Genomic DNA, 107778 nt, shown 5'->3' with positions numbered 1-107778 from the left:
GGCGCTCAGCCTGGCCGACCATCGGCTCACCGACCGTCCGGCGCACGACTGAGGTGCCGGTTCGGCGCACACGTGTACGGCTGTGGGCCAGGACCCCTCGGTCGTGGCCCACAGCCGTGTCACCGTGCGCGGGCCGGTGTTCGGCCCGGAGCGCGGGAGGTCAGGCGGCGACCGGCTTGGCCTCCGAGAGCTGCTCGATGACCTTGGTCAGGCCCTCGACGACCTCGGCGTCGTCCGCGGGGTGGGTCTCGGCGAAGCGGGTCACGGAGCCGGGGATGGACAGCTTGGCGTCCTCGACGACGTGGGCACCGGCGATGCCCACGGCCTTGCGGGTCTCGTCCTGCGCCCACACGCCGCCGTACTGGCCGAAGGCGGTGCCCACGACGGCGACCGGCTTGCCGGTCAGGGCGCCGGCACCGTACGGACGGGACAGCCAGTCGATCGCGTTCTTCAGGACGGCGGGGATGGTGCCGTTGTACTCGGGCGAGAACAGCAGCAGCGCGTCCGCCTGGGCGGCGGCGTTGCGCAGCGCGGTCGCAGCCTCGGGGACGGTGCCCTCGACGTCGATGTCCTCGTTGTAGAAGGGCACCTGGCCCAGACCCTCGTGCAGCGCCACCTCGACGCCCTCGGGAGCGTGCTTCACGGCGGCTTCGGCGAGCTGACGGTTGTGGGAACCGGCACGAAGGCTGCCGACGAGGGCGAGGATGCGTACGGACATGGCATAACTCCCGGAATGTGTGTTCAGTACAGGCGGACCGAGGAAGTCCGTTGAACGTTGTACCACTTTAACCGGACCGCGGTCCAGTTCCTCCGACACCATAAACGGACCTCGGTCCGATTGTCTTCCCCGAGCGTTACGCTTGGCCCATGACCGAGCCGCTCGCGCCCCTTCCTCCGCCTCCGGGTGGCATTGCCAGCCCGACCGACCTCGCCCTCATGCCCACCGGTGAGACCGCCCGGCTGCGTGCCGACGCCGCGCGCAACCGCACCCGCCTGCTGGAGGTCGCCGCCCGCCTGGCCGCCGAGCGCGGCATCGCGAACGTCACGATGGAAGACATCGCCTCCGGCGCGGGTGTCGGCAAGGGCACCGTCTTCCGGCGGTTCGGCGATCGGATCGGCCTGATGGTGGAGCTGCTCAGTCACCACGAGGAGGGGCTCCAGGCCGCCTTCCTCTCCGGGCCGCCGCCGCTCGGCCCCGGCGCGCCCGCCCGGGAGCGGCTGCACGCGTTCGGTTCGGCCGTCATCCGCCATGAGCACGTCCACCGGGACCTGTATCTGGCCGCCCACACGGACGCGAGCCGCCGGCGTGCCAACCCGGCGTACCAGCTCCGGCTGGCTCACGTCTGCATGCTGCTGCGCGAGGCGCGGGCGGAGGGCGACACGGAACTCGTGGCGCACACGTTGCTCGGCTATCTGGAGACGGCGCTCGTCGACCACCTGCTGACCCGTCGCGGGATGTCCCCGGAGCGGGTCGAGGCCGGCTGGTGCGACCTCGTGGACCGGTACACGGGCCGATGTACCGGCGGCTGCACCGACTGACCGGCCATAACGTTTGCGCAGGTCAGCCGCTTGTTATCGGAGATGACAACGGTCACCGGTGCAGCCTTTGCCCTGGGGCGTGGCGATGGGTTTCACTGCGGTCGAGGCACCTGATGCGAGGGGGAAGGCGGACCACATGAGCGGCCACGGTCATGAGCATGGCCCAGGGAGCCATTCCGGGCACTCCCACGGTGTGTCGGCGGATGCCGACCGCCGCTGGCTGGCCCTCGCGCTCGGCCTGATCGCGGTGTTCATGGCGGCCGAGGTGGCCGTCGGCATCGTCGCCGGCTCCCTCGCGCTGATCTCCGACGCGGCCCACATGCTCACCGACGCCGCGTCCATCGTGCTCGCCCTCATCGCGATGCGGCTGGCCGCCCGCCCGGCCCGCGGCGGCTTCACCTACGGCCTCAAGCGCGCGGAGATCCTCTCCGCCCAGGCGAACGGCCTGACCCTACTGCTGCTGGGCGCCTGGCTGGCGTACGAGGCCGTGCGGCGCCTGATCGTGCCGCCCCAGGTGGAAGGCGGCCTGATGCTGGCCACCGCGCTCACCGGGATCGTCGTGAACGTGGCCGCGACCTACTGCATCTCCAAGGCCAACCGCACCTCGTTGAACGTCGAGGGTGCCTATCAGCACGTGCTGAACGACCTGTTCGCCTTCATCGGCACCGCGATCGCCGCGCTCGTCGTCGTCCTGACGGGCTTCCGGCGCGCCGACCCGATCGCCACGCTGGTGGTCGTCGCGCTGATGGTCAAGGCCGCCTACGGGCTGCTGCGCGACTCCGGCCGCATCTTCCTGGAGGCCGCGCCCGCCGACGTCGATCCGGACGCGTTGGGCGACCGGCTCGTCACCCGGCCGGACGTCGTCGAGGTGCACGACCTCCACGTCTGGCAGATCACCTCCGGTCAGGCCGCCCTGTCCGCCCACGTCCTGGTCGAACCCGGGGGCGACTGTCACGCCGTGCGCCGCGACCTCGAGGAGGTGCTGCGCCACGACTACCGCATCACCCACACCACCCTCCAGGTCGACCACGCCCCCGAACAGGTCCTGCAGGTGGCCCTGCCCGGCGACCGAAGCGCCACGGACGACCCCGCGCACTGCGACGCCCCGCACGGCCCCGTGCACCGGGAAGAGCCTCACCACCACTGACGGCGGCGCGCAGGAGTCGTATGGCGCCCTTTTTTGACCCCTTCTTTCCCCAAATACCTCTGAAGCAGAGCTAATCTCATAGGCGTGGAACCGGAGAGGCTCGCCGACGACCTGGCCGCCGCGCTGATCGGAGTGCAGCGGCTGATCCGCCGGCGCGTGCGCGGCAAAATGGCCGCGCCGCCGCTGCGCGGAGCGGAGGTCGAACTGCTGCGCCTGGTCGTGGACCGGCCGGGCGTGGGGGTGTCGGACGCGGCCAAGGAGCTCTACCTGGCGGGCAACTCGGTCTCCACACTCGTCAAGCACCTGGTCCGCGACGGCTATGTGATCCGTGAAACGGATCCGGCCGATCGGCGGGCCGTGCGCCTGCTGCCCACCGAGGCGGCCAAGACGCGGCTGCACGACTGGCGCGAGCGGCGCGGGGCACTCGTACGCGGCCAGGTGGCCCGCCTCGACGAGGCGGACCGCAAGGCGCTCGAGGCGGCCCTCCCGGCCCTGCGCCGACTGGCGGAGAACCTGCGTGAGGAGGCCGAGGAGACATGACGCGGAACGCGACGGACGGCGAGGCTCCGGCAGCCGACGCCGTCACCTGTGCCGGACTGCGCTACTCCTTCGGGGAGACCACCGCGGTCGACGGGCTCGACCTCTCCGTCCGCGACGGCGAGGTCTTCGGACTGCTCGGCCCCAACGGCGCCGGCAAGACCACCGCCATCCGTTGCATGACCACGCTCCTTCCGGTCCCGGCCGGCATGGTGCGCGTCTTCGGCCACGACGCGACGCGCGAACGCATGGCCGTACGGCGCCTGCTGGGCTACGTACCGCAGCAGCTCTCCGCCGACGCCGGACTCACCGGCCGGGAGAACGTGGCCCTGTTCGCCCGCGTCTTCGACGTCTCCCGCCGCGAGCGCGCCCGCCGCGTGGACCAGGCCCTCGCCGCCGTCGACCTCACCGCCGCGGCCGACCGGCTCGCCAAGACGTACTCCGGCGGCATGGTCCGCCGGCTGGAGCTCGCCCAGGCACTGGTGAGCGCGCCCCGGCTACTGATCCTCGACGAGCCCACCATCGGCCTGGACCCCATTGCCCGGACCAACGTGTGGGAGCACATCAACGCCGTACGCGCCGCCACCGGCATGACCGTCCTCGTCACCACCCACTACATGGACGAGGCCGACCAGTACTGCGACCGCGTCGCCCTGATGCACCGCGGGCGGGTCCGCGCCCTCGGCACCCCCGAGGAGCTGCGGAACGGCCTCGCGCAGCGGCTCGGCACCGAAGGCCCGCTGCCGACGCTGGAGGACGTCTTCCGGGACGTCGCCGGCAGCGGACTCGACGACCAGTCAGGAGACTTCCGCGATGTCCGAAGCACCCGCCGCACCGCGTCCCGCGTCGGCTGACCGCGCCCACCCGGCGGACCTCGACCTGCTGGTGGCCCCACCACGGGCTCGCACCGGGTGGCGGGTGCTGCCCGCCCGGGTCGTCGCGATGTGCGCGGTCGAGCTGCAGAAGCTGCGCCACGACCGCACCGAGCTGTACACCCGGGCGGTCCAGCCGGCGCTGTGGCTGCTGATCTTCGGCGAGACGTTCACCCGGATCAGGGCGATCCCCACCGGCGGCATCCCCTACCTGGACTACCTCGCGCCCGGGATCATCGCCCAGTCCGCGATGTTCATCGCGATCTTCTACGGCATCATGATCATCTGGGAGCGGGACTCCGGGATCCTCACCAAGCTGCTGGTCACCCCGACCCCACGGGCCGCGCTGATCGCCGGCAAGGCCTTCGCCGCCGGGGTGAAGGCGCTGGTGCAGGCGATCGTGGTGGTCCTGATCGCGGCCCTGCTCGGTGTGGCGCTGACCTGGAACCCGCTGCGGCTGCTGGGTGTAGCGGTGGCCGTCGTCCTCGGTTCGGCCTTCTTCTCCTGCCTGTCCATGACGATCGCGGGCATCGTCCTGACCCGGGACCGCCTCATGGGCATCGGCCAGGCCATCACGATGCCGCTGTTCTTCGGCTCCAACGCCCTCTACCCGGTGCACGTCATGCCCGGCTGGCTCCAGGCCATCAGCAAGGTCAACCCGCTGAGCTACCAGGTCGACGCCCTGCGCGGCCTCCTCCTCGGCACACCCTCCCACCTGCTCACCGACTTCCTGGTGCTGCTGGTGGCGGCGGCCGTGGGCATCACGTCGGCGTCGTCGCTGCTGGGACGGCTGGCCCGCTGAGGCGGGGCAGGGCCGGCGGGTCGGCTCACCTCTTCTTCCAGAACGCCATCAGGTCCGCGAGCGCCCTGATGATCTCGGGCCGCTGCGACGCCTCCGCCTGCCGCAGACTGATGGCGAGCGACAGCAGGATCATGGCGACGAAGAGGCCGACGGCGTAGACGAAGAGGTGAGGGGCGGCCACGGCCACCTGCTCCAGTACGGACCACATAGCGCCTCCCGGACATTCCCAGCCGCTGCGTCCGAGAGACTCCGGCAGGGCGCGAAGCCCCTCGACGAAGGCAGGTCGATCGATCTCCGTGGTGCGTAGAGCTCCGAACAAAAGCTCTGGGTGGGGTCGGCGGCGCCGGGTCGCTGTCGCCCGTGCGTCGGTCCCGGTCGAAGGTGTGGGGCCCGTACGTCGAGCGGCTCGGCGCCCTGAGCGGTTCGGTCTCGTCGACGTCGGCGGAGGCGGGGCGGATACTCCTCGCCGCCGCCCGACCAGTTACTTCGTCGTCTCAAGATATCCGAGAGGGCAGCACGAACCCGGGTGACCCGCGCGCCGGTTCACTCTCACGGCCCCGTCGGCTCCTCGTCCGGTTGTCGCAACCTCAGCGCAGGGAGGGGATCTCGATCGCGGGGCAGCGGTCCATCACCATCTCCAGGCCGGCGGCGCGGGTGCGCTCGTACGCCTGCTCGTCGATGACGCCCAGCTGGAACCAGACGGCCTTGGCGCCGATCGCGACCGCCTCGTCGGCGACCGGACCCGCCAGGTCGCTGTTGACGAAGACGTCGACGACGTCGACCGGGAACGGAATCGCGTCCAGCGACGGGTAGCCCTGCTCGCCGTGGACCGTCTCGGCCTTGGGATGGACCGGCACGATGCGCTTGCCGAAGCGCTGCAGGACGGCGGCGACCCCGTAGGCCGGCCGGCGCTGGTTGGTGGACAGCCCCACGACCGCCCAGGTGTCGCCCAGCTCGGTGAGGATCTTGCGGATCGTTGCTGAGTCGCCGTACACGCCCGGTTCCCTTCGACGTCCCACGGCCCGGCAGTCCCGCGCCGCCTGCTGTGGGCGCCAACAGCTGGTGGGAGGCGCTGATTCCCGGTCCGCGGCCGGGCCGCCAGGGCCGTCCGGAACGGGATGCGATCGGCTGCGCCGGGGGCCTCGCCCGCCTACGCTCGCCTCGTGCTCCGAATCATCGACGCCCGCAGCGGCGAGCCCACCGACGTCCGCCCGGGCCTGGTCCGGGTCCACGCGCACCCCGCCGGGGACGACATTTCCGCGCTGCGGGTGCTGCTGGTGGCCGATGTGCTGGCCAGGGCCCTGGAGCTGGGCGGAACACCCGTCGTCACAGTGGGGGCGCCGCTCGCCCCCCTCCGGGCACGCGCCGACGCCCTCGGCATCCGCCCCGCGGAGCCGGACGCACCGGGCTTCGGGCAGGTGCTGCACGTGGTCGGAGCGCAGGGCGCCGCACCCGACGGGGTGTGCGTCGAGGTCGCCCCGGCAACCGGCCCCGCCGACACCACGGCCCCGCCGTCTGCCGTGCGCCTCGCCCTGCTCGCCCAGCCCCGCCGACAGCCCGCCGGCCTCGACACGGCCACCCTCACCGAGGCGCGCGACACCCTCGTCCGCTGGCGCAAGGCCGTCGCCGGCTGGGCGACCCGCCCCTCCAGGCCGATCCCCGAACAGGTTCGGCAGGCACTGCGCACCGCCTGGGAGGACGATCTCGACGTCCTCGCCGTCCTGGACGTCCTCAGGTGCGTGGAGAGCGCCGACGACGTGCCGGACGGGGCGCGCTTCGAGACGTACGCCTACGCCGACCGGCTGCTCGGGCTCGACCTCACCCGCGAGATCGGTACCTGGAAATGAGCACCCCGGCCGGGAAGGGCCCGCTGCGCAGGCTCGTCGTGCTGCGGCACGCCAAGTCCGCCTGGCCCGAGGGCGTATCCGACCACGAACGTCCACTCGCCGGGCGCGGCCTCCGGGACGCCCCGGCCGCCGGGCGTGCGCTCGCCGAGGCCGACTGGCTGCCCGACCTCGCCCTGTGTTCGACCGCCGTCCGCGCCCGCCAGACCTGGGAGCTGGCCTCGGCCCAGTGGGGCACGCCGCCGCCCGTACGGCTCCAGCGACGGCTCTACGCCGCCGACGTACCCGATCTGCTGGACGCCGTACACGAAGTGCCCGCCGCCGTGCGGACGCTGCTGCTGATCGGGCACAACCCAGGGCTCGCCGAGCTGGTGCTGGAACTCGCCGGGGACGGCCTGGACGACACGCTCGACCGGGTCCGCACCAAGTTCCCCACCGCGGCCGTCGCCGTCCTCGCCTGGCACGGCACCGCCTGGGAGGCACTGGCCCCCGGCGCGGCGCTCCTCACGGACGTGGTCGTGGCGCGCGGGAGGAAGCCGAAGTAGGGCACGCTCAGCCGACGTGGATCCGGGGGCGCCGCTCCGGGTCCGGCTCGGCACGGCGCAGCACCTCACGCGTGACCGGGGCGACCTCGCCGTCCCCGAACACCAGGAAGCGCAGCAGGTGGCTGAACGGGGCGCCCTCGGTCCAGTTGAAGTAGGCGTGCGGCACCCGGCCGGTGCGGTCGCGCAGCTCCATCAGGACCGCCGCGATGGTGTTGGGCACGGTCGCGCCCGCGACGCGCAGCCTGCGGATGCCGTGCTTCTCGTCGCCGTGGACGGTCAGATCGGCGGTGAAGTCCGAGGAGTCGGTGACGAAGACCTCCAGGAAGAGCACCGGCCGCCCGTCCGGGATGTGCGTCTGCTCCCGCTGGCTGGACTCCTTCGCGCGGTACTCCCCGCTGGTGTGCTCCTGCGGCTCGTTGGCGATCAGCAGCAGCGGCCCGCTCGCTGCGGCCTCGTCGATCAACCGGGCGGCCGCCTCGTCGAAGGTGACCGTCGCCGCCCGGAGTTCGAACGCGCGGTGGACGCGCGAGGCGAACGAGGTGACAAGGATCGCCACGATGAAGATCAACGCGATCTTGATGCCGTCGGGCCGCTCGATCACATTGGTGACCAGCGTGTACGCGAGGACGGCGGTGATCGTGCCGAAGCCGAGCGCGGCGGCCCGGTGACCGCGCCGGTGCACGGCGACCGTCGAGGCGAACGCAGCGGAGAGCATCAGCACCAGCACCCCGGTCGCATACGCGCCGCTCTGGTCGTCGACGTTCGCGTGGAACCACAGCGTGATCAGGACCGCGGCCGCCATGAAGACCAGCACGAGGGGCCGGACGGCGCGGGTCCACTCGGGGGCCATGCCGTAGCGCGGCAGATAGCGCGGCACCAGGTTGAGCAGCCCGGCCATCGCGGAGGCGCCCGCGAACCACAGGATCGCGATCGTCGAGATGTCGTACACCGTGCCGAAGGCCCCGCCCAGGTGCTCGTGCGCGAGATAGGCGAGCGCGCGCCCGTTGGCCGGGCCGCCGCTCTTGAAGGCGTCCTGCGGGATCAGGATCGTCGTCGCCAGGCTGGAGAGCAGCAGCAGACAGCTCATGATCACGGCGGCCGTGGTGAGCAGTTTGCGGGTGTCGCGCACCCTGCCGGCCGGATCCGCGTAGGTGTCCGTCGGGTCGCCCTTGACCTGCGGCATCACCGCCACGCCCGTCTCGAAGCCGGACATACCGAGTGCCAGTTTCGGGAAGACGAGCAGCGCCACCCCGATCATCGCGAGCGGCGAGGAGCGCTCGGTGGTCATCGCGTGCGTCCAGTCGCCGATCCGCACCGGGTGGCTGAGCACCTCCCAGGCCGAGACCGCGATCACGACGACGTTGAGCGCGAGGTACGTGGCCACCAGCGCGACCGCGATGCCGATGGCCTCCTTGAAGCCCTTCAGGAACACGGCGCCGAGCGCGGCGACCAGGAGCAGCGTGATCCAGGTGTTGCCGCCCTCCGTCCAGTGCGGGGCGAAGGGGTTCTCCACGACGTGGGCCGCGGCGTCCGCCGCCGACAGCGTCATCGTGATCAGGAAGTCGGTGGCCGCGAAGCCGAGGAGCACGAGGACCAGGACCTTCCCCGCCCACCACGGCAGCAGCCGCTCCAGCATGGCGATCGAGCCCTCGCCGTGCGGGCTCTCGTGGGCCACGCGGCGGTACACCGGGAGTGCGCCGAACAGGGTCAGCGCGATCAGCACGAGCGTGGCGAGCGGCGACAGGAGTCCGGCCGCGAGCGCGGCGATCCCGGGCTGATAGCCGAGGGTGGAGAAGTAGTCCACGCCGGTCAGGCACATCACCCGCCACCAGGCGTGGCCCTCGTGCCCGTCGTCCCGGGTGGCGTGTGGGCCCGGGTGGCGGGCCGCGCGCTCGCTCAGGCCCTCCAGGAGCCAGGCCCGGCAGCGGGCCGCGGCGGTGGAGGGCCGCGAATGGGCGGGCTCTGCGGCGTCCGGGCTCTCCACCTGGGTGCCGGTCATGCGGTGCTCTCCTTGCGATCGTCGGACGGTCGGACAACGACGAGCGAGTATCCACTACGGGGTGATGTGCCCGGATGTCGGGGGCGAACGCCTGGACACGCCCATGCAGGTGACCGGGAGGCGGCCACACGCGCGTGGCGTTCGAGCGTTCGTGACGAGCGCCACGCGCGCGTGGCAATGGGCATTGCGGCACCGGCCCACCTGCGGAGCCCGGGCGGATGCCGCATACGCTGGCGTGATGCAGGACGAGTACCGCACAGTCGCCCGCGCGGGCGTGCACGAGACCGAGGTCAACCGCTCCCGTTTCCTGTGCGCGCTCGCCCCGGCCGCCACCGAGGAAGAGGCGCAGGACTTCATCGCGGGCGTCCGCAAGGAGCACGCCGCCGCCACCCACAACTGCTACGCGTACGTCATCGGCGCCGACGCCACGATCCAGAAGGCGAGCGACGACGGCGAACCGGGCGGCACCGCGGGCGTCCCCATGCTCCAGATGCTGCTGCGCCGCGACATGCGGTACGTCGTCGCCGTCGTCACCCGCTACTACGGCGGGGTGAAGCTGGGGGCGGGCGGGCTCATCAGGGCGTACGGGGGCGCCGTCGGCGAGGCCCTGGACGCGCTCGGCACCCTCACCCGCCGCCGTTTCCGGCTCGCCACGGTCACGGTCGACCACCAGCGCGCGGGCAAGGTGCAGAACGACCTGCGGGCCACCGGGCGCGAGGTGCGGGACGTGCGCTACGGCGAGCACGTCACCATCGAGGTGGGGCTGCCGGACGCCGACGTCGAGGCGTTCCGGGCGTGGCTCGCCGATGTGACGGCGGGTACGGCCCGGTTGGAGCTCGGTGGAGAGGCGTACGGGGACGCGGACTCAGGACGGTGACGGTTCCGCTGTGAGCTTCCTCTCCGGAATGGACCGTCAAATTACTGGTGCATGCGGAACAGGTGCGTGGCAGGGTGAAGGGCGTGAGGCCGCCCACGTCGGCACACGCCCTTCACTCGGAGAGCAGCATGTCCCTTGCCGAGCCAGTTGTCCAAGCGGCCGCGCAGGGATGCGCGGAGGCGACCGCACAACGTCCGTTTCGCCACGACCTCGGTCCGGTCGAGGGGCGTGGGGCCGTCGACAGCGTGCGGGACGCCGACGTCCCGGTTGCGGACGCCCGGGACGGCCCAGCAGGGCGGCGAATCCCTCCGCGCTGTGCTGCATTCCTGAGCCGTGTGATGTGTTCCTCCGATTCTTCCCGGGCCGTCGCGAGCCGGGACCGCCAGTCGATCACGACTCAAGGGGGCCAGGTGTCCGTCACCCTTTCCACCACGTCGCTGTCCTCAGCCGACCGAACGGAACTCTGGCACGAAGCAGTGTCACAGGCCTTCATTCCGCTCGATGTTCATCTCCTGGAGAAAGATCCGTCGCCAGGAAGAATCGTCAGTCACCAATTGGGTGCAGTGCAGGTGTCGCACGTCCAGGCCGGGCCGCAAACGGTGACGCGCAGCAGGCGTCTGATAGCCCGGGACGACAAAGAATTCCTCATCCTCACGTTTCAACGCACAGGTACGGCGATCAAGGAGCAGGATGGGAGGCAGGCCCTGATAGGGCCGGGCGAATTCTCCATCTCCGACTCGTCCCGATCGTTCCGAAAGAACGTGCAAAGTGAATTCCGTTTCACCTCGTTCCAGTTCCCTCGCAAGGATCTTCGCGTACGGGACGAGGACGTGCAGGCGCTGACTGCGACAGCATTCTCGGGGCGAGCGGGCAGTGCCGCACTGGTGGCGACCTATTTCGGGCGCATAGCACGTGAAGCAGCGAGCTTCGACGACTTCTTCGGTCGTCAGCTCGTCACCGTCGGGCTCGACCTGCTCGCGCTGTTCATCAACGAGCGGCGCGGTCACTTCACTGCCAAGGCCCAGGAAACCACCGCAGTCACGATCGTGCGAGTGAAGGACCACATCCTGCGCAACCTCTCCGACCCCGACCTGTCACCAACCACGATCGCCGCTGCGCATTACATGTCGGTTCGGTACCTGCACAAGTTGTTCCAGTCGGAGGGAACCACCGTCGGGGAGTGGATCCGGATGCAGCGGCTGGAGCGGTGCCGTCGGGATCTTCTGCGGTCCCCGGCCCGCGGGGGCGGGGTGGCGGGCACCGCCCGACGTTGGGGTTTCGTGAGCCCCAGCCATTTCAGTCGTGCTTTCCGCGCGGCTTACGGTGTGACGCCTCGCGAATGGCAGGTTCTCGGCCTGTCAGGTGAACGACGCACGGCTGCCGGAGTGTGAGGCGTCCTTTTGGCGGGGCAGGGTGAGGCGGCTCCACCCGACAGGCCGACGAATCGCCACAAGTTGTTGGGGTGGTTCCCGACGCGCGCCACGGCCCTCGAAGCAAGGGACACTCGGCGCCGGTGGCACATGGTCTTCAGGTGCTGGCCTTCACCGCATCGGGGCCACCTTGTTCCCGCACTTCACCGGGGAGGTGTTCCTCAGCTTCCTGGAACTGTCCTGCACCTTCCTCGCCGAGGTGCACTCCGGGGACACCCTGTACCCCGCTCTCACCATCACCGGACTGGAGCCCCAGGGCGACAACGGCATCCTGGTCACGGCAGCCACCATCCACAACCAGCGAGGCGAACTCGTGCTGTCGGGACAGCACAAGCATCTGCTCCGGCGCCAGTAGGCAAGATGCGGGTGCACACCGAGGTCCGTGATGGATCAGGTGCCGACAGGCGTTAGCGTGGTCGGTGCTGACAAGGCGGACCGTGGTGGTCCGGTGCTGGTTCCGGGGGGCGGAGTGAGGGAAGACATGCGGGTCGGAGTGGCGTCTTGAGGATTCTGCACACTTCCGACTGGCATCTGGGCCGGGCGTTCCACCGCGTGAGCATGCTCGACGCCCAGGCCGCGTTCATCGCCCACCTCGTCGCCACGGTGCGCGAGCGCGGTGTGGACGCGGTCGTGGTGTCGGGAGACGTGTACGACCGGGCGGTGCCGCCGCTCGCCGCGGTGGAGCTGTTCGACGACGCCCTGCACCGCCTCGCCGACCTCGGCGTGCCCACGGTGATGATCTCCGGGAACCACGACTCGGCGCGCCGCCTGGGCGTCGGCGCCGGCCTCATCGGCCGCGCGGGCATCCATCTGCGGACGGAGCCCGCGGCCTGCGGAACCCCGGTCGTGCTGGGAGACGCGCACGGGGACGTGGCCTTCTACGGCCTGCCGTATCTCGAACCGGCCCTGGTCAAGGACGAGTTCGCGGTCGAGAAGGCGGGCCATGAGGCGGTGCTCGCGGCAGCCATGGACCGGGTCCGCGCCGACCTCGCCACGCGCGCCCCCGGCACCCGCTCCGTCGTCCTCGCCCACGCCTTCGTCACCGGAGGCGAACCCAGCGACAGCGAGCGGGACATCACGGTCGGCGGGGTCGCCGCGGTACCGGCCGGTGTCTTCGACGGCGTGGACTACGTGGCGCTGGGCCATCTGCACGGCAGCCAGACCATCACCGAACGGGTGCGCTACTCGGGCTCCCCGCTGCCGTACTCCTTCTCGGAGGCCGCCCACCGCAAGAGCATGTGGCTCGTCGACATCGGCGCCGACGGCTCGGTCGCGGCGGAGCGCGTCGACTGCCCGGTGCCGCGCCCCCTCGCCCGACTCCGCGGGCACCTGGAGGACCTGCTCGCGGACCCGGAGCTGGCGCGGCACGAGGAGGCGTGGGTGGAGGCCACGCTCACCGACCCGGTGCGGCCCGCCGAGCCCATGGCCCGGCTGACCGAGCGCTTCCCGCACACCCTCAGCCTCGTCTTCGACCCCGAGCGCGCCCCCGAGGAGTCCGGCGTGTCGTACGCGCACAGGCTGGCGGGCCGCTCCGACCAGCAGATCGCGGAGGACTTCGTCGCCCATGTCCGCGGGGCGGGGCCCGACGCACGCGAACGGGCCGTGCTGCGGGAGGCGTTCGACGCGGTGCGCGCCGACCAGGCGGTCCAGGAGGGCGCCCGGTGACCTCGCACACGCGTGGAACGGAGGGGGCCCGGTGAGGCTGCACCGACTCGACATCACCGCCTTCGGCCCGTTCGGCGGCACCCAGAAGGTCGACTTCGACGCCCTGTCGGCGGCCGGGCTCTTCCTGCTGCACGGGCCGACCGGCGCAGGCAAGACATCCGTCCTGGACGCCGTGTGCTACGCCCTGTACGGAGCCGTGCCCGGCGCCCGGCAGAGCGGTCAGGGCACGACCCTGCGCAGCGACCACGCCGCGCCGGGGACGCGTACCGAGGTCCGCCTCGAACTCACGGTCGCCCGACGGCGGCTGGAGATCACCCGACAGCCGCCCTGGGAGCGTGCGAAGAAGCGCGGCAGCGGTACCACCACCGACAAGGCCCAGACCTGGCTGCGCGAGTACGACAGTGCCGCCCGCGCCTGGAAGGACCTCAGCCGCTCCCACCAGGAGATCGGCGAGGAGATCACCCAGCTGCTCGGCATGAGCCGCGAGCAGTTCTGCCAGGTCGTGCTGTTGCCCCAGGGCGACTTCGCCCGCTTCCTGCGCGCCGACGCCGAGGCTCGCGGCAAACTGCTCGGTCGCCTCTTCGACACGCACCGCTTCGCCGAGGCCGAAAAGCGCCTCGCGGAGCGGCGCCGGACCACGGAGGCCGAAGTACGGAACGGGGACGCGGAGTTGCTTGCCGATGCCCACCGTATGCAGCAGGCGGCCGGTGACTCCCTGCCCCTGCCGGACCTCGCCCCGGGCGACCCCGGGCTCGCCGAAGCCGTCCTGGGCTGGGCCGCCGTGGCCCGTAGCACGGCCCGTGAGCGGCTGGCCGTCGCTCGGTGCGCGCGCACCGCGGCCGAGTCGGCGCGGGCCGCCGCCGTGCGCGCCCTGGAGGACGTACGCGAACTGGCGCGGCTGCAGCGCAGGTTCGCCGAGGCCCGGGAGCGCGCGGCCCTCCTGGAGCAGCGGGCCGACGCCCATCGGGAGGCACAGGCGCGCATGGAACGCGCCCGCAAGGCCGAGGCCGTGGCGCCCGCCCTGGACCTGCGCGAGTCCGCCGAGGCCGAGCACCGGCGCGCCGCCGACGCCGAGGCACGCGTGCGTGCCCGCCTCCCGGAGACCTACGCGGACGCCGGGGCGGCGGGGCTCGCCTCAGCGGCCCGTCGGGCGGCCGAGGAGCTGGGCGGTCTTCAATCCGCCCGCCGCGCCGAGCGGCGACTGGGCGAACTCCTCGCCGAGCGGGCCGAGATGGACCGGCAGGAGCGCGACGACGAAGAGGTCCTGCAGGACGCCGAGGGCTGGCTCGCCGAGTGGGAGGAGACGCGGGCGGCCCTGCAGGAACGGATCGACTCCGCCCAGGAGGCCGCCACCCGCGCCGAGCAACTCGCGGTACAGCGCGAACCGGCCCGGAAGCGGCTGAAGGCGGCCCGTGAGCGCGACCGGCTCGCCCAGGACACCGAAGCGGCCCAGGCCCGCGCCCTCGCCTCCCGCGAGCGTGCGCTGAAGGCCCACGAACGCTGGCTCGACCTCAAGGAACAGCGGCTGAAGGGCATCGCCGCGGAACTGGCCGCAGGGCTCGTCGACGGCGAACCCTGCGCCGTCTGCGGAGCCACCGACCACCCCGCGCCCGCCCGGAAGGCCGCCGGACATGTCGACCGGGAGGCGGAGGAGCGGGCGCTCGCCGCTCACCGGCGCGCCGAGGAGGAGCGAGCCGAGGACGAACGGCGACTCGCCTCCGTACGCGAGGCGCTGGCCGCAGCGATCGCCGAGGCGGGCGACGCACCGACCGGGGAACTCGCCGCGCAGGCGGACGAGCTGGAACGGCTCCACAGTGCCGCACGCGCGGGCGCCTCGCGACTGCACCCAGCGCAGGAGGAGCTGCGGCGGGCCGAGCAGGAGCGGGAGCGGCGCAGCGCGGCCCGGCAGGAAGCCGCCCTGCGTGTGGCGGCACGTGTCTCCCGCCGGGAGGGGCTGGAGCGTGAACGGGCGGCGCTTGAGGAGGAGTTGGGCCGGGCGCGCGGCGACGCCGTGAGCGTGGCCGCGCGCGCCGCGCAACTGGAGCGCCGGGCCGCCCTCCTGACCGAGGCCGCCGACGCCGCCCGCGCCGCCGAGGACAGCGCGCAGCGCCTCAAGGAGGCCGACGCACGCCTGGCCGACGCGGCCTTCCGTGCCGGCTTCGACACCCCGGGGGCCGCTGCCTCCGCCCTCCTCGACGACACCGCCCACCGCGAGCTGCAGCGACGCCTGGACGCCTGGCAGCAGGAGGAGGCCGCCGTCCGCGCGATGCTCGCCGAGGCAGGCACCGCCGCGGCGGCCCAGCAGCCGCCGGCCGACCTCCCCGGCGCGGAACAGGCCGCCGAGGCCGCGGCCCGCCGGCTGCAGGCGGCGGTCTCCGCCGAGGACGAGGCGGCCCGCCGCTGCGCCGAACTCGACCGGCTGTCCGCGCGCGCCACCGCGTCCGTACGGCGCCTCGCCCCGCTGCGCGACGAGTACGACCGGGTGGCCCGGCTGGCGTCCCTCGCCGCCGGCACCTCCGCCGAGAACGAACGCAGGATGCGCCTGGAGTCGTACGTGCTCGCCGCCCGCCTCGAACAGGTGGCGGCCGCCGCGACCGTCCGTCTGCAGCGCATGTCCTCGGGCCGCTACACCCTCGTCCACTCCGACGACCGGTCCGGACGCGGCCGCAGCGGGCTCGGGCTGCACGTCGTCGACGCGTGGACCGGACGGGAGCGCGACACCGCGACCCTGTCCGGCGGGGAGACGTTCTTCGCCTCCCTCGCCCTCGCCCTCGGCCTCGCGGACGTCGTCACCGACGAGGCGGGCGGGGTGCGCCTGGACACGCTGTTCATCGACGAGGGGTTCGGCAGCCTGGACGACCAGACCCTCGACGAGGTCCTCGACGTGCTCGACTCGCTGCGGGAGCGGGACCGCAGCGTGGGCATCGTCAGCCATGTCGCGGACCTGCGACGGCGTATCCACGCGCAGCTGGAGGTCGTCAAGGGCCGGACCGGGTCGCTCGTACGGCAGCGGGGAGTCGGCTGAGCGCGGTCAGTGGCCGAGGGGACGGCGGGGGAGCGGCGAGGAGTACACGACGCTCGTCGTCACCGAGCCCAGCGCGCCGATCCTGCCCGACACCTCCTCCAGGTGGCGCATCGAGCGCGCCGCGACCTTGATGACGAAGCAGTCGTCGCCGGTGACGTGGTGCGCCTCCAGGATCTCGGGTGTCGCGGCCACGAGGTCGCGGAAGGGCTTGTAGTTGCCGTTCGGATAGCGCAGCCGGACGAACGCCAGGATCGGCAGGCCCAGCCGCTCCTGGTCGACGACCGCCGCGTACCCCTGGATGACACCGGCCTCCTCCAGCCGCCGCACCCGTTCGGTGACCGCGCTCGCGGACATGGAGACGGCACGGGCCAGCTCGGCGTAGGTGGCGCGGCCGTCGCGCTGGAGGACATCGAGGATGCGCCAGTCGGTGGCGTCCGGGGAATACGCGGTCATTCCTGAAGGAAAGCAGGGGAATCCCCGGCCGATCAAGACGTACGCCGTTGATCGACCGTTCAGAGAAGTGATCGGCGGCCATAGGTTTCTGGTCAGTGAACTCCACCAGGGAAAGGTCACCCCCGTGAGCATCAGCACGACCGCCGAGAACCCCGTCCTGCGCGTGCCCCCGGCCGCCCCGGCCATCGCCGCCGCCCACTTCCGGGCGAGCCTGGCCTTCCACGCCGACGTGTCCGACGTCGCCGCCGCGCTCGCCGCCGGGGACCCCGGGTTCGTCCTCCTCGACTCGCGCTCCACCGCTGCCTGGGACCAGGGCCACATCCCCGGCGCGGTCCACCTGCCCACCGCGCTCATCCCCGAACAGGCCGGGCAACTCCTCGACAGGTCCGTTCCGGTGGTCACCTACTGCTGGGGCCCGGGCTGCAACGGCGCGACCCGCGCCGCCCTCGCCCTGGCCGAACTGGGCTTCCAGGTCAAGGAGATGCTGGGCGGCTTCGAGTACTGGGTGCGCGAGGGCTTCGCCTACGAGACCTGGCAGGGCCCCGAGCAGCGCACCGCCGACCCGCTGACGGCTCCCGCCCAGGACGCGGACTGCGGCTGCTGAGCGGGGCGAGCCACGGCTGGCGCGCGGGAAATCCGAGTGCGGGCGCCGTCCGCCGTTCCGCATCATGGCCACCGTGCCCCGACTCCCGCATCCCACGCCCGAAGAGCTCCGCCGCGACCCGCTGCCCCTGCGCGGCCGCACCGCCCTCGTCACCGGCGCCGGCCGGCGCGCCGGCATCGGGTACGCGGTGGCCCGGAGGCTGGCGGCGTACGGCGCCGGCGTCTATCTGCATCACCATGTGCCGCACGACGCGGAGATGCCCTGGGGCGCCGACCATGTCGAGGACGTCGTCGCCGGGGTGCGCGCGGTACTCGGCGACCCGGACGCGGCGGTGGCGGACGGCCCCATGGACCTGTCCGATCCGGCGGCCCCCGCCGAACTGATCGCGCGGGCCGCCGAAGCGCTGGGCGGACGGATCGACATCCTCGTCGCCAACCACGCGCTCAGCGGCAGCGACGGCACACTCGACACGATCGACGCCGCCATGCTGGACGCCCACTGGGCCGTGGACACCCGCTCGGTGCTCCTCCTGGTGCAGGCGTACGCCCGGCTGCGCAGCGGGCTGCCGCCGGGCACCGAGGGCGGGCGGGTGGTGATGATGACCTCGGGGCAGGACCTCGGGAACGGCATGCCCGGCGAGATCGCGTACGCGCTGCAGAAGGGAGCCCTCGCCTCGATCACGCGCTCGCTGTCCACGGCCCTCGCCGAGCACGCCGTCACCGTCAACACGGTCAACCCCGGTCCCGTGGACACGGACTACCTGACCGGTGACGCGTACGAGGCCGTCGCCGCGGCGTTCCCGTCCGGACGCTGGGGCATGCCCGATGATCCGGCCCGGCTCATCGCCTGGCTCGCCACGGACGAGGCGGCCTGGATCACCGGCCAGGTGATCGCCTCGGAGGGCGGCTTCCGCCGCTGACGGCCGGACTCCGGTGGAGGTCCGGCCGTCCACGGGCGATCAGAGGCGGGACAGTTCGTCCACCAGGTCGTCCAGGCCCAGTGAGCCCTGCGAGAGCGCCGCCATGTGCCAGGCCTTCGCGTCGAACGCGTCGCCATGGCGCTCCCGGGCCTTCTCGCGGCCCAGCAGCCAGGCCCGCTCGCCCAGCTTGTAGCCGATCGCCTGACCCGGCATCGACAGGTAGCGGGTCAGCTCGCTCTCCACGAAGTCCGCAGGCCGGCTGCTGTGGGAGCCGAAGAACTCCTGCGCCAGCTCCGGCGTCCAGCGCTCGCCCGGGTGGAACGGCGAGTCCGACGGGATCCGAAGCTCCAGGTGCATGCCGATGTCGATGATCACCCGCACGGCCCGCATCATCTGGGCGTCCAGGTAGCCGAGGCGCCGCTCCGGGTCCGTGAGGAAGCCCAGCTCGTCCATGAGACGTTCCGCGTACAGGGCCCAGCCCTCGGCGTTGGCGCTGACGCCGCCCACCGTGGCCTGGTAGCGCGAGAGGTTCTCCGCCACGTGCACCCACTGGGCGAGCTGGAGGTGGTGCCCGGGGACGCCCTCGTGGTACCAGGTCGAGACCAGGTCGTAGACCGGGAAGCGGGTCTGCCCCATGGTCGGCAGCCAGGTCCGGCCCGGGCGGGAGAAGTCGGCGGACGGGGCCGTGTAGTAAGGGGCCGCCGCGCTGCCGGGCGGCGCGATGCACGACTCCACCTTCCGCACCGGCTCCGCGAGTTCGAAGTGCGTGCCGTCCAGCGCCTCGATCGCCTCGTCCATCAGGCCCTGCAGCCATGCGCGGACCTCGTCGACGCCCTCGATGTGGGTGCCGTGCTCGTCGAGGTGCGCGAGCGCCACCCACGGGGTGGCGGCCCCGGGCAGGACCTTCTCGGCCTCCTTCTTCATCTCGCCGAGGATGCGGTGGTACTCCGACCAGCCGTACGCGTATGCCTCGTCGAGGTCCAGGTCCGCACCGTTGTAGTAGCGCACGAAGCGGGCGTAGCGCTCACGGCCGACCGTGTCCGGCGCGCCCTGGACCGTCGGCGCGTACACGTCGCGCATCCAGTCCCGCAGCTCGACGACGGCCGCGGTCGCCGTCCGGGCGGCCGCGTCCAGTTCCGTACGCAACGCCTCGGGACCCTGCGCGGCGAAGTCCTCGAACCAGCCGCGGCCCCGGCCGTCCGTGTCCGACCACGCGGTGAGCTGCTGGACGAACGTCGCGGTCGGACGGGGCCCGCCGTACAGCTTGCGGTCCAGACCGAGGGCGAGGGACTCACGGTAGCCGCGCAGGGCGGCCGGCACGGCGCGCAGCCGCTCGGCAATCGCCGCCCAGTCCTCCTCCGTCTCGGTGGGCGTGATCGTGAAGGCCTCGCGCACCAAGTGCACCGGGCTGTGGATGTTGCTCACCGCCCTGAGCCCTTCGTCGGCCTCGTGCACGGCGAGTTCGGCGGTGAGCCGCTCGCGCAGCAGGCGCCCGCACCGACGCTCGATGTCACTGTCCGCGCCTGGTCGGCGCTCGGCCTCGTCGAGCCGGGCGAGGGTCTCCCGCGCCAGCGTGGCGAGCGCCTCCTGGCCCGCCGGCGAGGTGTCGGGCAGTCTGCTCGAACTCTCCTTCACACCGAGGTACGTACCGGTGAGCGGGTCGAGGGCGACGAGGTCGTCGACGTAGGCGTCGGCGACCTCCCGGGGCAGAGGGCTTCTGGTCGTGTCAGACATGCGGACAATCCTCATACGGCCGCGTGGCGCGCGTCACGCGGATTCCGCCCTCGGCTTATCCCCGCCCAGCGAGTTTCGGCACGATTCACGCAGAGCCCTGCCCGGGAGGCAGCAGCGGGCCGCAGTCCCACTGCTGGAAGATCAGCCGGGTCTCCACCCGTGCCACTTCCCGCCGTGCCGTGAACTCGTCGAGCACCAGCCGCTGCAGATCCGCCATGTCAGCCACCGCGACATGCACGAGGTAGTCGTCCGGGCCGGTCAGGTGGAAGACCGTCCGGGACTCCGGCAGCGCCCGGATGCGCTCCACGAACGGCCCCACCAACTCCCGCCGGTGCGGTCTGACCTGCACCGACAGCAGCGCTTCGAGGCCGCGCCCCAACTTGGCCGGGTCCAGACGCAGCTGATGGCCGAGGATCACGCCCGAGCGGCGCAGCCGGGTCACCCGGTCCAGACACGTCGAGGGCGCGACCCCGACCTGCGCGGCGAGGTCCCGGTAGGTGGTCCGGGCGTCGTTCTGCAAAAGCCGCAGCAGATGCAGGTCCACCGGGTCCAGTACGACGGATTCGGCCATGCGCCGAACGTAACACGGGTTTCGCCATCGGGACCCCGGCTGGTGTTCAGTCTGCCATCCATGGATTCCCGTACTCACGACACGCGGAGCGGATTCCCCGCCGGTGGTCCGTCCGGCGGCCGGGCGCTCGCCACCGAGGCCGTGCACGCCGGGCGCGAGGACCTCGTCGCCCTGGGGCTGCACGCGCCGCCCCTCGACCTGTCCACCACCTACCCCTCCCCGGACAGCAGGGGCGAGGCCGAGCGCCTCGACGCCTTCGCGGCCGACGGCGCCGAACTGGTGGGCCCACCCGTCTACGGGCGGCTCGGCAACCCGACCGTCGCCCGCTTCGAGACGGCACTCGCCCGGCTGGAGGGCACCGAGAGCGCGGTCGCGTTCGCCAGTGGCATGGCCGCGCTGAGCGCCGTGCTGCTCGCCCGGGGCGCGCTGGGCCTGCGGCATGTCGTCGCCGTACGGCCGCTGTACGGCTGCAGCGACCACCTGCTGACCGCCGGGCTGCTGGGCTCCGAGGTGACCTGGACCGACCCCGCGGGCATCGAGGAGGCGCTGCGTCCCGACACCGGCCTGGTCATGGTCGAGTCCCCGGCCAACCCGACGCTCGCGGAGGTCGATCTGCGGGCGGTCGCGCACGCCTGCGGCTCGGTTCCGCTGCTGGTGGACAACACCTTCGCCACGCCCGTGCTGCAGCGGCCCGCCGAGCAGGGCGCGCGCCTGGTGCTGCACAGCGCCACCAAGTACCTCGGCGGGCACGGCGACGTGATGGGTGGGGTGGTGGCCTGCGACGAGGAACTGGCACGCCGGCTGCGCCAGGTGCGCTTCGCCACCGGCGGCGTGCTGCACCCGCTCGCCGGATACCTGCTGCTGCGCGGTCTGGCGACGCTGCCGGTACGGGTGCGGGCGGCCTCCGCGACCGCCGCCGAACTGGCCCGCCGTCTCGCCGCCGACCCGCGGGTCGCCCGCGTCCACTATCCGCGCATCGGGGGCGCGATGGTCGCCTTCGAGGTGCACGGGGATCCACACGCGGTGATCGCCGGGGTGCGGCTGATCACGCCCGCGGTGAGCCTCGGCAGCGTCGACACCCTCATCCAGCACCCGGCGTCCATCAGCCACCGCATCGTCGACGCCGAGGACCGCCGCGGCGCCGGGGTGAGCGACCGGTTGCTGCGGCTGTCGGTGGGTCTGGAGGACGTCGAGGACCTGTGGGCCGACCTGGAGCAAGCCCTTGGCTCGGAACAGGGCGAGGGCGAGCGGCGCCGGGAGGAGACGGCGAGCCGGTAGCGGGCCGGTGGGGGCTCGGCCCCGGCATGCGGAACGGCCCGGCGGGGTGCGCCGGGCCGTTCCCAGGTCGTACGGGTCCCACGGGTCCCACGGGTCCTACGGGTCCTACGGGTCCTACGTCGTCAGTCGCGCGTGCCACGCGAGCCGGGCCGCTCGTACGCCTCGCCGTACGGCAGTCGGGACGCCACCGGGGTCGCGTCCAGGCGGGCCGTGATGACGAGGGTGCCCTCCTCGATCTGGTAGTCGAGGGGCAGTCCGAGGCCGCGCATCGCGGCGACCATGCCCGTGTTGGACGCCTGCGTCACCGCGTAGACGTTCTCGCAGCCCGCCTCGACCGCCATCGACACCAGCCGGCCGAGGAGTTCGCCGCCGATGCCGCGCCGCTGCCACTCGTCCTCGACGAGCAGCGCGACCTCCGTCTCGTCGCCGTCCCACAGCAGATGGCCGAGGCCGACGATGCGGCCCGAATCCGTCTGCACCGCCAGGGTGCGGCCGAAGCGCGGGCTGAGCAGGTGGCCCAGGTAGCGGTCGGCGTCGCGGACCGGCCCGTGGTAGCGCATGCCGAGGGTGCGCGCCGAGCACCGGGCGTGCATCTCCTTCGCCGCCTGAAGGTCGGAGGCGTCGGCGCGCCGCACCGTGATCGCGTCGCCCTCCGGCAGCGTCAGCACGTCCTGACCGCGGGGAAAGCGCGGACCGAGCCGCGTGTCCAGCTCCACCAGCGCGCGTGCCCGCGCGAACTCCGTCGGCGTGAACGGCAGATACGGCCGCTCCACCGTGATCATCCCGCCTTCCGGCGCCCGCAGCCGCATCACCGTGTCCTCCAGGGCGCCCTCCACGGGAGCCTCCTCCTCGGCCCGGCCGGAGCCGGGGGAGACGGCGGGCAGGGAGCGGATGGTGCACCGGCCGAGCAACTGCCTGAGCGCGAGCGGAAGTTCGGCCGAGTCCAGGGCAGTGCGCGCCGCGAGTCCCAGTACCCGGGTCGGGACGTCCACCAGGTCGTGCGCGTCGGCCCGCTCGATCCAGGTCCCGTCGCCGCCGGCCTGCGACACGGCCCGGGTGACCTCACCCGCCTCCACGTCGGCGGGCGCCCGCAGCAGGAACTCGTCGACGGTGCCCTGCGCCAGCGGGTGTGTCTGCAGGCTGAGGATGTCGATGCGCAGCCGCGCCAGTGCGGTGCACAGCGCGGCCAGCGAGCCCGGCTGGTCCTTCACCGTCGTCCGCATCCGCCACAGCGCGCTCCCCCCGTCGGCCGCGTCGGTCCCGGACGGCCCGGCCTGCTCCGCCTCGGGGAGCGGCCGGGCGCCGGTATCGGCCGAGGGCGGCGCATGGCCGTGGCGACGTGACCACCATGCGTGGAACGCTGCCGTCGCGACCAGCGCCACCGCCGAGATCACGAGGAGGGCGGGGCCGTCGGGCCCGTGCCCGACCAGGTTGGCCGTCACGTCCGCCACCGCGACCGCCGTGAACAGGGCGGCGAGCTCGACCAGGTCGCGTCGCCAGTGGTGCACCGGGCGGCCGTTCCTGGCGCGCCTCACATCAGACATGTCTGGAGTCATGCAAGTACTGTGCAGGAAGGGTGTTGCGTGATCACGAACGCTTTGTGACTGATCGGTTAAGTATAGATCTGTCCCTTTTGTTTCCTGATGTACGAGATGCCCAGGCGGCGTGCGACCGCTATGCCGCGCACCGGGGGATGACGCCGGTGCGCGGCGCGGTGATCGAGGGTAGCCGAAGCGGCGGCTCGTTACTGGCCCACGCGACCCGGCTGCAGCACCTGGGTGAACAGCACAGTACCGTCCTGCTCGCGCAGACGGACCGTCAACTCACCGCTGTCACCGTCGATGTCGACCTCACCGAAGAACTGGTACCCCCCGGCGGGGGAGACGTTCGAGGCGGTCGGCGCCTTCACGAAGACCCGCTCCGGACCGAACGTGCCGTCGAGCGCGTTCGCCGGGAACGCACCGGCGTTGAGCGGGCCCGAGACGAACTCCCAGAACGGCTCGAAGTCGGTGAAGGCCGCCCGTGAGGGGTGGTAATGCTGCGCCGAGGTGTGGTGCACATCGGCCGTCAGCCACAGCGTGCCCGTGATCCTCCGGTGCTTGATGAACCGCAGCAGCTCCGCGATCTGCAGCTCCCGCCCCAGCGGCACGCCCGGATCGCCCTGCGCCACGGCCTCGAAGTTCGGCTTGTTCTCCATGGGGTCCGGCACGACCAGGCCGAGCGGCATGTCAGCGGCGATCACCTTCCATACCGCGCGGGATGCGGCCAACTCCCGCTTGAGCCATTCCAGTTGCTCGGCACCGAGGATGCCCTGCGGGTCGACCGTCTGGTTGTCGGGAGAGTTGGGGTCGCGGTAGGTGCGCATGTCGAGCACGAACACGTCCAGCAGGGGGCCGTGCCGCATGACCCGGTAGACCCGGCCGTGCCTGTCACCCGGCTGCAGCGTCGAGATCGGGAAGTACTCGCTGAACGCACGCCGCGCCCGGGCGGCGAGCACGTCGATGCTCTTCTCGGTGTAACGGGTGTCGGAGGAGGCGATGACCTCGCCCGGGTACCAGTTGTTGCGGACCTCGTGGTCGTCCCACTGGATGATCGACGGCACCTGGGCGTTGAACCGCCTGAGGTTCTCGTCGAGCAGGTTGTAGCGGAAGTTGCCGCGGTACTCGGCGAGGGTCTCGGCGACCTTGGACTTCTCCTCGGTGGTGATGTTCCGCCAGGTGCCGCCGTCGGGCAGGGCCTGGGTGGCCGAGATGGGACCGTCGGCGTAGATGTTGTCACCGCTGCACAGGAAGAAGTCCGGGTCCAGCTTCGCCATCGCGTCGTAGATCCGGTAGCCGCCGAGGTCGGGGTTGATGCCCCAGCCCTGCCCGGCCAGGTCGCCCGACCAGAGGAACCGCACACCGCGCCGCCGCTGCAGAGGCGTCGTACGGAAGGTGCCGGTCACCGGCTCGCCGGTGCGGCGCGGGTCGTCCGGGTCGGCCAGCAGCACCCGGTAGTGGATCTGCTCGCCCGCCGGCAGCCCGTGCAGCCGCGTGGTGCCGGTGAAGTCGGTGTCCGGGCCCACCAGCGGCCCCTGCCATCTGCGCGGATTGCTGAACGACTCCGTCGCGGCGGTCTCGACGATCACCCGCGCCGGGCGGTCGGATCGCACCCAGACCAGACCGGAGTGCGCGGTCACGTCGCCGGCCTGGACGCCCCATCCCGCCTTCGGGCGTCCCGACAGGGAGAACGCCGGAGCCGCGCCGAGCGCGGTGGGCAGAGTGAGGGCCGCCGACGCGGCCAGGGAGCCGCGCAGGACGCTGCGGCGGCCGGGGAAGGGACGGTGGGACATGGGACGCGCCTCCAGGGACGGGTTCCGGCCAATGGACACCGCAACACCTACTGGTGCGCCGCAGCGTGCACGGAAACCGCAAGTGAACAACGAACCCCGGCCGCACGGTGGCGGACACGTGTCACGCGCGCGTGGCGTCCGCCAACGCCCGTACGCCCTCCCGGACGCGCACGGGTGACAGGTGCGCGTATCCCAGCACCAGCCGTACGACGTCGCCGCGCGCCGTCCCGTACGCGGACAACGGGCGCACCGCCACGCCGGCCGCCGCCGCCCGCTCCAGGAAGAGGTCCTGCGGCCCCCACCGGTCCGGCAGCCGGGCGATGACGTGCAGACCCGCCGCGATCCCGGACACCTCGACCCCGGGGAAGTGCTCCCGCAGGGCGGACACCAGCGCGTCACGGCGCTCCTGGTACGCGCGCCGGCAGCGGCGCAGATGACGGTCGTGGTCGCCGCGCTCCATGAACCGGGCGAGCAGCGCCTGGTCGACGACCGGGTGCCCGAGGTCCATGGTCCGCTTGCGCTCGACGACCTCCTCGGCGAACGCCCGGGGAACGAGCAGCCAGCCGAGCCGCAGCCCGGGAGCCAGCGCCTTGCTGACCGACCCCGTGTACGCCACACGCTCGGGGTCGAGCCCCTGCAACGCTCCGACGGGAGCACGGTCGTAGCGGAAGTCCCCGTCGTAGTCGTCCTCGACGACGAGGCCGTCCACCGAGCGCGCCCAGTGGAGGAGTTCGGCGCGGCGCCGCGCCGAGTAGGCGATCCCGGAGGGGAACTGGTGGGCCGGTGTGGTCACGACCGCCCGTACACCAGCCCCGTACAACGCCTCCAGGGCCAGTCCCTCCTCGTCCAGCGGCAGCGGTACGGCTTCCAGTCCGGCGGCGGCGTACAGGGTGCCGTGCTCGGGGCTTCCCGGGTCCTCGACGCCGACGGTGCGCATCCCGCGCGCGTGGAGGACGGAACCGAGCAGGGTGATCGCCTGGGCCACGCCGGAGACGACCACGATCCGCTCCGGGTCGGCGACCACACCCCTGCGCCGCGCCAGCAGTTCGGCGAGAACGGTCCGCAGGCGGGGCAGCCCGCGCGGGTCGGGGTAGCCCAGCGTGTGGTGGGGGAGTTCGGCCAGGGCCGCCCGGTGCGCGGCCGCCCAGGCGGCGCGCGGGAAGAGCGACAGATCCGGGGTGCCGGGCAGGAAGTCGGCGCGGGCACCGGGAGAGCGCGGGGCGAGGTCCCGCGCCGGTGCGTGCGCCGCCCGCACGGCGTCGCTCACCCATGTTCCCGCGCCCCGGCCGCTGCGGAGGTACCCCTCGGAGGTCAGCTGCTCGTACGCCTCCGTCACCAGCCCCCGGGACACGCCGAGGTCGGCGGCGAGTTCACGACTCGACGGCAGTCGGGTGCCCGCAGCGAGCCGTCCGGAGCGCACCGCCTCCCGCAGCGCCGCCCGCAGAGTCCGCCCCCGCGCGCGTGCCGGCGCGGCCGCGGTGGGAAGCAGCACCTCCCAGGCGGCGGTCCAGGGCGCCGGTCCCTCCGAGGCGGTCGGCCCCGAATTGGTCCCCGATGCAGTCATGGAAATGGACCTTAAACCGGACCGCCGCGGTCCCTAGCGTCGCCCGCATGAACCCCGCCACGGCCCGCGGTGCCCTGCTCGCCGCCCTCGCCTGCGTCCTCGTCGGAGCCTCCTTCACCGCCAACAGCGTCCTTGGCCACTACCCGTACGCGGGCGGCCAGTTCCTGCGCTACGGAGGGGCCTGTCTGCTGCTCCTGCCCCTGGCCGGCCGGGGCGCCACCGCCGCGCTGCGCCGCCTCGGCCCGCGCGCGTGGGTGCGTCTCGCCCTGCTCGCCGCCGTCGGGATGGTGGGGTTCAACCTCGCGGTGATCGCCGCCGAACGCTCCGCGGAGCCGGCGGTCCCGGGCGTGTTCGTCGGGTGCGCCCCCGTCGTGGTCGCGGTGGTCGTGCCCCTGCTGGACGGGCGACGGCCCGAGCGGCGCGTCCTGTACGGGGCGTCACTGGTCGCGGTCGGCGCCTGCACGGTCCAGGGGTGGGGCCGTACGGACGCCGCCGGGATCCTCTTCTCGCTGTGCGCGCTCGCCGGTGAGGTCGGCTTCGCGGTACTCGCGGTGCCCGTGCTGCGCCCCCTCGGGCCGAAACTGCTGTCGACCACCGTGTGCGGGATCGCCGCGGCCGGGTCGGCGGTGGCCGGGCCGCTGCTGGACGGTGCGGCCTGGCTGCCCGCGCCGGACCGCACGGAGGCCGCCGCGCTGCTGTGGCAGGCGGCGGTCGTCACCGTCGTCGGCTTCGTGTGCTGGTACACGGGCATGCAACGCATCGGCGCGGAGCGCGCCACGCTCTTCTCCGGGCTCATCCCGGTCGCCGCCGCCTGCACCGCGCCGCTCGTCGGCACCGGCTCCTACGGGGTCGCGCAGGGCGCCGGAAGCGCGCTGGTCGGTGCCGGAGTGGTCCTGGGTTCCGGGGCGTTGCGGCTCGGCCGTATCACCGCCGGCCGCCCGGCACGGTCAACGGCTGCCGTCCAGGATGACCCGGGCGACCAGCGCCGGGTCGTCGTTCATCGGGACGTGCCCACAGCCGGGCAGCCGCACCAGCCGGGCCTCGGGGATGATCCGCTTGGCACGCACGCCCTGACGGTGCAGCAGCAACCGGTCCCTGGTGCCCCACGCCACGGTGACCGGCAGCCCGGGCACGTCCTCGGTGAACTGGACGGACGTGCCCGCCCGGAGCGTCTCGGCGAACCCCTCGGCGCGGGCCAGCGCCAGGGTCTCGGCGACGACGGCCTCGGGTGAACGGCGGCCGGGGCGGGCGTAGATGGTGCTCGTCAGGACCGTCCGCCCGGCCGCCGTGCGCGACAGCCGCTCCACCACCGGCAGCGGCGTGTTCCGTGCGGCCTGCCGCATCGCGGTGAGGACCGTGAACGCGTACCGGCGCTCGACGGGGGTCCAGAACCCGGCGGGGGCGAGGGCGGTGACGGACCGTACGAGCTTCTCCCGGCCCAGCTCCAGGGCCAGCAGACCGCCCAGGGAGTTGCCCGCCACATGCGGACGCTCGATCCCCAGCGCCTCGCACAGGGAGCCCAGCGCGGGCACCACGGTGGCCAGGTCGTAGGCGAGTCCCTTCGGCAGGGCCGGGGACGCGCCGAAGCCCGGGAGATCGACCGCGATCACGTCCCGCTCGGTCGCCAGGATGTCCACGACCGGGTCCCAGGCCTGCCGGTGGTGGCCGATGCCGTGCAGCAGCAGGAGCGGTTCGCCCGCGCCCACACGCGCGTAGGAGACGGTCACGGTCCGCGGGCCGTGCGGGGAGGGGACGTCGAAGGAGACCGTGGCCGGCATGGTGCTGCTCCTCGTCTGGGGGGCACGGACGACAGTGGTAGACAGCTTGTCAGCAATTGCTACCCATGGGTAGCCCTCGGGTCGATGCCGTCGGCCACAGGCGGTCCGCCGGCCATTGTCCGCGTACAACCCCGTTGTCTCCTGGACACGGTGGGAGCGGGTCGGATGGGATGGGACGGTGACGACCGACACCACGACCGAGGTCTTCGAAGAGCACCGCCCTGTCCTGATGGGAGTGGCCTACCGCATGCTCGGCCGGGTCGCCGACGCCGAGGACGTCGTCCAGGAGGCCTGGCTGCGCTGGTCCGGCGCCGACCGCGACGCGGTGCGCGAACCGCGTGCCTACCTCGTCCGTGTCACCACCCGGCTGGCCGTCGACCGGCTGCGCCAGGCGCAGGCCCGCAAGGAGGCCTACGTCGGGCCCTGGCTGCCCGAGCCCTACGTCACCGACTTCGGCGACACGGCGCCGGACGCGGCGGACCGGGCGGTGCTCGCCGACTCCGTCTCGCTCGCCGTGCTCGTCGTCCTGGAGTCCCTGTCGCCACTGGAACGCGCGGTGTTCGTGCTCAGGGAAGCCTTCGGGTTCCCCTTCGGGGAGATCGCCGCCACCCTCGACCGCAGCGAGGCCGCGGTGCGCCAGCTCGCCGCACGCGCCCGCAAGCACGTCGACGAACGGCGGCCCCGCTACGACGTCGACCCGGCCGAACGCCGTGACCTGACCGAGCGTTTCCTCGCCGCCGCCGTCGAGGGCGACCTCAAGGGGCTGATGGAGCTGCTCGCCCCGGACGTCCGGCTGGTCGGCGACAGCGGCGGCCGCGCCAAGGCGCCGCTGCGCGTCCTGCAGACCGCGGACAAGGTCGGCCGGTTCCTCGCCGCCGTGGCCGGGCAGCGCCCGGCGGACATGTCGCTGCGCCTCCTGGATCTCAACGGCGGTCCCGCCCTGCTCATCCTGGCCGACGGCAAGCCCGACACCGTGTTCCAGGTGGACGTGAAGGACGGACGGGTGCAGTGCGTCTACGTCATCCGCAACCCGGAGAAGCTGGCCTTCCTGCCCGTCGACCAGCAGCCGGAACCCTGAGATCCCTACGGCGACGACCGTGAACGGAGGCTTTGCCGACATGTCGTCCGTGTCGCCCACCGCGAACAGTCCGTGAACGCCCCGTGACGGACCGCCAGGGCGCCGCGTCACCCGAGGAGGATTGGTCTTGACCAAGGGTGAGGGCCGCCCTATGGTCGCAGAGAAGTGCAACAACCTTTAAAAAACAAGGGCGCTTAAACGCCGCCGGGCCACGGCGATCGCGGAGGACAGGGTGGGGACCACGCAGCTGGAATCGGTGCCGGAGCCCAAGTACTGGCACCTCAGGACCGTGCTCAGCGAAGCACTCGACTCCGAGTTCTCCGTGGGCGAGATCCTGCCCAACGAACGGGACCTCGCCGCCCGGTTCGGCGTCGCCCGCGCCACGCTCCGCCAGGCGCTGGATCAGCTCGAGCTGGAAGGCCGCCTGCAGCGCCGCCGCGGGGTGGGCACCACCGTCGCCCCGCCGCGCGTCGGGGTGGCCGTGGCCGCCGAGGGGCACACCTGGCCGGGGGCGGCCGGCGACGACTGGCAGCCCACCGACTGCACGGACACCGTGCCGCCCGCCGCGGTGGCCGGCCTCCTGGAGACCGACCAGGGCGAGCAGGTGCACACCGTACGCCGCTCCCGCGTGTCGCACGGCCGGCCCGTGGCCGCCGAACTTCTCTACATCCCGCACTCCTCGGTGCCCGACCTCTCGGCGATCGACGCCCCCTCCGGTGCGGCACGCGCGCGTGCCGTGCTGCGCGAGCTGCAGCACCTGGAGCTGGAGGGCCGGGACCAGGCGGTCGAGCTGGGCTCGGTCAGCGCCGAGGACGCCAAGGAACTCGACCGGCTGCCGGGTGCGCCCGTTCTCGTCGTCACCACCCGCTTCCACGCCGGCGGACGTACCGCGGCCGTCTCCGTCGCAACCTACCGAGCCGACACCTGCCGCCTGACCTTCGGTGGCGACATAGAGATCCACCACGGCCCGGAGCGCCGCGCCTCCTGACCGCACGGCCGCTCCCGGCAGCCGCCATCCCAAGCGCACCCGTCGCACCCCGGCCACCCGGGGCGCGAGGCCTTTCGGACAGGACACGAACGGGGTCCGGGCGCGGATTCAGCGCCGCGCCGTGACCGTCCCCTCCACGGCGAACAACTGCTCCTCCACATGGTCCAGCGCCAGCCGCAGCGCACCCGTCGCCACCGCCGCCTCGCCCAGTTGCGACAACGCCACCCTCGGCGGACGCAGGCAGTAGCGGGCCAGCTCGTGGCGCAGGGGGTCCAGTACGCCGTCGAGGCCGGCCGCCCAGCCCCCGATCACGACCAGTTCGGGGTCGAGTGCCAGGACGAGGGCCGCCACGTCGTGCACCAGCCGCTGCAGAAAGCGGTCCACGGCGGCGCGGGCCCGCTGGTCGCCCTCGCGGGCCAGCGCGAAGACATCGGCCACCTGCTGCTCGTCCAGCGGCTGCAGCGGCTCGTCCGTGGTCGACAACAACGTCTCGGGTGGCGCCTCCCGGCCCAGCAGATGCAGTGCGCCGATCTCCCCGGCCGCCCCGCCGTAGCCGCGGTGCAGCCGTCCGCCGATCAGCGAACCGGCGCCCGGGCTCAGCCCGGCCAGCACGAACACCACGTCGTCGGACTCGGTGGCGGCGCCCTTCCAATGCTCGGCGACGGTCGCCGCGTTGGCGTCGTTCTCGACGAGGACCGGGCACCTGAAGGAGCGGCTGAGCCGTTCGCCCAGCTTCAGACCGGTCCACTCGGGCAGGGCCGTGCCCAGGCGCACCGTGCCGTCCGCCTCCACGATCCCGGGGCTGGCCACTCCCACCGCGCGCAGCGAAGCACGGGACACGCCCGACCGGCGCAGCAACTCGGCGACCGTGCTCCGCAGCCGCTCCAGCCGCTCGTCGGCCGGCGCCGTCTCGGCGACCTCCTTGGACAGGCTGCCCAGCTCACGGCCGTCAAGGTCGGCGAGCAGCGCGGTCACCCGGTGCGCGCCGACGTCCAGCCCCAGCAGATGGCCCGCCTCCGCCCGAAACCGGAACCTGCGCGCGGGCCTGCCCTGCCGCCGGGCCACGCCCTCCTCGGCCGCCGCCTCCACCACCAGCCCGGCCTCGATCAGCCCCTCGACGACTCCCTCGACGGTCGGCCGGGACAGGCCGGTCACCCGGGTGATCTCGGTGAGCGTCGCGCAGTCCGTCGCGCGCAGCGCGTGCAGCACCACCGCGGAGTTGATCCGCCGCAGCAGCGAGGGATCCCCGCCGGTCAGCCCCACCGTCGTCCTCCCAGGTCGTGCGCGTGTTGGCCGGATCGTACTCGGCACCGGGCGCACCCGCGAGGGCCGGGCACCGCCGGCGCCCGCGCCCGCGCGCGGCGCCTGACGGACGCACTCGTCGCTCGCGAAAGCCGTCACGACGACACGACGTCCCCGACGTCACGATCCCGCGCTGCCACCCAGCTCTTGACACCACGCCAATTGTCAGTGGGGGCCGCTTTACTGGATCGCATGGACATCGCGACGTACCTCGCCGTCATCGACCTGCTGTGCGCCCGGGAGTTTCCGGCGGCGCGCGGCAGGACGGAGCACGGTGAGAGCGGTCCCGGGTATCACATGGCCGAATTAGCGACGAGCGGCGAGTTCTGGGAGGGCGACGGCACGGAGCGGGAGGAGACGGAGGCGCAGTACGAGGCCGACCGCGAGGGCCTTGGCGAGCGGCTCGTGGAGCGGTGGGGGCCGCCGCAGGAGTTCAGCCTGTACAGCGTTCTCGAGCGGAGAGTGAACGGCGAGGACATCGAGGAGCCATGGGCCGGCCTCAGCGGACACGTCCCGGATGTCCACCTGTGGAAGTCGGCGGAGACGGGGCGGTGGGTCGCCCTCTGCGTGTCGCAGTGGGACAAAGAACTGCCGTTCCAACTGCTCGCGGTCGTCACGGACATAGATCCGCCCTGACCTGACCTGACCTGACCTGACCTGACCTGACCTGACCCGACCTGACCCGACCTGAGCCGAGCTGACTTGACCTCAGCTCCGCGCAGCCCCCCCGCAGCCGTGCGAACTCGGCCGCCATCGTCGCCGCCGTCCAGTGCGCGTTGAGCCCACTGGGGTTGGGTGGCACCCAGACGCGGCTCGAGCCGATCGTCCGCTCCTGCGGGCCCACACCGGCCGAACGGTCCTCGAAGGCCGCCCGGTACGCGGTCACACCGACCACCGCGAGCCATTTCGGCCGCAGCCGCTCCACCTTCGCGCGGAGAATCCGTCCGCCTTCGCGGTACTCGTCGGCGGTCAGCTCGTCGGCCCGCGCGGTCGCCCGCGCCACCACGTTCGTGATCCCGAGCCCGTACGCGAGCAACTCGGTCTGCTCGGACGGCTGGAGCAGTCGCGGGGTGAAGCCCGACAGATGCAGCACGGGCCAGAAGCGGTTGCCGGGGCGCGCGAAGTGGTGGCCCGTTGCCGCCGTCATCAACCCCGGGTTGATACCACGCAACCCCCTCCAGGGGCATAGACTCGAAAAACGTCGCTGGGGGAGGGGAAGTCGCCTCTCGATGAACGCGCAGTCCGGATCAAGGAAGCACAAGCAAGCATGATCCGCACTGCTGTCGAGCGCGCGCTACGGGAGGCAGGCATGGAAGGTGACGCACTGGAACGTGGCAGGCAGGCCGTAGGCAGGCACTTGCGCGTGATCACCAGTGGAGCGCGGGGCGCGGCATAGAGACACACTGGCGCGCCCCCGGTCGGTCTGCCCTACCCACCTACAGACAGCCCCGCACAGCCTCCCCCCGGCACCCTTCCACGAACCGCACGCCCCCGTGCCTGGCAGGCGTACCGACGTGCACGCATGCGGGGCGCGGTGCAGCCGCTCATGATCGATGGGCCCGCCATCCGCACCCCACAACGTCACACCCCTGCACACCCCCACACCCCAAGCCCAGCACTGCATGCCCAGCACTGCACACCCCATCCGACCAGGGTATATGGCACTGTGCACGCCCCTTTGCCCACTGCCCGCGCGCACTGCGCCCCGCACACCTTCTGAGCTGGGCCGATGGCGTATCGCCGCAGCTCACAGCCCCGTACCCTGGACTGCGGGCGCGCACCTACGCACTAGCGGGGGCACAACCGGATACAGCGGATGTCGATCATGGGTCCCATCCGGGCCGGCTACGCACCGGGCACTGTGCGAATTTCCGGGCGCCCTCTCTCCAAATTTTCGCGCGGTTACGCTTCGCCATAGGGGTTGACCTGGGTATCCCTTGATCCATCCCTCCCTCGCCCCAGGGCCGGTATCCGGGTCTGACGCGGATTCGGCCCGGATTGGTCACTGTGTGTCGACGTGGGGCTGGATCTCCACCGTGAAGGCGGCGTCGTCCGGGCCGGTGCCTTCTTCCTCCGCCCACACGATCACGCGCACGTGCTGCTCGCAGATGCCGTTCACCTTCCACTCGGTCAACAGGTCGGTGACGACGAGCGCAGCGACGTACTTGGCGCCCTGCCTGAGGGTGCTGGTGGTGATCTTTCCCCGCCGGCGATGGGGGTGGCCGGCGAGGGGGCGCCAGCCGGCGGAGCCGTGCGGTTCCTCCACCCGGTACGCCCACGTCCTCTCGGTGCCCATGGAACCGATCCTGTCACCGTGAGGAGCCTGCGGCGCCGGGGGATCACGTCACGTCGAAATCCGACCGGGGCCGTACCTCCACGATGAAGTCAGGTGCCTCGGTGCTGTCCTCCTCGTCGTGCCAGAGGAAGACCCGCACGTGCATCGCGTGGTGGAGGCCGCTCTGCTCCCACTCGGTCATCAGGTCGCCGACGATCCGGCCGATGGCGTACCGCGCGCCTTCGTCCGAGTCGGCGGCGGTGATCGCACCGTGCCATCGCTCGGGGCCGCCGTAGGGGCGCCATCCCTCGGAGCCGTGCGGCTCGAACACCCGGTACACCCAGTCGGTCTCGGTGTCCATAGCACCGATCCTGTCACCAAGGAGTCCCATGCGTCGCATCGGCTCGACCCCCGCTCAGCGCGGGTGCGGAGCGAACAACAGCTGTCCCGACGTGATCGACCTGGACGACGGATCCTACTTCGTCATCGGGAAAGGACCGCTCGCCGACGGCTCGTCCGAGGCGTAGCGGCGGCGCGACTCGATGAGCCGTGCCGGGGGCCGCGAGTGATTGCAGAGGAAGAGCATCCAGACGGCACCCTGGTCGTCGACACCCAGAGCAACAAGCTGGGATACGTCATGGGCCACGAGGGCCCCTACCTCCAGCTCCGGCCGGTGGCCGGCGGACGGGAGCGGGACGCCGACCCTGCTCGCGTCCGCCCCGCCACGGACACCGAGCGGTTGACGGCGATGCGCGAGCGGAACCGTGCGCTGAACTCGGTCAGCAGCGGGGGGATCTTCCGATGAGCCCGACCGTCGACACCTCGACCATGTCCGCCGAGTGCGCCCTGGCTCAGCGGCCGGGCTACGCGGACCTGCACCGGGACTGCCGTCAGACCGAGGACGTTCCGCTGCCTCACGGCGACGGGATCCTGCTCGTCCGGCGCTGCTCCTGCTTCCACCACGCTTGCAACCGCAAGCCCGCAGACGCCCGTTCCGGTCAGTAGCCCCGAGCGCTCTGACCGAGCGGGTCCACCCGGCCCCGTCCGTCTGCTCTCCCCCCGTGGCAGATGGGCGGGGCCTTTGACGTGCTGGCATCACTCAGCGGAGTGTTGCTACTGGGGATTCAGCCCGCAGAAGAGGATGTCGAGGCCGTCCGCGACCACGTCCGGAACCAGACGGTCGCGGGCGGCCTCCAGCTCCGCCGGGGTGAACCGGGTCAGAGGATCGCCCCCGGGGTGTAGCCGGCGGCCTCCGGGTGCTGCTTCACGATCTCCTCGATGCGGCCGACGACCGAGGCGACCTGGGCGGAGGCGGCGCCCGTGAAGGACAGCTTGTCCGCCATCAGCGCGTCCAGTTCCGTGCGGTCCAGCGGGATGCGCTTGTCGGCGGCCAGCCGGTCCAGCAGCTCGTTGCGCTCGGCACCCTGCTCGCGCATCGCGAGGGCGCAGGCGACGGCGTTCTCCTTGATCGCCTCGTGGGCGACCTCGCGGCCCACGCCCGCGCGCACGGACGCCATCAGCACCTTGGTGGTGGCGAGGAACGGCAGGTAGCGGTCCAGCTCGCGGGCGACGACCGCCGGGAAGGCGCCGAACTCGTCGAGGACGGTCAGGAACGTCTCCAGCAGCCCGTCCAGCGCGAAGAACGCGTCCGGCAGCGCGACCCGGCGCACCACCGAGCAGGACACGTCGCCCTCGTTCCACTGGTCGCCCGCCAGCTCGCCGGTCATCGAGGCGTAGCCGCGCAGGATCACCATCAGGCCGTTGACGCGCTCGCAGGAGCGGGTGTTCATCTTGTGCGGCATCGCGGAGGAGCCGACCTGCCCCGGCTTGAAGCCCTCGGTCACCAGCTCGTGCCCGGCCATCAGCCGGATCGTCTTCGCCAGCGAGGACGGCGCGGCGGCCAGCTGCACCAGCGCGGTGACGACCTCGTAGTCGAGGGAGCGCGGGTAGACCTGGCCGACGGAGGTGAAGGCCTGCGAGAAGCCCAGGTGCTCGGCGATCCGGCGCTCCAGCTCGGCGAGCTTGCCCGCGTCGCCGCCGAGCAGGTCGAGCATGTCCTGTGCCGTGCCGACGGGGCCCTTGATGCCGCGCAGCGGGTAGCGGCCGAGCAGCTCCTCCACGCGGACGTAGGCGACGAGCAGCTCGTCGGCGGCCGTGGCGAAACGCTTGCCGAGGGTGGTGGCCTGCGCGGCCACGTTGTGGGAGCGGCCGGCCATGACCAGCTCGCCGTACTCGCCCGCCAGCTTGGCGAGGCGCGCCAGGACCGCCACCGTGCGGTCGCGCATCAGCTCCAGGGAGAGCCGGATCTGCAGCTGCTCGACGTTCTCCGTCAGGTCGCGGGACGTCATGCCCTTGTGCACCTGTTCGTGCCCGGCGAGCGCGTTGAACTCCTCGATCCGCGCCTTCACGTCGTGCCGGGTGACCTTCTCGCGCTCCGCGATCGAGGCGAGGTCGACCTGGTCGAGGACGCGCTCGTAGTCGGCGATCGCCTGGTCCGGTACCTCGATCCCCAGGTCCTTCTGGGCCCGCAGTACGGCGAGCCAGAGCTGCCGCTCCAGCCTCACCTTCTGTTCGGGGGACCAGAGCGTGGCGAGCTCGGCTGAGGCGTAGCGTCCGGCGAGGACGTTCGGGATTCGGGGCTTTGCGGGCGCAGCAGTCACGTGTACGGAGTTTACCCGGCGTCCACGGGGCTCAGGCGTGCCCATACAGTCCTTGGCGCCCAGGTCAGAGGCGCGCAGGACACGGCATCCGCATGCGAACCGCCCCACTGCCGGTGAGTCGACCTGGAGTCGGGCGGTTCACAGTGAGCAGGCGGGGCCTACGGCACGAACACGCTTTGCCCGTACTGGTCGAGGCTGGTCTGGCTGGGCGCCACGACCTGAATCACGAACTGCGTGCAGTTGGGGCCGCTGTAGATGTACGCGTACTGGTTGGTGTGATTCTGCACCCAGACCGGGAGACTCCCGACCGGGTAGCAGCCGCTGGGGTTGTTGTAGGTCGTGCTACCGATGATCAACTGTCCTTGCGCTGCGGACGCGGACTGTGTGATGCCGAGCGCAAGCACGGCACCGGCACCGACCGCCCCGAGGACGCGGGCAATGGATCGCATGTCGTTCTCCCCTACTCGAGCGGGAGCCGCCACTCGACTCCCAGCCCCTATAACTCTACGTATGCAGATGACTCCGCAAAGTCACACGCGCGGGTGGAATTGAGTGCCCCTCTTTTGGCGAGGCTTTCGAGTTGGGGTTCGGCTGGGGGCCTACGAGCGCCCGTCACACGAGGTCAGCTGCGGCCGGCCCCTCGTACGGCAGCAGTTCCGGACGCTTGGCCGGGCGGCCGTCGCCCGAGGAGCGGCCGGTCAGCCGCCGCCCTATCCACGGCAGCAGATGCTGCCGGGTGAAGCGGACGTCCGCGGTCCGGCGGGCGAGCCAGCTCGGTGGCGCGGTCGGGGGCGGCGGTGTGCGCCACTCCGTATCCTCCGCCTCGTACCCGAGCGCCTGCCACACGGCTTCCGCCACCCGGCGGTGTCCCTCGGCCGTCAGGTGCAGCCGGTCCACGTCCCACAGGCGTGGGTCGGCGAGCGACGGCGCGCCGTACAGGTCGACGACGAGCGCGCCGTGCCGCGCGGCGAGGTCGTCGACGCAGGCGAACAGCTCCTCCATACGGGGCCGGAAGCGCTCGAGGACCGGGCCTTGCCGGCCGGGGCTGCGCATCAGGACGAGCTGTTTGCACGTCGGGGCGAGCCGCTCCACGGCTTCCGTCAGCAGCCCCCGTACGCGCCCCATGTCGCACTTGGGGCGCAGCGTGTCGTTGAGCCCGCCGACCAGCGTGACCACGTCGGCCCCCATCGCCGCGGCGAGGTCGACCTGCTCGTCGACGATCTGAGCGATCAGCTTGCCGCGTACGGCGAGGTTGGCGTACCGGAATCCGGGGGTCAGTGCGGCCATCCGCCCCGCGAGGACGTCGGCCCAGCCGCGGTAGGAGCCGTCGGGCAACAGGTCCGACATGCCCTCGGTGAAGGAGTCGCCGAGGGCGACCAGGCTGGAGTAGGTGGGGTTCGTCTGCATGGCGCCGTAGATGCTATCCCGACCGTCCCAGCTCCATACCCACCGGTCGGTCAGCGTGCTTCGGGCCGTCACCATCGGCTCCCCGACCGCTCAGGGCGGACGCCCGGCGTCAGGCCGGCCGGCCGAACAGCTGGCGCAGCACGTCCTCCATGGTCATCAGGCCCGCCAGGCGGCCGTCCGTGCCCAGGACCGCGGCCAGGTGGGTGCGGCTGCGGCGCATGGCCGTGAGGACGTCGTCCAGCGGGGTGGTCTCGCGCACCCGGGCGATGGGCCGCATGTCCCGCAGCCGGAACGGCAGGTCCCGTGGTGAGGCGTCCAGGGCGTCCTTGACGTGGAGGTAGCCGATGATCCGCCGGCCCTCGTCCACCACCGGGAAGCGCGAGAAGCCGGACTGGGCCGACAACTGCTCCAGCTGTTCCGGAGTGACGCCCATGCGCGCGTAGACGACGCGCTCCAGCGGCACCACCACATCCCGTACCGGCCGCCGGCCGAGGACCAGCGCGTCGTGCAGCCGCTCCTGCGCACGGTCGTCGATGAGCCCGGCCGCGCTGGAGTCCTTGACGAGCCGCACCAGTTCGTCGTCCGAGAAGGTGGCCGCGACCTCGTCCCGCGTCTGCACCCGCAGCAGCCGGAGCAGTGCGTTGGCGAACGTGTTCACCGCGAAGATGACCGGGCGCAGTGCCCGGGACATGGCCACCAGCGGCGGGCCGAGCAGCAGTGCCAGCCGCACCGGCTCCGCGAGCGCGATGTTCTTCGGCACCATCTCGCCGAGCAGCATGTGCAGATACGTCGCCAGCGTCAGCGCGATCACGAAGGACACCACACGCCCCGCGCTCTGCGGCACACCGGCCGCGTGGAACACCGGCTCCAGCAGGTGCTCGATCGCCGGCTCGGCGACCACACCGAGAACCAGGGTGCACAGGGTGATGCCGAGCTGGGCCGCGGCGAGCAGCGCCGACACGTGCTCCAACCCCCACAGCACGCTGCGCGCCCGCCGCTCGCCCGCCTCGGCGCGCGGCTCGACCTGGCTGCGCCGCACCGAGATCAGCGAGAACTCGGCGCCGACGAAGAAGGCGTTCGCGACCAGTGTCAACAGACCGATCAGCAACTGGACGACGGTCACCGCTCCCCCTCCTCCAGGGTGCGCGGCGCGTGCATGAGCACCCGCGCGGCCCTGCGTCCCGACGCGTCCACCACGTCCAGCCGCCAGCCGGCCACCTCGACACGGTCACCCTTGACCGGTATGCGGCCCAGTTCGGTGGCGACGAGTCCGGCCAGCGTCTCGTACGGCCCCTCCGGCACACGGAGTCCCACGCGTGCGAGCTGGTCGACGCGGGCCGAACCGTCGGCCGAGTACAGGGCCCGGCCGACGGCGTCGACTCCGGCCGAGGCCAGGTCGGGCGTCTCGTGCGGATCGTGCTCGTCGCGCACCTCGCCGACGACCTCCTCGACGATGTCCTCCAGCGTGGCGACCCCGGCGGTGCCGCCGTACTCGTCGATGACGACGGCGATGGTGTTCTTGCCGGAGAGCCGGTCCAGCAGCCGATCGACGGTGAGGGATTCGGGGACGAACAGCGGCTCGCGTATCAGCTGTGCGACGGACCGCAGCGGCCGCTCCTCGGCGGGCACCGTCAGGATGTCCTTGATATGGGCGGTGCCGATGACCGAGTCCAGGCTGCCGCGGTAGACGGGGAACCGTGACAGGCCCGTCGCGCGGGTCGCGTTCGCCACGTCCTCGCAGGTCGCCTGGGCGTCCAGGGCGACGACCTGGACGCGCGGGGTCATCACGTTCTCCGCGGTCAGGTCGGCGAGGTTCAGGGTGCGGACGAACAGCTCGGCGGTGTCCGCCTCCAGAGCGCCCTCCTTGGCCGAGTGCTGGGCGAGCGCCACCAGTTCCTGGGGTCCGCGCGCGGAGGCCAGCTCCTCGGCCGGTTCGAGGCCGAAGCGGCGCACGACGTGGTTGGCCGTGTTGTTCAGATGCGTGATGAAGGGGCGGAACGCACGGCTGAACCAGCGCAGCGGCCCGCCCACCCGCTTGGCCACGGCCAGCGGCGAGGAGATCGCCCAGTTCTTGGGCACCAGCTCGCCGACCACCATCAGGAACACCGTCGACAGGGCCGTGCCGATGACCAGGGCCACGGACGGCGCCGCGGAGCGGGGCACACCCAGCGCCTCCAGCGGGCCCGCGATCAGCTTGGCGATCGACGGCTCGGAGAGCATGCCGACCACCAGGTTGGTGACCGTGATCCCGAGCTGTGCGCCGGAGAGCTGGAACGTCAGGCTCCGAACGGCCTTGAGGGCGCCCGTCGCGCCGCGCTCACCGCGCTGCGCGGCATGCTCCAGCTCGCTGCGCTCGACCGTGGTGAGGGAGAACTCCGCCGCGACGAAGACACCGCAGGCCAGCGAGAGCAGAACCGCCACCAGCAGGAGGAGCACTTCGATCATCGGGTCACCTCCGTCCCAGGATCGGCCAGGGGCGCGGGGACCGCGCGATCACGGGTACTGGGAGGCTCGCCCATGGACGGACGCTCACACCTTTCATGGTGGGACGGGTTGACCCCGAGGGGCCGCCAGCTCGACCCCTTCATGGTAAAGGATCGGTAAAGTAGCTCCCGTCGCTCAGCCGGCGAGCGGCTTGACCCACCTCCGCCAGTGCTCCTCGGGCGCGTACCCGGCGGCCCGCCACGCGTGGTGCGCGGTCTCGTTGCGCTGCAGGACCATCGCGTCCCCGCGGCGCCCCCCGAGCCGTAGGAACCGCTCCTCCGCCGCGGAGAGCAGGGCCGAACCGATGCCCTGCCGACGCCGCTCCGGATGCACCGCGAGCCGGTACAGATGGCAGCGCCAGCCGTCGAAGCCCGCGATCACCGTGCCGACCAGCTCGCCGCCCCGCTCGGCGAGGATCAGGGCCTCAGGGTCGCGGTCGACGAGCCGCGCCACCCCGTCCCGGTCGTCGCTGATGCTCGTGCCCTCCGCGGCCACCCTCCAGAAGGCCAGCACGGTGTCCAGGTCCTCGGGGCCGGCGGCGCGTATCCGCAGATCACTCATGCGGCGATCCCATCACGCCGACCGCCGGCGGATCTTGGAATTCCGGCATGCGGACGGAACAGGGCGGGGCGGCACCCCGGAGGGCTAGAAGGCGGCGCGCAGCGCCTCGATGACCGGCGCGAACGCCTCCATCGACGGCTCCAGGACGGTCAGGTACGTGAAGCCGTACCGCTCGCGCTGCGCCCGCACCTGCTCGACGATCTGCTCCAGCGTGCCGATCAGGAAGATGGGCAGTTCAAGGGCCTGTTCCGGCGTCAGGTTCGGCACATGCTCCAGCAGGGGCCGCACGGCGGCCTCACGGTCCTCGGTGACGACGACCCTCTGGATGAGCACGTTCAGCTCGGCGGGCTCGCCGCGGCCCGCCGCGAGCTTGCGGTACAGGGCGACTCGCTCGTCGAGCTGCTCGGCCGAGATCGGCTCCAGCTGCCCTGTCGTGCTGCCCGGCACCGAGCGCGCCCCCGTGAAGGCGGCGATGTCGGCGTGCTCGGCGGTGAGCTTCAGCATCCGGTCACCGTTGGCGCCGATCAGCAGCGGCACCCTCGGCCGCTGCACGGGCTGCGGCCGGTGCTCCTCGGAGCCCAGCAGCCGGTCCAACTCCTCCACGGTGCGCCGCAGGTGGTCCACTCGCTCACGCGGTGAGCCGTACGGCAGCCCCGCCTGCTCGTGCTCCGCCCGGACGTAGCCGGTGCCGAGCCCCAGCTCCAGCCGGCCACCGGTCAGCGCGTCCGTCGTCGCCACCTCACGCGCCAGCAGGGCGGGGTTCCAGAAGCCGGCGTTGAGCACGAACGTCCCCACCCTGGGACGCTCGGTCGCCTCCGCCGCCGCGACCAGCGCCGGGAACGGAGCGGGCCACCCGAGGTGGTCCGGGACCAGGATCACGTCGTAGCCGAGTCCCTCCGCCCGCCGGCACTTGGCGCGCCATTCCGCGGCCGGTGCGGGTTCGAGCATGTTGACGCCGAAACGGAACGGACGTGGCATGAACTCTCCCAGTTCATAGGTGACTTGAGTACCCCGGGCGATTCCATCACTCGTGCGCGATCGCCGCCAGCACATTCATGCGGGATGCACGCAACGCCGGCAGCAGCGCCGCCGCGACGCCCACGACCGCCGAACCCACCATGACGGCGACGATGGTGCTCCACGGGATCGCCAGTGCCTTCATGCCCTGCAGTGCCAGCACCCGCTGCGTGCACAGACCCCACACCAGCCCCAGCGCCAGCCCGAGCACGGCGCCGAACACCGCGATCACCACCGACTCCAGCCGGATCATGCGCCGCAACTGCCTCCGGGCCAGCCCGATCGCGCGCAGCAGACCGATCTCCCGGGTGCGCTCCACCACGGACAGGGCCAGGGTGTTGACCACCCCGAGCACCGCGATGACGATCGCGAGGCCCAGCAGCGCGTACACCAGGTACAGCAGCACCGCGATCTGGCTGTGCACCAGCTTCTTGTAGTCGGCCTGGTCGCGGGCCTGGACCTGCGGGTAGGGGGAAAGGGCCCGCTCAAGCCGGGCGCGCAACCGGTCCTTGGAGGTGCCGGGTGCCGCGTTCACGAACAGCGCCATGTCCTGGCCCTGCGGCACGTACCTCTGGAGCGTCCCCATGCCGAAGATCAGCCCGCCCCGCGTACTGAAGTTGTTCGAACCGGCCTGGTTGGTGAGCGCGCCGACCCTCAGGCCGGTGCGGCGTTCGCCCGGGAACTGGACGGGGAGCGTGGAGCCGAGGCGGACGCCGTGTTCCTTGGCGAACGCCGCGTCCATGGCGAGGGCGCCGTCCGCGAGTGCGGTGGACGTGTCGCCCCGGACGTAGGTGAGGTGGGCGACCTCGTCGAGCCGCCGGTCGAAGGCCGTGGCCGTGGTCGCGATCCGCCGGCCGCCCGGCAGCACGATCGCGACGGGCGTATACCGCTGCCGTACGACGAGTCCGGCACCGTCCGCGGCACGGACCCGGTCGGTGATCTCCTGGGGGAAGGGCCGCGGCGTGCCCGATCTGCTCTGCACCACGAAGTCGGCGCCCAGCGTCTTGTCGATCTGCTGGTCGAACGACCTCGACATGGACGTACTCGCCACCGACATCCCGGCCACCAGGGCGAGCCCGACCATCAGAGCGGACGCGGTGGCCCCGGTGCGACGCGGATTGCGCAGGGCGTTGCGCTGGCTCATCCGGCCGATGGAGCCGAACAGGGCGGGGAAGGCGGCCCCCAGCACCCGGATCAGCGGACGCACCAGCAGCGGGCCCGCGATCACGGTCGCGACGAGGGTGAGCACCACGCCGACCCCGAGCAGCGCGGTGGCGGGTGCCGTCCGCGTCGCCCGGGCGCAGCCCACCAGTGCCGCCGCGCCGAGCACGCCGACGATCGCCCCCGCCACCGCCCGCAGCGTCAACGGCCGCCCCATACCGGCGACCTCGGCGTCCGCGAGGGCCGCCATGGGGGAGACACGGGCCGCGCGGCGGGCGGGGAGGTAGGCGGCGACGAAGGTGACGCCGACCCCGACCGCGTAGGCGGCGACGGGAGTGACCCAGCCGATCACCATCTCGGTGGACCTGATGTTCATGCCGAACAGGCTCATCAGCCGGATCAGCCCGGCCGCGAGCCCGATCCCCGCGGCCAGCCCCAGCGTCGAGCCGACCAGGCCGAGCAGCAGCGCCTCGGTCAGCACGGACCGGCGCACCTGCCGCCGTTCGGCGCCCAGGGCGCGCAGCAGCCCCAGCTCGCGGGTGCGCTGGGCGATCAGCATCGAGAACGTGTTGACGATGAGGAAGACGCCCACGAGCACGGCGATCCCGGCGAAGCCCACCATCACGTACTTGATCACGTCGAGGAACGCGCCGAGCCGGTCGGTGTCGGACTTGGCCTGTTCGCCGGCGGTCCTCAGGTCGTAGGCGCTCGTGCCGATCGCCTCGGCGATCCGCTGCTTGAGCCGTGCGTCCCCCACGCCCGGTGCCGCGTCGACGGAGACGCTCGTGGCCACGTCCGGCCGGCCCAGCAGCCTGGTCTGCGCGGTCGGGGTGTCGAGGAAGACCAGGGCGGCACCCGGGTTGGTGGTGGTGAAGGTGGCGATCCCGGCGACGCGCACCCTGAACGACCCCGGACGGGCGACCACGGTCAGCGTGTCTCCGATCCGGACGTGCTTGTGCCGGGCGGTGTCCGCGTCCAGCAGGGCCTCCCCGGGACCGTGCGGGGCGTGCCCGGACGTGAGCCGGACCGGGCTGTGCCTGGTGACGGACCAGTTCCTGGCGATGGTGGGAGCGCCGGTGGTCGGTCCCACCGGATCGTTCCTGCGGTCGACGACCGTGATGTCCTCGACGGCGACATCGGCGTGCGCGGCGGCGACGCCGTCGACCCGGGCCACCCGGGCGGCCAGCGAGGCCGGGAGGGTCGGCGTCGCCCCCGACGCGATCCCGGACGGCAGGTCCTCCCGGGGGCTCACGGTCACGTCGGCCGCCGTGGAGGCGAACAGCCGGTCGAAGGTCCGGGAGACCGTGTCCGAGAAGATCAGGCTGCCCGCGACGAACGCCACCGACAGGAGCACGGCCAGCGCGGACAGCGCGAGCCGCCCCTTGTGTGCGAGGAAGCTGCGCAGCGTCGCCCTCAGCACGGTCGCCTCAGTTCTCGCGGCGGGAGGTGTCGTCGATGGCCGCCCGGACGGTGTCCGAACCGGGGGCGTGGGGGCTTCCCCCGGCAAAGAGGCGCATACGCTCCAGCACGTCCTCGGCCGTGGGCCGCTCCATCTCGTCCACGATCCGCCCGTCCGCCAGGAACAGCACCAGATCGGAGTGGGCCGCCGCGCCCGGATCGTGGGTGACCATGACGACGCTCTGCCCCAGCTCGTCGACGGCCCTGCGCAGGAACCCCAGCACCTCGAGCCCGGCCCGCGAGTCCAGATTGCCCGTCGGCTCGTCCGCGAAGATCAGCTCGGGGCGGGAGACCAGCGCCCGGGCGCAGGCGACGCGCTGCTGCTGCCCGCCGGACAGCTGGGAGGGCCGGTGCCCGAGCCGGTCCCGAAGCCCCAGTGTGTCGATCACCTGGTCGAGCCACTCCGGGTCGGGCTTCCTGCCCGCGATGTCCATGGGCAGCGTGATGTTCTCGGCCGCGTTCAGCGTCGGGATCAGATTGAACGACTGGAACATAAAACCGATCCGGTCCCGGCGCAGCCGGGTCAGCTCGCGGTCCTTCAGGCCCGTGATCTCGGTGTCGCCGAGCCACACCCGGCCCGCCGACACGGTGTCCAGCCCCGCCAGGCAGTGCATCAGCGTGGACTTGCCGGAGCCGGAGGGGCCCATCACCGCGGTGAAGCGGCCGCGTGCGATGTCCACGTCGACCGCGTCCAGGGCGAGCACCGCCGTCTCACCCGTGCCGTAGGCCTTCGTCAGGCCACGGGCGCGGGCGGCGAACCCGTCCGCCTCCGAGCGGCCGGGAGCGTGCTCCGCTGCAGCAGTGGACAAGACCGCCTCCTTCGTCGTGGACGTCCCGACCGTCGTGGACATCCCGACGTTCTGGTCTTCCCCGTCCCGGCCGAGCGTAATGTGATGCACCACACACCGGGTATACCCCCGGGGGCCGGCCGCTCGCCAGGGCCGTCCTCTTGCCGGTGCTAGCACCCCGGCGCTAGCGTCGAGGCATGGCGAAGACCCAGCTGAACGTGAGGGTGGACGAGGACACCGCCCGAGCCGCCCGCGAACGTGCCCTGGAGCGCGGTATGAGCGTCAACCGGTACATAGAAGAGCTGGTGCGACAGGACACCGGGGAGGCCGGCCACACGTTCGTCGAGGCCGCCGCCGACTTCATGAAGCAGTACGAGTCCGTCTTCGCCGAGGAGTTCGGCACCACCAGCGAGGGCTCCCCCGAGCACCGCAGCGAAGGTCGTCGCTGACCGTTGAGCCAGCTGAGAATCGACCTCGCCTGGCTGCTGATGGTCGCCGAACAGAAGACGCCCGGAGACCCCCAGGTCACCGACTGGGGGGCGCTCGTCGCCGCGGTGTGCCGGCACGACGCGGAGATATTCGGCGTCCCCGTCTACGACACCCCGCACGCCCGCGCCGCCGCCCTCCTCCAGCTGCTGCTGCACGTTCCGGCGCTGGAGCGCTCCAACGCACTGTTCGCCTCCGCGGTCGCCTACGCCTATCTCGTCGCCAGCGGCGTCAAGGTCGTCACCACGCCGGAACAGGTGCGGGATCTGGCCCGACTGGTCAAGAGCGGGGACGCCTCCGTGCACGACATCGCGCAGGAGCTGCGCCAGTGGAGCCTGTGACGCCTACTCCGTGAGGTCGGGCCGCCAGGCGGTGCCCAGCACGCAGTACGAGGTGGGCAGGCGCGGCCCCTTCTCCGGCATCAGCAGCCGTTGGTACGGGCCCAGTTCGAATCCGGCGGCGCGCAGGGCCGCCACCGGGTCCCGGGAGAGGTGGCAGCCACCGCTGAGCGGTGGCCACACCGTGCGGTCCAGGGCGCGCTGGGCGTACCGCATCACGGGCCCGCCGCCCACGCCGTGCTCGTAGAACCGCAGCGTGCCGCCGGGCCGCAGCACCCTGCGCAGCTCGCCGAGGGCCCGGGACACGTCCCGCACGCTGCACAGCACCAGCGACAGGACCGCGGCGTCGAAGGCCTCGCTCTTGACCGGCAGCGCCTCCGCCGCGCCCGGCACCACGTCCACGGGGACGTCGGCCCGCAGGGCCGCCTCGACCGCCTTCCGCCGCAGCAGTCGCTCGGGTTCGATCGCGACCACCTCGGAGACGGTGCTCGGGTAGTGGGCGAAGTTCAGGCCGTTGCCGGCGCCGATCTCGATGACCCGGCCGGACAGCCCGGCGAGCAACCGGTCCCGTACGGCCCCCATGCCGAGGCGAGTCTCGGCTGCGACGCTGAGCCGGGCGTAGGAGCGGGCGAAGATCGGATGGTGCACGGAGTCCCGCGGCACCGCGCGGGGGCGAACGGACCGCAGCGGCATGGAGCACCTCCCGGACGAGGACGGGCGTCAACGGCATTCTGCCCTGCGCACGTCCCGCGCATCCGCGTCCGTCCGGACGGTATACCTGCGGGCGTGGCCGGCCGGTCACGGGCGGACGCCGACGTGAGCGTCTCCTGGGTATGCGGACGGGTGCGCCGGGCGCTACGCCGCGAACCTCGACGTGAAGGTCCCTGCGTCCCACGTCCCGCCCAGCCGTGGCGCCAGCCAGCCGGCGGCCTCGGCCCGGAAGGCCGCGGGTGCGTGGGAACCCGCGCCCGCGGGCAGCGCACCGAGGAGCGGGACTTCGGTCACCACCGGGAGGTCCGCCAGGTTGCAGCGGGAGGCGAGGTCCGGGGACTTCGGCCAGCTGCCGATGACCACGCCCGCCGGCTCCAGCTGCCGGCGCCGCAGTTCACGTGCCGTCAGCTCCGTCGCGTTCAGCGTGCCGAGGCCCGCCGACGCCACCACCAGCACCGGTGCCCCCAGCAGCCGTGCCGCGTCCGCCAGGGTGCCGCCCTCGTCGTCGAACCGCACGAGCAGCCCGCCGGCCCCCTCCACGAGGACCAGGTCGTGCTCGACGTCCAGTTTCGCGGCGGCCTCCGCCACCTCGTGCGGCCGCACGGGCGCCATCCCGGCCCGCCGGGCGGCGGTCGCCGGCGCCAACGGTTCGGGATAACGGGCGAGTTCACGTACCGTCACGGCGCCCGAGAGGCGGGCCACCTCGTCGGCGTCCCCGCGTTCGTCCGCCCGTACCCCTGTCTGCGCGGGTTTGAGCACCGCCACGGACCGCCCGGCGGCGACGGCCACCGCAGCGACGGCGGCCGTCGTGACCGTCTTGCCGACTTCCGTGCCGGTCCCCGTGATCACCAGTACCGTCATGTCATCCTTCCCGTGCCGCCGCGCACACCGCGCGCGCGATCCGTGCCACGTCCGCGTCCCCGGTCACATACGGCGGCATCGTGTAGACGAGGTCCCGGAACGGCCGCAGCCACACACCCTCGCGCACCGCCGCCCGCGTGGCCGCCGCCATGTCCACCTCGTGGTCGAGCTGGACGACCCCGATGGCGCCGAGCACCCGCACGTCCCGCACCCCCGGCAGGTCCGCGGCCTCGGCCAGCCCCTCACCGAGGCCCGCCTCGATCCGCTTGACCTCCGAGTGCCAGTCCTGCCCCAGCAGCAGCCCGACGGACGCGCAGGCCACGGCCGCCGCCAGCGGATTGCCCATGAACGTCGGGCCGTGTGCGAGCACCGGCACCTCGCCGCGCGAGATGCCGTCGGCGACCCGCGCGGTGCACAGCGTGGCCGCCAGCGTCATGTAGCCGCCGGTCAACGCCTTGCCCACACACATCACATCCGGGCTGACGGCCGCGTGTTCCGCCGCGAACAGCGCTCCCGTGCGGCCGAAGCCGGTGGCGATCTCGTCGAACACCAGCAGCACGTCGTGCGCGTCGCACGCCTCGCGCAGCACCCGCAGGTAGGCGGGGGAGTGGAAGCGCATGCCGCCCGCTCCCTGCACCACCGGCTCCACGATCACCGCGGCCAGCTCGTCCGCGTGCCGGGCGATCAGCTCGCGCAGATGCTCCGCGTACGACTCCTCGTACTCGGTGGGCGGTGCGTCCGCGAACACCTGGCGTGGCAGCACGCCGGACCACAGCCCGTGCATCCCGCCCTCGGGGTCGCACACCGACATCGGGTTCCAGGTGTCGCCGTGGTAGCCGCCCCGCCAGGTCAACAGCCGTTGCTTCCCGGGCCGGCCGAGCGAGCGCCAGTACTGCAGGCACATCTTGATCGCCACCTCGACCGACACCGAGCCGGAGTCGGCCAGGAACACGTGCTCCAGGCCGTCCGGCGACATGTCGACAAGGAGCTTCGCGAGCCGGACGGCGGGCTCGTGGGTGAGCCCGCCGAACATGACGTGGCTCATCCGCCCCAGCTGCTCGCGCGCCGCCTCGTTGAGCACCGGGTGGTTGTAGCCGTGGATGGCCGACCACCACGACGACATCCCGTCGACCAGCTCGCCCGAGCCGTCCGCGAGCCGCAGCCGGACCCCGCTCGCCGACTCCACGACGAGCGGTTCGACGCGCCCGGGCATCGGGCCGTACGGATGCCACACGTGCCTGCGGTCCAGCTCCAGCAGCTCGGGAACGCTCAGGCCGGCCGGCTCAGGCATTGGGCGCGAGGTCCGTTCCGGCGCCGCGGCGGCGCACGGCGACGAGGTCGGTACGGGGCTCCTTCGCCGACGGAGCGGGAGCCGAACCGCAGACTCCGCCGCCGTCGTGGCAGCCGGTGGAGCCGGCGTCATGGCAGCCGCCGCCCGCCCGGTGCTCCGGCAGGGTCACCTGGTCGGTGCCCTCCACCTCGAAGCCGGCGTCCGCGATCATCTCCAGGTCGGCCTTGCCCGCCTGGCCCTCGCTGGTCAGGTAGTCGCCGAGGAAGATGGAGTTGGCCAGGTGCAGCGCGAGGGGCTGCATCGTGCGCAGGTGCACCTCGCGGCCGCCCGCGATGCGCACCTCGACATCCGGACACACGAACCGCACCATCGCCAGGATCCGCAGACACCGCTGCGGGGTGAGGTTCCACTCCTTGGCCAGCGGGGTGCCCTCGAACGGGATCAGGAAGTTCACCGGCACGGAGTCCGGGTCCAGCTCGCGCAGCGCGAAGACCACGTCCACCAGGTCCTCGTCGCTCTCGCCCATGCCCGCGATGAGCCCGGAGCAGGCGGACAGACCGGCGGCGTGCGCCTTCTGCACGGTGTCGACGCGGTCGTCGTAGGTGTGGGTGGTGGTGATGTCGCCGTACGTCGCCTCGGAGGTGTTGAGGTTGTGGTTGTACGCGTCGGCGCCCGCAGCGCGCAGCCGCTCGGCCTGGCCGTCGGAGAGCAGGCCGAGGCAGGCGCAGACCTCCACGCCCTCGTTCTGCTCCTTGATCGTCCTGATGGTGTCGGACACCCGCTCCACGTCCCGGTCGGTCGGCCCACGTCCGCTCGCCACCAGACAGACCCGCTTGGCGCCGCCCGCGACCCCCGCCGCGGCGGCCTGGGACGCCTCGTCCGGCTTCAGCCAGGTGTACTTGAGAATGTCCGCCTTCGAACCGAGCCGCTGGGAGCAGTAGGAGCAGTCCTCGGGGCACAGGCCGGACTTGAGGTTGACGAGATAGTTGAGTTTCACCCGTCGGCCGAACCAGTGGCGGCGTACCTTCCCGGCCGCGGCCACCACATCGAGCACGTCGTCGTCGGAAGTGGCGAGAACGGCAAGAGCCTCCTCGCGGGTCGGCAGCTCGCGCCGCAACCCCTTGTCCACCAGCGTGTTCAGCAGGTCCATGAGAGCCGATCCTGTCCTACCGGAGGGCCCCGGGCCAAGGAGAGTTTGCACAACAGAGACGGTTCGACGTGTGGGTATTGCCACATCCTGGGCGGCTGATCGTCCCGCTAGGGTCTGTGCACTGCCTACAAAACCGCGGAGGAGCCATGGCGTTCGGGTGGATCGACGAGCAGGCACAGGTGCGCCGCCGGGCCGGACTGGTCCGCACCCTGCGCCCCCGCGCCGCCGACTCCCCGCTCCTGGACCTCGCGAGCAACGACTACCTGGGCCTCGCCCGCCATCCGGAGGTCGTCGAGGGCGCCGCGCAGGCGGCCCGGCGGTGGGGCGGCGGTTCCACCGGCTCGCGGCTCGTCACCGGCACCACCGAGCTGCACGCCGAGCTGGAACGCGAACTGGCGGACTTCTGCGGCTTCGAGGCGGCCCTCGTCTTCTCCTCCGGGTACGCGGCCAATCTCGCGGCCGTCACCGCGCTCGCCCCGCACGGCTCCCTGATCGTCTCGGACGCGGGCAACCACGCCTCGCTCATCGACGGCTGCCGACTGGCGCGCGGCACCACCCAGGTCGTCGCCCACGCCGACCCCGACGCCGTGCGCAAGGCGCTCGGCACCCATGAAGGGCCCGCGGTCGCGGTCTGCGACACGGTCTTCTCGGTGGACGGCGACGCGGCTCCGCTGGCCGAACTGGCCTCCGCGTGCCGCGCACACGGCGCCGGGCTGGTCGTCGATGACGCGCACGGACTCGGCGTCCTCGGGCCCGGCGGCCGGGGCGCCCCGCACGCGGCCGGGCTCGCGGGCGCGCCGGACGTGGTGGCGACGGTGACGCTGTCGAAGTCGCTGGGCAGCCAGGGCGGCGCCGTCCTCGGACCGGCGCATGTGATCGACCACCTGGTCAACGCCGCCCGGACGTTCATCTTCGACACCGGGCTCGCCCCGGCCGCGGCGGGCGCGGCACTCGCGGCGCTGCGTCTGCTGCGCCGCGAGCCGGAGCGCGCCGAGCGGGCCCGCACGGTGGCGGCGGCCCTGCACGCCCGTCTCACGGCCGAGGGCCATGAGACGGTACGGCCGGACGCCGCCGTGATCTCCGTGCGGGCGCCTTCCCCGGAGCAGGCCGTACGGTGGGCGGCCGACTGCCGGGCGGCCGGGGTCGTCGTCGGCTGCTTCCGCCCGCCGTCCGTGCCGGACGGCATCTCACGGCTGCGGCTGACCGCCCGTGCCGATCTCACCGACGGGCAGGTCGAGGACGCCGTGCGCGTGATCGGCGAGACGCGACCGTGAGTCGGCGGAACGGCCGTGCATCGCGCGTCATGGGGACCTGAGCCGTACGCCGCCGTACGGAAGCGGTCCCACGGAAGCGGCTTCGGCGAAGCGACCCGGAAATTGGCTCGAAATCGGCTCACTCACCGCCGATTTCCGGGGTGGACGGGGTCAGTTCAGCCCGCTCAGGAACTCCTTCCACGCCTCGGGGCTGAACGTCAGGGCCGGTCCGGTCACGTTCTTGGAGTCGCGTACCGCCACCAGTCCGGCCCAGGGACCGGTGCCCGGACGGGCGGTCTCGACGCAATTGTTCATTCCCGTACTACGACTGCTGCGCACCCAGCGCACACCGTCGAGCGAGGTGCTGGAAGGGATGTGGGGGGTTGACATGGTGCCTCCTTACGCGTCGCCGGCCAACGCGGCGATGTAATCCAACGATTCCTCGGGCGAAAGGGCGTGGATCTGAAGGGACGTGAAGGCCTCGCTGTAGGCCTGGAGGTCTTCTTTCCGTTCGAGATAGAGGCTACTCGTCAAGTGGTCGAGAACGACCACATCCAGATCGGATCTGCTCGGAAATGAGAAGATAACGAAAGGGCCAGTGATACCGATGTGGGCCCCCGCGGTGAACGGCAGGACCTGCAGCCGTACTTGGGGCAGCCGGGCGGCCTCCAGCAACCGCCTGAGCTGCCGCGCCATGACCTCGGGCCCGCCGACCTCCCGCCGCAGCACCGCCTCGTCCAGGACCGCGCTCAGCTCCAGCGGCGGGTCCGCGCGCAGCACGTCCTGCCGGGCCAGCCGCACCTCCACCAGGGCATCCAGCTTGGCGTCCTCCAGGGTGCCGACGGCGGCCCGGGTCACCGCCCGGGCGTACTCGGGCGTCTGCAACAGGCCCGGCACCACGGAGGTCTCCAGCGTGCGCATGCCGCTCGCCTGGGACTCCAGGCTGATGAAATCCCGGTAGGTCGGCGGCAGCACCCCGCGGTAGGCGTGCCACCAGTTCTGCCGGCCGCCGCCGTCCTCGGAGCCGGCCAGCACCAGCAGCAGGTCCCGCAGCTCCGGCTCCTGAACGCCGTAGGCGTCCAGCAGCAGGCGTACGTCCGCCGGCTTGACCCCGCTGGAGCCCGTCTCGATCCGGCTCACCTTCGACTGGTGCCAGCCGACGAGACCGGCCGCCTCCCCGCTGGTGAGGCCCGCCCGGGCGCGCAGGGCGCGCAGTTCGGCGCCGAGCTTGCGGCGGCGCACCGCTGGTCCGTACTGCATGGCCGACTCCTTCCGCACGGCGCGCGATTTCACAGCGAGACGGTAGAGGATGAGCCCGAGGGCACCCCAAACTCGGTCGGTCGTCGCAGAGTTCACCGCTTCGGGCGACAGATATATGCATATCTCGGGGGATCGGGCCCGACAGGGCCCAGGTGGTGGCAGGCTGGCGCGCAGCACCAAGTCCGGGACCGTTACTCGAACCAACCGCTCCGTGTCGGACTCCGGTCCCGTGGGAAAGGGACGACGTCGCCATGGCAGACCACCAGGAAGCATCCGTCACTCTGCCGAGCGATCCCGCCTCGGTCTCCGCCGCCAGAAAATACGTCTCGAGTGTCCTCGTCGAATGGGGGATGCCCGGCGACGCCGAAGTCGCCGACACCGTCCGCCTGATCGTCTCCGAACTCGCCACCAACGCCGTGCAGCACACCCTCGGGCAGTCGCCCACGTTCACGGTCGACATCGCGCTCGACCGGGACGAGTTACTGCGCATCGGGGTCACCGACAGCCATCCGCGCTTCCCCAAGCGCCTGCCCGCCGCCGTGCAGCAGGACAACGGGCGCGGGATGGTGATCATCCGGTGTCTGACCGCCGAGTGCGGCGGGAAGCTGACCGTGCGGCCCACGCGCGAGGGCGGCAAGACGGTCGCGATCGAACTGCCGTGGACGAAGCCGATGCAGCCGGTCGCGGCGTCACAGGGGCCGGGAGAAGCGTGAACGGTGCTCGCGCCCGCCCGCCGTGCGTACCGCTGCCGAAGGCCGGCGGTCGCGGGTCACCGAGGCCCTTCGGGCGGCTCCCGGTCGTCCGGCCCTCCGGAGGTCTGCCGCGGTAGGAGGACCGTGCGCCGCACCACCCAGGGCAGGACGCGCCACAGCCCCACACAGACGAGCAGCGTTCCCGCCCCGGCCGCGATCCCGGCCACGCGGCCCAGGGACACGTCCACCACCAGCAGGACCGATCCGGTGAACGCCAGCATCAGCACGCCCATCCCGATCGTGGCCAGACGGGAGGAGACCTTCACGATGGCGGGCTTGGCGTTCTGCTGGAACAGCGACCGGTGCAGCGCGGCGGGCGCCGTGAACAGGGCCGCGGCCAGCATGGCGAGCAGGAGCGTCGTCACGTAGGTGGCGCGCTGGACCGTGTCCAGGGTGGGGAAGCGCTGGGTGAAGGCCAGGGTCAGCAGGAACGCGAACAGGATCTGCACCCCTGTCTGGGTGACCCGCAGCTCCTGCAGCAACTCGGCGAAGTTGCGGTCGGCACGCTCCAGGGGGGTCTCGCGTCGTGCCTGCTCGGGAGGTCGGTCGGCCATGGTCAACGAGTATCCGCTCAGCCCTCTCCTCACGCCCTCTCCGGTGGGTGGGTTGTGGGGCTGCTGAGCCCGGTGAGCTTGCTGCGTGAGTTGTCGCAGGTGTTCGCCGAGCGGCGGGTCGCGGGGTGACGGCAGGCAGCCGCCGTCACCCCCCGTACGGCCTCAGCGGACGCGGCCGTACCAGACGCTCTTCGTCCAGATCGTCTCCAGCCTGACCACCGACCCGGTCTTCGGGGAGTGCCAGATCTTGCCCTTCCCGGCGTAGATGCCCACGTGGTAGACGTTGCTGCCCGAGTGGAAGAACACCAGGTCCCCGGCCTGCCGCTGGGAGGCGGAGATGTGCCGCGTCTTGTTGTACTGCGCCGCCGCGGTCCGGGGCAGGGTCTTGCCCGCCTTCTTGAACGCGTACAGCGTCAGCCCGGAGCAGTCGAAACGGCGCGGTCCCGCGGCGCCGTACTGGTAGGGGGAACCCTTCTTGGACGCCGCGATCTGCAGTGCCTTCGTCGCCGGGGTCGCGGCGGACGCGTCGGAGGCGATGCCGGGGACCACGATGCCGCCGCCGACGGCGGCGATGGTGAGGGCGGAGGCCGTTCCGGCCCGGCCCAGCAGCGACGGGACTCGATTGAGCGCAGTCATGCGCAACCCTTCGTCAGCCGCCTGTGAAGGATGACCTGTCGGATTCGGGCTGGCGAAGTAGCCCGGCCGCTGACGCGGCTTCACCCCAAGGACCGCCCGGATCTCTCCGGCGGCCCGCCTTGCTGGGTCCTCCACTCCTGCCGATCCACTCCTGTCGACCGGTCATCCGGGCGGCGGCAGGACTCGGCGTCCGCCCGGACCGCCCCGCCGCGGTGGCGGGGGCTTGTCGTCAGGAAGGGATCTTCACCTAAAGGCGTCGGAAAATCACAACGGAATCGGGGGTTTGTGGCATTACTCACCACTCACCCGTTCGGGTGGACAACCCTTCGTTCGAACGGGGTTGAGGGGATGGACGAGGCCCCGGACCTGCACCGGAGCAGATCATTTCGCCCTGGGGCCACGCATGTTGTGCGACTTCCCCGGGCCTCCGGAAGGAGAGGAATCTACTCGGATGGCGGTACCCCGTTCGGCCGGTTTCAGCAACCGCGCGACACGCGGGGTCGGCTCACTCTCCGTCAGCCGGGGTCCGGTGGCACCGTGACGCGGGCCGCGCGGCGTTCGCCGTCGAGGACGCGGAGGGCCCGGGCGAGGGTGGGCCCGTGCAGCTCGTGCTCCCCTCGCTGGTGCATCAGCGTCAGCGCCTCGCGCAGCGCCATCGCCTTGCTCACCAGGGCCTGGGCGGCGCGCAGTCCACGGTAGGTGTCCCCGGAGTGCGCCGGATTGATACGGCCGAGCAGGTCGATCACATCGAGGTAACGGTCGATCAGCTCCGCCTCGGCGCGGGTCAGCGCGGGCAGTGGGGGCAGTTCCGGCGGCAGCATCCGCGCCTCACCTCGCGCCGGGCGTGGTGCGCGAGGCCCTGCGGCTGGGGATGACGCGGTCGATCAGGCCGTACTCCACCGCCGCCGGCGCGTCGAAGATCGCGTCGCGCTCGATGTCGGCGGCGATCCGCTCCCGGCTCTGCCCGGTGTGCCGGACGAGCATCTCCTCCAGCCGGCCGCGGATCCGCGTCAACTCCTCGGCCTGGATGGACAGGTCACTGGCCTGGCCCTCGACGGGCTCCGGCAGGGAGGGTTGGTGGATGACCATGCGGGCGCCGGGCAGTGCGAACCGCTTGCCCGGCGTGCCCCCGGCGAGCAGTACGGCCGCGGCGGACGCCGCCTGCCCGAGGCAGATCGTCTCCACGTCGCAGCCGACGTACTGCATCGTGTCGTAGATGGCGGCCATCGCGCTGAACGAGCCGCCGGGGGAGTTGATGTACAGGGAGATGTCCCGGTCCGGATCCAGGTACTCGAGGTGCATGAACTGCGCCATCACGTCGTTGGCCGACGTGTCGTCGACGGGCGTGCCCAGGAACACGATCCGCTCCTCGAGGAGCTTGGCGTACGGATCGAGGGTTCGATGTCCGTAGCCGGTGCGTTCGGTGAACTCGGGCAGGACATGACGGGCGGACGGTCGGTTCATGGCATGTGCCTCCTCGGGCCGGATCCTGTAAAAAATGTACAGGACGTACGTTCAGTCGAGTGGGAAGCATGCTGTCAGCGAAAACGGCTGCGCGGGCCGTGCGAGCCCTCCCGGAGCCCCCTCGGATCCCAGGGGTCCGGTCGAGGGCTCGGTCTAAGCTGGACGGCATGGCCTACGAGATTCCGGTGACGCAAGCCAGGGCTGAGCTCGCCGATCTGATCAACCGCGTGGTGTACGGCGGCGAGCGCGTCGTCGTGACGCGGCACGGAAAGCCTCTCGTCGCCCTGGTCTCGGCCGCCGACCTCGAACGGCTCGCCGCTCTGGACGCGGCGGAGGAACAGGTGATCAGCTCGGTCTCCAGCGTCCGCGAGGCCGGCTCGGCCCCCCGCGAACGCCACCGCTTCGGCATCGCCGCGGAACACCGGCGGCCGGACGCCTCCTGACCGCGGTCAAACGCCCGGCAGGTCGGCTCCCGGGTGCCGGACGGCGTGCTGGACCCGCGCTCGGCGCAGCGGCCACAGTCCACGGTTAACGTGCTCGAAACCCGGTGCAATTAGCCTGCCCCTCCACGCCACCAGGCACTTTGCCCGGTGGCTGCGGCAACCGGGCCCCGCACGGCCCGGAGCGAGGACTGTGAGGTGGGACGTGCAACTGACCCCGCACGAGCAAGAGAGGCTGCTGATCCACGTGGCGGCCGACGTCGCCGAGAAGCGCCGGGCCCGGGGGCTGAAGCTCAACCATCCCGAGGCGGTCGCGCTGATCACGTCGCACATCCTCGAAGGCGCACGGGACGGACGTACCGTCGCCGAGCTCATGGCCTCCGGACGCAAGCTGCTCACCCGGGACGACGTCATGGAGGGCGTCCCCGAGATGATCCACGACGTCCAGGTCGAGGCGACCTTCCCGGACGGCACCAAGCTCGTCACCGTCCACGACCCGATCGTCTGACGGGGGAGGCCGCATGATTCCCGGAGAGATCCTGTTCGACGACGACCCGATCGTCTACAACGAGGGCCGCGAGGTCACCCGGCTCACCGTCCTCAACGCCGCCGACCGGCCCGTCCAGGTCGGCTCCCACTACCACTTCGCCGAGGCCAACCCCGGTCTGGACTTCGACCGCGCCGCCGCGCGCGGCAAGCGGCTGAACATCGCCGCCGGGACCGCCGTGCGCTTCGAGCCCGGCATCCCCGTGGACGTCGAACTCGTCCCGCTCACCGGCGCCCGTGTCGTGCCGGGTCTGCGCGGGGAAACCGGAGGGGCCCTCGATGCCTGAGATCTCGCGCGCCGCGTACGCCGACCTGTTCGGCCCGACCACCGGGGACCGTATCCGGCTCGCCGACACCGACCTCCTGATCGAGATCGAGGAGGATCGTTCCGGCGGCCCCGGGCTCGCCGGTGACGAGGCCGTGTTCGGCGGCGGCAAGGTCATCCGCGAATCCATGGGCCAGTCCCGCGCCACCCGCGCGGACGGCACCCCCGACACCGTCATCACCGGCGTCGTCATCGTCGACCACTGGGGCATCGTCAAGGCCGACGTCGGCATCCGCGACGGCCGGATCACCGCCATCGGCAAGGCCGGCAACCCCGACACCATGGACGGCGTCCACCCGGACCTGGTCCTCGGCCCGGAGACGGAGATCATCGCCGGCAACGGCCGCATCCTCACCGCCGGCGCCATCGACGCGCACGTCCACTTCATCTGCCCGCAGGTCGCCGACGAGGCGCTCGCCGCCGGCATCACCACGCTGGTCGGCGGCGGCACCGGACCCGCCGAGGGCTCCAAGGCCACGACGGTTACGCCCGGCCCCTGGCACCTCGCCCGGATGCTGGAGGCCATGGAGGGCTACCCGCTCAACATCGGCCTGCTCGGCAAGGGCAACACCGTCTCCCACGACGCGATGCTCTCCCAGATCCGCGGCGGCGCCCTCGGCCTGAAGCTGCACGAGGACTGGGGGTCCACTCCCGCCGTCATCGACGCCGCCCTGACCGTCGCCGACCGCACCGGCATCCAGGTCGCGATCCACACGGACACCCTCAACGAGGCCGGGTTCGTCGGCGACACGCTCGCCGCGATCAACGGTCGCGGCATCCACGCCTACCACACCGAGGGCGCGGGCGGCGGGCACGCGCCGGACATCATGACCGTGGTGTCCGAGCCCCACGTGCTGCCCAGCTCCACCAACCCGACCCGGCCGTTCACCGTCAACACCGCCGAGGAACACCTCGACATGCTGATGGTGTGCCACCACCTCAACCCCGCGGTGCCGGAGGACCTCGCCTTCGCGGAGTCACGGATCCGGCCGTCGACGATCGGCGCGGAGGACATCCTCCACGACCTGGGCGCGATCTCGATCATCTCCTCCGACTCCCAGGCCATGGGACGCGTCGGCGAGGTCGTCCTGCGGACCTGGCAGACCGCCCATGTGATGAAGCGGAGGCGGGGCGCGCTGCCGGGCGACGGCCGCGCGGACAACCACCGCGTACGTCGCTACGTCGCCAAGTACACGATCAACCCCGCGCTCGCGCAGGGACTCGCCCGGGAGATCGGTTCCGTCGAGGCCGGCAAGCTCGCCGATCTCGTGCTGTGGGAGCCCGCGTTCTTCGGCGTCAAGCCGCACCTCGTGATCAAGGGCGGCCAGATCGCGTACGCGCAGATGGGCGACGCCAACGCCTCCATCCCGACCCCGCAGCCGATCCTGCCGCGCCCGATGTACGGGGCGATCGGGCGCGCGCCCGCCTCGAACTCCTTCAACTTCGTGGCACCGCTCGCGATCGAGGACGGGCTGCCGGAGCGGCTGGCCCTGGGGAAGAGGTTCGTGGCCATCGAGTCGACGCGCGGCGTCACCAAGGCGGACATGCGCGAGAACGACGCCCGGCCGCGGGTCGAGGTCGACCCCGACAGCTTCGCCGTCCACATCGACGGCGAGCTGGTGGAGGCCACACCGGCCGCCGAACTGCCCATGGCCCAGCGCTACTTCCTGTTCTGATGTCCCGGGCAGCACTACTCGTCCTGGCCGACGGCCGCTTCCCCGCCGGAGGTCACGCGCACTCCGGCGGGGCCGAGGCGGCCGTCCGGGCGGGACGGATCACCGGGGCCGCGAGCCTGGAGGACTTCTGTCGCGGGCGGCTGCACATGGCCGGGCTGGTGTCGGCCTCACTGGCCGCGGCTGCCGCGCTCGGCGTCGACCCCGTCCTGCTGGACGCCGCCGCGGACGCACGTACGCCGTCGGCCGCGCTGCGTGGCGCTGCGCGCAGGCTGGGGCGGCAGCTGATGCGGGCCGCTCGGGCCGCCTGGCCTTCCGGGGAACTGGACGCGGTGGCGAGGGAGTTCCCCAAGGGGGCCCATCAGCCGGTCGTGCTGGGGGTGACGGCGCGTGTGGCGGGGCTGGGGGCCGAGGATGCGGCGTACTGCTCGGCGTACGAGAGCGTCAGTGGGCCGGCGACGGCTGTTGTCCGGCTGCTGAGCCTGGATCCCTTCGACGCGTCGGCCGTTCTCGCGCGGCTGGCGCCGGAGCTGGATCGCGTCGTCGATCAGGCCGTGGAAGCGGCTCGGCGGGTGCTCGACGAGGGTGTCGATGCGTTGCCCGCGGCTTCGGCTCCGCTGTTGGAGATCGGGGCCGAGGCCCATGCGGCTTGGCCTGTACGTCTGTTCGCGTCGTAGGAGGTTCGCCCCCGCCCGTTCCCGTCCCCTGGGGCTCCGCCCCCAGACCCCCGATCGGCCTGAACGGCCTCGTCCGCAACCTCCCCCAAGCTCTCGGAGCAGGGGGCCCCAGACGGGCTGGTGATCACCAGCCACGGCTGAACTGGAGCCGCAACCCATGCATCTCGACCACACCCACCACAGCCCCTCCGCCCTCAGCGCCGACGCCCACCGCCCCGACGGCTCCCGCCGCGCCCTCCGGATCGGGCTCGGCGGGCCCGTCGGGTCGGGGAAGACCGCCACCGTGGCCGCGCTCTGCCGGGCCCTGCGCGACGAGTTGTCGCTCGCCGTCGTGACCAACGACATCTACACCCGGGAGGACGCCGAGTTCCTGCTGCGGGAGGCCGTGCTGCCGCCCGAGCGGATCAGCGCCGTCGAGACCGGCGCCTGTCCGCACACCGCCATCCGCGACGACATCTCCGCCAACCTCGAAGCCGTCGAGGACCTTGAGGACGCCGTCGGGCCGCTCGACCTCATCCTCGTCGAGTCCGGCGGGGACAACCTCACCGCCACCTTCTCCAAGGGGCTCGTCGACGCGCAGATCTTCGTCATCGATGTCGCGGGCGGGGACGACATCCCGCGCAAGGGCGGTCCCGGTGTCACCACCGCCGATCTGCTCGTCGTCAACAAGACCGACCTCGCGCCGTACGTCGGATCCGACCTCGCCCGGATGGCCGCCGACGCGAAGGCCCAGCGTGGGGACCTGCCCGTCGTCTTCCAGTCGTTGCGCGGCGAGGCCGGCGTCGGCGCCGTCGCCGAGTGGGTGCGCCGGCGGCTCGCCGCATGGACGGCGTGACCACGGGGGTACGGGCCACCGCGCGGATCGTGGCCCGGGACGACGGCCGGGGCGGTACGTCCCTGCCGGTGCTCGCCGGCGAGGGGCCGCTCGCGCTGCGCCGCACGCGGGCGCGGGGCGACGAGGCGCGCGTGACGCTCGTCGGCGCGATGAGCGGGCCGCTCGGCGGGGACCACTTCACCATCGGGGCCGAGGTGGGAGACGGTGCCCTGCTGCACGTCGGATCGGCCGCCGCGACCATCGCGCTGCCCGGTCAGGCCAAGGGCGAGGCCCGCTACGACGTCCGGCTGGACGTGGCCGCCGGCGGCGAACTGCGCTGGCTGCCCGAGCAGTTGATTTCGGCCAACGGAAGCGAGTTGTACGTCCGCTCGCGCATCGATCTCGCGCCGGGCGCCCACCTCGTCTTCCGCGAGGAGCAGGTCCTCGGGCGCGCCGGTGAGCAGCCCGGGCGGCTCACCAGCCGCCTCACTGTACGGCTGGACGGACGGCCGCTGCTCGACCAGGAGGTGGCCTGCGGGCCGGGGGCGCCGGGGGGCTGGGACGGGCCCGCCGTGCTGGCGGGACATCGGGCGCTCGGGCAACTGGTCGTCGTACGGCCCGAGTTCCAGCGGGCGCCGGTGACGGCACGGCCGCTCGGGGAGTGGGCCGCGCTCACCCCGCTGGCCGGGCCGGGCGTGCTTGTCACCGCGGTCGCGCCCGACGCGCTGAGGCTGCGGCGGACACTGGACGAGGCGTTGCGCGTACTTGGCTGAAACCGGGCTCTCCGCTCAACGGACAGCGCTGTACCGGTTATCGGATTGGTAAAGAAAGTCAAATACCCCCTGTTCTCAGGAAGTGCACAGCCGAAAGGATCCCCCGTACCCATCGCAACGATGTACGGGGAGGTCCCACTTGAGGGGAATCAGACCGACGAGGCGAGCGTCCGCGCTCGGCTCCGCCGGGGCGCTCGTCACGGCGACGCTGATAGCCGGCGCCGTGGCGGCACCGTCGGCCACCGCCGACTCGCGCCACGGCCAGGACCGGGAGGCCCGCGGCGCGGCGATCGCCGCCGAGCGGGCCGCCAAGGACGGGATCGACTGGCAGGACTGCCCGGCCGACTGGGGGCTCGAGAAGCCCATCCAGTGCGGCTGGGTGACCGTTCCGCTCGACTACGCCCATCCGAACGGCAAGCAGATCAAGCTCGCCGTCGACCGCATCGGGAACACGGGCACCAAGCAGGAGCGCCAGGGCGCCCTCGTCTACAACCCGGGCGGCCCCGGCGGCTCCGGTCTGCGCTTCCCGCGCCGGGTCACCACCAAGAACCCCATCTGGGCCAACGTGGCGAAGGCGTACGACTTCGTCGGCTTCGACCCGCGCGGCGTCGGCCACTCGGCGCCCATCTCCTGCGCGGACCCGCAGGAGTTCGTGAAGGCGCCCAAGGCGGACCCGGTGCCCGACACCGAGGCGGACAAGCTCGCCCAGCGCAAGCTGGCGCGGGAGTACGCGGAGGGCTGCCTGGAGCGCACCGGCCGCGCCATGCTCCAGCAGATGACCACGCCCAACACCGCGCGCGACCTGGACGTCATCCGTGCCGCGCTCGGCGAGAAGAAGCTCAACTACCTGGGCGTGTCGTACGGCACGTACCTGGGCGCCGTCTACGGCACGCTCTTCCCGGACCACCTCCGGCGCATGATCGTGGACAGCGTGGTCAACCCGTCGCGCGAGAAGATCTGGTACCAGGCCAACCTGGACCAGGACGTCGCCTTCGAGGGCCGCTGGAAGGACTGGGAGGACTGGGTCGCGGCGAACGACGCCTCCTTCCACCTGGGCACGACCCGTGCGGCGGTGCAGGAGAAGTGGCTCCAGCTGCGTGCCACGGCGAAGAAGAACCCGATCGGCGGTGTGGTCGGTCCGGCCGAGCTGATCTCCTTCTTCCAGAGCGCGCCGTACTACGACTCCTCGTGGGTCCCGGTCGCCACCGTCTTCAGCAAGTACGTGGCCGGCGACACCAAGGCGCTCGTCGACGCGGCGGCGCCCGACCTGTCGAACACCGCGGGCAACATCGCCTCCGAGAACGGCAACGCCGTCTACACGGCCGTCGAGTGCACCGACGCCAAGTGGCCGAAGAGCTGGCGCAGGTGGGACCGGGACAACACCCGGCTCAACAAGGACTATCCGTTCATGACCTGGGCCAACGCATGGATGAACCTGCCGTGCGCCACCTGGCCCGTCAAGCAGCAGAACCCGGTCGACGTCCGTACCGGCGAGGGCCTGCCGACCGTCCTGATCGTGCAGTCCACCCGTGACGCGGCCACGCCCTACGACGGCGCGGTCGAGCTGCACAAGCGCTTCGAGGGCTCCCGCCTGATCATCGAGAAGGACGCGGGCTCCCACGGCGTGACCGGCCTGGTCAACCCGTGCATCAACAACCGGGTCGACACCTACCTGCTCACCGGCAGGACGGACAGCGCCGACGTGACGTGCACCCCGCACGCCACGCCGAAGCCGTAGCCGAGGTACGCGGTCTCCGGCACATGCACGAGCGAAGGGGCGGCCGATCCCGGCCGCCCCTTCGTCGTCCGCCGACGCCTGCTCAACTCAGCGGCAGCCGCGGGAGCCTGCGGGCCCGCTCCGTGTTCTTCGCCGCCTCCTCCGCCTTGGCGACCGCCGCGTACTGGTCGACGTACTCCTGCTCGGACAGGGAGAGGATGGCGTACATGATCTCGTCGGTGACGGCGCGCAGGACGGCCTTCTCGTTCTCCAGGCCGGCGTAGCGGGAGAAGTCCAGGGGCTTGCCGAAGCGGATCACCACGGGGTGGATGTTCGGGATGACCTGGCCCGGCGGCTGCGCCTCGAAGGTCCCGATCATCGCGCAGGGAATGACCGGGACCTTCGCCTTGAGGGCCATCACCGCGACGCCCACCTTGCCCTTGTAGAGGCGGCCGTCGTGGGAGCGGGTGCCCTCGGGGTAGATGCCCAGCAGCTCACCCTTGCCGAGGACGCCGAGGCCCTCCCGGATGGCGGCCTGCCCGGCCTCCTTGCCGGAGCGGTCCACCGGGATCTGGCCGGCACTGCGGAAGAACGCCGCGGTGAGCCGGCCCTTGATGCCGGGACCGGTGAAGTACTCGGCCTTGGCGAGGAAGGTGATGCGCCGTTTGAGGATCGCGGGCATCAGGAAGTGGTCGGAGAAGGAGAGATGGTTGCCGGCGATGATGGCCGGCCCCTCAGCCGGAACGTGTTCGAGGCCCTCGATGCGCGGCCGGAACACCAGTCTCAGCAGCGGCCCGAGAAGGACGTATTTGAGCAGGTGGTAGAACACGACTCGCTCCTCACTTCACCCTTGGAACCGGCGTTGCCCCAGGTCAGCTCCAGGATCGCAGACATCGGACGATGTGCACCCCTTGTCATCGGTAGCCATGCCGAGTTGGTCTCATGCTGCCCCCGTTGCCGAGACGGCGGGGAGGGGGCGCTATCGCCCCTCCCCGACGAAGAACGGACTTCAGGCGGGCAGTGTCCGGCCCCGGGCCTGGGGAGCCAGCCGGACCAGGCCCATGCCGACCGCGAAGACCGCGGCGGTGAGGCTGAGGGGGAGGGCGAGGGAGCCGGTGGCGTGGATGCCGTAGCCGATGAGGAAGGTGCCGGCGGCGGCCACCCGGCGGGAGAAGGTGGTCGTCAGGGCGAAGGCGGTGGCGCGCATCCGGGTGGGTACTGCTCGGGCAGCCAGATGGTGCACACCGCGAAGCTCGCTCCGCCGAGGCCCAGCACCGGCAGGAAGGCGAAGGTCAGCGGGATCGAGTGCAGGGGGTACGCGACGCCGTACGCGCCGACCGTACCGACGATCATCAGCCCGAACGCCGTGGCCAGCGCCCCGCGCCGCCCGAGCCGTCCGGCCACCCGCGGTGCCGCGAAGCAGCCGAGGATGGTGAAGGCGGCGACCGTCATGGACGAGATGCCGGCCAGGCGGACCGTGGTGCTGTGGCCGTAACCGGCGTACGCGGACAGGTTGTTCATGGCGGTGGGGACGTACGTCGAGCCGGCCCACAGGCCGATCACGCACACCACCAGGAGGAGCAGGTTGCCGATCGTGCGGGCGCGGTACGGGGGTGTGAGGACATCGGCGACCGGTTGTCAGAAGGAGCGCCGCAGCCGGGCGTCGGCGTTCTCCTGCCGGCGTTCGGGCTCGGGGGTGGTGCGGCGGATGAGGAAGACGGCGAGGGCGGGGATGCCACCGAGGAGGAACGTGCCGCGCCGGCCGAGTTCCGCTCCGGCCAGGAGGTAGACGGCGGAGACGGCGAGTACGCCGAAGTAGGCGGCGGCGTGCATCAGGCCGCCGCAGGGTTCCCGGACGCGTTCGGGCATGACCTCGGCGAGCAGGGTGCCGGCCATGGCCCACTCGCCGCCGACGCCGACCGCGGGGAGGAACCGGTAGGCGTTCCAAACTGGACTGGCGGGCTGAACAGGAGGAGTGAGCCGGCACCTTCCTGGTCACCGTGATCCAGCAGGGCATCAAGGGCCGGCTCGGCCGGCTCCGGGGCGTGGATCGTGGTCGGCCTTGCCGCCCTCCCGTCGTGCGCCCTGTGGACCCGGCTCGCCCGCCGCCGGTCCGGGCCGCCCCTGCCGCTCGCCTCGCTGACCATCCAGGCCGCCGGCATCGCCCTGCTGGCGCTGCTCGGCGGTGCCACGCCCGCACTCGGCTCCGCCGTGCTGTTCGGCGCCACTTTCACGGGCGTCGGCACGATCGCCCTGCCCATCGGCGCCCACCTTCAAGTACCCGCACGGTGGTCCTGTTGACCGCCGGATACGGCGCCGGCCAGCTCCTCGGTCCGCTGCTCGCCGCTCCGCTGCCGAGCCACGGCCACCACCAGGCGCTCCCGCCGGGCAGCGCGTTGGTCGTCGCCGCCGCGGTCGCGGCCGCCGCCATCTGCATCCGCTACCCGCACCACCTCGGCCCGGTGACCTCGGCGGCCTGAAACCGTATCCGTGCAGAAGGGGCGGGCACGGTCGCCCGGAACCGTGCCCGCGGTGTGCGAAGCGCGACGCGGTCACACCCCGGGAGACGGTCGTCACAGATAGTCGTCGTCTCCCTGGTCGAACAGTTCCGGGTAGGTGGACTCATCGTCCGCCCGACGGTCGCTTCGCTGCTGCTCGAGCCGGTGCTGGCGCTCCTGGCGTGCCTGTTCCTGGGCGCCGAGGGTTTCCTCGGTCATGTCCCTGAGGTGGCCGGAGTCGTCGGCGTACCGGCCATGCTCCCGGTCGGTCATATCGGCTCACTCCTGTCATGTCGGTGAATATCAGCTTATGTCTCCTCCTCCATACGGATCGACTCCCTGAGCTTCTGCAGGGCACGGCTGTCCCTGTCCTCGTTCATGTCCAGCAGGGCGCCGGCGATCGCGTCGAGCTTGCGCTGGATGGCGTGCTCCGCCCGCATCTCCGAGTTCTTGAGCAGGGCGAGGAGGAGAAGGGTGACCGCTGTCATCGACTCCCCGGCGAGCAGGAGCAGCTCCAGGGTCAGATGTGCGGCGTGCGCGGCGACGAAGAAGCCGACGAAGGCCAGGCAGATCATGAAGAAGAGCGGGGAACTCGTCAAGTTGGAGGCTTTCTCCGCCAGTTCCTCGAACATGCCGCGCCTGGGGCCGCCGCGGTGGGCGGGACTCTTGAAGGTCATGGGGGAAGGCTTACCCTGCTGCCGTTTCCGAGGTGGTGCACGTACCGCCGACGGGTGGTGGCGTCACGGGGCATGCACCCGGGCGGGGGAACCGCACCGCACCGCGCGCGGCTCTCAGTTCGTATGTGCGTTCGAGGGCTTCTTGAGCGCGGTGACTGCGGCCGCCAGCTCCTGGCGCAGCGGTCCGGGCGGGGCGTCGCCGTTGACGGCCGCCACCAGATCCTCGGCGACGTGGTGCAGTTTCGTGTTGGTGTTCTGGGAGACGGTGACGAGGACGTCCCAGGCGTCCTGCGCGGTCAGCGCGAAGGACGCCATCAGCACCCCACGGGCCAGGTCGATCACCGGTCGGGTCTGCATCGCCCGCCGCAACTGGACCAGCTCGATGTGCAGATCCCGCTCGGTCGACGGGTCCAGGTCCCGGTCGGGCGCCAGGTCGGGGGCCATGCCCGGGTCCCGGTCGGGGGTCAGGTCCAGGGCCGTGCCCGCGTCCCGGTCCAAGTCCTCGGGTCGCTCGTCCGGCTGCGGAGGGCCCTGCTGTTGCCGGAGCCACCCGTCCGGCCCCTCCTGGCCGTCGCCCGCGGCCGTACCGGCGGGGGAGGTGTCGAACAGGGCTCGCGTGCCGGTCAGCGACAGCAGCCGGTCCACGGAGGCCCCGATCGGGCCGAGCGCGAGCGTCTTGGCGTCCGCCAGGGCCTGGCGGCGCGCGCTCAGCAGCACGTTGAGGCCGGAGCAGTCGCAGAAGTCCACTCCGCCGAGATCCACGTCGACACCCCTCACCGAGCGCCGTACGGCCTCCCGCAGGGCTTCCTGCAGGGCCTGCTCGGTGTCGATGTCCAGCTCCCCGGAGACCGCCACGGCCACCCGGTCCCCGTCCTCGTGCGTCTCGACCCTCAGGTACGGCGGCAGGAGGTGCTGCGGCGGGTGTGCCCAGGTCACCCGGACGTCACCGTCCGCGCTGTCGGGCTCGGGAAGTACGCGCTCGTCCATGGCAGCCTCCCGAGCTCGCCCGCAACACTCCCCCCACACCTAGTCAGGCTCTGCCCGGCCCGGGGCGCATGTCAAGGGATACACGAATTTCAATTCACCTTTTTGTATTCGCGAATTGTGGCGCCTACTCTCTACCCATGGATGGAGTGCGTGAGCCGCATACGGGATGGACGTTCCTCACCAACCACGCACGCGTGTTGGCGGCCATCGCCGACGACCGGAGCGTCCGCATCCGGGACATCGCGGCCCACTGCCGGCTGACGGAGCGTGCCGTTCAGAAGATCATCGCCGATCTCGAGCAGGGCGGCTATCTGACGCACACCCGTGAGGGGCGCGGCAACACCTACCACATCCAGCCGGGCACGCCCCTGCGCCACCCGGCGGAGGCCAGCCTCACCGTCGCCGAGCTGCTCGCCCTCCTCGTCCGGCAGGACGCCGAGCACAGCAGGCAGCGCCGGCAGCAGTAACGCCCCTCACCGTGGGTACTCGCAGGTACCGGCCACCGGTCACCGAGAGGAGCCCGAAGTGAGCACCGAAACTGGCAGGAAGATCGTGGTCACGGGTGCCACCGGCAATGTGGGCACCAGTCTCGTGCGCCTGCTCGCCGAGGACCCGGCCGTCGCGAGCGTACGCGGCCTGGCGCGCCGCATCCCCGACCTCGGCCCGGAGCGCGTGGAGTGGGCGAGGGTCGACCTCGCCGCGAAGGACGTCGACCTCGTACGGGAGTTCCGGGGCGCCGACGCGGTGGTGCACCTGGCGTGGGCGTTCCAGCCGACACACGATCCGGTCGCGACCTGGCGGACCAACGTGCTCGGCAGCATCCGGGTCTTCGAGGCCGTCGCCGCCACCGCCACGGTGCCCACGCTGGTGCACGCCTCCTCCGTCGGGGCCTACTCACCGGGGCCCAAGAACCGTGCCGTGGACGAGTCCTGGCCCACGCACGGCTGGCCCGACGCCGCCTACACCCGGGAGAAGGCCTACCTGGAGCGGTACCTCGACACCTTCGAGTTCCGGCACCCCGGGATCCGGGTCGTACGGATGCGGCCCGCGTTCCTGTTCAAACGCGAATCGGCGAGCGAACAGCGGCGCATCTTCGGCGGAAAGTTCCTGCCCGGACCGCTGGCCCGGCCTGAACTGCTGCCCTTCCTGCCGGACATCGCGGGGCTCCGGGTGCAGGCCCTGCACACCGACGACGCGGCCCGCGCCTACCAACTCGCCATCCACAGCGAGGTCCGGGGCGCCTTCAACCTGGCCGCCGACCCGCCCCTCGACGCCGACGTCCTGGGCGAACTGCTGGGTTCCCGCCCCGTACGGCTGCCCCGCACGGCCGCACGGTCGGCGATCGCCGCCGCCTGGGGGCTGCGGCTGCTGCCCGCCTCACCTCACCTCTTCGACGCCGTCCTGAGGCTGCCGCTCATGGACTGCAGCCGCGCGCACACGGTGCTCGGCTGGCAGCCGCAACGGACGGCGACCGAGGTGCTGGAGGAGTTCCTGCACGGGCTGCAGGAGGGCGCCGGCGTCCCGACGGCACCGATGCAGGGCCGCAAGGTCGGCTGACCCCCGGTCGGGCCACCGGGGCCCACAGGTCGCCCACGTGCGTCCGTTTGAGCCGCACGGATCGCGAAACTCCCTTGCATAGTCCAACGGTGCAGGAAAGGCGGTCTCGATCCATGGCCCTGACATCCCGCAACGACACGTCCCCGGCTCCCGGCCGGGCGGGAGCCGGGCTCGATGTGGCCGGGCTGGAGGCGGCGCTGCGCAGCGCCGTGGACGGCGAGATCCGGTTCGACGCGGGCAGCAGGGGCGCGTACTCCACGGACGGCTCCAACTACCGCCAGGTCCCCATCGGCGTTGTCGTCCCGCGCGGTGTGGAGGCGGGCGCCCGCGCGGTCGAGGTGTGCGCGCGGTTCGGCGCACCCGTCCTGTCCCGGGGCGGCGGCACCAGCCTGGCCGGCCAGACCACCAACACCGCCGTCGTCATCGACTGGACCAAGTACTGCGACGCCCTCGTCTCCGTCGACCCCGACGCCCGCACCTGCGTCGTGGAGCCCGGGCTGGTCCTGGACGAGCTCAACCGCCGACTCGCCGACCACCGGCTGCAGTTCGGGCCCAAGCCGTCCACACACAGCCACTGCGCGCTCGGCGGCATGATCGGGAACAACTCGTGCGGGTCGTCGGCGCAGGCGTACGGCAAGACGGTGGACAACGTACGCCGTCTGGAGGTCCTCACCTACGACGGGACCCGGATGTGGGTGGGGCGGACCTCGAAGGCCGAGCGGGCGCAGATCGCCGCCGAGGGCGGGCGCCGGGCCGAGATCTACGACGGCCTCGACCGCATCGTCACCGAGTACCTGGCGGACATCCGCCAGGGCTACCCGAAGATCCCGCGCCGCGTCTCCGGCTACAACCTGGACTCGCTGCTCCCGGAGAACGGCTTCGACGTCGCCAAGGCCCTGGTCGGCAGCGAGGGAACGCTGGTGACGGTGCTGCGCGCCGAACTCGACCTGGTCCCCGTGCCCCCGTACCAGTCGCTGCTCGTCCTCGGATACGAGGACATCTGCGCCGCCGCCGACGACGTTCCCCGGCTCCTGGAACACTGCTCACCCAGCCAGCTGGAGGCCCTGGACGGACGGATGGCCCAGCTGATGCGCGAGGAGCACGCCTACCTGGAGTCCCTCAACTCCCTCCCGCAGGGGGACAGCTGGCTGCTGCTGCAGTTCAGCGGCGACAGCCAGGACGAGGTCGACGCGAAGGCGCACGCGCTGCTGCGCGCGGTCGGCCGGGACGAGAAGGAGTCCACCGTCGCCTTCTCCGACGACCCCGAGCGCGAGCAGAGGATGCTCAAGGCCCGGGAGGCCGGACTCGGGGTCACCGCGCGGCCCCCGGACGACCGCGAGACCTGGGAGGGCTGGGAGGACTCCGCCGTCCCGCCCGATCGCCTCGGCGACTACCTGCGCGACCTGAAGGGGCTGTTCGAGGAGTTCGACTACGACCATCCCTCGCTGTACGGGCACTTCGGCCAGGGCTGTGTGCACACCCGCATCCCGTTCGGGCTGAAGACCGCCGAGGGCGTGGCCGACTTCCGCCGCTTCCTGGAGCGCGCCGCCGACCTCGTGGCCTCCTACGGCGGCTCCCTGTCGGGCGAGCACGGGGACGGCCAGTCCCGGGGCGAGCTGCTCACCCGTATGTTCGGCGAGCGGCTCGTGGCCGCGTTCGGCGAACTCAAGGCGCTCTTCGACCCGGACAACCGGATGAACCCCGGCAAGGTCGTCGACCCCAACCCGGTCGACGGCCAGCTCCGCCTCGGTGCCGCCTGGCGGCCCGCCACCGTCGACACGCACTTCGGCTACCCGGAGGACGAACACTCCTTCACCCGCGCCGTGCTGCGCTGCGTCGGCATCGGCAACTGCCGCAGCCACCACGGCGGGGTGATGTGCCCGTCGTACCGGGCCACCAAGGAGGAGGAACACTCCACGCGCGGCCGGGCACGGCTGCTGTTCGAGATGCTCGACGGCCACGCGGACTCCGCCGTCACCGACGGCTGGCGCTCCACCGAGGTCCGGGACGCCCTGGACCTGTGCCTGGCCTGCAAGGGCTGCAAGTCGGACTGTCCCACCGGCGTCGACATGGCCACCTACAAGGCCGAGTTCCTCGCCCACCACTACGCGGGCAGGCCCCGCCCGGCCGCCCACTACTCCATGGGCTGGCTGCCGCTGTGGGCCCGGCTCTCCCGCCTCGCCCCGCCGGTCGTCAACAACCTGCTGCACGCGCCCGGACTGGCCGCCGCGGGCAAACGACTGGCCGGCGTCGACGGTGCGCGCCAGGCACCGGTGTTCGCCGAGAAGTCCTTCCTCCAGTGGTGGAAAACGCGCGGCAGCGAAGAACCGGAGCCCGGCGACCCGCAGGCCGTCGTCCTGTGGCCCGACACCTTCACCACCTACTTCCACCCCGCGATCGCGAGGTCCGCCGTGCGGGTCCTGGAGGACGCCGGCTTCCGGGTCGCCGTACCGACCAGGCCCGTGTGCTGTGGGCTGACCTGGATCTCCACCGGGCAGTTGGCGGTGGCGAAGAAGGTCCTGCGGCACTCGCTCGACGTGCTGCGCCCATGGATCGGGGCGGGCACCCCGGTCATCGGCCTGGAACCGTCCTGTACGGCCGTCTTCCGCGCCGACGCGCCCGAACTGATGCCGACCGACCAGGACGTGCAGCGCCTGGCCGGGCAGTTCCGCACCTTCGCCGAGCACCTCGTCCACCATGCCCCCGACGACTGGCGGCCACCCGCCCTGGCCCGGCAGGCGACCGTGCAGACCCACTGTCACCAGCACGCGATCATGAAGTTCGACGCCGACCAGGAGCTGATGCGGCGAGCCCACCTCGACGCCGAGGTCCTCGACGAGGGCTGCTGCGGGCTCGCCGGCAACTTCGGGTTCGAGCGCGGGCACCACGAGGTGTCGATGGCCGTCGCGGAACAGGGCGTCCTGCCCTCCGTGCGCGGTGCCGCCCCGTCCGGTCTGGTCCTCGCGGACGGCTTCAGCTGCCGCACCCAGATCGAGCAAGGCGGCACGGGGCGGCGGGCCCTGCACCTGGCCGAGGCGCTGGCCCTGGGCCTGGACGGGCCCCTCCCCTCGGAGCTGCCCGAGCGGGTGGCGCGGCGCCCGGAGCCGCCCTCACGGCTCGGCGCCTGGGCGACCACGGCCGTCGCCGCCGCCCTGGCCGCGGCCCCCGCGGCGGCCCTCGCCCGCCGCCTGCGGCACCGCACCTGATCGCGGCGATGGCGGTACAGGTGGCGGTGTGCGGACCCGCGCGGTGCGGGGAGAGCGAGCGGGCCCTCGCGTACGAGGTGGGCCGGCTGCTGGCGGAGCGCGGGGCCGTGGTGATCTGCGGCGGGCACGGCGGGGTGATGGCCGCGGTCGCCGCGGGTGCCCGGTCGCGCGAAGGCGTGGTCGTCGGGGTGCTGCCCGGGGCTGACCGGACCGGCGCGGGGCCGGACCTGAGCGTCGCGATCGCCACCGGGCTCGGGCAGGCACGCAACAGCGTCATCGTGCACAGCGGGGACGCCGTCATCGTGATCGGCGGCTCCTGGGGCACCCTCTCGGAACTGGCGCTGGCGATGCGCCGGGGCGGCGTGCCCGTGGTGCAGCTGGGCGACGGCTGGCGTCTCACGGACGCCGACGGGCGGGAGGTGCCCGGCGTACGGTACGCGCGGACGCCGGCGGAGGCGCTGGAGCGGACGGGTCTGTGGCACTGACCGGCATGGTTCCCGCCCCCGCCGCCCCTACCCTTCCCGTCCCTGGGGGGCTGCCGCCCCCGGACCCCCGCTTCGGCCTGAACGGCCTCGTCCTCAAACGCCGGACGGGCTGGTCGTTGCCGACCGGGGCTGGAAAATCAGCCCCTCCGGCGTTTGAGGAGCGGGGGTTCAGCGGGCGGAGCCCCCTGGCGGCACGGCGCTCAAGCCGTCAGCACCTTCTCCAGCGCCCCGAGAGCCGACCGCAGCTCCTCCTCGGTGATGGTCAACGGCGGTGCCAGGCGGATCGTCGAGCCGTGGGTGTCCTTGACCAGGATCCCCTCCGCCATGAGACGTTCGCTGACCTCCCGCCCCGTGCCGATCGCGGGATCGACGTCGACACCCGCCCACAGCCCGCGCGAGCGGAAGCCCACGACGCCCTTGCCGACGAGCGAGGTGAGCCCGTCCCGCAGCACCACACCCAACTCGGCGGCGCGCAGCTGGAAATCACCCGTCTTCAACAGGTCGACGACCGCGGAACCGACCGCCGCCGCCAGCGGGTTGCCGCCGAACGTCGAACCGTGCTCGCCCGGCTGCAGCACCCCGAGCACGTCCCGGCGCGCCACCACCGCCGACACCGGCACGATCCCGCCGCCGAGCGCCTTGCCGAGCAGCAGCACGTCGGGCAGGACCCCCTCGTGCTCCACGGCCAGCGTACGGCCCGTACGTCCGAGGCCCGACTGGATCTCGTCCGCGACGAACAGGCACCCGGCCCGACGGGTGAGCTCCCGGACCCCGGTGAGGTAGCCCTCGTCGGGGATGATCACGCCCGCCTCGCCCTGGATCGGCTCGATCAGCACGGCCGCCGTCGTCTCGTCGACGGCCGCCTCGAGCGCCGCCAGGTCGTTGTACGGGACGATCCGGAACCCCGGTGTGAAGGGGCCGAAGCCCGTCCGCGCGGTCTCGTCCGTGGAGAAGCTCACGATCGTCGTCGTCCGGCCGTGGAAGTTTCCGGCCGCCACCACGATCGTCGCCCGGTCGGCCGGCACGCCCTTGACCTCGTACGCCCACTTCCGGGCCACCTTGACGGCGCTCTCCACCGCCTCCGCGCCCGTGTTCATCGGCAGCACCATGTCCAGGCCCGTCAACTCGGCCAACGCCTCGGCGAAATCGGCCAGCTGGTCGTTGTGGAAGGCGCGCGAGGTGAGCGTCAGCCGGTCCAGCTGACGGTGCGCCGCCTCGATCAGCACCGGGTTGCGGTGACCGAAGTTGAGGGCCGAGTACCCGGCGAGCATGTCGAGGTAGCGGCGGCCCTCCACATCCTCCACCCAGGTGCCCTCGGCGCGGGCGACGACCACGGGCAGCGGGTGGTAGTTGTGCGCGAGGACGGGCTCCTCGGCCCGGACCAGCTCGGCGGACGTACGCGTACGGACGGGTGCGGTCATGAACGCATCTCCCGAATCTCCTGGGTGCAGCACTTGATGCCTCCGCCGGCCTTGTGGAACTCGGACAGGTCGACGGGGACGGGGTCGTAACCGTGGTCGGCGAGGCGCGAGGCGAGCGCCTCGGCCTTCGGCGCGATGTAGACGTGGCGTCCGTCGGAGACGGAGTTCAGGCCGAACGCCATCGCGTCCTCGTGGGTCGCGAGCACCGCGTCCGGGAACAGCCGCGCCAGCACCTCCCGACTGCCCGGCGAGAAGGCCTCCGGGTAGTACACGACGTTGTCGTCGTCGAGGACGAACAGCGCCGTGTCCAGGTGGTAGAAGTACGGGTTCACCAGCGTCAGGCTGATCACCGGATGGCCGAAGAACTCCTGCGCCTCGCGGTGCGCCTCCCGGGTCGTCCGGAACCCGGTGCCGGCCAGCAGGTACCGGCCCGTCCACACCAGGTCGCCCTCGCCCTCGCAGACGGACTCGGGTCGGTGGACGTCGTAACCGGCCGCCTTGAACCACGTCTCGTAGTGGACGGACTCCGGGCGCCGCTCGGGCGCGTGGAAGAGGGAGCCGAAGACCCGGCCGTCGACGACGACCGCCGAGTTCGCGGCGAACACCATGTCCGGCAGGCCGGGGACCGGGTCCACGGCGTCGACGGTGTGGCCATGGGCGCGGTAGGCGCGGATCAGACCCTGCCACTGTTCCTGGGCCAGATCCACGTCGACCGTGGTGTCGGGATGCATCCAGGGGTTGATCGCGTACTGCACGGCGAAGTGTCTGGGTTCGCAGACGAGGAAGCGCCGCCGGCGCGGCACACGGCTGTCGGTCACAGAGGGGTTCCTCCGCTTCCTGGGGTGTCGACTGAGGGTTGACACCAAAGGTAGGAAGCGGCGGATACGGGCGACAAGCAATGAGAGCTGCGTGTTCGCGCAGTAATGCTGCGTCCTGGAGCACCTCAGCGCACGTCTGCTGCGCCGTCCGGCGTGCTGCCCGGTGCGGCCTGGGTGGCGCCAGCCTCCGGGCTTTCCGGGAGCAGGTGGGACAGCACCATCACGCTGATCGTCTTCCGGATGAACGGCTCCGTGCGGATGCGCTCCAGCACCTCCTCGAAGTGCTCGACGTCCCTCGCCCGCACGTGCAGCAGGGCGTCCGCGCCGCCGGTCACCGTCATCGCCGCCGTGATCTCCGGATGGTTGCGCACCACCTCCGCCAGGCGCCGGGGCGGCGCCGCGCCCTCGCAGTACACCTCGACGTACGCCTCGGTGCGCCAGCCCAGCGCCGACGGCCGCACCGTGGCCGTGAACCCGGTGATCACACCCGTCTCGCGCAGCCGGTCCACCCGGCGCTTGACCGCCGTGGACGACAGGCCGATGGCCGCGCCGATCTCGGCGAAACTGGTCCTGGCGTTCGCCATCAGCGCGGTGATGATCTTCCGGTCGAGCTCGTCGAACGGTACCGGCCTGCTGTTCATGCGGGAACTGTAACCAGACCCGCACCGGCACCGTGACCGCCGCCGCGGCGCCACCGTATCCAGCGAGAACGTCCATGCCCCGCACATCCCCACCGGTACGGATTGCTCCTACACTCCACGTTCATGCTGCGCGCCCTCGCCGTCGACGACGAACGCCCCTCCCTGGAGGAACTGCTCTACCTGCTCCGCACGGACCCCCGGATCGGCAGCGTGGAGGGCGCGGGCGACGCCACCGGGGCACTGCGCCGCATCAACCGCGCCCTGGAGTCCGGGCCGGACGGCCCCGACGCGATCGACGTGGTCTTCCTCGACATCCACATGCCCGGCCTCGACGGCCTGGAGATGGCCCGGCTGCTCACCGGGTTCGCGAAGCCACCGCTCGTGGTGTTCGTGACCGCCCACGAAGGCTTCGCGGTGCAGGCCTTCGATCTCAAGGCCGTCGACTACGTCCTCAAGCCCGTACGCCGGGAGCGGCTCGCGGAGGCGGTGCGCCGCGCCGACCGGATGAGTCGGACCGCGCCGCTGATCCCCGTGCACGAGCCCGACGCCGACCACATCTCCGTCGAACTCGGCGGGGTGACCCGGTTCGTGCCCGTGGAGGACATCACCCATGTCGAGGCGCAGGGCGACTACGCCCGCCTGCACACCCCCCGGGGCAGCCATCTCGTGCGGATCCCGCTGTCCACCCTGGAGGAACGGTGGCGCTCGCGCGGCTTCGTCCGCATCCACCGCCGCCACCTCGTCGCCCTGCGGCACATCGACGAACTCCGCCTGGACGCCGGCGCCATGAGCCTCCTCGTCGACTCCGTCGAACTCCAGGTGAGCCGCCGGCACGCCCGCGAACTGCGGGAGATGCTGACACGCCGGACCGCGGGGTAGGGAGACGGCGTGCCGCAGGACCCCACCGAACGCCGCGTCGTCGTCACCGGGCCGCCCCGGAGCGGTCGCCGCCGTGCCCCGGGCCCTCACCGCCCGCGCACCGAGATCGACGAGCAGACCACCCTCGGCCACACCTACGTCCGCTCACTGATGCGCAGCCAACTCCGCGCGGCCCTCGCCGTGTTCACGGTGCTGGTGCTGTTGATCGGGCCCCTTCCCCTGGTCTTCGCCGCCACCCGCGGGGACGGTCTGCAATGGGCGGTGCTCGGATTCGGCCTCTACCCGCCGCTGGTCCTGCTCGCGCGCTGGTACGTGCGCCGCGCCGAACGCAACGAGAAGGACTTCGTCCGGCTCGTCGAGGACCGCTGAGGCGCGGCCGTGAACACCGCTGTGAGCACCGTTGCGAGCGCCGCCGTCGACGCGCCCCTGAACATCCCCGTCGACGCGCCCCTGAACACCGCCGTGGACGCCTCCCTGAACCAGAACTGGGCCGTCCCCGCCGTCGCCCTCGTCGTCCTCGCGACCGTCCTCGTCGGCGCCTTCGGGCTGCGCGTCTCCCGCACCACCTCCGACTTCTACGTCGCCTCGCGCGCCGTCGGCCCCCGCCTGAACGCGGCCGCGATCAGCGGCGAGTACCTGTCCGCGGCCTCCTTCCTCGGCATCGCCGGACTCGTCCTCGTCCGGGGCCCGGACATGCTCTGGTACCCCGTCGGCTACACCGCCGGCTACCTCGTCCTGCTGCTGCTCGTCGCCGCGCCGCTGCGCCGCTCCGGCGCCTACACCCTGCCCGACTTCGCCGAGGCCCGGCTCGCCTCCCGGCCGGTGCGGCGGCTCGCCGGGGCGTTCGTCGTCGGGGTGGGCTGGCTGTACCTGCTGCCCCAGCTCCAGGGCGCCGGGCTCACCCTGGCCGTGCTGACCGGCGCCCCCCAGCAGCTGGGCGGGATCATCGTCGCCGCCGTGGTGGTGGCGACCGTCGCCGCGGGCGGCATGCGCAGCATGACCTTCGTCCAGGCGTTCCAGTACTGGCTGAAACTCACCGCCCTGCTCGTCCCCGCCCCGTTCCTGGTACTCGCCTGGCAGGGCGACGGCGCACCCCGCGCGGCGTTCACCGAACCGGCGACCTTCCGCGAGCACCGCGTGGTACGGATCGACGACACCCTCGACCTGACCCTGTCCCGCCCGCTCGCCGTCACCGCCTCGGGCACCGTCGACGGCCGCCGGTACGACGGACAGCGTGCCGACCTCGCCGCCGGCTCCCACCGCATCGAGCGCGGCACCCGGCTGACGTTCACCCCCGGCGACCCCGTCCCCGTCGCCGAGCACGGCAGCAATGGCGGCATGTCGACCTCGCTCGCCTCCGGCCGTGCGGAACGCCCGCTGTACGCCACGTACGGGCTGATCCTCGCCACCTTCCTCGGCACCATGGGCCTGCCCCATGTCGTCGTCCGCTTCTACACCAGCCCGCACGGGGACGCCGCCCGCCGCACCACCGTCGCCGTACTCGCCCTGATCGGCGCCTTCTACCTCCTGCCACCCGTCTACGGCGCGCTGGGCAGGCTCTACGCCCCCGAACTCGCCCTCACCGGTGACGCCGACGCCGCCGTCCTCCTGCTGCCCGACCGGATGATCGGCGGACTCGGCGGGGACCTGCTGGGCGCACTCGTGGCGGGCGGTGCCTTCGCCGCGTTCCTGTCCACCGCCTCCGGACTGACCATGGCGGTGGCCGGGGTGCTCGCCCAGGACGTGCTGCCCACGCGGGGCGTACGGCACTTCCGGCTCGGCACGCTGTCGGCGATGGCGGTGCCGCTGACGGCGAGCGTGCTGGTCGGCGGGCTCCCCGTGGCCGACGCGGTGGGCCTCGCCTTCGCGGTGTCCGCGTCGTCGTTCTGCCCGCTGCTCGTGCTCGGCATCTGGTGGCGGCGGCTGACCCCGCCGGGTGCCGCGGCCGGGATGCTGGCCGGTGGCGGTTCGGCGTTCCTGGCGGTGGCGGCCACCATGGCGGGCTACCCCGGCAGCGGCACCCTGCACGCCCTGCTCGCCTGGCCCGCGCTGTGGTCGGTGCCCCTCGGATTCCTCACCATGATCCTGGTGTCCCTGGCCACACCGGGACGCGTGCCCGCCCAGGCCGCGGCGATCCTGGCCCGGTTCCACCTCCCCGAGGAACTGCGGGTGGAGGGCAGGGCGTGAGCGGCTTCCTCGCCGGCCTCAGCGTGGCCGTCCTGCCCCTGCTGGCCGCCGGGTTCTGGCTCGGCCGGCGCACCGCCCGCCCCGAGCGCCTCGGCGGGCTCGGCACCCCCGTCGAGCACGCCACCTTCCAGACCCTGCACACCGCCTCCCTGGCCGCGCCCCCGCTGCGCGGCGGGCTCACCGAGGAGACCGCCCGCAGGTCCGCGCGCCGGCTGCGCTCCCTGCTCGGCACCGACGCGCTCTGCCTCACCGACCGGGACACGGTGCTGGCCTGGGACGGCGCGGGGGAGCATCACCGGGAGGAGGTGCTGCAGCGACTCGCGGGCCCCCTGGAGACCGGCCGCGGCGAGGCCTTCCGGCTGACCTGCGACGCGCCCGACTGTCCGCTGCGCTGGGCCGTGGTCGCGCCGCTCACCGTGGACGACCGCGTCCACGGCGCGCTGGTCGCCTGCGCGCCCCGCGAATCCGCGGTGCTCGCCCGCGCCGCCGGGGAGGTCGCCCGCTGGGTCTCCGTACAACTGGAGCTGGCGGACCTCGACCGGTCCCGTACCCGGCTCATCGAGGCCGAGATCAGGGCCCTGCGCGCCCAGATCTCCCCGCACTTCATCTTCAACTCGCTGGCGGTCATCGCCTCGTTCGTGCGCACCGACCCCGAGCGCGCCCGTGAACTCCTGCTGGAGTTCGCCGACTTCACCCGCTACTCGTTCCGCCGGCACGGCGACTTCACCACGCTCGCCGACGAACTCCACGCCATCGACCACTACCTGGCGCTCGTCAGGGCCCGCTTCGGGGAGCGGCTCACCGTCACCCTGCAGATCGCGCCCGAGGTACTGCCGGTCGCCCTGCCTTTCCTCTGCCTCCAGCCGCTCGTCGAGAACGCCGTCAAGCACGGCCTGGAGGGCACCACCGACCAACGGCACATCGCCATCACCGCCCGGGACGCCGGCGCCGAGGCGCTGGTCGTCATCGAGGACGACGGCGCGGGAATGGACCCGGAGTTGCTGCGCCGCATCCTCGCCGGCGAGGGCGGTCCGTCCGGCGGCATCGGACTGTCCAACGTCGACGACCGGCTGCGCCAGGTCTACGGCGACGACCGCGGGCTCGTCATCGAGACCGCGCCGGGCGCGGGAATGAAGATCACGATCCGGTTGCCGAAGTACCAACCGGGGGTGCACTCGGCCGGACGGCTGCCGCGCCCGTGAGCGTCAGGGGGTGCGGGTGGTGAGCACCATGCCGAGCGTGACCAGGCCGAGGACGACCCAGCCGAACCAGAGCCAGCCGCTGCTGCCGAGCGCCACCGTGTAGGCCGTCACCACGACGAGCGCACCGACGGTGAGCACCCCCATCGCCTTTGTGGAACCGGGCATCGCAACACCCTCCTCATGGTTCGTCCTTACCCATGGTGCCCCCGTTCTGCTTGCGCACGGTGCAGACGACCAGATGGGTTCCGGACAACCAGGCGCTCTGGCCCGTCCAGGAGGCGGCTTCGTAGCGGGACGGGTCGAAGCCGTAGTCCTTCGGCGGCACGTCCCGCGCGCACGCCGCATCGGACAGGCTCTTGGCCTCGGTGAGGGTGGTGCCGGGGCCGAGCCGGGTGAAGCCGAGCACCTGCTGGTCGTGTGTCCCCGTGCAGGGGACCAGGCGGGCCACCCGCAGGGAAGGTGCGTTCAGGCAGTCCCGTTTCTGCATGTCGGCCGTGTCCACGAACGGCATCCCCGGCTTGCGGTGGTCCCCGAGCGGCCCGTACACCGGCCCGTGCGCGCCCAGCACCAGGCACGCGGTGCGCTGCCCCGCCGCCTCGAATCCGGCCCGGGTCGGGACGACGGCGTAATCGCGCACGTCGGCGAGCTTCCCGCGGATCTCCTGCGTGCGCTGCTCGCACGCGTCGGGCCCGCGCCGGCGCGCCTCGTCCGCGGACGGGCTGCTGACGAGCGCCATGACCTGCCCGTCCGGTGTCCTCTCCGAGCAGGTCGGATCCACGGTCAGGCGCGGCGGACCACCCTGGAAGCGGGTCCCTGGCCAGTCGGCGACGACACAGTCACCGTCCTTCAGGGGCCGGGCGAGACCGACGGCGTCCCCGTACGGCTTGGCCGCCGCGCCGCCCGACGGGTGCACCACCGCGTACCAGACCCCGCCCAGGGCGAGCACCAGCCCCAGGGCACAGGCGAGGAGGGCGCGCAGGAGGTGGGCGCGGCTCCGGTGGTGGGCCCGCCGGTTCGGCGGGGAGGGCGTGGCCGGGGAGGCCGGCAGGCCGCCGGCCACCGGACCGGGGGAGGCCGCGACCGGTGCGTGCGGACGCGCCCACCGCGTCCGCGAGCCCGGGACCGGGCGGCTCGCCGTCGCGATCGCCGTCAGTGCGGCTGCCGTGTCCGCCGCCGTGATCCGCAGGGCCGGGTCCTTGACCAGGACGGCGGACAGCAGCGGTCCCAGAGCCCCGGCCCGCACCGGGGGCCGGGGCTCTTCCAGCACCACCGCCGTGAGCTCGGCGAGCTGGGTGTCCCGTTCGAAGGGCCCACAGCCCTCGACCGCGAAGTACAGGGTGCAGCCCAGCGAGAACAGGTCGGCCGCCGCGGTGGGCGGCCCGCCGGTCGCACGCTCGGGCGCCAGATAGCCGGGCGTGCCGACCAGCGCGGACGTCAGTGTGTACCGGGGCTCGCCCGCGTCCGGTTGCACCGAGATGCCGTAGTCGGTGAGCAGGACCCGGGCGTACGGTGCCCCGCCGCGGTCCGGCGCCAGCAGGATGTTCGCCGGTTTGACGTCCCGGTGCATGACACCCCGCTCGTGCCCGGCGGTCAGGGCGTCCAGCACGGCGAGCCCGATGCGGGCGCACTCCGCGGGGTCCAGCGGACCGCGCCGGTGAACGAGCTCCCGCAGGTCGAGTGCGCTCACCACGTACTCCATGACGATCCACGGCAGGCCCTCGTGCTCCAGCACGTCGTGCACGGTCACCACATGCGGATGCCCGCGCAGCCCGGCCGCGTGCCGGGCCTCGGCCCGGGCCCGGGCGACCCGGGCGGCCCGCTCCTCGGTCGCCTCGACAGGGTCGCGGAACACGATCTCCTTGAGGGCGACCTCGCAGTCCAGGCGCTGGTCATGGGCGCGCCAGACATGGCCCATGGCGCCGCTGCCGAGCCGGTTCAGCAGGAGATAGCGGTCGGCGATGACCCGGCCCACTCCCGACTGCGGTGATCCTGAAGGCATCGCGTCGCTCCCCGGTCTGATGCGGCGGTCTGGTGCGGAACGTCCGTGGGCGAGCCGGTCACGGGGCTGTGCGTGACCGGTGGGGTGCTCGTGGCCGGCTTGCTCGTGGCGGGGCTGCCGGTGCCCGGTCTCCCGGTCGACGGCGTTCCGGTCGACGGCCTGTGGGTTTTGGGCGCCGAGGTGACGGGCTTCGACGGGCCGGGGGCCGATGTCGCGGGCGTGCTGCTCGAGCTCGGTTTGCCGGTGGTCGGGGAACCGGTCACCCCGGGTGCCGTACCGGACGGATCCGCGCTGTGCGACGCGGACGGGCGGGTGGACCTGGACGGCGAGGAGCCGGCCGGGGTGCCCGCGCCGCTCGCCGGCGGCGACGAGGAGCCGCCCGACGCCGACGGGGAGGACGAGCCGCCGGACGCCGGCGGGGAGGACGAGCCGCCCGACGCCGGCGGGGTGGAGACCTTCCCGGTGTCGGCCGGAGCGGAGGCGGAGGTGCTGCCGCCCTTCCCCGGTGTCGTCGTCCCGCCCGACGACGGGGGAGTGGACCCTCCCTTCGTGTCGCCGCCCGCTCCGTGCGTCGTACCGGCGGTGTCCACCGACAGCGTGACGTACTGCCCGAACGCCAGCTCGGTGCCGGGCGCGGGATCCGAGCCCGTGACCACGGCCTCGTCGGGCGGCGTCCCCTTGCCGGCGTACGCGACCGCGAGCCCCAGGTCCGTCAGCCGCCGGCCGGCCGAGGCGAACGGCAGCCCCGTCACCCGGGGCACCGGGTGCCGCACCCGGGCATCGAAGGGGGAGTCGTGTCCACCGGCTGTGCCGACGGGGCGGCTGATCCCGCGGCCGGGGTCGTCGACGTCGACGAGCACGAGCCGGGTCAGCGGCTGCGGCGCGGGCCTGACCGCCACCACCGAGGAACGGTCGTATCCGGCCCATTTCCTGTTGCCGTCCTCGAACCTGACCGAAATCCGTGTGGTGTCGCCCTGGAAGGGGCGCAGGGGATTTCCGCAGGAGCATTTCACCGTGGGCTGCCCCTGGTCGTCCACCAGTACCGCGATTCCGGCCTGCAGCAGCGAGTTGAAAGCGGTGGCCCTGCCCTTTCTGTAGTCGTGGTTCTGGACGAGAGTGTCGTGACGTAGCAGGACCGGTGTGAGCCGGTCGAGATAGTCGGGGATCTGTGACCGGGAAATTCCGAGGACCTGCGCCCAGACCTCCGCCTTGCGGTCGTTCACGGGATCGGTGAGGAATTCCTTCAGCCGCTTCACGTCACAGATCGTGGGCTGCCGGGAACCGCCGTAGAGCCCGGGTGTGTTCCCTGCCTGCAGGCCTCCGGGCACCTCCCGGATCCGGACCGTGGTGTCGTGCCCGAGACCGCTGCGCTCATCGAAGAAGGGATTCAGCGACGGAACCCCGACGGCGACGGCCTTCACCACGAACGCCTGTGCGCTTTTTCCGCATCCGCCGACGACCAGTACCGCGACCAGCAGAACGCCGATCCTGCGGGCCAGGGATTTCCCCGCCCTGTGCAGAGACGCGCGCATTGCCATCACCGCTCCCCCCTGCGGTCCCCCACGCCCTGCAGAGCGGTGGCAGGGCGTCACCGGACCAGGCTACCGAATGGAGCGGCACTTCAGACAGCCCGCAAAGAAAGGGAATTCAGCGGTGTGAAGGAACTCAGCGGCCGCGTGCGTTGAGTGAGGCGAGATAGGCGTTGTACGCCTCGAGTTCCTTGTCGCCGTCGCGGTCCGCGGCCCGGTCCTTCCGCTTGGCCTGCCGCTGCTCGGACCGGTACCACTGGAAAAGCAGCGCGAGCAGCACCAGCACGGACGGGACCTCGCTGAACGCCCAGGCGATGCCGCCCGCCGACGTCTGGTCGGCCAGGGCGTCGATACCGAGCGAGGCGGGCGGGTGCCGGTAGGCGTCGACCATCGGGGTGGACGCCATCATCAGCGCGATGCCGAAGAAGGCGTGGAACGGCATGCCGGCGAACAGCTCCAGCATCCTCATCAGATGCCCGGGCCGGTGCGGGCCCGGGTCGATGCCCATGATGGGCCAGAAGAACACCAGTCCGACGGCGAGGAAGTGCACCATCATCGCGATGTGCCCGGCCTTGGACGCCATCAGGAAGTCGAAGAGCGGGGTGAAGTACAGCCCGTACAGGCTCGCGATGAACAGCGGGATGGTGAACGCGGGGTGTGTGATGACCCGCACATAGCGGCTGTGCAGCAGCATCAGCAGCAGCTCCCGCGGCCCCTTGCGGTCGCGGCCCGCGGTCGGCAGGGCGCGCAGTGCCAGGGTGATCGGCGCGCCGAGCAGGATCAGGATCGGCGCGAGCATGCTGATCAGCATGTGCTGCACCATGTGGACGCTGAACATGACCATGCCGTAGTCGTTCAGCCTGGTGCACATCGTGAGCAGCACGATCAGCACGCCGACGACGTACCCGAGGGTACGGCCGACCGGCCACTTGTCCCCGCGTCGTACGAGCCGGACGACGCCCCACCCGTACAGCCCGAGCCCGATCAGGCAGGCGACGAGGAAGAACGGGTCCGTCGACCAGGCGAGCCCCCGCCCCAGCGTGAACGGCGGCAGATCCATGGTCATGCCGTGCCCGCTGTGATCCATCCGCCGGCTCCTGTTTCGTGGGGGTTGTGCGCTGTCTGTCCACAGCTGTCTGTCCGAACCCAGAGTAGAACCGCCCCCGGCCGCGGCTGCGACCGGGGGCGGCTGGAGTCTGCCGATGCGTTACAGGACGCACTCCGCCTCGGCGTACCGCTCCATCGGCACCGTCTTCAGCGTCTGCACCGCCTCCGCCAGCGACACCATCACGATCTTGGTGCCGTGCAGCGCGGTCATCATGCCGAACTCGCCCCGGTGGACGGCCTCGACCGCATGCCACCCGAACCGCGTCGCCAGCACCCGGTCGTACGCCGTGGGCGTACCGCCACGCTGCACATGCCCGAGGATCACCGGACGGGCCTCCTTGCCGAGCCGCTGCTCCAGCTCCAGCGACAGCTGCCGGGCGATCCCGGCGAACCGCTCGTGGCCGTAGATGTCCTTGCCGCCCTCGTCGAACTCCATGGTGCCGGGCTTCGGCTTGGCGCCCTCCGCGGCCACGACGATCGCGAACCGCTTGCCCGCGGCGAACCGCTCGCCGACCCGCGCGGCCAACTCCTCGATGTCGAAGGGGCGTTCCGGCACGACGATCGCATGGGCGCCGGCCGCCATGCCGGAGTGCAGCGCGATCCAGCCGGTGTGCCGGCCCATGACCTCCACGATCAGCACCCGCTGGTGCGACTCGGCGGTGGTCTTCAGCCGGTCCAGCGCCTCGGTCGCCACGCCCACGGCCGTGTCGAAGCCGAAGGTGACGTCCGTGACGGCGATGTCGTTGTCGATGGTCTTGGGCACGCCGACGATCGGCAGACCGTTGTCCGACAGCAGCCGGGCCGCCTTGAGCGTGCCCTCGCCGCCGATCGGGATGATGGCGTCGAGACCGAGTTCCTCGACATGGCCCTTGGCCCGCTCCACACCGTCCCGCAGGTGTTCGGGACGGACCCGGGAGGAGCCGAGGATGGTGCCGCCGCGGGCCAGGATGCCGCCGACCGCGTCGAGGTCGAGCTTGAGGTAGTCGCACTCCAGGAGACCCTTCCAGCCGTCCCGGAAGCCGATGACCTCGTCGCCGTGGTCGGCGACGGCGCGGTGCACGACGGACCGGATGACGGCGTTCAGACCGGGGCAGTCGCCACCGGACGTGAGGACACCAATGCGCATAGCCCGATAAACCTTCTCAACGTGGGCACGGGACCGGACCACGCTGTCCGGCACGATCCCCGCCACCCTACCGGCGTCAGGGGGCGGGACCGCACCGTGCGTCCGCCTGCTGGACGCGCCCGCTCAGCTGTGCGGAGAGGCCGTCAGACGGGCCCGCTTGCCGCTGGTTGGCCGACCGGTGTCCGGGCCGCCCGGCGGCCCTGCGGAACCGTTTCGGTGGAGCTGCCGCGCAGCCGTGCCCACGCCGGGGGCCTACGCTGCGGTCTGCTGCGCAGCCGTGATGCGCTCGTTGCGGAGCGCCTCGTACCAGCGGTCGTCGACCGGCGGCAGCGCGTTGACGTCGAGCGCCAGCTTCAGCAGCAGGTCCGCGATCTGCGGGTTGCGCGCGAGCACGGGACCGTGCATGTACGTGCCGAAGACCGTGTCGTTGTACGCGCCCTCCGTGCCGTCGCCCGTGCCGTTGCCCTTGCCGAGCTTCACCTGCGCGAGCGGGCGGGCCGTCGGGCCGAGGTGGGTGACGCCCTGGTGGTTCTCGAAGCCGGTGAGCGGGGGCAGACCGAGGCGCGGGTCGATGTCCGCGAGCACGTCGCCGACGCACCGCTCGCCCTCGCCGCGCACCGAGACCACGTCGAGCAGACCGAGGCCCGGCTCGCGCTGCCCGAGGTCGTTGATGAACTCGTGGCCGAGGATCTGGTAGCCGGCGCAGACCGAGAAGACGATCGCGCCGTTCTCGACGGCCCGGTAGAGGCCGCCGTCACGCCGCAGTCGCTCGGCCGCCAGCCGCTGCGGACGGTCCTCGCCGCCGCCGATCAGGTAGATGTCGCCGGAGGTCGGGATCGGCTGGTCGCTGCGGACGTCCAGGCGGGCCACGTCGAGGCCGCGCTGGCGGGCCCGGCGCTCCACGACGAGCGCGTTGCCCTGGTCGCCGTAGGTGCTCAGCAGGTCAGGGTAGATCCACACCAGACGCAGCTGGTTGTCACTCATCGATGATCGTCCTTCGTGGTCAGTTGCCGACACGGCGGCGCAGGTCCTGGAACGCGGTGTAGTTGGCGATGACCTCGATCCGGCCCGGCGGCGCGAGCTGTACGGCCTGGTCGAGGTTCTCGCAGACCTGGAAGGACTGGTTCGCGACCTCCAGGCGCACGGCGAGGTCCAGCCTGCGGTCGCCGATGACGAAGATCGGGTGGCCGGTCAGCCGGGTGTAGTCGACGTCCCACAGCCAGGAGGTGTCGGTGCCGTCGGCCGAGCGCGCGTTCACGGAGAGGATCACCGGGGTCGGCGGCGGGTCGATCAGCGAGAACGTCTCCAGCCAGCCGGCCGGGTTCTTCGCCAGCAGCAGCCGCAGGTCGCGGTTCTGGAACTGGACGACGTCGTAGCGACCGGCGACGGCCTGCACCTGGTACATGCGCTCCAGGGCGACCTGTGGGGGCACGCCGAAGACGGCGGCGACGGCGGCCGAGGTGGCGGCGTTGGCCTTGTTGGCGCGGCCCGGCAGCTGCAGGTGGATCGGCCAGGCGGAGCCGTGCGGGTCGAGGACGTGGTCACCGGACAGTGCCCAGCTCGGGGTCGGCCGGCGGAACCCGCACTCGCCGCAGTACCAGTCGTCGCCGGGGCGCTGCATCACACCGCCGCAGGACGGGCAGGACCAGGCGTCGTCCTTCCACATCTGGCCGGCGGCGACCCAGATCACATTGGGAGAGGAGGATGCGGCCCACACGACCAGCGGGTCGTCGGCGTTCGCGACGATGACGGCCTTGGACCCGGCCAGGCCCTCGCGCCAGTTCTCGGCGAGCATACGGGTCTCGGCGGCGCGGTCGAGCTGGTCGCGGGAGAGGTTCAGCAGCGCGATGCACTTCGGCTCGGTGTCCCGGGCGACCCCGGCGAGGTACTTCTCGTCGACCTCGATGACCCCGAACTTGGCGTCCGAGCCGCCAGCCAGCGCCGAGGTGATGCCCGCGGGCATGTTGGCGCCGAGCGCGTTGGAGACGACCGGGCCCGCGGCGCGCAGCGCCTCGGCGATCAGCCGGGTGGTCGTGGTCTTGCCGTTGGTGGCGGAGACCAGGATGACGTCCAGGTTCTGGGCGAGCTTGCCGAGGAGGTCGGGGTCGAGCTTGAGCGCCACTCGGCCGCCGATCACCGAACCGCTGCCGCGCCCCGCGGCGCGCGATGCCGCAGCGACCGCCTTGCCCGCGGTCACGGCCAGCTTGGCCCGCGGCGTCAGCGGGTCCGAGTTGCCTGCCATCAGTTCTCGATCCTCCTTGCGTACAGCGCCGCGCCCTGTTCCGGCAACGTGTGGGCCTCAGCCTATCGAGATCCCCGCACGCCCCCGAACCGCGGCACCACCGCGGCGTCCGCGCGGCCCTGCCGACCGTACCCTTGCCGACATGCCACATCGCACCATCCCGGGCGCCCGAGGGCGGGTCCGGCCCATCACCGTGCTCGGCGACGTCGTACTGCGTGAGCCCTGCCGGGAGGTTACTGACTTCGGTCCCGAACTGGCCCGGCTGGTCGAGGACATGTTCGCAACGATGTACGCCGCGAACGGGGTCGGCCTGGCCGCGAATCAGGTGGGCGAGCCGCTCAGGGTGTTCGTCTACGACTGTCCGGACGACGAGGACGTGCGTCATGTGGGCCATGTGGTGAACCCGCGGCTGGTGGCGGCGGACGGCGTGGTGATCCGGGGGCCGGAAGGGTGCCTGTCCCTGCCGGGGCTGGAGGCGGGGACGGAGCGGTACGACCGGGCGGTCGTCCAAGGGTTCACGGTGAGCGGGGAGCCGGTGCGGGTGGAGGGCACCGGGTGGTTCGCCCGGTGCCTGCAGCACGAGTGCGATCACCTGGCCGGTGGGCTGTACGTGGACCACCTCGCGGGGTGGCGCCGGCGGAGGGTGTTGCGGCAGGTCGCGAGAGCGCCGTGGGGGCGATGAGACGTCGGCGACTGCGGGCCGTCCCCGGCTGGTCGCTCCCCCGAGTTCTCGGCTTCGCTCGAACAGGGGGACTCCCTTCGCGGCGGAGCCGCATGTCGACACAGCCCCGCGCCCCTCTCGGGGCGCCTTCAGAACCCGGGGCCTCCCATGCGGTCCCCGGCCGCAGCCAGCCGACCCCACAACAGGTCGGCCAGGCTCCGCACCAACTCCGCCCGCGAGCACGGCCGTTCCCCGAGCCACCAGTCTCCGGCCGCGTGCATCATGCCGACGATGCCGTGGCCCCACACGCGGGCGAGCTGGTGGGTGTCCGGGCCGAGGTCCAGGCGTTCCTCGATGACCTGGGCCAGTTCCTCACCCATGCGGCGCAGCAGTGGGATCGAGTGCCGGCCGGTGTCGAAGCCCTGGTCGTTCTGCGAGCCGCCCTCCGCGGGATGCATCAGGAAGCGGTACACCTGCGGTCGTGCCTCGATCGCCGCCAGGTACGTGTCCAGCGTGGACTCCACGCGCTCCCGCCGGTCCGCCGGGGCGTCCAGCGCGGCCCGCAGCGAGTCGAGGAGGGCATCCGTGTGGCGTTTGGCGAGCGCCGCGTACAGACCGCCCTTGTCGCCGAAGTGGCGGTAGAGGATCGGCTTGGTGATGCCGGCCTCGGCGGCGATGGCGTTCATCGAGGCGCCGGGGCCGTCGCGCAGCACCACCCGGTCGGCGGCCTCCAGCAACTCTCGCCGTCGGCGGTCGGCGGACCGCTCCTGATCGGTCCGCTGCGTGGTGTCCATCATCTCTCCCCACCCGTCCTGATTCGGTGACGCCTGCGCAAAGTAACACTGAAAGGCGGGCCGGTATCGAACGAGCTGCCGACTCGCCAGGCAGGCGGCTCGTCCGAGGCCGGGAGTTGACTTCTCCTACTGGCGAGTAACAGACTGCTGTTACCGCAAGTAACACGTTAGCGCAGTGCTGGAGGGGACATGGCCGAGTTCACCATGGAGCTCAACGACGAACAGAAGGAGGTCCGGGACTGGCTGCACGGCTTCGCCGCCGATGTCATCCGCCCCGCGGCCGCCGAATGGGACGAGCGTGAGGAGACTCCCTGGCCGGTCATCCAGGAGGCCGCGAAGGTCGGCATCTACTCCCTCGACTTCTACGCCCAGCAGTACTTCGATCCCACCGGCCTCGGCATCCCCGTGGCCATGGAGGAGCTGTTCTGGGGCGACGCGGGCATCGCGCTGTCGATCGTCGGCACCGGACTGGCCGCCGTCGGCGTCCTCGCCAACGGCACCGAGGAACAGATCGGCACCTGGATCCCCCAGATGTACGGCGACGCCGACGACGTCAAGGTGGCCGCCTTCTGCTCCTCCGAGCCGGACGCCGGCTCCGACGTCGCCTCCATGCGCACGCGTGCGGTGTACGACGAGGCCAAGGACGAGTGGGTGATCAACGGCACCAAGACCTGGGCGACCAACGGCGGCATCGCCAACGTCCACGTCGTCGTCGCGGTCGTCGACCCGGAGCTGGGCTCCAAGGGCCACGCGTCCTTCATCGTCCCGCCGAACACGCCGGGCCTCGCCCAGGGGCAGAAGTTCAAGAAGCACGGCATCCGCGCCTCCCACACCGCCGAGGTGATCCTCGACAACGTCCGGGTCCCCGGCTCCTGCCTGCTCGGCGGCAAGGAGAAGCTGGACGAGCGGCTCGCCCGCGCCCGGGAGAAGGCCAGGAAGGGCGGCGACCGCGTGAAGAACGCGGCGATGGCCACGTTCGAGGCGAGCCGCCCGGCCGTCGGTGCGATGGCCGTGGGCACCGCCCGCGCCGCCTACGAGGTCGCCCTCGACTACGCCAGGACGCGCGAGCAGTTCGGGCGGCCCGTCATCGACAACCAGGGCGTCGCCTTCCAGCTCGCGGACATGCGGACGCAGATCGACGCGGCGCGGCTGCTGGTGTGGCGCGCCTCGTGGATGGCGGTCAACGGCAAGCCGTTCACCGCGGCCGAGGGGTCGATGTCGAAGCTGTTCGCCAGTGAGACGGCGAAGAAGGTCACGGCGCAGGCGATACAGATCCTCGGGGGCAACGGCTACACCCGGGAGTACCCCGTGGAGCGGATGCACCGGGACGCGGCCATCTACACGATCTTCGAGGGGACGAGCGAGATCCAGCGGCTGGTGATCGCCCGGACGCTCTCGGGGATGCCCATCCGCTGAAGGGCCGCACACGGGCTCTAACGATGCTTGAGCGGCGTCAGCTGCTCGATGTCGTACCGCCTCCGCAGCGCCTCGATCGCCTCCTGGTCCGGTGGGCCCCCGTTGCCCAGGATCTCCAGGAGTTCCTCGAAGTAGCGTTCGTGGTCCGGGGGCGGGGACGCCTGGAAGAACATCTTCGCCGGGGTCTCCGTCGGGTTCGCGAAGGCGTGGGGGCAGCCGGGGGGTACGACGATGACCGTGCCCGGGGTCGCGCGCAGCACCCGGCGGCCCGAGCTCGACTCCCACTTCTGCCAGTTGTCGGGGGTGCGTACGCGCGGCTCGAAGGCGAGCACGTCCAACTCGCCCTCGAGCACGTAGAACAGCTCCTCGCTGCGCGTGTGCACATGGGCGCCGACGTCGAAGCCCGGCGGCACGATCACCTCGAACGTGGATGCCATGCGCGAGTGCGAGCCGGTCACCTTGAACGTCACGTGCTGAGCCGGTGTCCGGACCACGCGTCCGTGACCCGGCGGAACGAAAAGGCCTTCGGCGGCCACGGGTCTGTCAGTCATCGTCATGAGCGCTCACCAGGTCACGGGTAGGGCCTCGGGCCCGCGGGACAGCGCGCCCGCACGGAACGGGACCTCATCGGGCGGCACCGCGAGCCGCAGCCCCGGTACCCGGTCCAGGAGGACGTCCAGCACCAGGTCGGACATGAGCCTGGCCGGCATGCCGCCCGGGCAGCGGTGCGGGCCGCAGCCGAACGCCAGATGGGGGTTCGGGTAGCGGGCGAAGTCGATCGTCTCCGGGTCCGGGAAGACGCCCGGGTCGCGGTTCGCCGCCGCGTACGACACGTACACCGCCTCACCCGCCCGGATCCGTACGCCCGCGACCTCCACGTCCTGCGTCGCGATCCGGGGCGGGCCCATGGGGTTGCGGTGCGGGATGTGGCGCAGCAGTTCGTCGACGGCCTGCGGGCGGACCGCGGGCTCCGCCCGCAGGCGTTCGGCCAGGTCCGGGCGGGTCAGCAGGAGGTGGAACATCCGGGCGGTGTGGTCGGTGACCGCCTCCGCGCCGAACTGGAGCAGCACCGCGAGGCCGACCGCCTCCTCGAGCGTCACCTCGCCCAGGCCCACGGCGGCCCCGAGCAGCGAGACGACGTCCTCGCCGGTGCCGCCCTCGCGGACGCCGATGAGATCGGCGAAGTACGCGCTCATCTCGTCCCTGGCCCGCTCGCCGGCCTTCGTGCCGTGCGCGGTGGACAGGGCGAGCCGGGTCCAGGTGCGCAGGTCGTGCCGGTCGGCGGCCGGGACCCCCGTCAGCTCGCAGATCACGGCGGCGGGGAAGGGGTCGAGGACCGTGGCGGTGAGGTCGGCGGGCGGCCCGTCCTGGAGCAGCTCGTCCACCAGTTCGTCGAGCATGTGCCGCGCCGTCTCGCGCACCCGTTCGGTGCCGCGCGCCGAGAGGGCCGCGGCGACCGAGCGGCGCGGGCGGGCCGGGTCGGGCGGGTCCGGGAAGCCGACCGCGTCCCGCTGTGGGACGACGTGCGGGGCGAGCCGGGCGGGCTGACCGTCCCTGACCGGCTCGTGGCCGAACCGGGGATCGTTCGTGACCGCGCGCACATCGTCGTAGCGGGTCACGAGCCAGGCCCAGCCCCCGCCGTGGGGCCGCCGGACCCGGGTGACCGGGCCGTCGCGCATCAGATCGGCCAGGTCCGGGCCGAACGCCACGCCGGGCGGGTGGAGGGCGGGCCAGGGCCGGACCGGCGGCAGGGTCCCGCTGCTCTTGTCGGTGGTCATCTCATCTCTTCCCGTTGCCGGAGATGTTCCAGCGGCCGAGGGCCATCTCCGCCGTGATGCCCGGTCCGAAACCGGCCAGCAGCCCGCGCGCCGCGTGCTCGGCACCGCCCGACTCGAACAGCCGGCGCAGCGCGTCCAGGACGACGGCGCTCGCGATGTTGCCGTACTCGGTGAGCGTGGCCCGGCTGAACCGGAACGCCTCGGACGGCACGTGCAGAAACTTGCTCAGGTCGTCCAGGATCCGCGGGCCGCCCGCGTGGACGATGTAGAAGTCGAGCTCGGAGGCGTCCCAGCCGTGCTGTCTGGCCAGGGCGTCGAGCGCCGGGGCGAGCGGTTCCATGGTGGTGGGCACCCGCTTGTCCAGCAGGAAGTGGAAGCCGGTGGCCCGGACGTCGTACGCGATCCACTCCTCGGTCTTCGGGATCAGGTACGAGCCGTTGCGCTCCAGCTTCACGCCGGTGCCGCCCTTGCCGCGCACGACCGCCGCCGCGATGCCGTCGCCGAACAGGCCGTTGGAGAGCAGCGAGCCGACGCCCAGATCGGTGGGCTGGTAGCACAGCGAGCAGAACTCGCAGGCCACGATGAGGGCGTTGGAGTTGGGGTAGGCCGTGCAGAAGTCGTGCGCCCGGTTGATGGCCGCGCCGCCCGCGGCGCAGCCCAACTGGGCTATGGGTATCTGCCGGGTGTCGGTGCTGAAGCCCATCGTGTTGATCAGCCACGCGGTCAGCGAGGGCATCATGAACCCGGTGCACGACACGTAGATGATCACGTCGATGTCGGTGGTGAGCAGTTCGGCGTCATCCAGTGCCTGCTGCACCACCGCGGGCACGCGCGCCTTCGCCTCGGCCTCGTAGATGTTGTTGCGCTCCTCGAAGCCCGGGTGCTTCAGGGTTTCCTCGATGGGCTGCACGATGTGCCGGGTCTTGACGCCGGTGTTCGCGATCAGCCGCAACGCCAGCGGGAGTTGGGGGTGGTCCGGGTGGCGGGAGCGCGCCAGGTCGAGCGTCTCCTCCATCGTGATCACGTGTTCCGGGACGGAAACCGCGGGCTTGCACAGAGTCGCCATGGAGTGCGCCTTCTTTCGCCTTGGCGGAGGACTCTTCGTCCCCCGGCGGAAGGGGGTTCACCCGTACGTGGGTGGTCCACCCACGATCACCCGGCGCAGCGGGGATATCTCGCGGTGCTACTCCGATTCAGTGGTGGACGTACAGTGACGGTTGATGTGCGCAAGGTGACGATCCGGAGCCCGAGGAGGAGTGCCGATGACACGAACGGCCAGGGAACTGCTGGAGAGGACCACCGGGAGTCTCACCCCGGACCCGCACGCCAACCGGCTGCTCCCGCTCATCGCCCGCGGCGCGGCGCGGCCCGCCACGCTCGCCGCCCTCGCCGCCGAACAGCGGGAGGTGATCGCCTCCGACCGCCGCGCCTTCCGGCACCTGGCCGAACGGTCCCGGGACGAGCCCGCGTGCGCGGACTACTTCACCGCGCTCGCCGAGGCGGAGGCCGTGGCCCAGGACCGTCTGGGCGCGTACGCCGCGGCCTGCCAGGGGGCGAAGCCGGCCGGGTACGAGCCGATGGCGGACTGCCAGGCCTACGCCGCCTACGTGGCCTGGCTGGCCCTGAACGGCGAACCGGCCGAGGTCGTGCTGGCCCTGAGCGCCAACTTCGCCACCTGGGGCGACTACTGCGCCAGGATTGCGCAGGCACTACGCCACTACTACGGCTTCACCGACGAGGCCTGCGCGTTCTTCGACTTCTTCGCGGAGCCGTCCGTGGACCTGGAACGGAAGGCGAGGGCGGCGATCCAGGAGGCCCTGGACGCGGACCGTCTGGACGAGGAGCGCGCCCACCACTACGGCCGCCTGCTCCAGAACTACGAGACCGGGTTCTGGCACGCGCTGTGGGAACTGGACGGCCGCGGGTGACCGCGGCGCCCCTACGAACCACTGCTGTGCGCGATGCACGCCACGTCGATCCGGTCCGCGAGCTTCGCCAGCTCGATGGCCAACGCGGCCACCGTGTCCTCGTCCAGCCCCTGCTCCCCCTCCTCCACGAGCCGCACCCATCGACCGCCCAGCCTGCGCAGCAACTTGCTGACATCGGCGGCAGCCACCTGCAAGGTCCCGCGGTCGTCCACGATCAGAGGCAGGGTCACTTCGCGGTTCACACAGGCGATCGTAACCGCGGAACGCTCACGCCCCGTGCCACACCGTGGTGATGTTGCAGAACTCTCGGATTCCGTGCTCGGCCAGCTCACGCCCGTAACCGGAGCGCTTGGCCCCGCCGAAGGGGAACGCGGGGTGGGACGCCGTCATCCCGTTGACGTATACCCCGCCGGCCTCCAGGTCCTGGACAAAACGGTCCACCTCGGTGCCGTTGCGCGTCCAGACGTTCGAACTCAGCCCGAACGGCGAGTCGTTCGCGATCGCCACCGCCTCGTCGAGGTCCGCCGCCCGGTACAGCGTGGCCACCGGGCCGAACGCCTCCTCGCGGTGGATCCGCATCTCGGGCGTGATGTCGGCGAGGACGGTCGGCGAGTAGTACCAGCCGGGCCGGTCGGGCCGCTCACCGCCGCACAGCACCGTCGCTCCCGCCTCCACCGCGTCGTCGACGAGTTCCTCCAGGTCGGCGCGGCCCCGCTCGCTGTACAGCGGCCCGACCTCGGTCTCCTCGTCCATCGGGTCGCCGACCTTCAGCGCCTTCATCCCGGCCGTGAACCGCTCGGCGAACGCGTCGAACACGTCCGCGTGCACGATGAACCGCTTGGCGGCGATGCACGACTGCCCGGTGTTCTGCACCCGGGCCGTCACCGCGATCCGCGCGGCCCGGTCGAGGTCCGCGGACGGCATGACGATGTACGGGTCGCTGCCGCCCAGCTCCAGCACCGTCTTCTTGATCTCGTCCCCGGCGACCGAGGCGACGGACCGGCCCGCGGGCTCGCTGCCGGTGAGCGTGGCCGCCTTGACCCGCGGGTCGCGCAGCACCTTCTCGACCTCTCCGGAGCCGATCAGCAGGGTCTGGAAGCAACCCTCGGGGAAGCCCGCCCGGCGGAACAGGTCCTGAAGGTACAGCGCGGTCTGCGGGACGTTCGAGGCGTGCTTGAGCAGGCCCACGTTCCCCGCCATCAGCGCGGGCGCGGCGAACCGGATCACCTGCCACAGCGGGAAGTTCCACGGCATCACGGCGAGCACCGGGCCGAGCGGCCGGTAGCGCACGATCACCCGGGAGGCGCCCGAGTCCTTCACATCGACGTCGGCGGGCTCCTCGTCGGCGAGCAGCTCCTCGGCGCGCTCGGCGTACCAGCGCATCGCCTTGGCGCACTTGGCGGCCTCGGCGCGGGCCTGCTTGACCGGCTTGCCCATCTCGGTGGTGATCACCCGGGCGATGTCCTGCCGCTCCTCGTCCAGCAGGTCGGCCGCCCTGCGCATGAGCAGCGCCCGCTCGGCGAACGTGGTGGTGCGATGGGTGCGGAACGCGGCCTCGGCGGCGGCGAGCCTGCGCTCGATCTCCTCCGCGCCCAGGGCGTCGTACGTCTTGAGCGTCTCGCCGGTCGCCGGGTTCACGGTGGCGATGGGCATGGCTGACCTCCTGGAAAGGCTTGCTTCGACCTTCCCGCGCCGCGGTGGCGGCCGCAACGCGGGCCGGCGTTGTCCCGGTGTTCTCAGACACCGCCCATGCCCGAGTGCTCCGCGAGCCGGTCGAGAAACGCCCTCTGCGCGCTGACGATCACCTCCCGGGCCCGGTCGAGGGCGAACCACGCCACCCGGTCCACCTCGGGGAACTCCTCCAGGCGCCCGGACCTCGGCGGCCACTCCATCGTGAAGGTGCCCGGCTCGATCGCCGCCGGGTCGAGGTCCGCCTCGACCGCCCAGGCCGTGACGGTCTTGCCACCGCTCTGTCGCACCTCGCCGAGCGGGACGGCCTCCCCGTCGGGCGGAGCCAGCCCCAGCTCCTCCCGGAACTCCCTGCGGGCCGCGTCCCAGGACGGCTCGTCGGGGTCGTACTCGCCCTTGGGCACGGTCCACGCCCCGGCCTCCCGGCGGGCGAAGAACGGGCCGCCCATGTGGGCAAGCAGGACCTCCGGACCGTGGTCGGTGCGCCGGTACAGCAGCAGACCCGCGCTGCGCCTGCTCCGCCCGGTCACGGCGCCACCTCCGGGTGGGCGGCCAGCAGCATCTCCACGGTGTCGGCCTCCTCGGGCCGCTTGTCCTCCCGGTAGCGCACCACCCGGGCGAAGCGCAGGGTGACGCCGGCCGGGTAGCGGGTGGAGCGCTGCAACCCGTCGTAGGCGATCTCGACCACGAGTTCGGGGCGCACCGTGACGACCCAGCCGTCGTCCTCGACGGCCAGTTCCTTCAGCCGCTCGGTCTGCCAGGCCAGCATCGTGTCCGTCATGCCCTTGAACGTCTTGCCGAGCATGGCGAAGGAGCCGTCGGGGTTGCGGGCGCCGAGGTGCAGGTTGGACAGCTTGCCGGTACGGCGGCCATGGCCCCACTCGGCGGCCAGCACCACCAGGTCGAGGCTGTGCACCGGTTTGATCTTGAGCCAGGACGCGCCGCGCCGGCCCGCGCTGTAGGGGGCGTCGAGCGCCTTGACCACCACGCCCTCGTGGCCGCGCTTGAGCGTCTCGGTGAGGAAGGTCTCCGCGGCGGCGATGTCCTCGGGGTCCCCGGGGTCGTGCACGAGTGTGCGCCGCACCCGCATGGGTTCCGGGACCAGCCGGGAGAGCTCGGCGTGCCGCTCCGCGAACGGAAGGTCCAGCAGGTCGCGGCCGTCCACGGACAGCGCGTCGAAGAAGACGGGGGAGACGGGGACGGACGCGGCGGCCGTCGCCACGTCCACCCGGGAGCCGACCCGTCCGGAGGTCTGCTGGAAGGAGCGCGGCCTGCCGTCCTCGTCCAGGGCGATGACCTCGCCGTCCAGGATGAACCGCTCGCCCGCCAACTCCAGGGCTGCCGAGGTGATTTCCAGGAGCCGGTCGGTGATGTCGTCGAGGGTGCGGGTGTGGATGCGGACGTCGTCGCCGTCCCGGTGGACCTGGACGCGGATGCCGTCGAGCTTCTCCTCGACGGCACACGCACCCAGCTTCCGGACGGCCTCGGCGACCGAGGACGCGGTCTGCGCCAGCATCGGCAGCACCGGACGGCCGACCGTCAGCCGGAACGCCTCCAGGGCCGCCGGGCCGTCGCCCAGCAGCGCCTGTGCCACCGTCTGCAGCGAACCGGCGAGCATGACGGCCCGCCGTACGTCCGCCGGGTCGGCGCCGGTCGCCCCGGCGAGCCCCTCCACGGCGTGGGCGTCCAGCGCGCCCTGCCGTACCTCCCCGGTGAGCAGCCCGAAGAGGAACCGCTGTTCCTCCGCGGTGGCCGCCGCCAGCAGATCGCCGACCAGCCGCTTGCGCTCCGCCTGCGAGCCTGTGCCGGTGACCGAGCCGATCCGTGTCAGCCGGGCGTCCACGTCACGCACCGTGAGCGTGGGCTCGGCGGCCGGCGGAACGTGCTGGTTCAGCAGCTTCCAGCCGATACCGAGCCGCCCCTGGGGGAGGCGTCCCGCCAGGTACGGGATGACGATCGGCACGTCCTCCGCGTCGGCGGCCCGGAACAGCTCGGCGAGCAGCGCGATCTTGCGGGAGCGCGCCGAGGTGGCGGCGACCTCCTGGGACACGCGGGCGAGCCGGCTCAGCAGCATGCAGTCATGGTGCACCGGAGGCGGCCCGCCTACACCCCGACGGCCGCGTCCAGATCGGCCATGAGCAGCTCCGCGTTGATCGCGGCCCCCGCCCGGTGACCGCGGCTCGCCGCGTTCACCACCTGCTCCGCGAAGCCGATGGCGTTGCCCGCCGCCCACAGCCCGGGCACGGTGGTCAGACCCCGCTCGTCGACCACGGGGTACGTGCCGAAAGGGGTCTCTCGCAGCTCGGCGCCCAGCCGCTCGAACAGCCCGGTGCGGGGCAGGGCGCGGGGCGCGAGGAACAGCACGGACCGGTCGTGGACCGTGTCATCCGCGAGCCGGACCCCGGCGAGCCGGTCGCCGTCGACCACCAGCCCTGCCACCTGCCCGGACACCACGGCGACGCCGGCCGCGGCGAGTCGGCGCAGGTCCTGGTCCGTCAGCTCCTCCTCGTGGACCGTGTGCAGGAACAAGGTCACGTCCTTCGACCACTGGGAGACCAGCAGCGCCTGGTGCACGCTCAGCGGTGTCGTCGCCAGCACGCCGAAGGACCGGTCGCGCACCTCCCAGCCGTGGCAGTACGGGCAGTGCAGCACATCCCGCCCGAAGCGCTCGGCCACACCGGGAACGTCGGGCAGCTCGTCCCGCAGGCCTGTGGCCAGCACCAGCTGCCGGCCCCGTACGGTCCGCCCGCCTGCGAGCGCCACGGTGAACTCCCCGTCCGCGCCCCGGACCGCGTCCACCGCCCGGTCCCGGACCAGCTCGACGCCGTACCGCGCGATCTCCTCCCGGCCGGCGGCCAGGAACTCCGCCGGCGGCATGCCGTCCCGAGACAGATACCCCTGCATGTGCGCGGCGGCCGCGTTGCGCGGCTCGCCCGCGTCCACGACGAGCGTGCGGCGGCGCGCCCGCCCCAGGACCAGCGCCGCCGACAGCCCGGCCGCGCCGCCACCGACGACGACCACCTCGTACTTGTCGGTCATGGTGACCACCTCCACGCCCGAAGGTCGCCCACGCGCTGCCGCATTGACAAACATGTTTGCCGAAACTGCAATACGACCATGAGTACGGACGACGTTCTGGCCGGCGTGGGCCCGAGGCTGCGGCGGATCCGCAAGGAGCGGGAGGTGACACTCGCGGCGCTGTCGGAGGCCACCGGCATCTCCGTCAGCACCCTCTCGCGCCTGGAGTCGGGTCTGCGCAGGCCCAGCCTCGAACTGCTGCTGCCGATCGCGCAGGCCCATCAGGTACCGCTCGACGAACTGGTCGGCGCACCCCCGGTGGGGGACCCGCGGGTGCGCGCCAAGCCGATCGTCCGGGGCGGCCGCACCCACTGGCCGCTGACCCGGCAACCCGGAGGCCTCCAGGCCTTCAAGGTCCTCGAACCGCAGCGCAGGCTCGAACCCGACCCCCGGACTCACGAGGGCTACGAGTGGCTGTACGTGCTCTCCGGGCGGCTGCGGCTGGTGCTGGGCGAGCACGACGTGGTGCTGACCGCGGGGGAGGCCGCGGAGTTCGACACCCGGGTGCCGCACTGGTTCGGGTCGACGGGGGAGGGACCGGTGGAGTTCCTCAGTCTGTTCGGGCCGCAGGGGGAGCGGATGCACGTGCGGGCGCGGCCCGCCCGTACGTGACGCGTTCGACTGTTCCCACAGGGGCAAGCGACCGCTTAGTATGCGACGGACCCGTTCGGACGACGCAGTGGCGTGGAGGCCCCGCATGCAGGCATGGCAAGTGCACGAGAACGGCGAGCCGAGCGAGGTGATGCGCCTTTCGGAGGTGGAGCCCCCCACGCCCGGCGAGGGCCAGGTCCTGGTGAAGGTGCGGGCCGCCAATGTCAACTTCCCGGACGCTCTGCTGTGCCGCGGCCAGTACCAGGTCCGGCCCCCGCTGCCGTTCACGCCGGGCGTGGAGATCTGTGGCGAGACCGAGGACGGCCGCCGAGTGATCGCCAACCCCGCGCTCCCGTACGGCGGTTTCGCCGAGTACGCGCTCGCGGACGCCGCGGCCCTGCTGCCCGCCCCCGACTCCCTCGACGACGCCGAGGCCGCCGCCCTGCACATCGGCTACCAGACGGGCTGGTTCGGTCTGCACCGCCGGGCCGGTCTCCAGGCCGGCGAGGCGCTGCTCGTCCACGCTGCCGCAGGAGGGGTCGGCAGCGCGGCCGTACAGCTCGGCAAGGCGGCCGGTGCCACGGTCATCGGCGTCGTCGGGGGGGCGGACAAGGCGTCCGTCGCCCGGGAGCTCGGCTGCGACATCGTGATCGACCGGCGCGCCGAGGACGTCGTCACCGCGGTGAAGGAGGCCACCGGCGGGCGGGGCGCCGACGTGATCTACGACCCGGTCGGAGGCGCGGCCTACGCCCAGTCCGCGAAGGTCGTGGCCTTCGAGGGCCGGATCGTCGTCGTGGGCTTCGCCAGCGGCTCGATCCCCAGCCCGGCGCTGAACCACGCACTTGTCAAGAACTACTCGATCCTCGGCCTCCACTGGGGCCTGTACAACACCAAGAACCCGAAGCTGGTCCAGCACTGCCACGAACAGCTCACCGAGCTGGCCGCTCGGGGCGCCATCAGGCCGCTGGTCAGCGAGCGCGTGCCGCTCGGCGGGGCCGCGGCCGCCGTGCAGCGCGTCGCCGACGGCGTGACGACCGGCCGTGTCGCCGTCGTCCTGGAGAACGGAGCCGCCGCATGACCGACGCAGCCGCACTGCGCCGCCGCACACAGGAGTTGCTGGCCGTGTACCCTCCGGCCACCACCGACCGCCTCGACTTTCTCAGGGCCCGCTTCGACGCCGGGCTCGCCTGGGTGCACTACCCGGAGGGCCTCGGCGGCCTCGGTGCGCCCCGCTCCCTCCAGACCGTCGTCGACGCAGAACTGGAGGCCGCGGGCGCCCCGGACAACGACCCGCGCCGCAACGGCATCGGGCTCGGCATGGCCGCGCCGACGATCCTGCGCTACGGCACCGAGGAGCAGAAGCGGCGCTACCTGAGGCCGCTGTGGACCGGCGAGGAGGTGTGGTGCCAGCTGTTCAGTGAACCCGGCGCCGGATCCGACCTCGCCGCCCTCGGCACGCGGGCGGTCCGGGACGGCGAGGACTGGGTGGTCGACGGACAGAAGGTGTGGACGTCCAGCGCCCACATCGCCCGCTGGGCCATCCTCATCGCCCGCACCGACCCGGACGTGCCCAAGCACCAGGGCATCACCTACTTCATCTGCGACATGACCGACCCGGGCGTCGACGTCCGCCCGCTGCGCCAGATCACCGGCGAGGCCGAGTTCAACGAGGTCTTCCTCACCGGCGTCCGCATCCCCGACTCCCGCCGTCTCGGCGAGGTCGGCGACGGCTGGCGGGTCGCGCAGACCACGCTCAACAACGAGCGCGTCGCCATCGGCGGCATGCGCCTCCCCCGCGAGGGCGGCATGATCGGCCCGGTCGCGAAGACCTGGCGCGAACGCCCCGAACTGCGCACGCACGACCTGCATCAGCGGCTGCTGAAGCTGTGGGTCGAGTCCGAGGTCTCCCGGCTCACCGCCGAACGCCTGCGCCAGCAACTCGTCGCGGGGCAGCCCGGCCCCGAGGGCGCCGGCATGAAGCTCACCTTCGCCCGCCTCAACCAGGAGATCAGCGGCCTGGAGGTCGAACTGCGCGGTGAGGAGGGCCTGTTGTACGACGACTGGACCATGCGCCGCCCCGAGCTGGTCGACTTCACCGGTCGTGACGCCGGCTACCGCTATCTGCGCTCCAAGGGCAACAGCATCGAGGGCGGGACCAGCGAGGTCCTGCTGAACATCGTCGCCGAGCGCGTCCTCGGCCTGCCCGCCGAGCCGCGCACCGACAAGGACGTCGCCTGGAAGGACCTCGCTCGATGACCGACCTGCTGTACTCGGAGGAGGAAGAGGCGCTCCGGGCCGCCGTCCGGGACCTGCTCACCGACCACTGCGCCCCGACCGACGTCCTCACCCGCATCGAATCCGACGCCCCGCACGACCTCGCCGTGTGGAAGTCCCTCGCCGAGGGCATGGGACTGGCTGGTCTCCTGGTTCCCGAGGAGCAGGGCGGCCAGGGCGCCTCCGCCCGCGAGGTCGCGGTGGTCCTGGAGGAGTTGGGCCGGGCGGTCGCTCCCGTGCCGTATCTCACCAGCGCGGTCGTGGCCACCGAGGCCCTGCTGGCCTGCGGTGACGAGGAACTGCTGGGGAAGCTGGCCTCCGGGCGCACCATCGGCGCCCTCGCGGTCGGGCTGCACGCGGCTCCGGGCGCCGTCCACAAGGCCCTACGACACGAAAACGGCAGCCTGTACGGGGAGTTGTCCGGTGTCGCCGACGCTGCCGTGGCCGACGTGCTGCTCGTACCGGCCGAGGACGGCGGCCTGTACGCCGTGGCCGCGGAGGCCGTGACGGTCACCCCGCAGGTCTCCCTGGACCTGACCCGGCCCCTGGCGACGGTACGGCTGGAGGGCGCTCCCGGCCGCCGTGTCGGTGACGCCGGACCCGCCGTCCGACGCGCCCTGCGCGCCGCCGCCGGACTGCTCGCCTCCGAGCAACTGGGCATCGCCGACTGGTGCCTGACCGAGACCGTGCGCCATCTGAAGGAACGCAAGCAGTTCAACCGGCCCGTCGGCGGGTTCCAGGCGCTCAAGCACCGGCTCGCACAGCTGTGGCTGGAGGTCGCGGGACTACGGGCCGCCGCCCGCCACGCCGCCGACGCGCTCGCCACGGGCAGCGAGGACACGGACATCGCGGTCGCCGTCGCGGAGGCGTACGCGGCACCCGTCGCCGTCCGCGCCGCCGAGGAGGCCCTGCAACTGCACGGCGGGATCGGTATGACCTGGGAGCACCCGGTCCACCTGTACCTGAAGCGGGCCAAGGCGGACTCCCTCGCCTACGGCACGGCGGGCGCCCACCGCGAGGCCCTGGCCGACCTGGTCGACCTGCAAGCCCCCTGACGTGACGCCCGGGAGAAGCCCGCCCGACCCGGGGGCGGGCTTCTCCGTGTCGCCCGCCGGTCGTCGTGGAACCACACGTTCGGCGGACACGTCAGCCGCCCGGACGAACCCTTCACTACGCCACACTTGCGGCCGAAAGCCGCGAAGTGAGCGTGGCGGAGGAGGGTGATGATGGCCGTTTCCATCTCGGTGGTGCTGCTGCTCCTGATCATTGCGGTGATCTTCCTGCGCGGCGGCGCCATGAAGATCTCGCACGCTCTGGTCTGCATCCTGCTCGGGTTCTTCCTGGCCAGTACCAGCATGGCGCCGACCATCCACCAGGGGCTCGCGGCGACCGCGCAGATCGTCGGCAGCCTGCGCCCCTGATGCTCACGAGTCGCTGAACACCCCGATCCCGTCCGGGACGGGGCGTTCGGCTCCTCCGCTCGGATGGTTGCGCACGCTCACCGCGCCCGTGCCCGCCGGCCGGGTGACCAGGGTCGTGGAGCCGCCGCCGTCGAGGTTGAAGCCGTCCGTGGCGCCCAGCCGGCGCAGGATCCGGGCGACTTCCGACACGGTCAGGCCGCTGCGATAGGCGGCCGAGCCGTCCAGGGCGAGGAGCAGCAGGCGGCGGCCCCCGTCCTCGATACCCACCGCGGTGCGCACGGCGGACGTCGTGGCGTCGAGGCCGGGCAGCGGCGTGCCGTGCCGCAGCACCGGGAAGCCGCCGACGGCGAAGCGGTACGGCACCCCGGACAGGGCCGCCACCAGCCGGTGCCGCACCCGGACCTCCTCCCCCTTGAACAGCTTGCGCAGCTGCCGCGCCCCCGCTTCACGGCCCACCAGGACCGTGGTGCCGGCCGCGATGGGACCGCTGCCCGGATGATCGGCCGTGGCGGTGACCCGGCCGCCCCGTACGGTCACCTCGTACGAGTCGGTACTGCACGGCCCGCCCCGCTCGGCGTCCGTGCCGCAGATGGCGCGCAGCCGCGAGACACTGCCCCAGTCCGACGTGTACGCCCCGATCGACCCCTGGGGCAGCGCGTACTGGTTCAGCCCGCGCAGCGGCAGCCGCTCGCCCGGTGTGGTCACGGAGCCGTCGAGCCTCAGCCGGTCGAGGCGCGCGGTACGGTCCCTGCCCACGCCCAGCACGTCCTCGGTGCTCGCGCCGGGCGGCAGTTCGGGCCCGAAGCGCTGCCCGGGCGGCACGGCGGCCTTGAGCGTGTGCCCGTTCGCGACGGCCGGGCCGACGGCCGAGCCGGTCGCCGGGACCCACGGGTGCTGCGTCTCGGTGATGTCGAAGAAGTCACCGTTGATGCCCGCCACCGCACGCTGCGCGTCGGCGAGTTGGGAGACGGTGGCGCGGGCGGACACCACGCGCGGATACAGCAGGTCGACCCGTACGTGCGGATCGCGCAGGTCGACGGTGACGAGGTGGGCGCGCGTCACCCCGTGTGCCGCGGAGATGTCGAACTCGCTGTACTGGACGCCCGGCGCGAGCCTCCGGGTGTCCGGCGCGGCGCCGGCCGGCGCGGCCCCCGCGAGGGCGGCAGCGGCCAGCGCGCTCCATGCCGACAAAGCCCTCAGTGTGACTCTCAACCGTCTGTTGCGACGTGTCACAACTCCCCCTGATGTCTCGCCAACTCCCGTAGGACTCGGGGGAAGTGCACCAGAACGCGGTGTCCCGTGCGGTGCTCAGGCGTCGACGACGCGGGAACGGATGAGAAAACGCACTCCTTCGGGTGCTTCCAGGGAGAAGCCGCTGCCCCGGCCCGGCACCACGTCCACGATCAGCCGGGTGTGGCGCCACGCCTCGTACTGGCTTCTGGACATCCAGAAACCCACGGGCTCGTCGACCCCGTCGACCTCCAGCTCCGCGAGCAGCACGTCCGAGCCACCGGTGCGGAACTCGCCCTCCGGGTAGCACATGGGCGCGCTGCCGTCGCAGCAGCCGCCGGACTGGTGGAACATCAACGGCCCGTGGACCTCCCGCAGCCGCCGCACCAGCTCGGCGGCCGCGGGGGTCAGCTCCACGCGCGGGATCATGTCCGTGGTCACGGCACCCATGTCAGCACGGGTCAGGTTGCAACGACGTTGCGGTCGGAGCCCCGAACAATCGGAGCCCCGAACAATCGGAGCCCCGAACAAAAGGGGGAGTTCGATCAGGTCTCAGCTCCGGTAGCCGCGCAGCTTGCGGTACAGCGTCGCACGGCCGATCCCGAGCGCGGCCGCCGTACGCGCCTTGTTGCCGCCGTGACGGCGCAGCGCCTCCAGGATCGTGGTGCGCTCGGCGTGCTCCATCGGGCTGAGCGGACGCACCGCGGGCCCGTCACGCACGGGATCCGGCAACTCGGCCCGGCGGACCGGCCCGGACGCCCGGCGGTGCTCCGCCAGCGCCCGTACGACATGCGCCAGTTCGGTCACGTTCCCGGGCCACGGATACCGCTCCAGGGCGCGCAGGGCGTCCAGGGCCCAGGTCAGCGGCGGGCTGCCCGCTGCGGGGCGAGGGGCCAGCGCCGTCAGCAACTCCCTTATGTCCTCGGGGCGCTCGCGCAGCGCCGGCAGGGTGACCGAGCGGGCGGCCAGCGTGTCCAGGAGCCGCTGGAGACACGGACCCGGCGGCGTGCCGGGCGTGTAGGTGACCAGCAGCGGCGCCTCGGGGTGCGCGTCGAGCAGGGAGTTCAGAGCGGCCACGCCGGACTGCGCGAGCCGTTCGGCATGGCGGAGCAGGAGGGGACGGCCCTCGGCCAGCTCGGCGAGCGCGCGGTCGAGTTCCCCGTTCTCCGCCGCGTCGGCCACCCGTGCGGCGCGCCCGCCCAGCAGCTCCCGGGCCAGCGCGGTCTTCCCCGTCCCGCGCTCACCCGTCAGCAGCAGCGGCTCGCGGGAGCGGGCCAGCTCGACGGCGCGCCCGACGGCATGGCGCCAGGCGACCGAGCAGCCGACCAGGGCGACGGCCGGGCGCGGCGCCCGAGGTGGGGGATCGCGCAGCGGCTCCAGTGCGGCCACGATGCCGATGACCGTGCCGTCCCGGCGTACCGGAGTGATCCGCGCGGTGCACCCCGCGCCCTCGGGCACTACGGCCTCGGCGGGCATTTCCTGGTGCCGTACCGCCACCGCCGTACGCTCCAGGGCGTCCAGGGACTCCGGCGCGAGCATGCGCTGCGCCGCCGCGCTGACCAGGCGGCTGAGGCCGTCCAGCGCGACCACCGCGGCGTCCGGCCCGCGCGCCGCGCGCAGATAGGCGTCCAGCAGGATGCGCTCGGGTGGCCGTGCCCGCGCGAGCAGTTCGGCCTCCACGGCCGCGGCGGCCGCCTCCGCGAGCGGCGCGCCCGGATGCGGCGGGCACCCGGCGCACAGCTCGGACGCCACGGTCACCGTGCCGAGCGCCTGCCCGGTCCACGCCGCCCGCACCGGGACGCTGACCGCCGACACGTCCTGCCACCGGTCGAGGTAGTGCTCCGGCCCGTGCACCTCGGCCCGCCGCCCGGTGCGCAGGGCGAGCGCCGCGCTGTTGTGCCCGACCACCCGCTCCGACAGATCGGGCCAGGGATCGAGCCCGGCCACGCCTCCGGCCGTCCACAGCACCCGCAGCCGCTCGTCGGTGAGGACGAGGACCGACCGGCCGGGGCCGAGCGCGGGGGCGATGCGGTCGAGCACGGCCCGGGCCGCCTCCAGCAGCGCCGACTCCACCGGACGTACCGGATCGGCGGACGGCTCCCTCAGGTCGTGCGGCACCCCGAAGAACCGCGCACGCCGCCAGGCGGCGACGACCTCGTCCGGTACGCCGTCGGGCAGCGGACGCCCCGACAGGAACCGCTCGCGTGCCAGACGCAGCGGGTCGAGCGCGGGGTCGGCGGGGGAGTGTTCTGTGGTGGTCACAACGCCCCTACCGTAGCGGTTCCGTTGAACGAGAAACTACTACCCCGTCCCGCGCACACGAGCCGATGTCTCGGAATGAGACACCCATGCGCCCGCGCGCCAGTCCATGATCATGAACGCTTGATGTCCGTTCCCCCTGTCAGGAGCGCCCCGTGTCCACCGTCGTCGAGACCGACGTTCTGATCGTGGGCAGCGGCCCGGCCGGTGCCTCGGCCGCGCTCGCCCTGAGCACCTACGGCGTGCCCAACCTCGTCGTCACCCGCTACGCGAGCCTCGCCGACACGCCCCGCGCGCACATCACCAACCAGCGCACGATGGAGGTGCTGCGCGACCTCGGAGTCGAACAGGACGTCATCCGGCAGGCCACCCCGCAGCACCTGATGGGCAACACCACCTTCTGCACCAGCCTGGCCGGGGAGGAACTGGGCCGGGTGCGCTCCTGGGGCAACGACCCGCTGGTCCAGGCCGCGCACGAACTCGCCAGCCCCACCCGTATGTGCGACCTGCCACAGCACCTCATGGAGCCGGTCCTGGTGGACGCGGCCGTCGCCCGCGGCACCCGGCTGCGCTTCCAGACCGAGTACCTCTCCCACACCCAGGACGCCGACGGGGTCACGGCCACCGTCCGCGACCGGCTGCGCGGGGACACCTACGAGATCCGCGCCAAGTACCTGATCGGCG

115 protein-coding genes, 2 pseudogenes and 1 riboswitch (2 of these 118 running past the window's edge) are annotated in these 107778 nt (G+C 72.2%); of the genes and pseudogenes, 54 read left to right on the top strand and 63 right to left on the bottom strand.

The features are described 5' to 3' along the window. Positions 1–52, top strand: the 3' end of a protein-coding gene (locus ACFYZJ_RS08625; protein ID WP_388564334.1) for an ArsR/SmtB family transcription factor. The gene continues 338 nt to the left of window position 1, outside the view; the window shows 52 of its 390 coding nt (coding positions 339–390); its start codon lies beyond the left edge, outside the window; the stop codon is at positions 50–52. A 108-nt stretch (positions 53–160) separates the two neighbouring features. Here ACFYZJ_RS08625 and ACFYZJ_RS08620 read toward each other — a convergent pair whose 3' ends face one another. After that, positions 161–718 carry an NAD(P)H-dependent oxidoreductase gene (locus tag ACFYZJ_RS08620; protein ID WP_388564333.1) on the bottom strand — a complete coding sequence of 186 codons (558 nt, stop codon included), beginning with the start codon at positions 716–718 and terminating at the stop codon, positions 161–163. Between the two features lie 149 nt (positions 719–867). Between ACFYZJ_RS08620 and ACFYZJ_RS08615 the strand changes: the two genes are divergently transcribed. From ACFYZJ_RS08615 to ACFYZJ_RS08595, 5 genes are all read left to right on the top strand, one after another. Next, positions 868–1539: a TetR/AcrR family transcriptional regulator gene (locus ACFYZJ_RS08615; RefSeq protein ID WP_388564331.1), complete on the top strand. Its 672-nt coding sequence runs from the start codon at positions 868–870 to the stop codon at positions 1537–1539. 136 nt (positions 1540–1675) lie between these two features. After that, positions 1676–2686, top strand: coding sequence for a cation diffusion facilitator family transporter (locus ACFYZJ_RS08610; protein WP_388564328.1), 1011 nt, complete (start codon positions 1676–1678; stop codon positions 2684–2686). A gap of 84 nt (positions 2687–2770) precedes the next feature. Next, complete coding sequence (locus ACFYZJ_RS08605; protein WP_388564325.1) at positions 2771–3226, top strand: MarR family winged helix-turn-helix transcriptional regulator; 456 nt, start codon at positions 2771–2773, stop codon at positions 3224–3226. Continuing rightward, entirely contained in the window at positions 3223–4077 is an 855-nt protein-coding gene (locus tag ACFYZJ_RS08600; RefSeq protein WP_388564324.1) for an ABC transporter ATP-binding protein, read from the top strand. The genes ACFYZJ_RS08605 and ACFYZJ_RS08600 overlap by 4 nt, the downstream gene beginning before the upstream one ends. Then, positions 4037–4897 carry an ABC transporter permease gene (locus ACFYZJ_RS08595; RefSeq protein ID WP_388564321.1) on the top strand — a complete coding sequence of 287 codons (861 nt, stop codon included), beginning with the start codon at positions 4037–4039 and terminating at the stop codon, positions 4895–4897. Before ACFYZJ_RS08600 ends, ACFYZJ_RS08595 begins: the two co-directional genes overlap by 41 nt. Before the next feature lie 25 nt (positions 4898–4922). Here the strand turns inward: ACFYZJ_RS08595 and ACFYZJ_RS08590 are convergent, their stop codons facing one another. Together ACFYZJ_RS08590 and ACFYZJ_RS08585 are read right to left on the bottom strand one after the other, a co-directional pair. Beyond that, positions 4923–5105 carry a hypothetical protein gene (locus ACFYZJ_RS08590; protein ID WP_388564319.1) on the bottom strand — a complete coding sequence of 61 codons (183 nt, stop codon included), beginning with the start codon at positions 5103–5105 and terminating at the stop codon, positions 4923–4925. A gap of 379 nt (positions 5106–5484) precedes the next feature. Then, positions 5485–5892: a CoA-binding protein gene (locus tag ACFYZJ_RS08585; RefSeq protein ID WP_263228756.1), complete on the bottom strand. Its 408-nt coding sequence runs from the start codon at positions 5890–5892 to the stop codon at positions 5485–5487. A gap of 168 nt (positions 5893–6060) precedes the next feature. Between ACFYZJ_RS08585 and ACFYZJ_RS08580 the strand changes: the two genes are divergently transcribed. Both ACFYZJ_RS08580 and ACFYZJ_RS08575 read left to right on the top strand, forming a co-directional pair. Next, on the top strand, positions 6061–6744 hold the full coding sequence (locus ACFYZJ_RS08580; RefSeq protein ID WP_388564317.1) for a hypothetical protein: 684 nt from the start codon (positions 6061–6063) through the stop codon (positions 6742–6744). Beyond that, on the top strand, positions 6741–7286 hold the full coding sequence (locus ACFYZJ_RS08575; protein ID WP_388564314.1) for a SixA phosphatase family protein: 546 nt from the start codon (positions 6741–6743) through the stop codon (positions 7284–7286). The genes ACFYZJ_RS08580 and ACFYZJ_RS08575 overlap by 4 nt, the downstream gene beginning before the upstream one ends. A gap of 7 nt (positions 7287–7293) precedes the next feature. Here the strand turns inward: ACFYZJ_RS08575 and ACFYZJ_RS08570 are convergent, their stop codons facing one another. Beyond that, on the bottom strand, positions 7294–9285 hold the full coding sequence (locus ACFYZJ_RS08570) for an amino acid transporter (protein ID WP_388564312.1): 1992 nt from the start codon (positions 9283–9285) through the stop codon (positions 7294–7296). A gap of 238 nt (positions 9286–9523) precedes the next feature. Here ACFYZJ_RS08570 and ACFYZJ_RS08565 point away from each other — a divergent pair, with 238 nt between their 5' ends. From ACFYZJ_RS08565 to ACFYZJ_RS08545, 5 genes are all read left to right on the top strand, one after another. Beyond that, positions 9524–10162: a YigZ family protein gene (locus tag ACFYZJ_RS08565; RefSeq protein WP_388564309.1), complete on the top strand. Its 639-nt coding sequence runs from the start codon at positions 9524–9526 to the stop codon at positions 10160–10162. Between the two features lie 410 nt (positions 10163–10572). Further along, the gene (locus ACFYZJ_RS08560) at positions 10573–11553 is read left to right on the top strand and encodes a helix-turn-helix domain-containing protein (RefSeq protein ID WP_388564306.1); all 981 of its coding nucleotides are present in this window, start codon (positions 10573–10575) and stop codon (positions 11551–11553) included. Between the two features lie 169 nt (positions 11554–11722). Then, complete coding sequence (locus tag ACFYZJ_RS08555) at positions 11723–11947, top strand: MaoC family dehydratase (RefSeq protein ID WP_388564303.1); 225 nt, start codon at positions 11723–11725, stop codon at positions 11945–11947. 146 nt (positions 11948–12093) lie between these two features. After that, positions 12094–13257 (top strand): exonuclease SbcCD subunit D, encoded by a 1164-nt coding sequence (locus ACFYZJ_RS08550; protein WP_388564300.1) that lies wholly within the window; start codon positions 12094–12096, stop codon positions 13255–13257. Between the two features lie 31 nt (positions 13258–13288). Then, positions 13289–16282, top strand: a complete 2994-nt coding sequence (locus tag ACFYZJ_RS08545) for an AAA family ATPase (RefSeq protein ID WP_388564298.1) — start codon at positions 13289–13291, stop codon at positions 16280–16282. 6 nt (positions 16283–16288) lie between these two features. Here the strand turns inward: ACFYZJ_RS08545 and ACFYZJ_RS08540 are convergent, their stop codons facing one another. After that, entirely contained in the window at positions 16289–16735 is a 447-nt protein-coding gene (locus ACFYZJ_RS08540) for an Lrp/AsnC family transcriptional regulator (protein WP_388564295.1), read from the bottom strand. A gap of 124 nt (positions 16736–16859) precedes the next feature. On the opposite strand from ACFYZJ_RS08540, the gene ACFYZJ_RS08535 reads away from it, so the two are divergent. After that, positions 16860–17339 carry a rhodanese-like domain-containing protein gene (locus ACFYZJ_RS08535; protein ID WP_388564293.1) on the top strand — a complete coding sequence of 160 codons (480 nt, stop codon included), beginning with the start codon at positions 16860–16862 and terminating at the stop codon, positions 17337–17339. A 73-nt stretch (positions 17340–17412) separates the two neighbouring features. Then, positions 17413–18258: an SDR family oxidoreductase gene (locus ACFYZJ_RS08530; RefSeq protein ID WP_388564290.1), complete on the top strand. Its 846-nt coding sequence runs from the start codon at positions 17413–17415 to the stop codon at positions 18256–18258. Between the two features lie 39 nt (positions 18259–18297). Here ACFYZJ_RS08530 and ACFYZJ_RS08525 read toward each other — a convergent pair whose 3' ends face one another. Together ACFYZJ_RS08525 and ACFYZJ_RS08520 are read right to left on the bottom strand one after the other, a co-directional pair. After that, entirely contained in the window at positions 18298–19992 is a 1695-nt protein-coding gene (locus ACFYZJ_RS08525; RefSeq protein ID WP_388564287.1) for a DUF885 domain-containing protein, read from the bottom strand. 85 nt (positions 19993–20077) lie between these two features. After that, complete coding sequence (locus tag ACFYZJ_RS08520; RefSeq protein ID WP_388564284.1) at positions 20078–20563, bottom strand: Lrp/AsnC family transcriptional regulator; 486 nt, start codon at positions 20561–20563, stop codon at positions 20078–20080. 60 nt (positions 20564–20623) lie between these two features. On the opposite strand from ACFYZJ_RS08520, the gene ACFYZJ_RS08515 reads away from it, so the two are divergent. Then, positions 20624–21841 carry a trans-sulfuration enzyme family protein gene (locus ACFYZJ_RS08515; protein ID WP_388564281.1) on the top strand — a complete coding sequence of 406 codons (1218 nt, stop codon included), beginning with the start codon at positions 20624–20626 and terminating at the stop codon, positions 21839–21841. Between the two features lie 122 nt (positions 21842–21963). Here ACFYZJ_RS08515 and ACFYZJ_RS08510 read toward each other — a convergent pair whose 3' ends face one another. From ACFYZJ_RS08510 to ACFYZJ_RS08500, 3 genes are all read right to left on the bottom strand, one after another. Next, on the bottom strand, positions 21964–23385 hold the full coding sequence (locus tag ACFYZJ_RS08510) for a GNAT family N-acetyltransferase (protein WP_388564279.1): 1422 nt from the start codon (positions 23383–23385) through the stop codon (positions 21964–21966). A 200-nt stretch (positions 23386–23585) separates the two neighbouring features. Further along, a complete protein-coding gene (locus tag ACFYZJ_RS08505; protein ID WP_388564276.1) occupies positions 23586–25172 on the bottom strand; it encodes an alkaline phosphatase D family protein in 1587 nt (528 codons plus the stop codon). 121 nt (positions 25173–25293) lie between these two features. Then, on the bottom strand, positions 25294–26736 hold the full coding sequence (locus tag ACFYZJ_RS08500; RefSeq protein WP_388564273.1) for a PLP-dependent aminotransferase family protein: 1443 nt from the start codon (positions 26734–26736) through the stop codon (positions 25294–25296). On the opposite strand from ACFYZJ_RS08500, the pseudogene ACFYZJ_RS08495 reads away from it, so the two are divergent. Continuing rightward, positions 26727–27620, top strand: a pseudogene (locus ACFYZJ_RS08495) (DMT family transporter); the annotation flags it as partial. The gene ACFYZJ_RS08500 and the pseudogene ACFYZJ_RS08495 sit on opposite strands and share 10 nt — an antisense overlap. A 63-nt stretch (positions 27621–27683) precedes the next feature. Here ACFYZJ_RS08495 and ACFYZJ_RS08490 read toward each other — a convergent pair. Next, a complete protein-coding gene (locus ACFYZJ_RS08490) occupies positions 27684–28514 on the bottom strand; it encodes an alpha/beta fold hydrolase (protein ID WP_388564271.1) in 831 nt (276 codons plus the stop codon). A gap of 178 nt (positions 28515–28692) precedes the next feature. Here ACFYZJ_RS08490 and ACFYZJ_RS08485 point away from each other — a divergent pair, with 178 nt between their 5' ends. Both ACFYZJ_RS08485 and ACFYZJ_RS08480 read left to right on the top strand, forming a co-directional pair. Beyond that, positions 28693–29592, top strand: coding sequence for an RNA polymerase sigma-70 factor (locus ACFYZJ_RS08485; protein ID WP_388564268.1), 900 nt, complete (start codon positions 28693–28695; stop codon positions 29590–29592). A gap of 232 nt (positions 29593–29824) precedes the next feature. Beyond that, the gene (locus ACFYZJ_RS08480) at positions 29825–30580 is read left to right on the top strand and encodes a GntR family transcriptional regulator (protein ID WP_388564265.1); all 756 of its coding nucleotides are present in this window, start codon (positions 29825–29827) and stop codon (positions 30578–30580) included. Between the two features lie 108 nt (positions 30581–30688). Here the strand turns inward: ACFYZJ_RS08480 and ACFYZJ_RS08475 are convergent, their stop codons facing one another. After that, the gene (locus ACFYZJ_RS08475) at positions 30689–31843 is read right to left on the bottom strand and encodes an ROK family transcriptional regulator (RefSeq protein WP_388564262.1); all 1155 of its coding nucleotides are present in this window, start codon (positions 31841–31843) and stop codon (positions 30689–30691) included. 231 nt (positions 31844–32074) lie between these two features. On the opposite strand from ACFYZJ_RS08475, the gene ACFYZJ_RS08470 reads away from it, so the two are divergent. Continuing rightward, positions 32075–32518 carry a hypothetical protein gene (locus ACFYZJ_RS08470; protein WP_388564259.1) on the top strand — a complete coding sequence of 148 codons (444 nt, stop codon included), beginning with the start codon at positions 32075–32077 and terminating at the stop codon, positions 32516–32518. Here the strand turns inward: ACFYZJ_RS08470 and mug are convergent. The 3 genes from mug to ACFYZJ_RS08455 form a co-directional block, all read right to left on the bottom strand. Next, positions 32496–33053: a G/U mismatch-specific DNA glycosylase gene (gene mug / locus ACFYZJ_RS08465; protein ID WP_388564257.1), complete on the bottom strand. Its 558-nt coding sequence runs from the start codon at positions 33051–33053 to the stop codon at positions 32496–32498. The genes ACFYZJ_RS08470 and mug overlap by 23 nt on opposite strands. A gap of 831 nt (positions 33054–33884) precedes the next feature. Further along, positions 33885–34178 carry a hypothetical protein gene (locus ACFYZJ_RS08460; RefSeq protein ID WP_388564255.1) on the bottom strand — a complete coding sequence of 98 codons (294 nt, stop codon included), beginning with the start codon at positions 34176–34178 and terminating at the stop codon, positions 33885–33887. A 43-nt stretch (positions 34179–34221) separates the two neighbouring features. Further along, positions 34222–34518: a hypothetical protein gene (locus ACFYZJ_RS08455; protein WP_388564252.1), complete on the bottom strand. Its 297-nt coding sequence runs from the start codon at positions 34516–34518 to the stop codon at positions 34222–34224. Between the two features lie 28 nt (positions 34519–34546). Between ACFYZJ_RS08455 and ACFYZJ_RS08450 the strand changes: the two genes are divergently transcribed. Genes ACFYZJ_RS08450 through ACFYZJ_RS08440 form a run of 3 tightly spaced genes read left to right on the top strand, consistent with a single transcriptional unit; the run spans position 34547 to position 35162 of the window. Then, complete coding sequence (locus ACFYZJ_RS08450; protein ID WP_388564250.1) at positions 34547–34684, top strand: hypothetical protein; 138 nt, start codon at positions 34547–34549, stop codon at positions 34682–34684. 38 nt (positions 34685–34722) lie between these two features. Continuing rightward, positions 34723–34962: a hypothetical protein gene (locus ACFYZJ_RS08445; RefSeq protein ID WP_388564246.1), complete on the top strand. Its 240-nt coding sequence runs from the start codon at positions 34723–34725 to the stop codon at positions 34960–34962. Further along, the gene (locus tag ACFYZJ_RS08440) at positions 34959–35162 is read left to right on the top strand and encodes a hypothetical protein (RefSeq protein ID WP_388564244.1); all 204 of its coding nucleotides are present in this window, start codon (positions 34959–34961) and stop codon (positions 35160–35162) included. The genes ACFYZJ_RS08445 and ACFYZJ_RS08440 overlap by 4 nt, the downstream gene beginning before the upstream one ends. A 212-nt stretch (positions 35163–35374) precedes the next feature. On the opposite strand, the gene purB is transcribed toward ACFYZJ_RS08440, so the two are convergent. From purB to ACFYZJ_RS08395, 9 genes are all read right to left on the bottom strand, one after another. After that, complete coding sequence (gene purB / locus ACFYZJ_RS08435) at positions 35375–36817, bottom strand: adenylosuccinate lyase (RefSeq protein ID WP_388564241.1); 1443 nt, start codon at positions 36815–36817, stop codon at positions 35375–35377. Positions 36818–36975: 158 nt separating this feature from the next. Beyond that, a complete protein-coding gene (locus ACFYZJ_RS08430) occupies positions 36976–37266 on the bottom strand; it encodes a hypothetical protein (RefSeq protein ID WP_388564239.1) in 291 nt (96 codons plus the stop codon). A gap of 163 nt (positions 37267–37429) precedes the next feature. After that, the gene (locus ACFYZJ_RS08425; RefSeq protein WP_388564236.1) at positions 37430–38224 is read right to left on the bottom strand and encodes an SGNH/GDSL hydrolase family protein; all 795 of its coding nucleotides are present in this window, start codon (positions 38222–38224) and stop codon (positions 37430–37432) included. A 109-nt stretch (positions 38225–38333) separates the two neighbouring features. Further along, the gene (locus tag ACFYZJ_RS08420) at positions 38334–39347 is read right to left on the bottom strand and encodes a hemolysin family protein (RefSeq protein ID WP_388564233.1); all 1014 of its coding nucleotides are present in this window, start codon (positions 39345–39347) and stop codon (positions 38334–38336) included. Continuing rightward, on the bottom strand, positions 39344–40669 hold the full coding sequence (locus ACFYZJ_RS08415; protein ID WP_388564230.1) for a hemolysin family protein: 1326 nt from the start codon (positions 40667–40669) through the stop codon (positions 39344–39346). Before ACFYZJ_RS08415 ends, ACFYZJ_RS08420 begins: the two co-directional genes overlap by 4 nt. Positions 40670–40843: 174 nt before the next feature. Further along, entirely contained in the window at positions 40844–41269 is a 426-nt protein-coding gene (locus ACFYZJ_RS08410) for a GNAT family N-acetyltransferase (protein WP_388564227.1), read from the bottom strand. An 84-nt stretch (positions 41270–41353) separates the two neighbouring features. After that, positions 41354–42247 (bottom strand): LLM class F420-dependent oxidoreductase, encoded by an 894-nt coding sequence (locus tag ACFYZJ_RS08405; RefSeq protein WP_388564224.1) that lies wholly within the window; start codon positions 42245–42247, stop codon positions 41354–41356. Between the two features lie 46 nt (positions 42248–42293). After that, positions 42294–44867: an ABC transporter permease gene (locus ACFYZJ_RS08400; protein ID WP_388564221.1), complete on the bottom strand. Its 2574-nt coding sequence runs from the start codon at positions 44865–44867 to the stop codon at positions 42294–42296. 7 nt (positions 44868–44874) lie between these two features. Next, a complete protein-coding gene (locus ACFYZJ_RS08395) occupies positions 44875–45714 on the bottom strand; it encodes an ABC transporter ATP-binding protein (RefSeq protein ID WP_388564219.1) in 840 nt (279 codons plus the stop codon). Between the two features lie 176 nt (positions 45715–45890). Between ACFYZJ_RS08395 and ACFYZJ_RS08390 the strand changes: the two genes are divergently transcribed. Next, positions 45891–46142: an antitoxin gene (locus ACFYZJ_RS08390; protein ID WP_388564216.1), complete on the top strand. Its 252-nt coding sequence runs from the start codon at positions 45891–45893 to the stop codon at positions 46140–46142. A 3-nt stretch (positions 46143–46145) separates the two neighbouring features. Then, positions 46146–46520: a fic family toxin-antitoxin system, toxin component gene (locus ACFYZJ_RS08385; protein WP_388564213.1), complete on the top strand. Its 375-nt coding sequence runs from the start codon at positions 46146–46148 to the stop codon at positions 46518–46520. 3 nt (positions 46521–46523) lie between these two features. On the opposite strand, the gene ACFYZJ_RS08380 is transcribed toward ACFYZJ_RS08385, so the two are convergent. The 4 genes from ACFYZJ_RS08380 to bioB form a co-directional block, all read right to left on the bottom strand. Next, a complete protein-coding gene (locus ACFYZJ_RS08380) occupies positions 46524–47210 on the bottom strand; it encodes a class I SAM-dependent methyltransferase (RefSeq protein WP_388564211.1) in 687 nt (228 codons plus the stop codon). Positions 47211–47372: 162 nt separating this feature from the next. Continuing rightward, the gene (bioD, locus tag ACFYZJ_RS08375) at positions 47373–48089 is read right to left on the bottom strand and encodes a dethiobiotin synthase (protein ID WP_388564208.1); all 717 of its coding nucleotides are present in this window, start codon (positions 48087–48089) and stop codon (positions 47373–47375) included. Between the two features lies 1 nt (position 48090). Beyond that, a complete protein-coding gene (locus tag ACFYZJ_RS08370; protein ID WP_388564205.1) occupies positions 48091–49380 on the bottom strand; it encodes an adenosylmethionine--8-amino-7-oxononanoate transaminase in 1290 nt (429 codons plus the stop codon). After that, positions 49373–50530, bottom strand: a complete 1158-nt coding sequence (gene bioB, locus ACFYZJ_RS08365) for a biotin synthase BioB (RefSeq protein WP_388564202.1) — start codon at positions 50528–50530, stop codon at positions 49373–49375. Before bioB ends, ACFYZJ_RS08370 begins: the two co-directional genes overlap by 8 nt. A 146-nt stretch (positions 50531–50676) precedes the next feature. On the opposite strand from bioB, the gene ACFYZJ_RS08360 reads away from it, so the two are divergent. Next, the gene (locus tag ACFYZJ_RS08360) at positions 50677–51804 is read left to right on the top strand and encodes an 8-amino-7-oxononanoate synthase (RefSeq protein ID WP_388564200.1); all 1128 of its coding nucleotides are present in this window, start codon (positions 50677–50679) and stop codon (positions 51802–51804) included. Between the two features lie 150 nt (positions 51805–51954). Here ACFYZJ_RS08360 and ACFYZJ_RS08355 read toward each other — a convergent pair whose 3' ends face one another. Continuing rightward, positions 51955–52173 (bottom strand): DUF397 domain-containing protein, encoded by a 219-nt coding sequence (locus tag ACFYZJ_RS08355; protein ID WP_388564197.1) that lies wholly within the window; start codon positions 52171–52173, stop codon positions 51955–51957. 9 nt (positions 52174–52182) lie between these two features. Then, positions 52183–53043 carry a helix-turn-helix domain-containing protein gene (locus ACFYZJ_RS08350; RefSeq protein WP_388564195.1) on the bottom strand — a complete coding sequence of 287 codons (861 nt, stop codon included), beginning with the start codon at positions 53041–53043 and terminating at the stop codon, positions 52183–52185. A 251-nt stretch (positions 53044–53294) separates the two neighbouring features. Here ACFYZJ_RS08350 and ACFYZJ_RS08345 point away from each other — a divergent pair, with 251 nt between their 5' ends. Then, on the top strand, positions 53295–53756 hold the full coding sequence (locus tag ACFYZJ_RS08345; RefSeq protein ID WP_388564192.1) for an ATP-binding protein: 462 nt from the start codon (positions 53295–53297) through the stop codon (positions 53754–53756). A 56-nt stretch (positions 53757–53812) separates the two neighbouring features. Here ACFYZJ_RS08345 and ACFYZJ_RS08340 read toward each other — a convergent pair whose 3' ends face one another. The 4 genes from ACFYZJ_RS08340 to ACFYZJ_RS08325 all read right to left on the bottom strand — a co-directional run bounded on the left by ACFYZJ_RS08340 (position 53813) and on the right by ACFYZJ_RS08325 (position 56449). Continuing rightward, positions 53813–54349, bottom strand: a complete 537-nt coding sequence (locus tag ACFYZJ_RS08340; protein WP_388564189.1) for a DUF6328 family protein — start codon at positions 54347–54349, stop codon at positions 53813–53815. Positions 54350–54511: 162 nt separating this feature from the next. Continuing rightward, positions 54512–54985, bottom strand: coding sequence for a C40 family peptidase (locus ACFYZJ_RS08335; RefSeq protein ID WP_388564186.1), 474 nt, complete (start codon positions 54983–54985; stop codon positions 54512–54514). Between the two features lie 3 nt (positions 54986–54988). Beyond that, positions 54989–55184: riboswitch (cyclic di-AMP (ydaO/yuaA leader) on the bottom strand. 316 nt (positions 55185–55500) lie between these two features. Beyond that, the gene (locus tag ACFYZJ_RS08330; protein WP_388564184.1) at positions 55501–55806 is read right to left on the bottom strand and encodes a hypothetical protein; all 306 of its coding nucleotides are present in this window, start codon (positions 55804–55806) and stop codon (positions 55501–55503) included. A 7-nt stretch (positions 55807–55813) separates the two neighbouring features. Continuing rightward, positions 55814–56449 (bottom strand): ATP-dependent Clp protease proteolytic subunit, encoded by a 636-nt coding sequence (locus tag ACFYZJ_RS08325; protein WP_388564177.1) that lies wholly within the window; start codon positions 56447–56449, stop codon positions 55814–55816. A gap of 167 nt (positions 56450–56616) precedes the next feature. Here ACFYZJ_RS08325 and ACFYZJ_RS08320 point away from each other — a divergent pair, with 167 nt between their 5' ends. The 8 genes from ACFYZJ_RS08320 (at position 56617) to ACFYZJ_RS08285 (ending at position 63435) form a co-directional block, all read left to right on the top strand. Beyond that, positions 56617–56892: a type II toxin-antitoxin system Phd/YefM family antitoxin gene (locus tag ACFYZJ_RS08320; RefSeq protein ID WP_103838989.1), complete on the top strand. Its 276-nt coding sequence runs from the start codon at positions 56617–56619 to the stop codon at positions 56890–56892. A gap of 202 nt (positions 56893–57094) precedes the next feature. After that, positions 57095–57397: an urease subunit gamma gene (locus ACFYZJ_RS08315; RefSeq protein WP_103838990.1), complete on the top strand. Its 303-nt coding sequence runs from the start codon at positions 57095–57097 to the stop codon at positions 57395–57397. Between the two features lie 13 nt (positions 57398–57410). After that, a complete protein-coding gene (locus ACFYZJ_RS08310) occupies positions 57411–57722 on the top strand; it encodes an urease subunit beta (protein WP_388564173.1) in 312 nt (103 codons plus the stop codon). Beyond that, positions 57715–59436: an urease subunit alpha gene (locus tag ACFYZJ_RS08305; RefSeq protein ID WP_388564170.1), complete on the top strand. Its 1722-nt coding sequence runs from the start codon at positions 57715–57717 to the stop codon at positions 59434–59436. Before ACFYZJ_RS08310 ends, ACFYZJ_RS08305 begins: the two co-directional genes overlap by 8 nt. Then, on the top strand, positions 59436–60110 hold the full coding sequence (locus ACFYZJ_RS08300) for an urease accessory protein UreF (protein ID WP_388564167.1): 675 nt from the start codon (positions 59436–59438) through the stop codon (positions 60108–60110). The genes ACFYZJ_RS08305 and ACFYZJ_RS08300 overlap by 1 nt, the downstream gene beginning before the upstream one ends. A gap of 157 nt (positions 60111–60267) precedes the next feature. Then, entirely contained in the window at positions 60268–60945 is a 678-nt protein-coding gene (gene ureG, locus ACFYZJ_RS08295; protein ID WP_388564165.1) for an urease accessory protein UreG, read from the top strand. Continuing rightward, a complete protein-coding gene (locus ACFYZJ_RS08290) occupies positions 60933–61697 on the top strand; it encodes an urease accessory protein UreD (protein ID WP_388564162.1) in 765 nt (254 codons plus the stop codon). Before ureG ends, ACFYZJ_RS08290 begins: the two co-directional genes overlap by 13 nt. A gap of 139 nt (positions 61698–61836) precedes the next feature. Next, a complete protein-coding gene (locus tag ACFYZJ_RS08285; protein WP_388564161.1) occupies positions 61837–63435 on the top strand; it encodes an alpha/beta hydrolase in 1599 nt (532 codons plus the stop codon). Between the two features lie 82 nt (positions 63436–63517). On the opposite strand, the gene ACFYZJ_RS08280 is transcribed toward ACFYZJ_RS08285, so the two are convergent. From ACFYZJ_RS08280 to ACFYZJ_RS08265, 4 genes are all read right to left on the bottom strand, one after another. Then, positions 63518–64243, bottom strand: a complete 726-nt coding sequence (locus ACFYZJ_RS08280; RefSeq protein ID WP_388564158.1) for a lysophospholipid acyltransferase family protein — start codon at positions 64241–64243, stop codon at positions 63518–63520. Between the two features lie 180 nt (positions 64244–64423). Beyond that, positions 64424–64621 carry a hypothetical protein gene (locus ACFYZJ_RS08275; protein WP_388564156.1) on the bottom strand — a complete coding sequence of 66 codons (198 nt, stop codon included), beginning with the start codon at positions 64619–64621 and terminating at the stop codon, positions 64424–64426. Continuing rightward, positions 64597–64977: a hypothetical protein gene (locus ACFYZJ_RS08270; protein WP_388564154.1), complete on the bottom strand. Its 381-nt coding sequence runs from the start codon at positions 64975–64977 to the stop codon at positions 64597–64599. The genes ACFYZJ_RS08275 and ACFYZJ_RS08270 overlap by 25 nt, the downstream gene beginning before the upstream one ends. Before the next feature lie 75 nt (positions 64978–65052). Next, positions 65053–65310, bottom strand: coding sequence for a hypothetical protein (locus ACFYZJ_RS08265; protein WP_388564152.1), 258 nt, complete (start codon positions 65308–65310; stop codon positions 65053–65055). Positions 65311–65466: 156 nt separating this feature from the next. Between ACFYZJ_RS08265 and ACFYZJ_RS08260 the strand changes: the two genes are divergently transcribed. Both ACFYZJ_RS08260 and ACFYZJ_RS08255 read left to right on the top strand, forming a co-directional pair. Beyond that, on the top strand, positions 65467–65715 hold the full coding sequence (locus ACFYZJ_RS08260; RefSeq protein WP_388564150.1) for a YbfB/YjiJ family MFS transporter: 249 nt from the start codon (positions 65467–65469) through the stop codon (positions 65713–65715). Beyond that, entirely contained in the window at positions 65712–65894 is a 183-nt protein-coding gene (locus ACFYZJ_RS08255; protein WP_388564148.1) for a hypothetical protein, read from the top strand. The genes ACFYZJ_RS08260 and ACFYZJ_RS08255 overlap by 4 nt, the downstream gene beginning before the upstream one ends. 93 nt (positions 65895–65987) lie before the next feature. On the opposite strand, the gene ACFYZJ_RS08250 is transcribed toward ACFYZJ_RS08255, so the two are convergent. From ACFYZJ_RS08250 to ACFYZJ_RS08240, 3 genes are all read right to left on the bottom strand, one after another. Then, positions 65988–66185 carry a hypothetical protein gene (locus ACFYZJ_RS08250; protein ID WP_388564146.1) on the bottom strand — a complete coding sequence of 66 codons (198 nt, stop codon included), beginning with the start codon at positions 66183–66185 and terminating at the stop codon, positions 65988–65990. A gap of 35 nt (positions 66186–66220) precedes the next feature. After that, complete coding sequence (locus tag ACFYZJ_RS08245) at positions 66221–66589, bottom strand: hypothetical protein (RefSeq protein WP_388564144.1); 369 nt, start codon at positions 66587–66589, stop codon at positions 66221–66223. Between the two features lie 114 nt (positions 66590–66703). Continuing rightward, positions 66704–67576 carry an anti-sigma factor antagonist gene (locus ACFYZJ_RS08240; RefSeq protein WP_388564142.1) on the bottom strand — a complete coding sequence of 291 codons (873 nt, stop codon included), beginning with the start codon at positions 67574–67576 and terminating at the stop codon, positions 66704–66706. A 137-nt stretch (positions 67577–67713) separates the two neighbouring features. On the opposite strand from ACFYZJ_RS08240, the gene ACFYZJ_RS08235 reads away from it, so the two are divergent. From ACFYZJ_RS08235 to ACFYZJ_RS08220, 4 genes are all read left to right on the top strand, one after another. Further along, positions 67714–68043, top strand: coding sequence for a MarR family transcriptional regulator (locus ACFYZJ_RS08235; RefSeq protein WP_388564140.1), 330 nt, complete (start codon positions 67714–67716; stop codon positions 68041–68043). A gap of 58 nt (positions 68044–68101) precedes the next feature. Continuing rightward, entirely contained in the window at positions 68102–69133 is a 1032-nt protein-coding gene (locus ACFYZJ_RS08230) for an SDR family oxidoreductase (protein WP_388564138.1), read from the top strand. Between the two features lie 113 nt (positions 69134–69246). Then, the gene (locus ACFYZJ_RS08225; RefSeq protein ID WP_388564137.1) at positions 69247–72339 is read left to right on the top strand and encodes an FAD-binding and (Fe-S)-binding domain-containing protein; all 3093 of its coding nucleotides are present in this window, start codon (positions 69247–69249) and stop codon (positions 72337–72339) included. A gap of 8 nt (positions 72340–72347) precedes the next feature. After that, entirely contained in the window at positions 72348–72824 is a 477-nt protein-coding gene (locus ACFYZJ_RS08220; protein WP_388564135.1) for a TIGR00725 family protein, read from the top strand. A 200-nt stretch (positions 72825–73024) separates the two neighbouring features. Here ACFYZJ_RS08220 and rocD read toward each other — a convergent pair whose 3' ends face one another. The 3 genes from rocD to ACFYZJ_RS08205 form a co-directional block, all read right to left on the bottom strand. Beyond that, the gene (gene rocD / locus ACFYZJ_RS08215) at positions 73025–74245 is read right to left on the bottom strand and encodes an ornithine--oxo-acid transaminase (protein ID WP_388564133.1); all 1221 of its coding nucleotides are present in this window, start codon (positions 74243–74245) and stop codon (positions 73025–73027) included. Next, complete coding sequence (gene ddaH / locus ACFYZJ_RS08210; protein ID WP_388564131.1) at positions 74242–75063, bottom strand: dimethylargininase; 822 nt, start codon at positions 75061–75063, stop codon at positions 74242–74244. The genes rocD and ddaH overlap by 4 nt, the downstream gene beginning before the upstream one ends. Positions 75064–75188: 125 nt before the next feature. Next, a complete protein-coding gene (locus ACFYZJ_RS08205) occupies positions 75189–75704 on the bottom strand; it encodes an Lrp/AsnC family transcriptional regulator (protein ID WP_388564129.1) in 516 nt (171 codons plus the stop codon). Positions 75705–75827: 123 nt separating this feature from the next. Between ACFYZJ_RS08205 and ACFYZJ_RS08200 the strand changes: the two genes are divergently transcribed. The 4 genes from ACFYZJ_RS08200 (at position 75828) to ACFYZJ_RS08185 (ending at position 79972) form a co-directional block, all read left to right on the top strand. After that, a complete protein-coding gene (locus tag ACFYZJ_RS08200; protein ID WP_388564127.1) occupies positions 75828–76583 on the top strand; it encodes a LytR/AlgR family response regulator transcription factor in 756 nt (251 codons plus the stop codon). 9 nt (positions 76584–76592) lie between these two features. Then, the gene (locus ACFYZJ_RS08195; RefSeq protein ID WP_388564125.1) at positions 76593–76952 is read left to right on the top strand and encodes a hypothetical protein; all 360 of its coding nucleotides are present in this window, start codon (positions 76593–76595) and stop codon (positions 76950–76952) included. A 105-nt stretch (positions 76953–77057) separates the two neighbouring features. After that, complete coding sequence (locus ACFYZJ_RS08190; protein ID WP_388564552.1) at positions 77058–78770, top strand: cation acetate symporter; 1713 nt, start codon at positions 77058–77060, stop codon at positions 78768–78770. Then, positions 78767–79972, top strand: coding sequence for a sensor histidine kinase (locus ACFYZJ_RS08185; protein WP_388564123.1), 1206 nt, complete (start codon positions 78767–78769; stop codon positions 79970–79972). The genes ACFYZJ_RS08190 and ACFYZJ_RS08185 overlap by 4 nt, the downstream gene beginning before the upstream one ends. A gap of 3 nt (positions 79973–79975) precedes the next feature. Here ACFYZJ_RS08185 and ACFYZJ_RS08180 read toward each other — a convergent pair whose 3' ends face one another. The 7 genes from ACFYZJ_RS08180 to ACFYZJ_RS08150 form a co-directional block, all read right to left on the bottom strand. Next, the gene (locus ACFYZJ_RS08180; protein WP_388564121.1) at positions 79976–80137 is read right to left on the bottom strand and encodes a hypothetical protein; all 162 of its coding nucleotides are present in this window, start codon (positions 80135–80137) and stop codon (positions 79976–79978) included. Positions 80138–80150: 13 nt separating this feature from the next. Then, on the bottom strand, positions 80151–81971 hold the full coding sequence (locus tag ACFYZJ_RS08175) for a protein kinase (RefSeq protein ID WP_388564119.1): 1821 nt from the start codon (positions 81969–81971) through the stop codon (positions 80151–80153). Beyond that, positions 81908–83503 carry a DUF6777 domain-containing protein gene (locus ACFYZJ_RS08170; RefSeq protein WP_388564117.1) on the bottom strand — a complete coding sequence of 532 codons (1596 nt, stop codon included), beginning with the start codon at positions 83501–83503 and terminating at the stop codon, positions 81908–81910. Before ACFYZJ_RS08170 ends, ACFYZJ_RS08175 begins: the two co-directional genes overlap by 64 nt. A gap of 133 nt (positions 83504–83636) precedes the next feature. Continuing rightward, positions 83637–84587 carry a cytochrome c oxidase assembly protein gene (locus ACFYZJ_RS08165; protein WP_388564115.1) on the bottom strand — a complete coding sequence of 317 codons (951 nt, stop codon included), beginning with the start codon at positions 84585–84587 and terminating at the stop codon, positions 83637–83639. Positions 84588–84707: 120 nt separating this feature from the next. After that, positions 84708–85733: a 6-phosphofructokinase gene (locus ACFYZJ_RS08160; RefSeq protein WP_388564113.1), complete on the bottom strand. Its 1026-nt coding sequence runs from the start codon at positions 85731–85733 to the stop codon at positions 84708–84710. Positions 85734–85985: 252 nt separating this feature from the next. Continuing rightward, positions 85986–86717, bottom strand: a complete 732-nt coding sequence (locus ACFYZJ_RS08155) for a type 1 glutamine amidotransferase (protein WP_388564111.1) — start codon at positions 86715–86717, stop codon at positions 85986–85988. A gap of 19 nt (positions 86718–86736) precedes the next feature. Further along, complete coding sequence (locus ACFYZJ_RS08150; protein ID WP_388564109.1) at positions 86737–87975, bottom strand: MurT ligase domain-containing protein; 1239 nt, start codon at positions 87973–87975, stop codon at positions 86737–86739. Between the two features lie 142 nt (positions 87976–88117). On the opposite strand from ACFYZJ_RS08150, the gene def reads away from it, so the two are divergent. Then, positions 88118–88657: a peptide deformylase gene (gene def, locus ACFYZJ_RS08145; protein WP_388564108.1), complete on the top strand. Its 540-nt coding sequence runs from the start codon at positions 88118–88120 to the stop codon at positions 88655–88657. Between the two features lie 128 nt (positions 88658–88785). Here def and ACFYZJ_RS08140 read toward each other — a convergent pair whose 3' ends face one another. Then, positions 88786–89430, bottom strand: coding sequence for a TetR family transcriptional regulator (locus ACFYZJ_RS08140; RefSeq protein ID WP_388564550.1), 645 nt, complete (start codon positions 89428–89430; stop codon positions 88786–88788). Between the two features lie 189 nt (positions 89431–89619). Here ACFYZJ_RS08140 and ACFYZJ_RS08135 point away from each other — a divergent pair, with 189 nt between their 5' ends. Next, positions 89620–90846 (top strand): acyl-CoA dehydrogenase family protein, encoded by a 1227-nt coding sequence (locus ACFYZJ_RS08135; protein WP_388564106.1) that lies wholly within the window; start codon positions 89620–89622, stop codon positions 90844–90846. Between the two features lie 17 nt (positions 90847–90863). On the opposite strand, the gene ACFYZJ_RS08130 is transcribed toward ACFYZJ_RS08135, so the two are convergent. The 3 genes and pseudogenes from ACFYZJ_RS08130 to ACFYZJ_RS08120 form a co-directional block, all read right to left on the bottom strand. Further along, the gene (locus ACFYZJ_RS08130; protein WP_388564104.1) at positions 90864–91397 is read right to left on the bottom strand and encodes a cupin domain-containing protein; all 534 of its coding nucleotides are present in this window, start codon (positions 91395–91397) and stop codon (positions 90864–90866) included. A 12-nt stretch (positions 91398–91409) separates the two neighbouring features. Continuing rightward, complete coding sequence (locus tag ACFYZJ_RS08125; RefSeq protein ID WP_388564102.1) at positions 91410–92624, bottom strand: cytochrome P450; 1215 nt, start codon at positions 92622–92624, stop codon at positions 91410–91412. Position 92625: 1 nt separating this feature from the next. Beyond that, positions 92626–93696, bottom strand: a pseudogene (locus ACFYZJ_RS08120) (type III polyketide synthase); the annotation flags it as partial. A gap of 190 nt (positions 93697–93886) precedes the next feature. Between ACFYZJ_RS08120 and ACFYZJ_RS08115 the strand changes: the two are divergent. Further along, on the top strand, positions 93887–94552 hold the full coding sequence (locus ACFYZJ_RS08115; protein ID WP_388564100.1) for a transcriptional regulator: 666 nt from the start codon (positions 93887–93889) through the stop codon (positions 94550–94552). An 11-nt stretch (positions 94553–94563) separates the two neighbouring features. On the opposite strand, the gene ACFYZJ_RS08110 is transcribed toward ACFYZJ_RS08115, so the two are convergent. From ACFYZJ_RS08110 to ACFYZJ_RS08090, 5 genes are all read right to left on the bottom strand, one after another. Further along, positions 94564–94794, bottom strand: coding sequence for a DUF6213 family protein (locus tag ACFYZJ_RS08110; protein WP_366025761.1), 231 nt, complete (start codon positions 94792–94794; stop codon positions 94564–94566). Positions 94795–94819: 25 nt separating this feature from the next. Further along, positions 94820–96205, bottom strand: coding sequence for an NADP-dependent succinic semialdehyde dehydrogenase (locus ACFYZJ_RS08105; RefSeq protein ID WP_388564098.1), 1386 nt, complete (start codon positions 96203–96205; stop codon positions 94820–94822). An 83-nt stretch (positions 96206–96288) separates the two neighbouring features. Next, positions 96289–96771: an NUDIX domain-containing protein gene (locus tag ACFYZJ_RS08100; RefSeq protein WP_388564096.1), complete on the bottom strand. Its 483-nt coding sequence runs from the start codon at positions 96769–96771 to the stop codon at positions 96289–96291. Next, the gene (locus tag ACFYZJ_RS08095) at positions 96768–98315 is read right to left on the bottom strand and encodes an ATP-dependent DNA ligase (RefSeq protein ID WP_388564094.1); all 1548 of its coding nucleotides are present in this window, start codon (positions 98313–98315) and stop codon (positions 96768–96770) included. The genes ACFYZJ_RS08100 and ACFYZJ_RS08095 overlap by 4 nt, the downstream gene beginning before the upstream one ends. A gap of 29 nt (positions 98316–98344) precedes the next feature. After that, positions 98345–99280, bottom strand: coding sequence for an NAD(P)/FAD-dependent oxidoreductase (locus tag ACFYZJ_RS08090; protein WP_388564092.1), 936 nt, complete (start codon positions 99278–99280; stop codon positions 98345–98347). 78 nt (positions 99281–99358) lie between these two features. On the opposite strand from ACFYZJ_RS08090, the gene ACFYZJ_RS08085 reads away from it, so the two are divergent. From ACFYZJ_RS08085 to ACFYZJ_RS08065, 5 genes are all read left to right on the top strand, one after another. Beyond that, positions 99359–99931, top strand: a complete 573-nt coding sequence (locus ACFYZJ_RS08085; RefSeq protein ID WP_388564090.1) for a helix-turn-helix domain-containing protein — start codon at positions 99359–99361, stop codon at positions 99929–99931. Positions 99932–100016: 85 nt separating this feature from the next. Continuing rightward, on the top strand, positions 100017–100988 hold the full coding sequence (locus ACFYZJ_RS08080) for an NADPH:quinone oxidoreductase family protein (RefSeq protein WP_388564088.1): 972 nt from the start codon (positions 100017–100019) through the stop codon (positions 100986–100988). Continuing rightward, positions 100985–102166 (top strand): acyl-CoA dehydrogenase family protein, encoded by a 1182-nt coding sequence (locus ACFYZJ_RS08075; RefSeq protein ID WP_388564086.1) that lies wholly within the window; start codon positions 100985–100987, stop codon positions 102164–102166. The genes ACFYZJ_RS08080 and ACFYZJ_RS08075 overlap by 4 nt, the downstream gene beginning before the upstream one ends. Further along, entirely contained in the window at positions 102163–103239 is a 1077-nt protein-coding gene (locus ACFYZJ_RS08070) for an acyl-CoA dehydrogenase family protein (RefSeq protein ID WP_388564084.1), read from the top strand. Before ACFYZJ_RS08075 ends, ACFYZJ_RS08070 begins: the two co-directional genes overlap by 4 nt. A gap of 171 nt (positions 103240–103410) precedes the next feature. Beyond that, entirely contained in the window at positions 103411–103605 is a 195-nt protein-coding gene (locus tag ACFYZJ_RS08065) for a hypothetical protein (RefSeq protein WP_388564547.1), read from the top strand. Positions 103606–103608: 3 nt separating this feature from the next. On the opposite strand, the gene ACFYZJ_RS08060 is transcribed toward ACFYZJ_RS08065, so the two are convergent. The 3 genes from ACFYZJ_RS08060 to ACFYZJ_RS08050 all read right to left on the bottom strand — a co-directional run bounded on the left by ACFYZJ_RS08060 (position 103609) and on the right by ACFYZJ_RS08050 (position 107097). After that, positions 103609–104796 (bottom strand): phosphodiester glycosidase family protein, encoded by a 1188-nt coding sequence (locus ACFYZJ_RS08060; protein ID WP_388564082.1) that lies wholly within the window; start codon positions 104794–104796, stop codon positions 103609–103611. A gap of 117 nt (positions 104797–104913) precedes the next feature. Continuing rightward, a complete protein-coding gene (locus ACFYZJ_RS08055) occupies positions 104914–105264 on the bottom strand; it encodes a DUF779 domain-containing protein (RefSeq protein ID WP_388564544.1) in 351 nt (116 codons plus the stop codon). 123 nt (positions 105265–105387) lie between these two features. Next, positions 105388–107097 (bottom strand): helix-turn-helix domain-containing protein, encoded by a 1710-nt coding sequence (locus ACFYZJ_RS08050; protein ID WP_388564080.1) that lies wholly within the window; start codon positions 107095–107097, stop codon positions 105388–105390. 152 nt (positions 107098–107249) lie between these two features. Here ACFYZJ_RS08050 and ACFYZJ_RS08045 point away from each other — a divergent pair, with 152 nt between their 5' ends. Then, positions 107250–107778: the beginning of an FAD-dependent oxidoreductase gene (locus ACFYZJ_RS08045; RefSeq protein ID WP_388564078.1), read on the top strand. 1211 nt of this gene lie beyond the right edge of the window; the window shows 529 of its 1740 coding nt (coding positions 1–529); the start codon lies at positions 107250–107252; the stop codon falls past the right edge of the window.

The sequence above is a fragment of the Streptomyces sp. NPDC001848 genome, assembly GCF_042891915.1.
In the GTDB taxonomy this organism is placed as follows: domain Bacteria; phylum Actinomycetota; class Actinomycetes; order Streptomycetales; family Streptomycetaceae; genus Streptomyces.
Note: the sequence above shows the minus strand (reverse complement) of the source record. Positions and strands in the feature narration are given on the sequence as shown.

Bases quoted from the DNA above. Each gene is read 5' to 3' on its own strand.
- ACFYZJ_RS08115 (WP_388564100.1), top strand. From the start codon at position 93,887: ATGACACGAACGGCCAGGGAACTGCTGGAGAGGACCACCGGGAGTCTC.
- ACFYZJ_RS08300 (WP_388564167.1), top strand. From the start codon at position 59,436: ATGTCCCGGGCAGCACTACTCGTCCTGGCCGACGGCCGCTTCCCCGCC.
- ACFYZJ_RS08055 (WP_388564544.1), bottom strand. From the start codon at position 105,264: ATGATCCCGCGCGTGGAGCTGACCCCCGCGGCCGCCGAGCTGGTGCGG.
- ACFYZJ_RS08570 (WP_388564312.1), bottom strand. From the start codon at position 9,285: ATGACCGGCACCCAGGTGGAGAGCCCGGACGCCGCAGAGCCCGCCCAT.
- ACFYZJ_RS08575 (WP_388564314.1), top strand. From the start codon at position 6,741: ATGAGCACCCCGGCCGGGAAGGGCCCGCTGCGCAGGCTCGTCGTGCTG.
- ACFYZJ_RS08305 (WP_388564170.1), top strand. From the start codon at position 57,715: ATGCCTGAGATCTCGCGCGCCGCGTACGCCGACCTGTTCGGCCCGACC.
- rocD (WP_388564133.1), bottom strand. From the start codon at position 74,245: ATGACCGCACCCGTCCGTACGCGTACGTCCGCCGAGCTGGTCCGGGCC.
- ACFYZJ_RS08515 (WP_388564281.1), top strand. From the start codon at position 20,624: ATGGATTCCCGTACTCACGACACGCGGAGCGGATTCCCCGCCGGTGGT.
- ACFYZJ_RS08220 (WP_388564135.1), top strand. From the start codon at position 72,348: ATGGCGGTACAGGTGGCGGTGTGCGGACCCGCGCGGTGCGGGGAGAGC.
- ACFYZJ_RS08245 (WP_388564144.1), bottom strand. From the start codon at position 66,589: ATGACCTTCAAGAGTCCCGCCCACCGCGGCGGCCCCAGGCGCGGCATG.
- ACFYZJ_RS08620 (WP_388564333.1), bottom strand. From the start codon at position 718: ATGTCCGTACGCATCCTCGCCCTCGTCGGCAGCCTTCGTGCCGGTTCC.
- ACFYZJ_RS08370 (WP_388564205.1), bottom strand. From the start codon at position 49,380: ATGCCTGAGCCGGCCGGCCTGAGCGTTCCCGAGCTGCTGGAGCTGGAC.
- ACFYZJ_RS08510 (WP_388564279.1), bottom strand. From the start codon at position 23,385: ATGTCTGATGTGAGGCGCGCCAGGAACGGCCGCCCGGTGCACCACTGG.
- ACFYZJ_RS08065 (WP_388564547.1), top strand. From the start codon at position 103,411: ATGGCCGTTTCCATCTCGGTGGTGCTGCTGCTCCTGATCATTGCGGTG.
- bioB (WP_388564202.1), bottom strand. From the start codon at position 50,530: ATGGACCTGCTGAACACGCTGGTGGACAAGGGGTTGCGGCGCGAGCTG.
- ACFYZJ_RS08415 (WP_388564230.1), bottom strand. From the start codon at position 40,669: ATGATCGAAGTGCTCCTCCTGCTGGTGGCGGTTCTGCTCTCGCTGGCC.
- ACFYZJ_RS08505 (WP_388564276.1), bottom strand. From the start codon at position 25,172: ATGTCCCACCGTCCCTTCCCCGGCCGCCGCAGCGTCCTGCGCGGCTCC.
- ACFYZJ_RS08355 (WP_388564197.1), bottom strand. From the start codon at position 52,173: ATGTCAACCCCCCACATCCCTTCCAGCACCTCGCTCGACGGTGTGCGC.
- ACFYZJ_RS08565 (WP_388564309.1), top strand. From the start codon at position 9,524: ATGCAGGACGAGTACCGCACAGTCGCCCGCGCGGGCGTGCACGAGACC.
- ACFYZJ_RS08155 (WP_388564111.1), bottom strand. From the start codon at position 86,717: ATGAGTGACAACCAGCTGCGTCTGGTGTGGATCTACCCTGACCTGCTG.
- ACFYZJ_RS08070 (WP_388564084.1), top strand. From the start codon at position 102,163: ATGACCGACCTGCTGTACTCGGAGGAGGAAGAGGCGCTCCGGGCCGCC.
- ureG (WP_388564165.1), top strand. From the start codon at position 60,268: ATGCATCTCGACCACACCCACCACAGCCCCTCCGCCCTCAGCGCCGAC.
- ACFYZJ_RS08135 (WP_388564106.1), top strand. From the start codon at position 89,620: ATGGCCGAGTTCACCATGGAGCTCAACGACGAACAGAAGGAGGTCCGG.
- ACFYZJ_RS08325 (WP_388564177.1), bottom strand. From the start codon at position 56,449: ATGAACCGACCGTCCGCCCGTCATGTCCTGCCCGAGTTCACCGAACGC.
- ACFYZJ_RS08470 (WP_388564259.1), top strand. From the start codon at position 32,075: ATGGACATCGCGACGTACCTCGCCGTCATCGACCTGCTGTGCGCCCGG.
- ACFYZJ_RS08085 (WP_388564090.1), top strand. From the start codon at position 99,359: ATGAGTACGGACGACGTTCTGGCCGGCGTGGGCCCGAGGCTGCGGCGG.
- ACFYZJ_RS08150 (WP_388564109.1), bottom strand. From the start codon at position 87,975: ATGGCAGGCAACTCGGACCCGCTGACGCCGCGGGCCAAGCTGGCCGTG.
- ACFYZJ_RS08590 (WP_388564319.1), bottom strand. From the start codon at position 5,105: ATGTGGTCCGTACTGGAGCAGGTGGCCGTGGCCGCCCCTCACCTCTTC.
- ACFYZJ_RS08225 (WP_388564137.1), top strand. From the start codon at position 69,247: ATGGCCCTGACATCCCGCAACGACACGTCCCCGGCTCCCGGCCGGGCG.
- ACFYZJ_RS08610 (WP_388564328.1), top strand. From the start codon at position 1,676: ATGAGCGGCCACGGTCATGAGCATGGCCCAGGGAGCCATTCCGGGCAC.
- ACFYZJ_RS08490 (WP_388564271.1), bottom strand. From the start codon at position 28,514: ATGCCGGCCACGGTCTCCTTCGACGTCCCCTCCCCGCACGGCCCGCGG.
- ACFYZJ_RS08160 (WP_388564113.1), bottom strand. From the start codon at position 85,733: ATGCGCATTGGTGTCCTCACGTCCGGTGGCGACTGCCCCGGTCTGAAC.
- ACFYZJ_RS08165 (WP_388564115.1), bottom strand. From the start codon at position 84,587: ATGGATCACAGCGGGCACGGCATGACCATGGATCTGCCGCCGTTCACG.
- ACFYZJ_RS08265 (WP_388564152.1), bottom strand. From the start codon at position 65,310: ATGGCCGGCACCCTGCTCGCCGAGGTCATGCCCGAACGCGTCCGGGAA.
- ACFYZJ_RS08595 (WP_388564321.1), top strand. From the start codon at position 4,037: ATGTCCGAAGCACCCGCCGCACCGCGTCCCGCGTCGGCTGACCGCGCC.
- ACFYZJ_RS08520 (WP_388564284.1), bottom strand. From the start codon at position 20,563: ATGGCCGAATCCGTCGTACTGGACCCGGTGGACCTGCATCTGCTGCGG.
- ACFYZJ_RS08410 (WP_388564227.1), bottom strand. From the start codon at position 41,269: ATGAGTGATCTGCGGATACGCGCCGCCGGCCCCGAGGACCTGGACACC.
- ACFYZJ_RS08335 (WP_388564186.1), bottom strand. From the start codon at position 54,985: ATGACTGCGCTCAATCGAGTCCCGTCGCTGCTGGGCCGGGCCGGAACG.
- def (WP_388564108.1), top strand. From the start codon at position 88,118: ATGCCACATCGCACCATCCCGGGCGCCCGAGGGCGGGTCCGGCCCATC.
- ACFYZJ_RS08090 (WP_388564092.1), bottom strand. From the start codon at position 99,280: ATGACCGACAAGTACGAGGTGGTCGTCGTCGGTGGCGGCGCGGCCGGG.
- ACFYZJ_RS08095 (WP_388564094.1), bottom strand. From the start codon at position 98,315: ATGCTGCTGAGCCGGCTCGCCCGCGTGTCCCAGGAGGTCGCCGCCACC.
- ACFYZJ_RS08075 (WP_388564086.1), top strand. From the start codon at position 100,985: ATGACCGACGCAGCCGCACTGCGCCGCCGCACACAGGAGTTGCTGGCC.
- ACFYZJ_RS08525 (WP_388564287.1), bottom strand. From the start codon at position 19,992: ATGTCTGACACGACCAGAAGCCCTCTGCCCCGGGAGGTCGCCGACGCC.
- ACFYZJ_RS08405 (WP_388564224.1), bottom strand. From the start codon at position 42,247: ATGCCACGTCCGTTCCGTTTCGGCGTCAACATGCTCGAACCCGCACCG.
- ACFYZJ_RS08455 (WP_388564252.1), bottom strand. From the start codon at position 34,518: ATGGACACCGAGACCGACTGGGTGTACCGGGTGTTCGAGCCGCACGGC.
- ACFYZJ_RS08380 (WP_388564211.1), bottom strand. From the start codon at position 47,210: ATGCCGCTGCGGTCCGTTCGCCCCCGCGCGGTGCCGCGGGACTCCGTG.
- ACFYZJ_RS08430 (WP_388564239.1), bottom strand. From the start codon at position 37,266: ATGCGATCCATTGCCCGCGTCCTCGGGGCGGTCGGTGCCGGTGCCGTG.
- ACFYZJ_RS08205 (WP_388564129.1), bottom strand. From the start codon at position 75,704: ATGAACAGCAGGCCGGTACCGTTCGACGAGCTCGACCGGAAGATCATC.
- ACFYZJ_RS08440 (WP_388564244.1), top strand. From the start codon at position 34,959: ATGAGCCCGACCGTCGACACCTCGACCATGTCCGCCGAGTGCGCCCTG.
- ACFYZJ_RS08175 (WP_388564119.1), bottom strand. From the start codon at position 81,971: ATGCCTTCAGGATCACCGCAGTCGGGAGTGGGCCGGGTCATCGCCGAC.
- ACFYZJ_RS08330 (WP_388564184.1), bottom strand. From the start codon at position 55,806: ATGCTGCCGCCGGAACTGCCCCCACTGCCCGCGCTGACCCGCGCCGAG.
- ACFYZJ_RS08235 (WP_388564140.1), top strand. From the start codon at position 67,714: ATGGATGGAGTGCGTGAGCCGCATACGGGATGGACGTTCCTCACCAAC.
- ACFYZJ_RS08345 (WP_388564192.1), top strand. From the start codon at position 53,295: ATGGCAGACCACCAGGAAGCATCCGTCACTCTGCCGAGCGATCCCGCC.
- ACFYZJ_RS08460 (WP_388564255.1), bottom strand. From the start codon at position 34,178: ATGGGCACCGAGAGGACGTGGGCGTACCGGGTGGAGGAACCGCACGGC.
- ACFYZJ_RS08170 (WP_388564117.1), bottom strand. From the start codon at position 83,503: ATGCGCGCGTCTCTGCACAGGGCGGGGAAATCCCTGGCCCGCAGGATC.
- ACFYZJ_RS08080 (WP_388564088.1), top strand. From the start codon at position 100,017: ATGCAGGCATGGCAAGTGCACGAGAACGGCGAGCCGAGCGAGGTGATG.
- ACFYZJ_RS08180 (WP_388564121.1), bottom strand. From the start codon at position 80,137: ATGCCCGGTTCCACAAAGGCGATGGGGGTGCTCACCGTCGGTGCGCTC.
- ACFYZJ_RS08500 (WP_388564273.1), bottom strand. From the start codon at position 26,736: ATGACTGCATCGGGGACCAATTCGGGGCCGACCGCCTCGGAGGGACCG.
- ACFYZJ_RS08240 (WP_388564142.1), bottom strand. From the start codon at position 67,576: ATGGACGAGCGCGTACTTCCCGAGCCCGACAGCGCGGACGGTGACGTC.
- ACFYZJ_RS08140 (WP_388564550.1), bottom strand. From the start codon at position 89,430: ATGGACACCACGCAGCGGACCGATCAGGAGCGGTCCGCCGACCGCCGA.
- ACFYZJ_RS08290 (WP_388564162.1), top strand. From the start codon at position 60,933: ATGGACGGCGTGACCACGGGGGTACGGGCCACCGCGCGGATCGTGGCC.
- ACFYZJ_RS08200 (WP_388564127.1), top strand. From the start codon at position 75,828: ATGCTGCGCGCCCTCGCCGTCGACGACGAACGCCCCTCCCTGGAGGAA.
- ACFYZJ_RS08350 (WP_388564195.1), bottom strand. From the start codon at position 53,043: ATGCAGTACGGACCAGCGGTGCGCCGCCGCAAGCTCGGCGCCGAACTG.
- ACFYZJ_RS08600 (WP_388564324.1), top strand. From the start codon at position 3,223: ATGACGCGGAACGCGACGGACGGCGAGGCTCCGGCAGCCGACGCCGTC.
- ACFYZJ_RS08250 (WP_388564146.1), bottom strand. From the start codon at position 66,185: ATGACCGACCGGGAGCATGGCCGGTACGCCGACGACTCCGGCCACCTC.
- ACFYZJ_RS08275 (WP_388564156.1), bottom strand. From the start codon at position 64,621: ATGCGCGCCACCGCCTTCGCCCTGACGACCACCTTCTCCCGCCGGGTG.
- ACFYZJ_RS08390 (WP_388564216.1), top strand. From the start codon at position 45,891: ATGGCGAAGACCCAGCTGAACGTGAGGGTGGACGAGGACACCGCCCGA.
- ACFYZJ_RS08615 (WP_388564331.1), top strand. From the start codon at position 868: ATGACCGAGCCGCTCGCGCCCCTTCCTCCGCCTCCGGGTGGCATTGCC.
- ACFYZJ_RS08340 (WP_388564189.1), bottom strand. From the start codon at position 54,349: ATGGCCGACCGACCTCCCGAGCAGGCACGACGCGAGACCCCCCTGGAG.
- ACFYZJ_RS08105 (WP_388564098.1), bottom strand. From the start codon at position 96,205: ATGCCCATCGCCACCGTGAACCCGGCGACCGGCGAGACGCTCAAGACG.
- ACFYZJ_RS08450 (WP_388564250.1), top strand. From the start codon at position 34,547: ATGCGTCGCATCGGCTCGACCCCCGCTCAGCGCGGGTGCGGAGCGAAC.
- ACFYZJ_RS08310 (WP_388564173.1), top strand. From the start codon at position 57,411: ATGATTCCCGGAGAGATCCTGTTCGACGACGACCCGATCGTCTACAAC.
- ACFYZJ_RS08360 (WP_388564200.1), top strand. From the start codon at position 50,677: ATGGCGTTCGGGTGGATCGACGAGCAGGCACAGGTGCGCCGCCGGGCC.
- ACFYZJ_RS08125 (WP_388564102.1), bottom strand. From the start codon at position 92,624: ATGACCACCGACAAGAGCAGCGGGACCCTGCCGCCGGTCCGGCCCTGG.
- ACFYZJ_RS08130 (WP_388564104.1), bottom strand. From the start codon at position 91,397: ATGACTGACAGACCCGTGGCCGCCGAAGGCCTTTTCGTTCCGCCGGGT.
- ACFYZJ_RS08425 (WP_388564236.1), bottom strand. From the start codon at position 38,224: ATGCAGACGAACCCCACCTACTCCAGCCTGGTCGCCCTCGGCGACTCC.
- ACFYZJ_RS08540 (WP_388564295.1), bottom strand. From the start codon at position 16,735: ATGACCGCGTATTCCCCGGACGCCACCGACTGGCGCATCCTCGATGTC.
- ACFYZJ_RS08320 (WP_103838989.1), top strand. From the start codon at position 56,617: ATGGCCTACGAGATTCCGGTGACGCAAGCCAGGGCTGAGCTCGCCGAT.
- bioD (WP_388564208.1), bottom strand. From the start codon at position 48,089: ATGACGGTACTGGTGATCACGGGGACCGGCACGGAAGTCGGCAAGACG.